This is a genomic window from Snodgrassella sp. B3800 (genome assembly GCF_026535865.1).
In the GTDB taxonomy this organism is placed as follows: domain Bacteria; phylum Pseudomonadota; class Gammaproteobacteria; order Burkholderiales; family Neisseriaceae; genus Snodgrassella; species Snodgrassella alvi_E.
In genome coordinates this window covers 1-115,343 of the sequence record NZ_JAFNPH010000002.1, presented here as the reverse complement: position 1 = coordinate 115,343, position 115,343 = coordinate 1, and the positions used below count along the sequence as shown (strand labels likewise).

The window sequence follows — 115,343 nt, the reverse complement described above, 5'->3', positions numbered from 1 at the left end:
AGTACAAAGCGGGTATCACATACGGCCATGTTGTTGCGAATAAGCTGCTGTGCTTGTTCACCTAGTGGTTCAGTGGCAATCATGTAGGTGCCTACCGGCAGAATTTTGCTTTCCAGTGTTTGAGTAAGAGGGTGGTGCAGGCTACGTATAAAGGCGTTAACGGCTAGTACCACGTTTTTGGAAACTATAGAGCCATTCGGTGTGGTGATACGATAGCCGTGTTGCCATGGTTCAAGATTGAGCATGGGTGAATGTTCGAATAATAATGCCCCTGCGCTGGCGGCAGCTTTTGCCAGCCCATGGGTGTAATTAAGCGGATGCAGATGCCCAGCCAGCTGGTCAAAAATAGCCCCACAGTAGCGCTCACTGGCCAATTGTTGTTGTAACTGAGTCTGATTCCAAATTTGATAATCGTGAAACTGGTAGTTTGTGGCTGCTTCCTTTACCCATGCTGTTAAAGCATGCATATGGTGCGGGCGAATGGCAACATGAGCATAGCCGCGCTGCCAGTCGCAATCTATGTTGTATTCCCGTATTTGCTGTTCTACTAGATTGACGGCTTCGCAGCTCCACTTCCATAAGGTCTGTGCATTTTGCTGGCCAATCATACTAGCTATCTTGCTCATTTCAGCTGCATAGCCATAAATTACCTGACCCCCATTGCGACCGGAAGCTCCGTAGCCAATCTGTGCTGCTTCTATAAGGGCAACGCTGCGATTCTGCTGAGCCAGTGGTAAGGCAGTGCCAATACCGCTGAGACCTCCACCGATGATGCATGTTTCTACTTCTAAAAGACCTTGTAAGCTCGGATATTGTGTGTGTTGGTGCTGGCTGGCCTGATAGTAGCTATATACTGGTTCGGCTGAAAGGAATGTGTCAGACATGAGTATGGTGGGAATCTGAGTGCAGAAATAAAAAAGCAGTTATCGTTTGTCTGGATAACTGCTTTGCTGGGATATTATGATTTACTGGCTTCCAGTAGTTGACTCTGGCGATAGGCCTCGGCCATTTCGCGTTCGCGACGGGTATTTTGCCTCATCATGAAGTAGTTGATGCCGATAACCAGTGTGCCGACCAATGCAATGATGATGGTGGCCAGTACGTTCATTTGTGGATCCAGACCCAGTTTGATTTTGGAGAAAATTATCATGGGTAAGGTGGAGGAGCCGGGGCCGGATAGGAAGGAAGTTATAACCAAATCGTCCAGTGACAGGGTGATGGATAACAGAAAACCTGAAGCGATGGCTGGTGCGATGGATGGCAAGGTAATCAAGAAAAATACTTTTAATGGCCTTGCGCCAAGATCTTTGGCTGCTTCTTCCAGTGACTGATTCAGCTCCGATAAACGCGAGCGGATAATCACTGTTACATAAGCCATGCACAGGGTGGTGTGACCTAGCCAAATAGTAAAAAAGCCGCGTTCGAAATACAAAAAGCTGAAAGCGCTGTTTTGTAACAGCATCTGTACCTGAATAATCAGCAACAGCATAGACAGGCCAGTGATGATGTCAGGCATCACCATTGGTGCGGATACCATACCCGCAAACAGGGTATTGCCTCGGAAACGCTTGATGCGTGAGAGGGCGTAGCCAGCGAGTGTGCCCAGAATAACGGCTGCTGCGGCCGAACACAGGGCTATACGTACTGACAACCATGCGGCATCCAGTATCTGCTCATTTTGTAATAACTTGCCGTACCACTGGGTAGAAAAGCCGCCCCATACGGTGACTAGCCTTGAGTTGTTGAAGGAATAGATAATCAGAATAACCAGTGGCATGTACAAAAAAGCCAATCCCAAAAACAGCATGCCTCTTAGAAACCAAGACGATGTGTGCTTATGCATGGTTGGCTCCTTCTTCAATTTCACGATTTTCGTAACGGTGGAATAAAGCAATTGGGATAACCAGCAGCATTACCATGATGACGGCTACGGCAGAAGCTAGCGGCCAGTTGTTTTGGTCGAAGAATGCCTGCCATAAAACTTTACCAATCATCAGATTTTCAGGACCGCCTACCAACTCAGGAATCACAAATTCGCCTACGGCGGGTATAAATACCAGCATGGAGCCGGAAATGATGCCGGCTTTGGATAAGGGCAAGGTGATGGATACGAAGGCTTTAATCGGGCCGGCACCTAAGTCTGCGGCTGCTTCGAGCAGGCGATTATCCAGTTTTACCAACTGGGTGTACAAAGGCAGAATCATAAATGGCAGGTAAGCGTATACCATGACGAGATTCAGGGAAAATGAGTTGTAAAACATGTCTATCGGATGGCTGATCAGTCCCCATTTTATTAAATAGGTATTGATGATGCCGTTATGGCCGAGCAGACTCATCCACGCATAAACTCGCAGCAGAAATGAGGTCCAGAATGGCAGCATGATAGTCAGTAACAGACCGTTGCGGATTTTTTCAGGTGCGCGCGCGATGGCGTAAGCAATCGGATAGCCGGCAAGCAGGCAGATTACAGTGGTAGTAAGGGCGGTTTTAATGGATAACCAGTATGTCAGCAGGTAAATGTTGTCGCCGCGATTACCGAGCAGCATTTGTCCGAGTGAATGCCAAAAATCGCTGAAGATATCGGCGTAATTCTGATAGCTGACCAATATGTTTACCCGACCCAGTTCGCCGTCGATGTGATACAGCGGGGTATACGGTGGAATGGCAATATCCTGTTCGGCAAAGCTGATTTTGAGTACGATGAAAAATGGTACCAGAAATAGTACCAGCAGCCAGATGTAAGGAATGCCTATAACGAGACCCTGTGAAGGACGCAGGCCTTTGAGACGGTTAAACCAGTTCATGTTTAAGCTCCTGCGGCTGTTAGTGGGTCAGCGGGCTTGCCTGATTGTCTGGCCAGCTAATGTAAACTTTTTCTTCCCATGTGGGCATGGGAATGCTGTATTGTTCCCAGTAGGAGGATAAAACTTGGCTTTTGATAATTTTGCCGGATGGTAATTGGATATGGAAAATACCGAAGCTGCCGAGATAGGCAATTTCTTTCACAATACCGGCTGTCCAGTTGTATTCCTGCTGCGGTTGTTCGCGATAAATGTTGATATCTTCGGGGCGAATGGATAACCAGATGTTTTGATCTTCTGGACCACTAATGCCGTGTCCGAGATAAACCAGCTGTTGCAGGTCGGGGCAATGAATAATGGTGTGGTCGGCACCGTCTTCAGTCACTTTGCCGGCAAGGATGTTGGTTTCACCCATGAATTCAGCAGTAAAACGGCTGTTGGGGTAGTCGTAAATATCGGAAGGCGTGCCGACTTGCTGCAATTGTCCATCAGACATGATGGCGATGCGTGAGGCCATAGTCATGGCTTCTTCCTGATCATGGGTAACCATAATGCAGGTGGCGCCCACTTTTTCCAAAGTGTTTACTAGTTCGAGCTGAGTTTGCTGACGCAGTTTTTTATCGAGAGCACCCAGCGGTTCGTCCAGAAGCAGTAGTTTAGGGCGTTTGGCCAGACTGCGTGCCAGTGCAACACGCTGCTGCTGGCCGCCGGAAAGCTGATGTGGTTTGCGTTTGGCGTATTTTGTCATTTGCACTAGACGCAGCATTTCTTCTACCCGTGCACTGATTTCATCTTTCGGTAGCTTATCCTGTTTCAAACCGAATGCGATGTTTTGTTCAACGCTCATGTGTGGAAACAGTGCATAGCTCTGGAACATCATGTTGATGGGGCGGTCGTAGGGCTGCAATTTGGTGATGTCTTCACCATCTAGGATAATCTGTCCCTGTGTGGGCGTTTCCATGCCAGCCAGCATGCGTAACAACGTTGATTTCCCACTGCCGGAGCTGCCAAGCAAAGCGAAGATTTCATTTTTTTTGATGGTAAGGTTGACATGGTCTACAGCGTAGTTGTCGCCATAGGTTTTGACAATGTCTTTAATCTGTAAGTAATGTGCGGGATCGGCACCTGGCTTGGTGGTTGCGTTTTCGCTCATGATATGTGTTACTCCAGAAAAATCGTTCCAGCCAATGCTCGGCATAGGGATGTTTACAGTAATGTGTAAAGAACGGTGCAAAAACGATTCTGCTCCTGCTTTAGGGGAGGCATTGTATGCAAGCATTTTGTGTGGGGCAATGAAATTTAAGTGTTAATACAATTAAATTCTCCACTTAGGGTATAACTTAGCATGAAATCAGGTATTTAGTGGTAATTTACTAACCTGAATTAATTTTTGTTAGGATTTGGTATGGCTGTGATGATTGGCTGTGGTGTGGCTGGCAGCCGCTGTGCTGCTTAGTGTACCATGTAATAATTGTCTGTTATATTTTCGTTTAGGCTGGGGTAGTCAATTTGTTGCAGGGCTATAGTCAACGTGCGTCGTTTTCAGCTGTCAAGCTTGTAGGCGGTGTTGATTGATTATGCAAAAATTTTTTCTATTAATCAAATAGTTTGTTTTATTTTTCTGTCTGTTCAGCTTAATTGTCTGTTGCTTTTGCTGCAGGCTAGTTCAGGGTATGCGTAATGAAGAAGAAGGTATTGTTGGGTATTTGTGGTGGGATTGCTGCATACAAATGCTGCGAGCTGGTTCGGCTGCTGAAAAAGGCAGGACATCAGGTGAATGTGGTGATGACAAAGGCAGCCACTGATTTTGTCAGCCCGACTACTTTTCAGGCTCTGAGCGGAGAACCGGTGTTGCTGGATACGCATGATGGTTTATCCGGTAATGGTATGGCACATATTAATCTGAGCCGTCAGGCTGATGTGATGCTGATTGCGCCGGCTTCTGCAAATACTCTGGCTAAAATTGCCCATGGGATGGCGGATAATTTGCTTACCACGTTGGCTTCGGCACGCAGTTGCCCGCTGGCAGTGGCGCCAGCTATGAATGTACAAATGTGGAATAATCCGGCCAATCAACGCAATTTAGCTTTGTTGCGACAGGATAGGATACAGATACTAGGACCGGCTGATGGAGAGCAGGCCTGCGGTGAGGTGGGAAGCGGGCGTATGCTCGAAGCGGCCGAATTGGCTGAATTGCTGGCTGATGTATGGACAGTGCCGCTGCTGGCTGGAAAGCGTGTCTTGATTACAGCCGGAGCAACATTTGAGGCTATTGATCCAGTGCGCGGGATTACCAATATATCAAGCGGACAGATGGGTATGGCTCTAGCGCGGGCTTGCCGCGCTGCTGGTGCGAGTGTTTCTCTGGTGTACGGACAGATTCAGACGCTGCTGGCAGCTGGGATGGCTTTTGCTGAACAGGTAAGCAGTGCTGACGAGATGCTGGCAGCAGTACAACGATTATTGCCACATCAGGATGTATTTATTGCGGTAGCAGCGGTAGCCGATTACAAGGTTAGCAACCGTAGTGAACATAAACTAAAAAAACAGGCTGGACAAAAGGTGCCGGTAATTGAACTTACGGAAAATCCTGACATTCTCGCTACGGTAGCCGGCCGGCCGGATGCACCTTTCTGTGTTGGATTTGCTGCTGAAAGTGAGCATGTGCTGGAACATGCACGTGCTAAGCGAGTGAAGAAAGGTGTGCCTCTGTTGGTTGCGAATGAGGTTAGTCAGGCCATGGGTAAAGCCACAAATCAAGTGATACTATTGGATGATGAACAAGAAACCGTTTTGCCGCAAATGAGTAAAGACGATACGGCAATTGCTATTATTGAGCGGCTTGCTCAGCTTTTGGTTCAGCGCTAATTGATTCTGCCAGTAGATTGCAAGTGGTATTTTTGTGTGAAATTTATTTAAAGACGAGTTATGAGTGCTTCTGAGTTATCTGTACAAGTTAAGATATTGAATCCGCTAATGGCGGAGCAGTTACCCCAATATGCTACTATTGGTTCAGCAGGTCTGGATTTACGTGCCTGTATTGATGCTCCGCTTACTTTACAACCGGGAGAAAGTTGTCTGTTGCCTACTGGTCTGGCGATTTATCTGGCTGACCCAGGCTACGCAGCCCTAATACTACCGCGCTCTGGTTTGGGACATAAGCATGGTATTGTGCTTGGTAATTTGGTGGGGCTGATTGATTCAGATTATCAGGGAGAACTGAAAGTATCATTGTGGAATCGCAGTCAGGAGGCTTACGTGATTGAGCCTTTGGCACGAATTGCACAAATGATGATTGTGCCGGTGATGCAGGCCGCGTTCACTGTGGTTGATGAATTTGCTCGCAGTAATCGAGGCGAAGGCGGTTTTGGCAGTACCGGTCATCAATAATTAACGATTAAGTAAAAGAAAAGCAAGGTATCCAAACGGATAACCTTGCTTTTTTTGCCATGGCACTGGCTAAACTGCTTGCTGCAATATTATTTCAGCTCTATGGCTCTTAGAGTGTTTCACCGCTTTATTGCTGCCGATAGCGTTCAATCAGCAAATTTTGCATATTGGTTGGCTGTTCGTTGGTGGCTGGTTTAATACGCTGATACTGACCATCCGGCTGCATTTGCCACGCACACTGATTATCGGCCAAAGCGAGCATCAGTGTTTCCTTAATTATACGTTGTTTCAGCTCTGGTGTTTCGATTGGTGTGCAGATTTCCACGCGGCGAAAGAGATTTCTTCCCATCCAGTCGGCGCTGGATATCCAGACTTTGGTATCACCACCATTTTCAAAATAGAATACCCGTGCATGTTCGAGCAGACGGCCGACAATGGAACGCACGCGAATATTTTCCGACAGGCCTTTTACGCCAGGGCGCAGCACACACATCCCACGCACAATCAATTCGATCTGCACCCCAGCCTGACTGGCTGCATATAATGCTTCGACTATGGTGGGTTCGACCAGTGCATTCATTTTAGCTATGATGCGTGCGGTTTTACCGGCTTTTGCTTGTTCGATTTCGCCGTTGATGCTGTCAAGCAGCATTTTGTGCAGCGTAAATGGGCTCTGCGCGATTTTATTCAGATGATTCGATTGCCCCAGTCCGGTGATTTCCATGAATACGGTGTTGACATCGACACTGATATCGCGGTTGCAGGTCATCAGGCCGAGATCTGTATAGATGCGGCTGGTACCTTGATGGTAATTGCCAGTGCTGACATGAGCATAACGTTTCAGGATACCTTCTTCACGGCGTACAATCAGTGCCATTTTGGCATGCACTTTGTAGCCGAAGACGCCATAGACAACGTGGGCGCCGGCTGCTTCTAGCTGGCCAGCCCAGTTTAGGTTGGTTTCTTCATCAAATCGTGCCATCAGTTCGACAACGACAGTAACTTGTTTGCCACTTACTGCTGCTTTCATCAGTGCTTTGACTAAATCGGAGTTACTGCCGGTACGGTAGATGGTCATTTTAATGGCGACAACCTGTGGGTCATCCGCTGCTTCTTGAATCAGACGCACTGTTGGCTCAAAAGACTGATAAGGGTGATACAGCAGAACATCCCGCTGGCTAATGATGCTGAATAGATCGCGGTTTTTACTCAGTAAGGCTGGTGTGCCTGGGATAAAGGGAGTAAATTTTAAATCGTTACGTTCTACCATATCGGGTACCGCCATCAGACGTACCAGATTCACCGGCCCATTCACTCGATACAGTTCATCTCGTCCGAGATGAAAGTGGCTGAGTAAAAAATCGTATACATGTGCCGGACAGTTGTCGGCTACTTCAAGCCGCACACCCTCACCGTACTGGCGTCCCTGTAGTTCACCGGCTATCGCAGTACGCAAATTTTCCAGATCTTCTTCGTCCACGCTTAAGTCGCTATCTCGGGTGATGCGAAATTGGTAGCAGCCTTTTACGGTCATGCCGGTAAAGAGGGTATGTACATGAGCATGCAAAATGGAAGACAGGAATACGAAACCATCGTGGCCGTTGCATAATTCTCTAGGCATTTTCAGTACCCGCGGCAGAATGCGCGGTGCCTGTACGATGGCCATTCCCCCTGTGCGTCCGAAAGCATCTTTTCCTTCCAGCTCGACGGCGAAATTCAGTGATTTATTGAGTAAGCGCGGAAATGGATGCGACGGATCCAGTCCAATAGGTGTCAGAATGGGCAACAGCTCATGGCGGAAATAATCGGCTACCCATTGCCGCTGAGCTTCGCTCCATGCACTGCGTGGATAAAAAGATATGCCTTCATTACGTAAAGCTGGAATCAATTCGTCGTTGAATAGGCGATATTGCTCAGCAATGATGGCATGTGCTTCTTTGGTGACATGGGCAATAACGGTGTCCGGCAGTTCGCCGTTGGCCAGAGGGGTATGTGGTGACAAAGCACGGGTACGGCGCAGCCAAGCCATGCGTACTTCGAAAAATTCATCCAGATTGGAGGAAACGATGCACAAAAAGCGTAAACGTTCGAGCAGTGGAACCTGTGTATCCTGTGCCTGTGCCTGTGCCAGAACGCGACGGTTGAATGCGAGCAGGCTGAGTTCACGACAGAGTAGATGCGGCTTAGTTTCGGACATGGAGCATACCTGTTACTGTCATTTAGAGTAAGAGAGTGTCAGTTTGGTGTTAATTAGTTAACATTCGCACTGTTTTGGCTGTAGGTCAAGTTTTGTCTGCTGCCATTGGTGGCCAGCGGTTGTGGATAAACTGTGCGGGCTGATGATAATTCAGAACTTTGGCATAATTTCCGGCAGCGGTGGCGTTGGCTGGTATGTTTTTGGTAACGACACTGCCCGCACCAATGGTGGCGTTGTCGCCGATGTGAACATTTTCAATTAGGTTACAGTTAGGACCAATGTAGACATTGTTGCCTATTCTGGCTGCCGGTCCGTTGTTGGCACCGATAACAGTATAGGGGGACAGGTTGACATTCTCACCCAGCCGTGCGCTGCTATTAATGATTAATGGACCACCATGACCGATATACAGTCCATAGCCGATGGGCGTACGCGGGCTAATGATGATACCGCTGCGGTGCTTCTGCCAGACATACATCGGGTAAGCCAATTTGCGCCATGTGCTTGTGGCTGAAGCCAGCCGCAGCCAGCAGGTAAATCGAAAGCCACGATTACATAGATAATGACGTAGGAAAGCACGCCAATCTGTTCGGCCACTGTAACGATATAAATCACTTTTAATAAGCTGTATCACCATAAAAACTGTCTTACCTTATTCTGGCAAAGGAAAAGGCTGTGTACCTGCTAAGCAGGCTGACAGCCTTTACTGATTATTCTTCTGGTGGAGTGTAACCGCTGATGTGGTCGGCGCCGTCTCCGAAGAAGTAATTTTCCATTTGCTGGGTGATATATTGACGCGCACGTGGATCTGCCAGACTAAGCCGGTTTTCGTTAATAATCATGGTTTGATAACGTAACCAGCCGTCCCAGGCTTCCTGCGATACATTATCGTAAATGCGTTTACCTAGTTCATTGGGGAAAGGCGGAAATTTCAATCCGGGTGCTTCTTTGCCCAGTTTGACGCAATGCACCATATGACTCATGTGTCTTCCTTTATGGCAATCGGGGAAAAGGTAGATTGTAAAAGATTTTGGGCTGGTTGCGTTTAAAGCTGACGGCTAAATATTTTAGACTGGCGTTTATTGCTGGTGTATTGCTGCTGCCGCTCTAGAGGTAATTGCGTCAGTGTGGCTGAGGTAAAGCCGCGCTCGACGAACCAGTCACCGGTGTGGGTACTTAACGCAAACAATGTTTGAAGCTGCAATTGCCGTGCCTGTTTAATAACATGTGCCAGTAATAGTTCACCATATCCGCGTGCGCGAGCAGACGGAGAAACAATCAGGCATGCCAGCTCGCCGGCTTGTGCCTCAGGGTAAACATGCAGTGCTACACAGCCGTATACGTAGCAATCTTGCTCGAGCACGAAAAACTCTTGAATGTGGTTTTCCATATATTCACTGTCGCGCGGCAACAGTATACCGCTTGCCTCCAGCGGGGCAATTAGTTGCAGGATATCACCAATGTCTTTGTTTTCAGCCGGCCGCACACGCATAAACGGCGCTTTAGCCATTGCCGTACCGCTACCTTCACGCGTGAAAAGCTCCTGTAGCAAGCTGCCGTCCTGTAGACCGGATACTACATGGACGCGTTGTACGCCATGCTCCAGTACGTGTGCTGCTGTCTGCAAAAGTTCGGTCTGGCGTTTATTCATTACGCTCTTGGCCAGCAATTGGCTGATTTCAATGCAATTGAGTTCACTGATGGTTTGCTGCTGTTCATCGAGCAAACCCGGCTGTGTACCCAAAAAAATCAGTTTTTCTGCATGAATGGCTTCTGCCACTACCTGAGCAACTTCATTGACCTGCAAACGGTAGCACTGGCCACTAAGCGAGTGGCCTATCGGGCTGATTAATACTAGCTGATTATGAGCCAGCCGTTCTTCAATGGCGGCTGCATCAACTTTACGAACACAGCCGCTGTAACTCATATCGACACCGTTAATCACGCCTAATGGTTTGGCGCGCAGAAAATTTCCGCCAGCAAGACGTACATTGGGTGCACTGTGCTCCATAACTTGTGTCGGTATCATCGACAAGGCAGCTTCCAGATTAAAACGGGCAATGCCGCTGGCTTGTTTGACTAATTCCAGAGCGCGTTCATCGGTAATGGGATTTTCGTCGATGCTGTTGGCTGTGTTCTGACCGGCTATAGCCTGTATAAACTGGCTGCAACCGTGAATGATAACCAAGCGCATACCCAAACTGGTCAGTAGCAGAATATCGGCGGCTAGTGCAGGTAGTTTGTTGCTGACCAGTACGTGGCTGCTGATGGCCAGTACCACTGTTTTACCGTTTAGATGATGAATATACGGTGAGGCTTGGCGAAAGTCGTGAACAAAACGGTGATTGTGAAAATTGTCCTGATTACCTGTTGAGGTGCTCATTTTACTGCCATTAAATAAAATAACTGCATCATTAGCACAGTAAGTGCAACAATGGTGGCCAGTGTCCAGTTAAATTCTTTGGATAATTTGTCCTGCTGGTGATGCAAGAATTCGGTTTTGGCGTGGATGGCATCGGTTTTTTCGATAGCATCATTGAGCAATAATGGTACATCCGCCTGATTTGGATTGTCATTAGGCAATAAGGTAAAAACAAGATTATTCAGGTTATTCACATTGCTGTTCATGGAAATGTTAGTAGTGTTTTCTTCGGCAACCGGTATCGGAGTGTTGCTTGTGGCCGGTGTTTCTTTTTCCGGTTGTGGTATCGGTGCCGGATTGAGCAGCAGTTCGCTGCTGGCTAGCTGTGGCTGAGGCTTATGCAGCTGCTCTGGTTCCGGTTCGGTTACAGTAGGCAAACGGATTTCTATTTTGTTGGATACCTGATTCAGTAGGGTATTCAAATTCGGCCGTTTGTCGATGACAGCCGTGTTTTTAGGGGTAGGTGCACTGGTAAATATTTGTGCCCGTCTGCTACTGGGCTGATTGAGATTCAGTGCGCTGGAAAGCATATCCATGACCTCATCAGCATTTGGTACTTGTTTCTCGGCAGCTGAGTTCTGTTTTTTACCGGCTGACGCTGGCGGGGTGACGTTTTTATTGGTGCGGATTTTTGAGACCACCGTAAATTGATGCTGACACTGCTGACACACAACACGTCCCCCGTCGCGCGGTGGGGTTGCAACGGTATTTTCTGTATGGCATTTGGGACAAATAACAGTAATTGTTTTAGACATGATTATTTCAGCAAACCAATATAATTAAAAGGAGTAATTCTGTTCTGTCAAACGTAAGGAGCCATTATTCTGTGTCAGTATGCCATACCAGTGCCATAAGGCAAATGACTAAGCAGTTTTATTATGCTCTTTTGCGGCCAGTAATGCATACCCAGCCTTCTAGTGTTCTGGGCGAATTCAGATCAAACCATTGCTGATAGATTTCACTGAGCTCTTCTGTCTGTTCAGCCAGAATACCCGAAAGTACGATCTGGCCGCCCGTACGGGTGCGTTCAGCCAGCATCTGCGCCAATAACCGCAACGGATTGGCCAGAATATTAGCAACGACAATATCAAACTGCTGTTCGGGCGGAAGGTCGTCCGGCAGATAAAACTCGGCATGGACATGGTTCTGAAGTGCATTGTCTTCGCTGGCACGAAGCGCCTGCGAGTCAATGTCAACGCCACAAGCACGGCCACAGCCCAGTTTTAGAGCTGCTATGGTGAGAATGCCGGAGCCGCAGCCATAATCAAGCAGGGTTTCGCCACCACGTATATTTTTATCCAGCCATTGCAGACACAAATGAGTTGTTGGGTGACTACCGGTACCAAAGGCCAAACCGGGGTCGAGTTGCAGATTGATTATGTCTGTATCGGCTGGCTGCTGGTGCCAAGATGGCGTAATCCACAGGCGAGATGAAATCTGAATCGGGTCAAACTGCGACTGTGTCAGTCTTACCCAGTCCTGCTCTGGAATAGTCTCTAGATAATACTGGGGCATTGGAAAGGCACAATCGCGTGCAGCAGCAGAAACAATCGCTTCGATATCGGCATTTTCATCAAACAGTGCCACGATATTGCTTTGTTGCCACACTTGTTCGGCAGGCATATTCGGCTCGCCAAAAATTGGCTGCTCATTCTCGTTGCCGGCATTGGCGTCTTCAATGGCTGTACTTAGGGCACCGTTTTCTATCAGCGCGTCGGAGAGTCTGTCTACCTGCTCCTGAGAAACTGTGATGACAACTTGTTGGTAGTGCATGGCTTTTTATTACCGTAATTGGATGTTTTATAAAACTTCAGGCAGCCACTGCGGCTGCCTGCAAACAAAAGCGCAATGTATGCGTATTGTAAATTATTTTTGTGCTTCTTTGTGTTTTTGTAACCATTGTTCAAGATAGTGAATACTTTCACCACCTTGAATGAAGCCGGGATCGGCAAAAATGTCACGGTGCAGGTTGGTATTGGTTTTGATACCGGTAATTGCTAGTTCCTGTAATGCAACACTCATTTTGGCAATAGCTTCGTCGCGGTCACGACCATGGGTACATACCTTCCCGATCATACTGTCGTAGTAGGGTGGGACGGTGTAGCCCTGATAAATGTGGCTATCGATGCGTACACCATTGCCACCAGGTTGGTGACAACTGGTAATTAGGCCGGGACTGGGTACAAAGGTGTAGGGATCTTCGGCATTGATGCGGCATTCGAACGCATGTCCCCGTAAGCAAATATCATCCTGTGTATAGGATAACGGCAGGCCGGAAGCTACGCGGATTTGCTCCTGTACTATATCCACGCCAGTAATCAGCTCAGTAATAGCATGCTCAACTTGTACACGTGTATTCATTTCAATGAAGAAAAATTCGCCATCTTCATACAGAAATTCAAATGTACCGGCACCACGATAGCCGATGCGCTGGCAGGCAGCTACACAGGCATTGCCGATACGCTCTCGTTCTTCAGGGGTAATAAATGGTGCCGGCGCTTCTTCAATAACTTTTTGGTGGCGCCGTTGCATGGAGCAGTCTCGCTCGCCTAGATAAATGGCGTGGCCATGTTCGTCGCATAATACCTGAATTTCAATATGGCGCGGTTTTTGTAAATAGCGCTCCATATACACGGCCGGATTGCCGAAGGCAGCACCGGCTTCGGTACGTGTCATTTCTACCGAAGAAAGAAGGTCTTCGGCTTTTTCTACTACGCGCATGCCACGGCCACCGCCGCCGCCAGAAGCTTTGATTATTACCGGATAGCCGACTTCGGCACCAATTTTTTCAATTTCGTGCGGGTCTTCCGGTAGGGCGCCGTCGGAGCCGGGTACGCATGGCACGCCAGCAGCCTGCATGGCTTTTTTTGCGGAAACTTTGTCACCCATCTGGCGAATGGTTTCCGGCCGCGGGCCGATAAATACAAACCCGGATTGTTCTACCTGCTCGGCAAAACCGTCGTTTTCCGCCAGAAATCCATAGCCCGGATGGATGGCATCGGCATCGGTTACCTCAGCTGCAGAAATCAGGGCAGGAATGTTCAGATAACTTTGGGCAGAGCTGGCAGGGCCGATACATACGGATTCATCGGCCAATTTTACATGCAGGGCATCACGGTCGGCTTCTGAATGTACAGCCACAGTTGCAATGCCCATTTCATGGCAGGCGCGCAGAATGCGCAGCGCAATTTCGCCGCGATTGGCAATAAGAACTTTTTTTAACATAAGGCAGCACCTTGTAAGAAACGGGAAAGATTACTGAATTGAGGATTACTCAATAATAAACAGTGGTTCACCGAACTCTACAGGCTGCGCATTGGATACAAGAATTTCTTTTACTACGCCGCTGTGGTCAGCTTCGATTTCATTCATTAGTTTCATTGCTTCGATGATACATAGGGTATCGCCAGCATTAACGGTCTGACCTACCTCTACAAACGGGGCAGAAGTCGGACTGGCGGCACGGTAAAAAGTGCCGACCATAGGGGATTTAACGGCCTTGCTTAAGTCGGGGCCGGTTGTTTCAGGCGCAGCAGCGGCTGCATTCTCTGTGGGTGCAGCTGCTGGTGCGGCCATGATGGCAGGCTGCTGCATTGGTGCAGCATACATCTGCTGCTGGTTGGCGGCAGTGGTACGGGTAATGCGTACTTTTTCCTCACCTTCGGTTACTTCGATTTCGGCAATGCCTGACTCTTCTACCAAATCAATGAGCTTTTTAAGTTTACGTAAATCCATAATGATGAACCCTTGTGTGATTGGAGCTGGCCGCAATAGGTATTAGTGTTGGCGGCCGGTCTCTTGAATGTATTCAATTGCCCGATGTAATGCTGCTTCATAGCCGTACACGCCCAGACCGCAGATTACCCCTAAAGCAATATCAGAGAGATAGGAATGGCGCCGGAATGCTTCGCGTGCATGTACATTGGATATATGTACTTCGATAAATGGTTTGCCTGCAGCGGCAAAAGCGTCGCGGATGGCTACACTGGTATGTGTGAACGCGCCCGGATTGATGATTATGAAGCGGGTATCGTCGGATAAAGCCGCCTGAATCCGCTCAATCAAGATGTGTTCGGCATTGCTTTGTAATGTTTCCAATGTCATACCGGCTGCCTGTGCCTGTTGTTGCAGCTTCTGATTAATGTCTGCCAGTGTGGTCTGACCATATATATGCGGTTCGCGCACCCCCAATAGATTGAGATTGGGGCCGTTTAAAACCAGAATTGAGGCACTCATAAAATGTTTGGTTTTTGCAAAATTGCGCCATTTTTGCCGAAAATGAGCGCAAATGTCCAGTATTTTTGTATTTTTTTGATTATTTAAACCATGGTTTTGTCTGCCGTGGTGTGCTTGCGGCCTTATTTTGCTTGCTCCTGCCGGCACCCGCTGGTGCGGACTCTGTAGCGGGCTTGTGATGTGGTTGGCTGTTTTTCAGTATGAGCCGGTAGGCATATAATACGACTTTTGCCTTGTTCAAGCACGTATACATGCATATAAATGATTTTGATTTTAATTTACCGCCTCACCTGATTGCACAGCATCCGCCGGCTGTACGTGGCAGTAGCCGTTTATTGGTGGCTTTGCCGGGACAGTCACCTGTTGACAGTAAGTTTACCTGTTTGGCCGATTATGTGGCTGCCGGTGATGTGCTGGTGTTTAATAATACGCGGGTAATGAAGGCGCGTCTGTTTGGCCATAAGGCCAGCGGCGGCCAGATTGAGGCGCTGATTGAACGAGTGCTGGACGCACATACGGCGCTGGCGCATGTGCGCTCCTCTAAATCGCCAAAGCCCGGTACGGAGCTGATTTTCGAAGGAGGTTTGCATGCACAGATGCAGGCACGGCAAGGTGAACTGTTTGTACTGCATTTTGCCGGTATGCAGACAGTATGGGAATTGCTGGCTGCTCACGGCCATTTGCCATTGCCACCTTATATTACCCGCTCAGCGGATGATGACGATGATGAGCGCTACCAGACGGTGTATGCCAAATATGAGGGGGCAGTGGCTGCGCCCACTGCTGGTCTACATTTCACCGATACTATTTTGCAACAGCTGCGAGATAAAGGGGTGCATCTGACGGAAGTCACCTTGCATGTTGGTGCCGGTACTTTTCAGCCGGTACGGGTGGAAAATATTGCTGAGCATCACATGCACAGTGAATGGTATGACGTGAGTGAAACTGTGGTAGCTGAAATTGAGGCAGCCCATGCACGGGGCAATAAAGTTTGGGCAGTGGGCACCACAGCGGTGCGGGCATTGGAATCTGCCGCACGCAGTGGCAAGTTGCAGGCTGGTCAGGGTGATACCAATATTTTTATTACACCCGGATACCAGTTTAAGGTGATTGACCGTATGATTACTAATTTTCACCTGCCTAAATCCACGCTGTTAATGTTAGTTAGTGCGTTTAGCGGTTATGATGAAATCCGTGCTGTATACCAGCATGCGATTGCTGAGCATTATCGTTTTTTCAGTTATGGCGATGCTATGCTGCTCGGTAATCTAAGCCGAATTGGACAGAATAATTAAAATAGAAAAGGAAACAATTATGAGAATGTTACATACTATGCTGCGTGTGGGTGATTTGGATAAATCATTGGCGTTTTATCAGGATGTGCTGGGCATGAAGCTGTTGCGCCGTGAAGATTTTCCTGGTGGCCGTTTTACGCTGGCATTTGTTGGTTATGGTGAGGAATCTGACACCACGGTGTTGGAACTGACCTATAACTGGGATACGCACGCGTATGATTTAGGAAGTGGTTACGGCCATATTGCTATTGAAGTAGACGATGCCTATGCTGCCTGTGATGCCGTACGTGCCAAAGGCTGTAAGGTGACTCGCGAGGCAGGCCCGATGCAGCACGGCACGACAGTGATTGCGTTTGTAGAGGACCCGGATGGATATAAAATAGAATTTATTCAAAAAAAGAACTAATTTCTCTTCTGGTAAAAGCTGGTTTTGAGCTTTTTCTACCAATACTTTTTCTCCGGCAAATGGTTAGCGTACATACTTATAGATTAAACGGGTGTTGAATGCTGTCTTTGCCGGTTTACTTTACTTTTTAATTCATCTGCTTAGGTATCTACACTGAAATACATTCTTAAACACGGCAGCCTGCAAAGTTTTTATAGGAATAGTGAAGGTGTGGCTGTCTCTGATATTGGCTGGCACTACTAGAAGGAGTGTGAGCCATTGGTCTGAAATATTTGCTAAGTTTTAATAAACAAGTTTCGTGTATTTTGATATTGCTGGTTTTGGCAGGTAGTTTTCTGCTGCTGGCATGAGTTGATGTGTATTCTGCTGATTAGATTACGTTGTTTGTGTCGGTTGCGGAGAGTGTAGTGCCAATATTGTTTGCATCTTTGAATGAAAGAACAGGCTGGCAGATTGTGAGTGTTTTGCCTTGGTCTGATTATTGCCCGCTTCATTGGCTTTAAACTGCGTACATTCGGATACTTGAACAAGCTCTGCTATCTTTGTCAAACTCCTATAGTTAAGATTTCGTGTTTGTAACCATTGCAAACTGGACTTTTGTTTGTATATAAATAATAATAATTATCATTATTTTGTATTTAAGGGGATGTGATGATGAAAAAATTTTTGGCTGTGGTGGTATTGTCGGCGTTGGCTTTGGGGCTGAGTGCCTGTCAGACTAGTGCTTCAGTATCTGTTATTCAGGCTACGGATGAGGCAAAACTGCCGGCTTCGCCACAAAAAATTGTGGTGATGGATTTTGGCGCAATGGATACGCTGGATGCACTGGGTGCTGGTAGGCGAATAATTGCTGCACCAATTAGTAATTTGCCTACCTATTTGTACCAGTATCAGAATCGACAGTTACAAGATTCTGGCAAAATGAAAGAACCAGACATTGCTGCTATTCGGGCAGCCAAACCAGACTTGATTATTATGAGTGGGCGGCAAAATGCTTTTGCAAAAGAGTTAGAATCCATTGCACCAACGTTGAATTACTCGGTAAAGACTGATAGCAATTATTTTGCTAATGTACAAAAACAAATTCTTCTGCTAGGTAAGCTGGCAGGTCAGGAAGCTTTGGCGCAGCAGCAATTACAAGCGTTAGCCCTAAAAATGAATGCAGCACGTGAGTTGGCTGAGCACAGCACGCAGAAAGCCATTATAGTGCTGCATAATGATGGCAAGGTAATGCTGATGAATCAGGGTAGTTATCCAGCATTAATTTTTGATGAACTGAAGATTAAACGTGCACTGGAAGTAGATGAATTGCCGGTACAGCAAAGCAGTAAGGATGGCAAACCAACACGTTTTATGGTCGATAACAGCTTTATTACCCAATATCATCCAGATATTGTGTACGTTGTTGACCGCAGCAAAGCCATTGGAAATACACCTATGCGTAATGATTATTTTGACAGCAGCGTGTTGCAACGTGCCGGTACCAGAGTGGTCTATCTGAGTGCAGATTTATGGTATCTGTCAGGTAATGGGCTGGAAAGTTTAAATGAACAGATTGACGAAGTGGTTAAACCTTTGAATGATATTAACTAGAATTCAGTCTGTGGTACATAAAAATCAGCCTTTACACACGCGGCTGGTTTTTTTATGTATTCATGTCTGCTGGAAGTTTTATGTTAAATATATATGCTAAGTGAATGTTTTGTTAAGTTTTTTAAATCAGCGGAAATAACGACAAGGTTACAGTTGTGGCAGTGTATTTTTCGATAATATAGCGACTGTATTGTTGTAGCGAATCAGGCAAAGCTGGTCGATAGCCAGTGGGGATTTTAGATAGCAGCTGGAGACCACTTTGAAACATTCATGAGCCTGTTACGCTGTGTTAACAAATAGTTTATTTAACGGCACCTTCCTCGGAAAGGAATAATAATGAAGATAGGTATTCCACGCGAATCACTTGCCGGTGAAACCAGAGTGGCGGCCACGCCGAAAACCGTTACCCAACTGATTAAACTGGGGCATGAAGTTGTAGTTGAGCATGATGCCGGCAAAGCCGCCAGTCTGTCAGACGGATTGTATAGCGAAGCCGGTGCCACCATTGCTGATACGGCTACGGTATGGCAGTGTCCGCTTATATTTAAAGTAAATGCGCCTAATGCTGACGAAATTACAGCCATGAATGAAGGCACGATTTTGGTTAGCTTTATTATGCCGGCTCAGCAGCCTGACCTGCTGGAAAAGCTACAGGCGAAAAAAATTACCGTGCTGGCGATGGATATGGTGCCGCGTATTTCACGTGCACAGGCTATGGATGCTTTGTCTTCAATGGCCAATATTAGCGGCTACCGTGCTGTTATTGAAGCTGCAGAAAACTTCGGCCGCTTTTTTACTGGTCAGATTACTGCAGCCGGTAAAGTACCCCCTGCCGAAGTGCTGGTGATTGGTGCTGGAGTGGCTGGTCTAGCGGCGATTGGTACTGCTCGCCAGCTTGGAGCTGTAGTAAATGCATTTGATACACGCCCCGAAGTGGCCGACCAAATCGAATCTATGGGCGGAAATTTCTTGCGCCTAGATTATCAGGAAGAAGAAAGCAGCAGTGGAGACGGCTACGCAAAAACCATGAGTGCAGCCTACATTGCAGCTGAAATGGAATTGTTTGCCGCTCAGGCAAAACAAGTTGATATTATTATTACTACAGCAGCCATTCCGGGTAAGCCAGCACCTAAGCTGATTACCCGTGAAATGGTGGACAGTATGCGTGAAGGCTCGGTAATCGTGGATTTGGCAGCCGCTACAGGTGGCAACTGTGAATATACTGAGCCCGGTAAAATTGTTACCACTGCCAATGGCGTAAAAATAATCGGATATACCGATATGGCCAACCGCTTGGCCGGCCAGTCTTCTCAGCTGTATGGTACCAATCTAGTAAATCTGGCGCGTTTGCTCACCCCTAATAAGGACGGTGAGCTGGCACTTAACTTTGAAGATGTCATTATTCGCAACATGACGGTTACCCACGCTGGCAACAGCATGTATCCGCCTCCACCGATACAGGTATCTGCTGCGCCCAAAGCAGCGGCTACAGCCGCTGCACCGGTTTCTGCGGCTGCACCAAGTGTTGCCCCTGATAAGAGCAAGAAAAAAATTATCTGGGCGGCTATTGCCGTGATATTGATGTTATGGATTGGTGCTGTTGCACCGGTAGCGTTTCTTAACCACTTTATGGTGTTTGTCCTTTCCTGTGTAGTGGGCTACTTTGTGGTGTGGAATGTGAATCATGCCTTGCACACGCCGTTGATGTCGGTAACCAATGCGATCTCCGGCATTATTGTGGTCGGGGCATTGCTGCAAATCGGTCAGGGGCACGGTTTTGTATCCCTGCTTGCCTTTATTGCAGTGGCGATAGTCAGCGTAAATATTTTCGGCGGCTTTGCTGTTACCCGTCGTATGCTTAATATGTTTCGTAAGTAAGGGAGAAACAGGATGTCTCAAGGTATTGTAACTGCTGCCTACATCGTTGCCGCCGTATTGTTTATTCTGAGTCTGGCTGGATTATCGCAGCAGGAAAGTGCTAAACGTGGCTGCTATATGGGTATTGCGGGCATGGCCATTGCCCTGCTGGCTACTGCATTCAGTCAGGATGCGCACGGGCTGGGTTGGGTTATCATTGCCATGGTAATTGGCGCAGCAGTTGGCCTGCAACAGGCCAGAAAAGTAGAAATGACCCAAATGCCGGAGCTGATAGCCATGCTGCACAGCTTTGTGGGTCTGGCTGCTGTACTGGTTGGTTTTAACAGCTATATCGACCCGCACGATGTTGATACGGATATGTTCACCATCCATTTGGTAGAAGTGTTTCTTGGTGTATTCATCGGTGCTGTCACTTTCAGCGGTTCATTAGTGGCATGGGCTAAGCTTAATGGCAAAATGGCAAGTAAACCTATGCAACTGCCACACCGCCATTTGCTCAATCTGGGAGCACTGGTGTTGTCGTTTCTGTTGTTGCTGTGGTTTGTCGGTGCCGGAGGTTCTGGGTTTGCATTGATTGTCATGACCCTGATTGCGCTTGCTTTTGGTTATCATCTGGTGGCCTCAATTGGCGGTGCCGATATGCCGGTAGTGATTTCCATGCTCAATTCCTATTCCGGTTGGGCTGCAGCTGCAGCTGGTTTTATGCTCAACAATGATTTACTGATTGTAACCGGTGCTCTGGTAGGTTCTTCCGGTGCCATCCTGTCGTATATTATGTGTCAGGCGATGAACCGTAAGTTTCTGGCAGTAATAGGCGGAGGATTTGGTTCGGCTCCAGTGGCTGCTGGTACCGACCAAACCCCTGCCGGTGAAGTACAGGAAATCAGACCGGAACAAGTAGCTGAAACTCTTAAAAACGCTCATAGTGTTATCATCACACCGGGCTATGGTATGGCGGTGGCTCATGCTCAAAACGCTGTGGCAAGTATCACTGCTAAACTGCGCCAGCAGGGGGTAAATGTCCGTTTTGGCATCCATCCCGTAGCAGGTCGTCTGCCTGGACACATGAATGTGCTGCTGGCTGAAGCCAAAGTACCGTATGATATTGTGCTGGAAATGGATGAAATCAATGATGATTTCAGCGATACCGATGTGGTACTGGTTATTGGTGCTAATGATACTGTTAATCCGGCCGCGGTCACCGACCCAAACAGCCCGATTGCCGGTATGCCGGTGTTGCACGTATGGGAAGCGAAAAACGTAATTGTGTTTAAGCGTTCGATGCAGTCAGGCTATGCGGGCGTAGATAATCCACTGTTTTATGAAGAAAATGTTCGCATGTGCTTTGGTGATGCCAAGGCGACACTGGATGAAGTGGATAAAAACATCTAATCAAAAAAAACAGTCCGGATTTTTCCGGACTGTTTTTTCTTATTCAAGCACCGCCTTTTCTAACAGGTTAGAGGGGTGAATCTTTACTTTCCAAAATAGTGGCTTATTCATGAAAAAATACAATCTGCTCACATAAAGCAAGCAGACATAATCATGTATGCTGATCAGCACTTAGGCATCACTACCGGACAAAAATCGGCATCGGTGTGAATCAATGGGCCGCCCACAGCGTCCACTGCAATTGGAACTGAAGCAAAAATACCCGGAATCAGCGTTTTACCACTTTCATCCTTAACACCGCCCAGTGTTTCCGCAATGGCAGAAGGTTTACCCGGAAGATTCAGTATAAGACTGCTACCACGTAATACCCCTACCTGACGCGATAAAATAGCAGTGGGTGTGAAGTGTAGGCTAATTTGCCGCATCAGTTCTCCAAAACCCGGGATCACACGATCAGCTATGGCCAGCGTAGCTTCCGGCGTAACATCGCGTAAATACGGACCGGTACCGCCGGTAGTGAGTATTAGTGGGCAGATTTCCTTATCGGCTAGCTGAATTAATTTTGCTTCAATCAAAGGCTGCTCATCTGGTATCAGATGCTCTACTAGCTCCAATGGATTCAGTACAGCTCGTTGCAACCATTTTTTTAGCTCTGGCAAACCTTGATCCACATACACACCTCGGGAAGCACGGTCACTTATCGAGACCAATCCAATTTTCAATAAAGGCAACGCATCCATAGTTAGATCCACAGCATCCAAAAGGCAAATATTGTAATATAGACCTTTTAGCATGTCAGTGAAGCAAGATGATTTCAGACGAATTAACTCATTTCAATAATCGTGGTGAAGCGCATATGGTCGATGTTGGTGGCAAACCTCATAGCAAACGCATGGCCATTGCCAGCGGTAAAATCACGGTGAATGAAACTGCATATAATAAAATATTGGCTGGCGACAGCAAAAAAGGCGATGTATTGGGTATTGCCCGAATTGCCGCTATACAGGGTGCCAAGCAGACCAGTAGCCTGATTCCGCTATGCCATCCCATAGCGTTGACTAAAGTTAACGTGGATTTCTCCCTTAACAACATCGAGCGCAGCATCACCATCTGTGTGCAAACCGAAAATACTGGTCAAACGGGCGTGGAAATGGAAGCTTTAACCGCTGCCAGCGTTGGTTTGTTAACCATTTACGACATGCTTAAGGCTGTCGACCGCAGTATGGAAATTAGTCATATTTGCCTACAACACAAAGAAGGCGGGCAGTCTGGACTCTGGCAGCGCCACTCTTAAAACGTGTTTCTATTTATTCTCGGGATTTTTAAGGCTAAAAATGCCAGCGCCAGTGTTGTAGTCTCAAAAAAACGACTTAATCTGTTTCATTTTGTCACAGAGAAAACCATGCGTTCACTAGTTGGCTAACGCAAAAACAACTCTGTATAGAGCTCGTAATCTGAAAAATAGGTACAGAATTCGCCAGTAAGAAAAGTTAACAATTTTCATTTTCTAAAGCTTTAGTCGTTTTTAACTTTAAATTAATTACCTTTATCATTTCACACTAAGGTGGATTAAGTCCGTATTTTAAGTGCAATTATGAGTTTAATCGCCTGATAGCAGATTCAATTCAGAATTCAAGCGCAAAAATATGTCTATCATAATTCTTTTGATGATTTAAATAAAATTTAATATTTTATATTTTTACATGAAATAATGAAGTTTAAATTTATAATATTAAAATTAATGATGAAAATTGAAATATGCTATATAAATTAATTTAGCATAAAAAATTGATAATATTATTAATGATAAAAAGCGTTTTATTTACAAATTAAAATTAAGAAATAGTTTCAAGTTTTTTATTATAGAATTGAAGTTATATTTAAATGGCCGTAAACTTTGTCAGAAATGATTGGCAGAAAAATATACAAAAGAGCAGTTTTAGATTTATAAATTTTAATTAAAATGGAAAAAATCAATGTTTATTACCAAAATAGTATTAAAAGCAGTTATATTACTGGATTAGAAAATTAGTATTAAATTTAACATAGATTCACATGCAGAGACTTGTCAAGAGGCAATTGAATTCAGGAATATTGCCCTGCGATAGTGAAAATACAACTGAGGCAATAAATACCTTACCATTTTAACCTGTGGTTAGGCGCAAATTTACTTATGTCAGAGCATTTCCTTACACATGACAACATGGTATCATCAGCCCATACCCGATAAAGACACTAATATTGTGCTGCACTCGTGCTATTTATAGTATTAAATGCTATATCTGTAAGCTTAAATAGCAACTTTAGCTTATTTTTAATGTTAGCTTGAAATATATTTAATGTGTTGAGATGCAACTCCTAATATATTGGCATGCTAAATTATATAGCAAAAGTTATTTTTAGCAAGGTTTAATTTAAATTGGTATAGATAATTGTTGTATTTGATTAAGCTTTGAATTGTAAACGATTGTTTAGCAATATATTTTAAATTTAACTTTGCACGATTTTTATTTGAAGGTAATTCCAATATGGAAAATTTTAACGTCGGCTTTGCCTCAAGAATGCAAGAAGTAGTGGATATTCTTGGGAGCGTTTCAGAGTTATCCAGACGAGTAGAGGTGGCCTATCCAACTGCCTCAAAATGGGTGAAAGAAGGTGCCGAGCCTAGTACAACCAATCTGATTAAAATAGCGCGCGTTGCGCAAGTTAAGCTTGAATGGCTGGCAACCGGCAAAGGCAGCAAAATCGAACTGGATGGTTATAGCGAACAAGCTGATTTTTGCGCAAAACTGTCCAATCCGCTGGCTATGAATGCCACCATCAGTGAAGCTGGCTGTGAGTATATTCTACCAGTTAATGAAGTACATGCTCGTGATTTTGCTTTTATACCGGTTTGCTCCATTCAGAATGCAGATGATGTTGAAAGCAAAGAGAGCAAAATAGCATGTACTATTGCTTTTAACCGTAACTGGTTGGAAAACACCCTGAATATCGATCCACAGAAACTCAGCACGATGGTTGTTAAAGATGACAGCATGGCTGGTGTGCTTAATGATGGCGATCATGTATTAATTAATCATAGTAAAAAAGCCGGTGGTGATGGCTTGTATGTTTTGCGCATAGGCAAAAATATTTTGGTGAAACGCACCCAGCTCAAGCCAAACAACCAGTTATTAGTTACGTCAGCAAACAGTGCCTATGAGCCATTCAATATTGATTTAACAGATAGTGAACAGGATTTTGAAATTATCGGTAAAGTAGAATGGTTTGGCCGCAAAATCTAAACCATACCGTAATCTAAATCTGATATCTGCCTGCAATCAGGTACCAATAGTAAATATGGTGATACGATAAAAACCGTTGCAAATGTGCTAAGTTTGTTTTGTATTTCTTTTCACCAAGAAATTAGCTAGCTGTCGTTACTGTATACTGTACTGCCAGAGAAACAGAAAGCTACTGATAAAAAATATAGCGTAGTAGAGACGGCAAATAATATCGGTCATCTTTGTTTATGGATTTTTTCAGACAGGTAAATTGAAAAATAAATCCTGATTCGGCCTGTTCGTGTAAACAAATAATTCGAAGCATAGACAATTAGCCACACAGTCAGCACAAGTGCCTTGAGCACGTTCACATTGCTGATTGTGTGAGGCAAAATACTAAGCACAATTCCATTTTAATACCTACTGAACAACTGAAAATACGCTCAAATGTATTTGCAAAATGAGACAAAATTAACTGCTACTCCGAATTTTTATTACCGCTTCAGCTTACTAAAACAAATGCTGCTAAATTTCAGAATAATTATCTAAATCGAAAGACGTTCTATTTTGCAGTACGCTACTTCATTGCCACTCAGCGCAACTGACTGTCTTTGCTGCCACGTCGGTTATACAAACTGAACGTTTTTTGCATTTCCTTATCTCGTTCTGCCTGACATTCCACACAAAAACGCACACCTTTTAGAACCTGACGGCGAGCTAGCGGAATAGCTTCACCGCATTCTTCACAAAATTCTGCACTTTCTGCCGCCTGATCTATTTGCTGCCGAACATGATTGATAGCGTCTGCGATGGTACTTTCAATTTGCTGATTGACTGCATCATCTGAAGCCCAGCCACTTGCCATAATAAACTCCTATAAATTACAGGATATAAATATAGGGTTATGCATCTGTTTTTCAATATAATGCTGATTAATATAGATATTTTTTAAAGATAATGATAGATATCATTTTCAGGTTGCATAGTTGAAGATTGGCAGCCATTCTCAATTATGTGAATGCTTGTTTCCATCAGATTTTTTAAGCAATAGTAAATATTAATTGCAAATGGTTTTGTTATAAGAAAACGTATTTAAATTACATATTCATTTAAACTAGATACATGATCTGCACCAAACCTAAAAATGCAACGTAATTGCGAAACCAGATGAGCAGTGTAAAAAATATAAATTCTAATGCGTTAAATTTTCAGTATGATAATAATTTTTTTGGTAAGTACGCTCTGGATTCGATGCTCATGGCGTTTGGGTCTGCCATGAAAAGCTAGGGAAATGGTAACTAGTAAAAATTGCTCATCATCATTGTTTGCTTGACTAATAGATAGATAATAATTTTATTTTTTATTTATTTAAGCTAACCGGAAGCGGGGGAAAAAATTTGGCAGAGATTGATTAATTGCTGTTAAAACTTAATTTATTCTAGCTAATTCATGATTATATTTACATCGAACCGCATTGCAATATGCGCGATGATTTTATAGACTGATTTTGATTTTCCCTGTTAAATCAATATATTGTTAAAAAAGGATAATAATTATGGATGCCCGTCAGTTTAAAGAATGCGTAGAAGCATGTAACCGTTGTATTGCTCTGTGTCAGTATTGTTCCACCGCTTGCTTGCAAGAAGATGATGTCAAAATGATGGCGAAATGTATTCATTTAGATATGCAGTGTGCGGCTATGTGTTCTCTGGCGGTAAATTTTATGTGCATGAACAGTCCATTCGTAGTGCAGGTGTGTCAGTTATGTGCTGAGGTTTGCCGCGCCTGTGCGCAAGAATGTGGCCGTTTTAAAATGGATCATTGCCAGCGCTGCGCTGAAGCCTGCACAAATTGTGCCGACAAATGTATGGCTATGGCTGCCTGAATATATAAAATTTCATTCTACCATTGTCGCCGACAATGGTTTTTGTTTGGTAAATAGCTTAAAAGAACACCAATTTTTTATATTTTTTGTTTAATTAATATTGACTTAGTTAAATTTTCCTATTATCATGCATCAAATTGATGTCAATAAATGAGAAATAGTATGGCTACTGATAATCCCTTTAGACTTGAAAATTTTAATCCGTTATCCAATTGTACTTTTATCAATGATGAACAACTGGTTCGCGAAGAATTAAAAGCTATTAATACAGTGTTAACACCTGATTTATTTAAAAATGTTTTACAAGAAGCATTAATAGATACGCAAAATCTTAGAGCTCCTACTGCACCAAAATCTGCTTTTAAAAATATTATTTCTTCTTCTGTCGTTACTTTTTTAAGAAATAAATTAGTTCCATATGGCTGGACATCGTATGAAGGTCGTGGTGATATATCATTTACCATCACTCCAAATAAAACTAATGCAATATATGTAACTTTAGGAAACGAAGATGTAGGTAAAAAAAAGGGCTATCCTACAAATTCTGCAAAAAAAGGTTCTGAATTAAGTAAAGCATATTCTGACCCCCAGTTTTATTTTGATCAACATACCAAGATTTATATTCTATTACTTCATTTCGATTCGGATAAATTAAATATAGAGCTTTCGATACCCCGAAAATTTTCAAAAGGCCATGTAGAAGAATGGGAAAAACGAATTATTTTACCTACATTTAATTATAATACGTTTAGTAGTAACACCATTGCTCAGTTGCCAAAACCTGCTCAAATAGACAATGGTCTAATAAAGCGAAAATCTTTATAATTATAATATTTTAAATAGGTGCAATTATGATTAATCGCCGTCGGCTTAAATTCGCTTTAGACCGGCGCGGGTTCACTCGTACCGAGCTAGCAAAAGCTTTAGAGGTTACTCCAAGAACAATTAATAATTATATAAAAAAGCCAATTAGCCCGGATGTACTACAAAAGTTAGGTAGAATTCTCAAATTCTCTCCAGCTTTTTTTGAAGACATGGGTGAATTACCTTTATTAAATGATTTCCAAGTAAGCTTTCGTGCTCAATCTAGAATATCTAATAGATTGAAAAATCAAGCAAAATCGTTTGGCGTTATTGCCTTCATGCTCAATGATTGGGTTGAAAAGCGATTTGAGCTTAATAAAGCTGATTTACCAGATTTATCTCAATTTAATCCTGAAGATGCAGCTCAAATATTAAGATCAAAATGGGGATTAGGTATCCATCCTATAGCTAATATGGTCGAATTGCTTGAATCAAAAGGGGTCAGAGTTTTTTCATTAGCTATTGATGCATTAGAAGTAGATGCTTTCTGTACTTGGAACGAACATACTCCTTTTGTTTTTTTAAATACGATGAAATCTGCTGAACGTAGTAGGTTTGATTGCGCACATGAACTAGGGCATTTAGTTCGAGATGTGTACAATATGAAACATAATTCAAATTTAACCGATGAAACAGTTTCTGATTTTCTTTCAGAGGAAGGATTGAGTGACAAAAGACCTATTGAAAAAGAAGCAAATGATTTTGCTTCAGCATTTCTTATGCCCAAAGATGCATTATTACCTATCCGAAAACAATCAATTACTAATATAGAGCAACTAATTGAATTAAAAAAAGTCTTTGGAGTTTCAGTTGCGGCGATTGCTTATAGATTATATAAATTAGAAATAATTTCTGATTGGATATATACAAGAGTATTATGTCCAAAAATAGCTATATCTGGATTTAGAAAAACAGAGCCTCAGCCTATGCGTAGAGATGAATCCAATGTATGGCAACAATTATTTAATTATTTGGAAGAAGATAAAATTTCTATCGATGATATAGCAAATGATTTGAATATAGATTTTAAGGATATTGCAGATCTTACATTTGGCTTGGTCTCCAATAAGCCACATTCTATGTATCATCTAAAACTAATTAAGTAAGTAGTGTATAAATATACAACTGATTTACATTTAAATTCAAGATAAAAAGGTTAGTAACAAAAGCTTACTAACCTTTATGATTTAAAGATTATTTTAAATTAAGCACATCTTGCATATCAAAAAGTCCTTGCTCATGCTGGCGCAGCCAGACGGCAGCTCGGACAGCTCCGTTGGCAAAAGTAGCACGGCTGGAAGCTTTGTGGCTAATTTCTACGCGTTCACCATCTGTAGCAAATAAGGCAGTGTGGTCGCCAACAATGTCGCCGGCACGGATGGTGGAAAAACCAATGGTCTGCGGGTCACGTGGACCAGTATGGCCTTCGCGGCCATAGATAGCACAAGTTTTTAGGTCTCGACCCAGTGCATCGGCTATGACCTCGCCCATACGCAGTGCTGTCCCGGACGGTGCATCTACTTTATGACGATGATGCGCTTCAATAATTTCGATATCATAGCCCTCGTTTAAAACTCGAGCGGCTGTATTTAATAAAGCAAAGGTAAGGTTGACGCCAACGCTGAAATTGGGTGCAAAGACAATGCCAATTGTTTGCGCTGCGTCACTGATGCGCTGTTTGCCGGCTTCGTCGAATCCGGTAGTGCCGATAACATCCTTTACGCCAAGCCTTTCGCAGATGGCGAGATTACTAAGCGTGGATTCGGGTTTGCTGAAATCTATCAGTACATCGGTATTGTCCAGCACCTTTTCAGGGTCGTGACAAATGCTGACACCCAGTTCCAGCCCAATGGCAAATCCGGCATCCAGCCCGATGGCTGGTGAGCCATTGTGTTCCAGTGCTCCACTTAATACGCAATCGTGACGCTGGCTGATACTCTGAATAAGGGCTCGACCCATACGGCCGTTGGCGCCGGCTACGGCAATTCTCAGGCGGGATGTAGACATACATTTACTCCGATGGGGTGAAGAGTGTTGTGGGCACTGGCTGTGGTTGTGCGGTCAGCGCGTCTCCTTCAGCATGAATCAAGTTGCCATTGGCATCAAAATAAAGGGTGAGTTTCTTTTCTTCTTCCACATGGCTGGCACGGGTAACTACAAACACGTAATCCCAGCGATTGGCATGAAAGGGGTCACGCAGCAACGGTGTGCCCAGCAGCATCTGTACCTGTTCGCGGCTCATGCCGGGTTGTAATGAATTCACTACGTTTTGGTCAAGCTCATTTCCTTGTACAATTTTCAGTTTGTAGGAAGGAATTTGTGCCAGTTTGGCTGTGGTGCAGGCACTTAGGCCCAGTATGGCCACGGCCAGCAGGCAGTAGATTTTTTTCATGCTGATACCTCGGAGCTGGGACGAAACAGTTAGCAATGGCGGTGGCAACATTGTATGACACCGAGTGGGCAATTGCCTTAAAAGTGCGTATTATAGCGAGTATTATCAGCTAGTGGTGAAATAAGCATCATGAATAACAATGTAGCTCAACTGAAAGATAACGGTTTAAAGGTGACAGGCCCCAGACTGAAGATTCTGGAGCTATTTGAATCGCAGCCCGAACAACACCTAAGTGCGGAAGATGTCTATCGTCGTCTGCTGGATGAGGGTGTGGAAATTGGTGTGGCTACTATCTATCGTGTTCTGACACAGTTTGAACAGGCCAATATCCTGCTGCGCCATCATTTTGAAACCGGCAAGGCAGTTTATGAACTAAACCGTGGCGGCCACCATGATCATCTGGTGTGTATTAAATGTGGCAAAGTTACTGAATTTTGTAGTGAAGAAATTGAAAAGCTACAAAAGAAAATTGCCGACGATAATGGCTATCGTATTGTTGACCATGCCTTATATATGTATGGGGTATGCAGTGAGTGTCAGCAATTTGACACTAAATATCTGTAAATAATTCTGGCAGGACTGTCTAGTATGAGTCAGACTGCTTATCGGCCGATTATTCCGCAACTGAGTAGCACCAATCTGGATTTTCCCGATTTAGAAACCGCTCAGCGCGAGCGTGATGGTCTGGTAGCGATTGGCGGCGGTTTACAGCCGGCAAGAATACTGGCTGCATACCGGCAAGGTATTTTTCCGTGGTATGGCTCGGATGAGCCTATCATGTGGTGGTCCTTCGCGCAGCGAATGGTACTGTTTCCGGATGAGCTGAAAATTAGCCGCTCACTGGCTAAAAATCTGCGCAATAAGTCTTATGCTGTAACCATGAATTATGCTTTCCGGCAGGTGCTGAGCAACTGTGCTCAGACACCGCGTCCCGGACAGAACGGTACATGGCTAGTACCCGAAATGCAATATGCTTATCGTGCGTTGTATGAGATGCAGCATGCATGTTCATTTGAATGCTGGTATCAGCATGCCGACGGGCAGCCTTATCTAGCCGGTGGATTGTATGGTGTTTTGATTGGGCGTGTTTTTTATGGCGAATCCATGTTTGCCCATGCGTCGGATGCTTCCAAAATTGCCTTTGTGCATGCAGTGCACTATCTACAGCAGCAAGGTGTACCCTTGATTGATTGTCAGGTGTATACCAGCTATCTGGCCAGCTTTGGCGGACGCGAAATTCCGTTTGCCGATTTTTTGGCTTGTCTGCGTCAATATAATCCCCAATCTTTGCCACAGCCGCCTGAACCGCGTTTGCTGGCCGGCAATGGTGTTGTTCCGTTGCCCATTACCTGAACTGAATCATTGATGATAGGAATTGTTTTATGTCTTTACAACAAGTGATAGAAACTGCGTTTGATAATCGTGCTGAAATCACGCCGGCATCGGTATCAGCCGAAGTGAAAGAAGCAGTAAATGAAACCTTGCAGCAATTGGATAGTGGCCACCTGCGTGTGGCTGAGAAGCAGGGGAATCAGTGGCAGGTAAATGAATGGGCTAAAAAGGCTGTGTTGCTGTCTTTCCGTATCAGTGACAATGTGGTTACCGATGATGGGGTGGGTCGCTATTTTGATAAAGTGCCAACCAAATTTGCTCAGTGGGGTGAGGCTGACTTTCAGCAGGCAGGTTTTCGTGCGGTACCGGGTGCGGTAGTGCGTGCCGGCAGCCATATCGGTAAAAATGTGGTACTGATGCCTTCATTTGTGAACATCGGTGCGTTTGTTGATGAAGGTACGATGGTAGACACCTGGGCTACGGTAGGCTCTTGTGCTCAGATTGGTAAGCATGTTCATTTGAGTGGTGGTGTTGGTATCGGTGGGGTGCTTGAGCCATTGCAAGCGGCACCTACTATTATTGAAGATAATTGCTTTATCGGTGCGCGTAGTGAGATTGTTGAAGGCGTGATTGTCGAAGAAGGCAGTGTCATTTCCATGGGTGTATTCATTGGACAATCTACTAAAATCTACGACCGTGAAAGCGGTGAAATTACCTATGGCCGTGTACCTGCTGGTTCGGTGGTGGTGTCCGGCAGTCTGCCGGCAAAAGATGGCAGCCATAGCCTGTATTGTGCTGTGATTGTAAAGAAAGTAGATGCAAAAACTCGTGCTAAAACCAGTGTGAATGAACTTTTACGCGGAATTTAATTTTTTCTTTTGCAATAACAAATCCTCTTACGCACCGTAAGAGGATTTGTTTTGGATGGTGGCAGCGAGCATACCATCAAAATTCAGTCGTAAAGAATCTGTGTATTTATTGCTGACGAAGAGACTGACTGATTTTACTAGCGATAAGGGTAGCAGTTGTTAATAAGGCACCGACCAGAATTTTGTTTCGCCAGCGTCTGGGTTTATTGGCCAATTTCAATGCCAGACTGCCAGCCGGAATTTTGTCTACTATATTCAGTGAGCGCTGCCACAAGTTTGATTTGCTAGTGGAGTGGCCGTTTTTCAATTGTTCTGCCATTAATTTCAACCGTGCACTCTGTGCCTGAAGATTCAGCAGTTCACGCTGCTGGGCAAGATTCAGTTTGTCGGATTTACTCATTTATTGCTCTCCGTCAATTCTGCTATGGCTGCCACCTTTCAGGTAGCTGATATCTTCTGTAATAGCTGACAGGGTCTGCGTCATAAACTGACTTTGTTTGCGTATAAGTTTTACTATAACGATAGTCAGCAATAAGATTAACAATAAAAACAATATGGCCAGACCAAAAAACACCCAAACCTTAGTTTCCGGCTCCAATACTGCATTCAGACCAAATAACAGGCTGATAAAGCCGAGAAAAAACATTGCCCCAACCAATACTGCCAGTATCAGCAGTACAATGATGCTTTGTAGTTGGGCAATGGCATCCAGACGCAGCATGCGCAGACGAATCCACAGCAGTTCACTGCCATAAGCAAGCCAGATTTTTAGCTGACGCAAATCGCGGCCAATATTGCCAATACTCATGCAATGGTATCCGTTAAAAAGTGAATAATATTCAGGCAAGCGGTGAAATTACCGGATTGCCTGAATGGAGACTATGCTGGTAATGATTAGCCGCGACAGCGTCCGAGCAAAATGCCGGCAATAAAGCCTGCAGCAGCAGCGATACCCATTGCATAATACGGCTGTTCACGTACCAGCTCATCTGTGCGTTCAGCTGTGGCACGGGCTTTGTCGGCAATGGTGCTTTCCAGCTCACTTAGTCTGGATTTGGTATTACCCAGTTTTTTGCGCAACTGGTCTTTCAGTGCTTTGGCCTGATCTGAACCGTTGTCGCCAGCTTTTTCGTATAAATCTTCTACTTCATCCAGTACTGAACGTACTTCTCTCATTAGATCTTTTTTCTGTGCATCAAAATCAGCCATGGTCATTCTCCTTCCAGTGGGCATGAAAAAATATCAGGTAGTTTAAAATTTGCAGCCAATTTTTAAAGACCGATTACTGCATACAGAGTGCCTGCTTGGGGGCAATATCGGTTAAAATAAATTTGGCTGCTAACATCTGTTTCACAATGTCTACCTTAGCACAAGGATATGCATTTGCACAGATATTAATATATTAGCAATAAACTGCTGCATGGGAATGAAAGATGACTGAGCTGGGACTGAAAAAAATATATTCGGGTAAAGTACGCGATTTATATGAGATTGACGCGCAGCGTATGCTGATGGTGGCGACAGATCGCTTATCTGCTTTTGATGTAATTTTACCTGAACCTATAACAGGAAAAGGTGAAATTCTTACTCAGATTTCAAATTTCTGGTTTAATAAACTGAAGCATATCATGCCCAATCACTTTACCGGCGAGACGGTTTATGATGTATTGCCACACCAAGAAGCAGAAAAATTGGCCAAAAGGGCAGTGGTGGTAAAAAAACTAACACCATTGAAAATTGAAGCGATTGTCAGAGGCTATCTCTCTGGTAGCGGTTGGCGTGATTACCAGCGAACAGGCGGCGTATGTGGTATTAAACTACCTGCTGGTCTGCTTGAGGCTGAAGCGTTGCCGCAAGTGATTTTTACTCCGTCCAGCAAGGCGGCTGTTGGAGACCATGATGAGAACATCACTCTGGCAGAATGTATTTCACTACTGGGCGAAGAGCTCACTAAGCAGGTCAGCACTAAAGCGATTGAGCTGTATGCTGAAGCTGCAGCTTATGCCAGAAGTAAAGGCATTATCATTGCAGATACTAAATTTGAGTTTGGTGTAGATGAAAATGGTACTTTAACTTTGATGGATGAAGTGCTCACACCAGATTCCAGCCGTTTCTGGTCAGTGGAAAATTATCAGGTAGGCACCAATCCGCCTTCTTTTGATAAACAGTTTATTCGTGATTGGCTGGTCGCATCTGGGTGGAACAAGCAGCCTCCTGCTCCGCACATACCGCCAGAAATTATCGCTAAAACATTGGCTAAATATCAGGAAGCACTGCATTTACTTGCCGGACAATAAACAAATTAAAGGGCAGCCAAACGCTGCTCTTTTGCAATAATATCCAGTTTGGATGTCTAAGTTAGTTTTTGCCACATTGGCTGAAACCTATCTTTCATTGCAGCTTATATGACTACAAAGTTGGTAGAAAGCAGAAAGTGCTTCTCTTTGTTAACTAAATTTTCTTTTTGAGTGTAAAAAACTGTTCTGAGTTTCTTAATAGGAAATAATATTTTAACAGGATTGATATTAACAGTGTGCCAGTAATACTTTAGTATCGGTTTTCTCTTTTCAGAGTCCAGACAGATTGTCCTTCATTCTGTACTTAACTACCAATCATGCTAAGGGGAACTAATGAATATTTCTGCCACAGAAGAATTATTGTTACAACGGCATACTGTACGCAGTTTCAAAGATCAAACGCTGACTGATGAACAATATACCCGTCTGATGGAGGCAGCACGCTTTGCGCCTACATCGGAATTTTTACAGCAATGCTCCATTATCCGGGTTACCGATAGCCATTTGCGTGAACAGATTCGTAATATTTGCCATCTGGATTATGTGGGCGCAAACGGGGACTTACTGGTTTTCGTAGTGGATATGTATCGTAATCATCGTATTCGAGCTCAGCTTGGCCTAGCTGACGATGGCTTAAGTAGTACTGATCTATTTATTCAGGGCATGGAAGATACGCTGATTGCGGCTCAGAACGTGGTTATTGCTGCTGAAAGTATGGGGCTGGGCAGTGTCTATTTGGGTAGCATTCAAAACGATATCCGTCCCATTATTCAGATGTTGAAGCTGCCGAAGCTGACTTTTCCTCTCGTTGGGTTGCAAGTTGGTGTGCCTGAGAAACGGACACAGGTCAAACCGCGGATGCCACTGCCACTGCGTTCTTTTGAAAATCAATATCAGGATGAATTCAATCTTCAGAATTTTGCAGAATATGATGCCATTGTCGAAACCTATTATGGCCAACGCGATAGTAACCAGCGCATTGATTCATTTACTAAGCAGATAGCCGATAAAATATCACGTAAACGCTTTAAACGTGATGATATTCTGGCTGTGATACATGAACAGGGCTTTTGCCAGTACTAAATCCGATAAGACCATTAAAAAACCTGTTGCAAATTAGATGTAGCAGGTTTTTTCTATGGTTTTAATTTGAATTGAGAATAGCTGAAAGCGTTTGAAGAAGTTTATTATCTCTGATATTTAGCAAATGCAGGTGAAATCAACAGAAAATTCATTAGCATTTCTGTTTAAAATAATAGAGTGATAAAACCCTGATAAGCTAATGCACGCGTTTTTTGCTTGAGTCACTACAGTAGCAACTTTAACCTTTAACTCAAGGTGATATGCTAAATATGCTAGCATAGGATTGATAAATTAGGGTTTTAACAAATCTTATTCAATGCTCAAGCAACGACATGAAATAAATACCATATTATAAAACAAAAAATCCGCCATCCCTATATAATACCTGCTAGAACGGACTCACCATAACACTGCGCATCCAGTCTGATTAATGAGGCTGTGATTATGGATTTATTCAGCTTTGCTGTCAGCTTAATGCTAGTTCAGCGTCCACAGAATGAAGCGGGTAGCATAATGTTCTATTCTTTTTAATCTGCTTATGTTTCAGCAAACCATTACTGATCTTGTATCAACAAGCCTCCTATTTGTTATCTGATGATGGAAAACGCTATGCCACAACATCCTTATCGCCGTTTACGTCCCGCACGCCATGAATTACCGGAAGTGGGTATATCCGAATCAGGTAATATACGCTCTCTGCATTTAGGTACACCCACCATACAAAGTTCAATGAATGTGGATTATCCTGCTGAGCTCGTATTGTCTTATAGCCGTGCCATGATGGCGTGGCTATTGTTTGTAGATGAATTGCCACAGCATATTACTCAGATTGGTCTTGGCGGGGGTTCGTTTGCACGTTGGATAGATGCCTATCTGCCTGAAACTCGACAGACAGCAGTAGACATTAATCCACAAGTAATCAGCATTGCTCGCAGTATGTTTGAGCTGCCGTATGAAGGCGATCATTTTGAGATTATTGAGGATGATGGTGCGGAATACGTCAAAGTATTGCGCGGCAATACTGATATTATCCTAGTAGATGGCTTCGATGGTGAGCAGATTATCGATAGTTTGGTTGCCGAACCATTTTTCGCAGATTGTCGGCAGGCACTTAGTGAAAACGGTATATTTGTCACCAACTGGTGGCAGGGGGACAAGCGTTTTCATACTTTCGTGCGTCGCTTACGTGAAGTGTTCGAAAACCGAGTGCTAATGGTACCGGCAGAAACCCACGGCAATATAGCTGTTCTTGCTTTTCAGCAGCCACCTTCCATGCGTGAGTGGAGCAAATTAAAAAAACGTGCTCAACAGCGGGCAGACCGTTTTAATCTTGCGTTACCCGCCATGCTGACAGCGATTAAAGCACAACAGGAAAACCCCAGCCGTCCACTAACATTTAATGATGAATAACCCACACTGGCACACTTATACAAATAGCCAGCGTGAACAGGCAGATTAAAGGAAAAGATGTGAGTTTTTATGCCAAACATTTGTTTGTCTGCACCAACCGGCGCGACAATCCTTGTCGCCAAAGCTGTGGCGATGATAACGTTGGTGCCGATGCTGTAGATTATCTGAAAGGCCACGCCAAAGCCATGGGACTGATGGGGGTGGGCAAACTGCGCATCAGTAGTGCTGGATGTCTTGGCCGCTGTGATGAAGGGCCAGTCATGGTATTGTATCCACAAGGGCGGTGGTATACCTATGTGGATGAAACTGATTTGCAGGAAATTCTGGATGAAGAACTGGCCAACGACCGTGTTGTTACCCGTTTATTATTAGATAAACCCGAAAGTAGTGAGTAAAGCAGATGCTGAAGCAACAACCCAATATCTGGATTAATGGGCCGGTTGGCAGACTGGAAACCATTTATTTGCCGGCACAAGGTACAGCACGGGGTGTAGCGGTAATTAATCATCCCAATCCGTTGCAGGGCGGATTAAATACCAACAAAGTTGTGCAAACTGCTGCCAAAGCACTAACCACACTGGGTTTTCATTGTTATCTACCCAATCTGCGCGGCGTAGGCAATAGCGATGGCGAGCACGATTATGGTCGTGGCGAAGTAGCAGACTGTTTAGCTGTAGTGGATTTTGCACGTACACAGCATCCCGAGGCGACTAAACTGGTATTATCAGGTTTTTCTTTTGGCGGCTATGTGGCCTTATTCAGTGCCCTGACTGCCCGTCCAGATGCCTTACTGCTGATGGGTCCTGCAATCGGGATGTATACAGTTGATGTACCAGATGCCTATAATTCGGCCACAACCTTGCTGATTCATGGTGAGAAAGACGAAGTGGTGCCGTTGCAGAATAGTATGAACTGGGCTGAAGCACAGAATTTACCGGTAGTGGTCATACCCGGTTCCGGCCACTTTTTTCACGGTAAACTGATTGTACTGCGCCAATGGATTGAACGGTTGTTTCCAGCCGTTTTAGCTGAATAATTATTTCTAATTGCTATTAAAGGTGTAATGTATACTATTACGTCCTAATTTATGCAATGCTAATAGGAAATAAAATTTTTTTATAATTATAAATTCAGCTCAGGCGGATAATGCTTTCTTTTAAAATAAATTAAAATATAAATTAATCAGTTTTGATAGTACGCATAAAAAAGGCATAATCAAATTTATGCCTTTTATACTTTTATCTGCAAATCTTTTTAGAAGCACTTAAACTGCCATCTTTGCAAACAAATTTGCCTTTTGAACAATGCGAGATACCGCCCTTTTTCCCAGAGCAGGGTTGGCGACCTCTTGCCGCTTCTGCACTACTGAACGTACCTATCATAAATGCAGAAATCGAAAGTATAGCTAGCCATTTTTTCATTATTTCTCCTTACATTATTGGTAAAAATGTAAATTTATTATATGTATAAATAATATCTATACACAATATTCTTATAGTAAACGATATAAATATTTAATTTTTAGTAGTATATACGACACAGATTTTATATGTTGACCGCTTTCAAGCAGAGAAGTGCAAGTAAACATGCTTAAAGTAGAAGAGAATAAATAAAGCAGTGTTTGTCATCAATGATAATTATCTAAAATAAATAAATGATTGTTTAAACATTCCATTAAAAAGATTTAGCAAATTTGCACGGACAATTGTTAATTTGCCAAATAGAATTGAGTGGGTTCAGTTTGAGAAATTTGAGATATTCAAACTTGAAGAATAATATAAAACATTTATCTAAACTCTTTAATATTAATTTTGCTTAGTATGATGTGGTTTGGGTATCGGATAAAACGATAAAATCAATGTCAGATAATATAGAAAGTATTTCATGCTCAATATTGGATATATCTGGCTTTACTTATTTAGAGTATAGAGAAATGTACAAAAAAGATTAAACCAATTAGCAAATTTATGAATCAGATTAATGAAAATATGTTATTAAATAAGAAACCATTTTAGTTAACATCTAAAAATTCTTTTATATATTTTAGAATAATGGTGTGAATATTTTTTCTGCTAACGCCATATCCATCTTTGCAAATAATTTTATTCTTTTCAGGCAAAATACTGAAGGCATCTTTTTTACATTCTTGTATGAAACTGAAATGCATGGCATCTTTAAGCAGAATATATCTGGTTACAGGCAAATTTTCAGCCAGATAACCTGATTCCATTTCAACGGGTAGGTCACCAATATTGATTTTAGCACCGATAATTAATGTAGGGATGGTTAAATTCTTCAGACTTGATTTAGTCAGCCCCCGAGCAAATCCCGTATCTAGTGCAATAATCTTTTTCACTCTTGGGTCATACAGATAGTTGAACGCTGATTGCTTATCTGATCTTATCCCTAACGCTTCACTTAGTTCACATTCGTGCTGAGCCTTAGTTATACGACAGTCCTCAAGAAACTGTGCAACGTTAAAATTAGCACCGCCAGCGACCATCACTGTCCAACCACCTAAAGAGTGCCCCAGTAATGAGATATTATTGTTGTCTACTTTTCCGGCAAAATCAGGATTTTCTTGCAAAAAAGTAATAGTACGTTGTAAATCGATTGGTCTTTGCCATAATTGTGCAGCTTGTTTCGGGGTTTTACTATATTTAGACATGTCTGGATGATCAATTAAAGCAACAATATATCCTAGTTTGGCAAGATTTGAAGCTATCCAGCTTAAGTTGCGCCAATTACCACCATATCCATGGGATATCACTAATAAAGGATATGTATTGTTTATAGGTTTGGCATTTTCTATTGCATAAAAACCTGAAAATACCGAACTATCAGCAAATAAAATTGGCTTTGAATCAGAATTAGTAGAATAGATTACAAAGATGTTTATTTCTCTTCTTTTATCGATATCTGATAAAGTTAAAGTTTTAAATCCTAGATTATTGGCATTGCTCAGAGATGATAGTAACAATAATATGATTAATGCTATTACTCTAAACATAATAGTGAATCTGTTTAATAGACTTAAAATAAAAGCCATCAACTACATTTATGCAGTAAATAGCTTTAGCTCAATTAAAAATAATTTAATTTTTTAAGGATGTGTCTGATATAAACTTTTAGCTTATCTGTGTCTGATGTTCATCATTCTGACGACTACGTATCACACCTATCTTGTAAACCGTTTCGCCTTGCTGCTGTAGAAATTGTTGCACCTCAGCAGCATCAGCAGCATTCACTACCAATACCATGCCGATGCCGCAGTTGAATGTACGGTACATTTCCTGGCTGTCCACTTGTCCGGCCTGTTGCAACCATTGAAATAGTTTGGGCAGTGGCCATGACTGGGTATCGATGGCGGCAACGGTATTATCTGGCAGTATGCGCGGTACATTTTCACTGATGCCACCGCCGGTGATGTGTGCCATACCTTTGATGGTAAACTGTTTCAACGCTGCAAGAATAGGTTTGACGTATAAGCGGGTTGGTGCAATGATCGCTTGCCTCAGGTTTTGGCCGTCTGCAAACGGAGCGTCCAGCTCTGGACGAGCGCGTTCAATGATTTTGCGTACCAGCGAGTAACCATTAGAATGGATGCCATTGGAGGCCAGCCCCAGCACAATATCACCAGCAGCAATACTGCGTCCATTGATAACCTGTTCTTTTTCCACCACTCCTACAGCAAATCCTGCTAGATCATACTCACCATCGGGATACATACCCGGCATTTCGGCAGTTTCTCCACCAATCAAGGCACAGCCAGATTGTTCACAACCAGAAGCAATACCTTTAATTACTGCGGCTGCTCGTTCTACATCCAGTTTGCCGCAGGCGAAATAATCCAGAAAAAACAGAGGTTCTGCACCCTGTACCAAAATATCGTTCACGCTCATTGCAACCAGATCGATGCCAACAGTGTCGTGCTGATCCCATTCAAAAGCCAGTTTTAGCTTAGTACCGACGCCATCAGTTCCAGAAACCAGTACTGGCTGACGGTATTTCTTGCTGATTTCCACCAATGCGCCAAAGCCGCCCAAATCACCCAATACTTCAGGACGCATGGTGCGTTTGGCAAAAGGTTTAATTTTTTCGACCAGCGAATCGCCAGCATCAATATCAACACCGGCATCGCGATAACTCAGGGACTGGCTCATTAGTGCGCTTCCTTAGGGCAAAGTACAAAGCTGATTAAGATGAAACAGACAAAAATCGTGTAATTTTAACATTTTTCAACTTTTGCCGCTGTTTAAATTAGCCGACTGAATAATAGACTGAGTCTGCAATAAGGTTTGATATTTTTAATTTTTACTGAGTGTTATTTTGACGTAGGGCGGATGGCAATAATAGGCTAAATCTGAGTATGTTTTTTGATGGCAGATGTATATGATTTTTATGTATTTGCCACGGTCGGTATGATAAATATGAAGAGGTACTGAATGAGCTAAGAAAAAGGCCGAATCAATAGATTCGGCCTTAGTATTAGTCTGCTTCAGGCAGCTAATGTGTTGTGTATACTGCTTAGGCTTTGCGAGCCGGCAGTTTTTCACGAATGCGGGCAGCTTTACCGGTTAAGCCACGCAGGTAATACAGTTTGGCACGGCGTACATCACCACGGCGTTTAACTTCGATTTTTTCAACGGCTGGAGAGTATAACTGGAATGTACGTTCCACACCTTCACCGCTGGAGATTTTACGTACGATGAAGTTGCTGTTCAGGCCACGGTTGCGACGAGCAATCACAATGCCTTCATAGGCTTGCAGACGGGTACGGCTACCTTCGGTAACGCGTACAGAAACAACCACGGTATCACCTGGCGCGAAGGCCGGGATTTCTTTATTCAAACGAGCGATTTCTTCCTGCTCTAATTGTTGAATCAAGTTCATATTAAGCTTCCTAATTATAATGGGATGTCCCGTTCCTCTTGTCTGATATTTTGCAAGAGTCTGGATTCCTCTGGGGTTAATACACGGCCGGCCAGTAAATCTGGTCGACGTGTCCAAGTGCGCCTAAGCGCCTGTGTTAATCGCCATTTGGCGATTAATGCATGATTGCCACTGCGTAATACGTCGGGAACGGTCTGTTGACGAAATTCTACCGGACGCGTGTAGTGCGGGCAATCAAGTAAACCAGTGGCAAATGAATCTTCTGCTGCTGAGCGTGCATCACCTAATGTACCTGGTAGCAGCCGGATAACAGCGTCCATTAACATCATGGCTGGTAATTCTCCGCCGGATACCACAAAGTCGCCAATGCTGATTTCGGTCACTTTGTTGCTGGTGAGAATACGTTCATCAATGCCTTCGTATCGGCCACACAGTACAATCAGTGCCGATTCATCGGCCAGACTGGCTGCTTGTGTGTGAGTCAGAGGTTTACCCTGTGGACTCATATAAATCAGCCGTCCTTCAGGGCTGGTCTTTCGAGCCATATCAATGGCGGCCTGTAAAGGCGGTGCCATCATAATCATGCCCGGGCCACCACCGTAAGGGCGGTCATCAATATAGCCCAGCGGATTGTCAGCAAACTGCCGCGGATTGATTGCAGCAAACTGCCAGATTCCCTGCTGCAATGCACGTCCGGTAACGCCGCTGCCTGTAATAGCAGTAAACATTTCCGGAAACAGGGTAATGGCCTGAATGTGCATCAGTAGTCGCTGCCCCAATCTACACTAATCTGCTGTTGTGGCAGATTTACTTCATCAATGTATTGTGCGACAAAAGGAATCAGTTTACGGCCAAAATCGCCGTCTACTACCAGTACGTCATGTGCACCGGTTTGCATTAATGAACTGACAGTACCAAGGTTTTCCTGTGTACGGTTAAATACGGTTAGGCCTATTAGGTCTGTCCAGTAATACTCATCTTCTTCGGTTTCTGCAAAGCTGGCACGGTCTATTTCAATGGTGAAACCGCGCAGTAAGGCTGCGCTGTCACGATCGTTGATACCGTCAAACCGTACTTGTAATTCATCACCGCTGATTTTGCTTTCGGCAATGCTTACAGTTTTGGTTTGGCCATCTTTGCTCAGCTGCCATTGCGGATAGTCAAGCAGGCTGTCGGTATATTCGGTATCGGAATGGACTTTTACCCAGCCCTTTACGCCAAATACACCTTTAATATAGCCCATTGCCACCCATTGTGGCTGTGTACTGTTCATTTGCTTTACTGCTTAATTAGGCCGCAGCCTTCTGTTCTTTAACCAGTTTGGCTACAGCTTCGCTCAGCTGCGCGCCTTGACCAATCCAGTGGTTCAGACGGTCTGTGCTTAGACGTACACGTTCCTGTTTTTCATTGGCAACAGGGTTGTAAAAACCAACGCGCTCGATGAAGCGGCCATCACGACGGTTGTGAGAGTCAGCTACGACGATGTTATAGAAAGGACGGTGTTTAGAACCACCGCGGGCCAAACGGATAACTACCATAGTTTATTCCTTAGTGAAAAATCGAAGTAATTTTATTCTGCCAAGACAACAGAAAATCGCTAATTTTAGTAGGTAAAACCCAGTCTTGGCAAGCTGTTAATGTATATTTGTTGTAGATATACCGTTGTGGGTTTGTGTATTGCAAGAGATTTATTTTTTTGGCATTCTGATTGGTATTATTTGATTAAACTATTGCTGTTTATGGTTAAATTTTTTCTAAATGCGATGTTTGTGGCCGATGGTAAAGCTTGATATATGGTTTTGTATTTTTGATAATAATTTATAAAATCATATATTTATGTTTGATTTTTGTGGCTGTGTTTACAGCTTTTTAATTTTTAGGGCTGCATTGCTTCATTTCTTCGCGTATCATAGCTGCCACGTGTTTTTGCGGATATCTTAACAATGAAACAGATTTTTTTGGATTTTGAACAACCTATAGCCGAATTGGTACAGAAAATTGATGAGCTTCGCTTTGTGCAGGATGAATCGGCTGTGGATATTTCCGAAGAAATCGCGCGCCTAAAAAAGAAAAGCGATGATTTAACCAAGAATCTTTTTGCCAAGCTGTCGCCGGTACAGATTTCGCAGGTATCACGCCATGCGCAGCGTCCTTATACTTTAGATTATATTGAGGCACTGTGTACTGACTTTGAAGAGCTGCATGGTGACCGTGCTTTTGCTGATGATGCTGCAATAGTGGGCGGTCTGGCGCGCTTCAATGGAGAAAGTGTTATGGTAATCGGCCATCAGAAAGGCCGTGATACTAAGGAAAAAATTCGCCGTAATTTCGGCATGCCTAAACCGGAAGGTTATCGTAAGGCATTGCGGTTAATGAAGCTGGCGGAAAAATTCCAGATCCCCTTGCTGACATTTATCGATACCCCTGGTGCTTATCCGGGTATTGGTGCAGAAGAACGTGGCCAATCTGAAGCAATCGGACGCAATCTATATGAGCTGGCACGACTAAAGGTGCCGGTAATTTGTACGATTATTGGCGAGGGTGGCTCTGGTGGTGCGCTGGCTATAGCTGTAGGCGATTATGTAAATATGCTTCAATTTTCTACCTATTCTGTGATCTCACCGGAGGGCTGTGCTTCAATTCTGTGGAAAACTGCGGAAAAAGCACCGGAAGCAGCACAGGCACTTGGCATTACTGCCAAACGCCTGCTAGAGCTGAAATTGATTGATAAGGTGATTGAAGAGCCTTTGGGTGGAGCGCATCGCAATTATCCGGAAATTATGCAACGGGTGAAAGCGGTACTGACTAGCCAGTTAGAAGAGGCCAAAGGCAAGCAGTTGTCGAGTTTACTTACCCGTCGCTTTGACCGCCTGATGCATTATGGTCAGTTCAACGCTAAATAATTTATGTGTCCGTTTATGTGACAATATTGCACAACAATGGTCAGCCTCTGTGGCTGACCGTTGTATTTTGACTGTTGGCCTTAGTGGTGGTCTGGATTCTGTGGTATTGCTGCATGCGCTGACTCAGTTGCGTAATGTACTGCCGTTGCAATTGTCTGCTATTCATGTGCATCATGGCTTAAGTAGCCATGCTGATGAGTGGGCTGCTTTTTGTCAGAAGGTCTGCGCAACTTGGTCTGTTCCACTAAAGCTGGTTAAGGTAACGGTCAGTGCCAGCGGTGAGGGTGTGGAAGCTGCGGCTCGTAAGGCGCGTTATCAGGCCTATGCAGAAAGTGGAGCGGAAGTGGTGGTGCTGGCACATCATCGTGATGACCAGATTGAAACTTTTTTTCTAGGCGCACTACGTGGCGGCGGTCTGCGTTCTCTGGCTGCGATGCCGGACGTGCGGGCATTAACAGAGCACACTATTCTATGGCGGCCACTGTTGCCTTTTTCGCGCGAGCAGCTGAAGAATTATGCTGAAGCGATGCAGCTTGAGCATATAGAAGACGACAGTAACCGCAACTGCATCTATCTGCGCAACTGGCTACGTCTGGATGGTTTGCCATACTGGCGTGCCCATTTGCCATATATGGATAATCAAGTTGAAGCTGCTGTTAGTCGTTTGCAGGATGAGCTGGCGTTGCTGGATGAGGTGGCTGAAGCTGATTGGGCACTGTTGCATGCACAGCAACAGGGTTTTGATATTTCGTTGTGGCAAACACTCAGCGCAGCACGGCGCCGGCAGCAGTTGCGTCTTTTTGCTCAGAAAAATGGTCTGGGCATGTCTACTTCAGCTTCACTGACAGAATTTGCAAGACAGTTGATGGAAAGCAAAAATGGTGCACAATGGTCTTTACCATACGCTTGTGTAATCTATTATGATTTCAGGCTGTGGATAGATAAAAAGCATGCATCAGCTCAATGGCCTTGGTTTGATTTGCTGCCGGTAAGCAGCATGCAACTGATGAAGGTTGGTTATTTAGAATGGAGATGTCATAATTTTGGTTTGGTGGAAATTGCTGACGAATGGATAGTTCGTCAGGTCGATGTTCAGGATACAATTGTTTTAAAAGGAGGTAGAAAAAAGGTTAAAAAATTATTACAGGAACGGAAAATTCCTCCTTTTATGCGTGCTGTCTGGCCAGTATTGTGTGATGCCGATAATCATTGTATTGCTGTGATTAATGTGGCTGTTGCCGCTAATGTAGGTGTTGCTGATGGCTGGATGCCTTTGATACAAGATTTACCTATTAGGCTATAAGTTGGAAAATTAATAATTCAGCTACGCAGACTCAGCTGTCGATTGATGCAATAACAATAAAATTAGAGGATAACTATATGCATGAAAACCGTACCCCACAGGTGGAAGAACAGGTGTTGGTGCGTAAGGCTCAGCAGGGTGATGCGCAGATTTTCAGTTTGCTGGTGAGCAAATATCAGCGTCGATTAAAGCATTTTTTGCGTCGTTTTACTCATGACGATCAGATTACGTTGGATGTGGTACAGGAAACCTTTCTTAAAGCCTACAAAGCGTTACCTCAGTTTCGGGCTAGTAGTCAGTTTTATACTTGGTTATGCTGTATTGGGATGAATACGGCTAAGTCTATGATTGCTGTATATGGACGCGAACCGCAAATGATTACTGAAATAGTGGATGAGAATGGCGAAGAAGTTGATGTTCTGGAACATTTGTCCGACTATCAGACACCTGAAAAACAATTATTAAACCGCGAGTTGATTGATGTGCTGGGCGAAGCAATTGATCAGTTGCCACCTAATTTGCGTCAACCAATTATTCTTTTCGAAATCAATGATTTGTCATATGAAGAAATTGCTCAGATAATGGGCTGTCCGATTGGTACTGTACGCTCACGAATTGCAAGAGCGCGGGAACTATTATCTGCTGAAGTTGAAAGCAGATTTGAACATGATTGATAAGGACTCAGAACATTTGTCGCAACGTGTGAAGTAATTTGTTTACAGTTCCCATCTCAATAGGCTGGATAATTCTGCTGGGTATACTTGAGTTAATAATGTATAGAAACAGCATGCAGATTAATTATCAGAAAATCTGGTTGCTGTTTGATAGAGAATGCTTTTTTAATTCTTGCATGCGCGTATGGGTCAAGTCTGCAATATCAACTTTAAGCTTGTGGCGCCAGAAATATTTTCTGAATATCTTATGATATTCCGGCTGGTAATATTTTGTCTGCTGTAGGGTGTCTGACTCTGGTAAGTGCAGGAATATTCTGTCAATTTTACTAAGTATTTGTAAGAATTAGGAAAATAATTACTTCACTTACTCTTGAATTGTGGCCGCCTAGCCTTACTTTATTTATCGAAATGAATTTTACGTCCCGCTATATATGCGGGTTTGTATTAACCAACTTTGAGGTGCTTTGCGCACCAAAGATGTGGAGAAGATAATATGACTATTCGTCCTTTGAATGACCGTGTTGTGGTAAAACGTTTGGAAGCTGAAGAAAAAACAGCTTCTGGTATTGTATTGCCAGGTTCTGCTGCTGAAAAACCTGATATGGGTGAAGTGATTGCAGTTGGTAACGGCAAACTGCTGAAAAACGGCGACCGTCAGAAAGTGGATGTTAAAGTTGGCGATAAAGTGATTTTCGGTAAATACAGCGGTCAAACTGTTAAAGTTGACGGTGAAGAATTGCTGGTAATGCGCGAAGAAGATATTTTCGGTATTGTTGAATAATTGTTTATCCAGAAATTCTATTTTATTTGTATTTGCGTAATTGATTATTAAAGATTAGGAGTTTCAAATGGCAGCAAAAGATGTGAAATTCTCTGACGAAGCTCGTCAGAAAATGGTTGCTGGTGTCAATGTTCTGGCTGAAGCAGTAAAAGTAACTCTTGGCCCTAAAGGCCGCAATGTATTGCTGGACCGTGCTTTTGGCGGCCCGCATATCACCAAAGATGGTGTGTCTGTTGCTAAAGAAGTGGAACTGAAAGACAAATTCGAAAACATGGGTGCACAGCTGGTTAAGGAAGTAGCTTCTAAAACCAACGATGTGGCCGGTGATGGTACCACTACTGCTACTGTGTTAGCACAGGCGATTGTCACTGAAGGTATGAAATACGTGACTGCCGGCATGAATCCGATGGATCTGAAACGCGGCATTGATAAAGCGGTTGAAGCAGTAATTGCTGAGCTGAAAACCATTTCCAAACCTGTACCGGAAAAATCTAAAGAGATTTCTCAAGTTGCATCTATTTCTGCTAACGCTGATGAATCCATTGGTGAAATCATTGCTAAAGCTATGAATGAAGTAGGCAAAGAAGGTGTGATTACTGTTGAAGACGGTAAATCTCTTGAAAATGAAGTTGAAGTGGTTAAAGGTATGCAGTTTGACCGTGGCTACTTGTCTCCTTACTTCGTAACTGATGTAGAAAAACAGATTGCCGGTCTGGATAGCCCATACATTCTGTTGTTTGATAAAAAAATCTCTAACATCCGTGATTTGCTGCCAGTACTGGAGCAGGTTGCTAAAACCAGCCGTCCATTGCTGATTATTGCTGAAGATGTTGAAGGTGAAGCTCTGGCTACGCTGGTGGTGAACAACATCCGTGGTATTCTGAAAACCGTTGCTGTTAAAGCGCCGGGCTTCGGTGACCGCCGCAAAGCCATGTTGCAGGATATTGCTATCCTGACCGGTGGTACCGTGATTGCTGAAGAAGTGGGTCTGTCTTTGGAAAAAGCCACTCTGGAAGATTTGGGTCAGGCTAAACGTGTAGAAGTGGGTAAAGAAAACACCACTGTGATTGATGGTTTGGGTGACAAGGCTGCTGTTGAAGCCCGTGTTGCTGAAATCCGCAAACAGATTGAAACTGCAACCAGCGACTACGATAAAGAAAAATTACAGGAACGTGTGGCTAAACTGGCCGGCGGTGTGGCTGTAATTAAAGTAGGCGCTGCCACAGAAGTAGAAATGAAAGAGAAAAAAGACCGCGTAGATGATGCTCTGCATGCTACTCGTGCTGCTGTGGAAGAAGGTGTGGTAGCCGGTGGTGGTGTAGCTCTACTACGCGCCCGTGCAGCCATTAAAGACCTGAAAGGTGCCAATGCTGATCAGGAAGCTGGTGTGAAAATCGTGCTGAAAGCAGTTGAAGCGCCGTTGCGTCAGATTGTGGCCAATGCTGGTGATGAACCAAGCGTTGTGGTGAACAATGTATTGAATGGTTCTGGTAACTATGGTTACAACGCTGGTACCGGTGAATACGGCGATATGCTGGAAATGGGTGTGTTGGATCCTGCTAAAGTAACCCGCACTGCCTTGCAGCATGCTGCTTCCATTGCTGGCCTGATGCTGACTACTGATTGCATGATCACCGAATTACCGGAAGACAAACCTGCAGCTCCAGATATGGGTGGCATGGGCGGTATGGGTGGCATGGGTGGCATGATGTAATGCAGCCTTAGGCACTCAGCTTAGTAAATGAAAAAGCCGGATATTAAAATATCCGGCTTTTCTTTTGTATAAGAAGACAAATTTTAATAAATTGTTTGTTCAAAAATTTAGTTATTTAACAATTGGTTTCTATGGGCGATATCTGGCAATTTTAAAAAGATGCTACAAAAAATTTAGCATCGTCGCATTACTTTAGGTAGTTGCGTTGTAGGGTATATATTTACAACTTTGTATTAATCGAGCTGATTGTGTGGTAAATGTGGATATATATATAGAAAATGAGTTCGTTTTATTAATAAACTGTTTTTGAAATTATGATAATAAAAATAATATCGAACGCTTGCTTACTTTTTCCTCATAAAAATTACTTTTAGTTGATGATTTCTATACTTTAAATTTAAAGATATATAAACGGATATCGTAAAATTTGCGGTTTGATTTTGTCTCAATATTGTTTGAAATTTATCATTTGGAGATGAATCATCTAAATTTTAGAAATTTTATCATGATGAATAAATATTGTTTAAATTAATTGATAATTTATTGTTCTTATGAATAATTCTATTAATTATATATGCGTATAAGAAGTTGTATTGTCATTATTTCACCAGATCCACGCCGCGATTAGCCAATTCATCGGCTTTTTCATTTCCTGGATGGCCAGCATGGCCTTTGACCCAGTGCCAGTGCACCTGATGTTTGTGTACTTCGACATCCAGTAGCTGCCATAACTCGGCGTTTTTTACTGGTTGTTTTGAGGCGGTTTTCCAGCCGCGTGCTTTCCAGTTGTGTATCCATTCCTGCATGCCTTTTTTAACGTACTGGGAATCAGTATAGATATGAACAATGCAGGGACGCTTTAGGGCTGCCAGTCCTTGTATGACAGCGGTTAGTTCCATACGGTTGTTGGTGGTGTTGGCTTCGCCGCCAAAAAGTTCTTTGCTATGGCTACCGGATTGCAGGTATGCACCCCAGCCACCTAAGCCGGGATTACCTTTGCAGGCGCCATCGGTATATAGGATTACTTCGCTCATGTTTCTAGGCTGTCTGGCAAAAGGCTTACTATATCATGGCTGGGGTGGCAGAACCTTGCCGGGATTGAGAATGTTTTTTGGGTCAAAATAGTGTTTCTGCGCCCACATCCAGTTGATTTCTGCTGATGTTCGTACTTGTGATAGCCATTGGTTTTTCAGTTGGCCGATGCCGTGCTCGGCAGCGATGCTACCTTGATGTTGTAAAACTTGTTCGTAGACCACTTGGTTAATTTCTTTTTCATAGTGGTATACGTCGTTGCTGCGGATGTCGGCAATGAAAACGTTGTAATGCAGGCTGCCGTCGCCCAGATGTCCAAAGAGAATGGTTTTGGTTTGTGGAAAGGCTGTGAAGAGGCTCTGCTGGCAGCTTTCGATAAAATCGGCTACTCTTTCTATTGGTACTACGATATCGTGTTTGATACTGGCGCCCAGACTGCGCTGAGCTGCAGATATGTTTTCGCGCAATGTCCACAGGTGCTGACGTTTGGTTTCTGAATCGGCAATGATGGCATTGAGCCAGTTGCCTTGTTCGAGTACGTTGATTAATGGCTCGGTCAGATCTTGAGTGGGCAAGCTATCGGTAAGCTCAAACAGAATATGCCATTTAGCATTGACTGGTTCTTGCAGCTGGCTGTATCTGGCTGACAGATTCAGGGCAGCCTGACTGATTAATTCAAAGCTGGACAAGCGTTCGGCGAAATGGTTTTTAAGGGCAGAGAGTAGGCTGGTGGCTGCCTGTATGTTATCTAATCCGACCCATGCGGTGAGTATGCTTTGCGGTGGTGCAAAGAGTTTAAGAGTGGCGGCGGTAATGATGGCCAGTGTGCCTTCGCTGCCGATGATTTGCTGGCTCATTTCGTAGCCGCTGGTATTTTTATGCAGTGGATTGAGGTGACTCACCAGTTGACCGTCGGGCAGTACGTATTCTAATCCAAGTACCAGATCGCGCATGGTGCCGTAACGCACAACATTTAGTCCACCAGCATTGCAGGCGATATTACCACCTATCTGGCAGGAGCCTTCGCTGGCGAGGCTGAGGGGAAAATAACGGTTGGCCTGTTTGGCTGCGGCCTGTACATCTGCCAGTATCATGCCGGCTTCTACGGTAATGGTGTTATCGGCCAGACTCAGCTTGCGGACGCGGTTGAGTTTGCTGAGTGAAAGGATGATACCTTTACCGGCAGTGCAGCTATGAGGGGTGGCTGCTCCGCACAATCCGGTATTGCCTCCCTGAGGCGTAATCGGTATTTGTTGCTGCTGGCAGTAACGCAGAATGCTCTGTACAGCGGATACTGAATGCGGTTGTAATACTGCAAATACCTGTCCATGATAACGCCCGCGCTGGTCTGTACAATAAGGCTCAATAAGGCTGGAATCGGTAATGATTTCTCTGGCACTGAGTAGCTGAGACAGATGCGCTAGATGGCTGGTGGTTGGCATGGCAGTTCACCTTAAGAGAAGAATAAGAAGATTGTACGGCAAATACTGAGGTTGTTTGGTGAAATCTACGCTGTTAGACAATGTTACAATATTGTGAATTGGTAATATGAGTGAGGAAAAGGTATGTATTTTGTTGATCGCAGTGCGGTGGTGCTGAAACCAGCTGAGGCGTTTCTGGATTGGCTGCACCAGACCAGTGAAGATTTGCCGGAATTGACGTTGGCGCAATTGCAAAGTAATTGTACGACGCTGCTGGTACCGGAATTTGAAACGCCTGAGCAAATAATCGGTTATTTAGGTGAACGATTTAAGTTAATTTTTGAGGCTGAGCTTTCTGCTTGGGAAGTAGACCGCAAATTGTGGCCGGCGCTGGATATTGACCAGTTCTGGAATTTTTTCACTGTTGAAGTACATGATATGGTTCTGGATCTGGTAGATGCACAGTTGGAGATATCGCCCGTATATGGTGACGAATAGGGGCGCTGACTGATGCAAGCCTGTGTTGTGCGTGTGCGCCCGTCTTTGAGAGCTCAGTTTTTGGCTCTGATTATGCATGGGCTGGCACTGGCTGCTGTTGTGCTGTATAGCACAGGCTGGCAGCGGGCGTTGTTTTTGCTGGTCTGGGTACTATCCGTTTTGTGGGCGGGTTATGGTTTGCTTCATACCAGAATAAAACGAATTGAAATCAATGGTCAGGAGCAGGCCAGTCTGATACTGACATTCAGAAAAGGGGCAGTTCCTGCTGTCTTGTCTACTGACAGTGTTATCAGAGCCAGACTGATGGCTTTGCGATGGCAGACCACCAAAGGGAGCGTGTATCAATTATTTTTGCCAGATATGACAGATGCGCCGTCATGGCGGCGGCTGCAGGTATGGGCTCGTTGGTGTCAGCCGCATACGGCTCAGGTTGCTGAGCCGCAATTAATTTTGTATAAGGTCATCCATTGGCTGCGGCTCAGGATGAATAATTAGAATAATGACAGAAAAATTTCATGCAACTGAATTAAAACGCTGGCTACAGCATCTGGAACAGGGTGTGACGGGCGGGCAGATTGATATGGGACTGACTCGTGTAGGTACGGTGCGGGAACGCATGGGACTACAGCCGCATTGTCCAGTGGTTATTGTAGGTGGGACAAATGGCAAAGGTTCTGTCTGTGCCTATCTAACGCAGATTTATCGCGAAGCTGGCTATCGTGTGGGTACACTTACCAGCCCACACTTGCTGCGTTTTAATGAGCGAATCGCTATCAATGGGCAGCCGGTTGCGGATGAGCTGATAGTTCAGGCGTTTGAACGTATAGAGGCTGAACGTGGTAATACTGTACTAACTTACTTTGAATTCAATACACTGGCTGCAGTGGAAGTCTTTGACCAGCAGAAGGTAGATATTATGGTGCTGGAAGTGGGACTGGGTGGCCGGCTGGATGCAGTAAATGTATTTGATGCGGATGTGGCGGTGATTACCAGTGTCGATCTGGATCATGAAGCCTATCTTGGCAATACGATAGAAAAAGTGGCGTTTGAAAAAGCCGGTATTATGCGTGGTGGCCGGCCAGTGATTTGTGCTCAGCTGCCGGTACCGGAAAGTTTAGCGGCACATGCTGAGGCAGTGGGTGCAGATTTACTGCTGCTTGGACGGGATTTTGATTATCATAAGTTGGAAATGCAGCAATGGTCGTACCGTTTTCATCCCCAAAACAGTCAATTGTTTGTTGGAGAACATGCCCGCCATGCTTTGCCAATACCGGCTTTGCGAGGGAACTTTCAACTGAGTAATGCGGCCTGTGCGTTGACAGTATTGGAATGCTTGTCAGATCATCTGCCGCTGGATATCGGTGCGATTAAACGTGGTTTGCTGCGAGTACATCATCCGGGCAGGTTTCAGGTATTACCCGGTCGGCCACTGACGATATTGGATGTGGGGCATAATCCTCATGCGGCACGGGCGTTGCGCAACAGCTTGATTACTTTACCGTATGCAGAGAAACGTCTGGCTGTTTTTAGTATGCTCGCTGATAAGGATATTGAAGGGGTACTGGAAATTGTGAAAGACCAGTTTGATAGCTGGTATATTGCGCCGCTGCATTTACCGCGAGGTCTGACAACAGCAGCGCTGGAAGAGAAATTTGCTCGCCAGCATATTTCGGCGATAACAACTTATGCTTCAGTAGCAGAGGCTTATCGTGCAGCTTTATCACAAGCGGGTGAGAATGATAGAATTGTGGTATTTGGTTCGTTTCATACCGTAGCAGAAATAATGGATTTGCCATCGTTGTAAATTTTAAAATCGAAACGAGCACGACAGAGGAGTGGATAACGCATGAATGCGCAGGAAAATTACGAACAGCTGAAACGGCGAAATCGGCGCCGTTTGGTCGGTGCACTGATTATGGTGGTGATTGCTGCTATTCTGCTGCTTGTTATGCTGAGCCGTCGTACTCCTCAGCCAGTACCAGCTCCACAGCTGGATATCAAAGCAGCTTCTGCAGCCAGACCGGCTAGTGCGGCTATGGATACACAATCTGCTTCTGCGGTGGTGCTGGAACCAGCAGCCAGTGCACCTGCTTTGCCGGTAACGGTGCCTGCCTCTGAGGTTGCTAGCATACCAGTTTCATCGGCAGCATCTGTACCGCCAGCTGAAAACCATGTTTCTAAAACGGCTGCAACGGTAGTGCCAGTTGTACCGCAAGTGAAACCCGTACGTCCGGCGCCTCAGAAAGTAGAGGCAGAGAAAGCTACAGTTAAGCCGGTTGTGCAACCAGCCAAAACCCCTAATGAACATAAATCACAGCCTGTGGAACAAAAACGGTTGCATCATGAAGAAGCTGTCGCTACGCCTAAGACAAAACCGGCAGCTACTAGACCTGTAGAAGTTGCCGAGAAAAATCCGCCAGTGAGGGTGACAACTGTAACCAAACCTCGCACTCCAACGGAAACTGTTGTGAAACCAGCCAATAGAGTGCCAGCTGCTGCGGAAAATAAAAAACAAGAAACTGTAGGTAATACCACTGTGTCTTCAACAAAAACAGTTGTTGAAAGCGAAAAGAAAACCTCGACAGTGGCCAAAACACCTGTGAAAAATTCTGCTCCGGTCAAACCGGCTGCTACGCCTAAACAAAATAATAATGCAGCAAGTGGCAAAAACAGCAACACTACGGGCAGACTGACGCCGCAACAGATATTGGAAAATAAAGCTGCTGCAGCTGTGAGCAGAAAGAGTACGACAGAGCAGAGCCGTAATAATAAAGCGCCTGTCGCCGCCACGAACAACAGCAAGGATGCGGTGGAGCGTACAGTGATTCAGATTGGTGCCTATACCACTGAAGCGCAGGCCAATCTGGTTCAGCAGCGTTTGGCAGTGGCCGGTGTGCCAGTGAGTATTACGACTAGCCAGACCAGTAAGGGTACGCTGTATCGGGTACGCAGCCGTGTTTACAATAGCCGCAGTCAGGCAATGCAGAATCTGGATAAAGTACATGCTGTTGGGCTGGATGGTTTGGTAATCGGTTTATAGGATATTGATACGGGCATGACGCTGTTTGATTTTCTGGCTCTGGGCGTGATTTTGCTGACCACACTGGTAGCGATGATGCGCGGTCTGGTGGGGGAGATAGCCGCTTTATTATGCTGGCTGGTAGCCTTTTTCGGTGCCAAGATGTTGGCCGCGCCGGTAGCGGATATGGCTTTTCCTACGATGCAGCCCCGTGCGCTGGCGGTTGCTTTGTCTTTTGTACTGGTGTTTGGGGTGATGTGGATAGTGCAGCGGCTGTTTCGTGCGCTGATTACTTCCGCTTTGCAATCAATTGGACTTGGTGGTGTCAACCGGATTTTCGGTGCCTGTTTTGGGACGGTGAAAGGCGTGATTATTGTTACACTGGTGGTATTGCTGTGTGCTTTTACTGATTTACCCAAAACGCCAGCATGGCGTGATTCGGCTACAGCAGGTATGTTTGAGCAATTGGCTATGCTTGCGGTGCCGTACCTGCCGTCTTTTGTGGCTGAGAAGCTGAATTCGCCATCGGTATAAACGTATGAATTATCTGACTAAATACAACGCGCGTTTTTAATTACAAAAACGCGCGTATTTATTTGTCTTAAATGGAGAGAATAATGTGTGGTGTTTTGGGTATTGTTGCGCATGAGCCGGTGAATCAGCTTTTATACGATGGTTTGCAGATGTTGCAGCATCGCGGTCAGGATGCGGCTGGGATTGTGACAGCGGAAGGTACGATGTTTCATATGCATAAAGGCCGAGGTATGGTGCGTGATGTGTTCCGTACCCGCAACATGCGTGAATTGGTAGGTAATGTTGGCATTGCTCATGTACGCTATCCGACGGCCGGTAATGCCAATTGTAGTGCCGAAGCGCAGCCTTTTTATGTCAATTCACCGTTTGGTATTGTGCTGGCACACAATGGTAATCTGACCAACACAGAAGAGCTGTTTAAGAATGTCTGCTTTACTGATCTGCGCCATGTGAATACGCGCTCGGATTCGGAAGTATTGTTGAATGTGTTGGCGCGGGAGCTGGAAAATCAGGTGGGTAATCGCACTACTTTGGCTCTTTCAGACATATTTGCTGCAGTGGCTGCACTGCACAAACGTGTGCATGGTGCCTATGGGGTGGTAGCTTTGATTGCAGGCTATGGTTTGCTGGCTTTCCGTGATCCGTTCGGCATCCGTCCGTTGTGTTTAGGGCAGCGGGAGCAGGATGGAAAAACTGATTATGTGGTGGCTTCGGAATCAGTGGTGTTTCCTAGTTTGGATTTTGAGCTGCTGCGGGATGTGGCACCCGGGGAGGCGATTTTTATCAGTAATGAAGGGCAACTGTTTTCGCAGCAGTGTGCGCAGACACCTCATCTGATGCCGTGCCTGTTTGAATATGTGTATTTTGCCCGTCCTGATTCGGTGATTGACGGAGTATCGGTATATCAGGCCCGATTAAATATGGGTGTCACACTAGCGGAAAAAGTAAAACGTACGCTGAACTTGCAAGATATCGATGTGGTGATGCCGGTACCGGACACTAGTCGCCCTAGTGCGATGGAGCTGGCTCAACATCTAAATAAACCTTATCGCGAAGGCTTATTTAAAAACCGTTATATCGGGCGGACATTTATTATGCCCGGACAGTCGGTACGTAAAAAATCGGTACGGCAAAAACTTAATCCGATGAATTATGAATTCAGTGGTAAACGAGTTTTGCTGGTTGATGATTCGATTGTACGCGGTACCACAAGCCGCGAAATTGTAGATATGGTGCGGGAAGCTGGTGCTACTCGTGTGTACTTTGCTTCTGCTGCACCAGCGGTGCTGTATCCCAATGTCTATGGTATCGATATGCCGACGAGAGAAGAGCTAATTTCTTACCGGCGCAATGCTGAGCAGGTGGCTGCTGAGATTGGCGCCGATGGCGTGGTATTTCAGGATCTGGCTGATTTGCAAGCAGTGGTTTTGAAATTGAATCCGCACATTGAGGGTTTTGACAGCTCGTGTTTTGATGGCAGATATATTACTGGAGATGTGGATGAATCTTATCTGCAGCGGCTATCTACGCGTAAAAATACTCTGGCCGCTTCTTTTGTGGTGCCTGGTGTGATTGAACACAGTGTTAGTGTACAGGAAGATGAGGATGACGAAGAATAGCTCAGCATTAGCGTACTTTTCCTCAGTATGTATTTATATTGATATTTAAACTTGTTTAAGTATTTGCCGGTAGCACTCAGCAAAATGTGGTGATAGCTGCTATTAAGTGACACGATACGCAAAATAATATTTATGTTATTTGTCTGTGATGTATGTGATAGTGAAAAGCAGCCATATGGCTGCTTTTTCGATAAAATTTTACTAGAGTGGTTGTTTAGCTGGCCGATCAGTAGTTAATGATGACTTTCATGGCTTTCTCATCTGCGGCATGCTTGAATACTTCATAAGCTTTTTCCAGTTCATTGAATTGGAAATGATGTGTAGCCAGTTTTTGCATCGGTAGTTTGCCTGAACAGCAGGTTTTCAGCAGCATGCCGGTGGTATTGGCATTAACCAGACCAGTGGTGATGGTAAGGTTTTTAATCCATAATTTTTCCAGCTCAAAATTAACGGACTGTCCGTGAACCCCAACATTGGCTAGATGGCCGCCTTCTTTTACGATGCGCTGGCAGATATCCCATGTGGCTCCTAGTCCTACTGCTTCCATGGCACAATCTACACCTCGTCCACCAGTATATTCGAGTACACGTGCAACGGCATCTTCACGGGCAGAATTGATAGTCTGTGTAGCACCCAGTTCTTTAGCCATGTGTAAACGGTTATCGTCCATATCAATCATGATAATTTGGCTTGGCGAATATAGCTGTGCCGTTAACAGACAGCTCATACCGACTGGACCGGCACCAATAATGGCCACTGTATCGCCGGGTTTGACATTGCCGTACTGTACCCCGATTTCATGGGCAGTGGGGAGAGCGTCTGAAAGTAGTACGGCGACATCTTCGTTCAAATCCGGCGGTAATCGATATAGTGAATTATCAGCAAAAGGGGTGCGTACATATTCAGCCTGTGTACCGTCAATCATATAACCCATAATCCAGCCGCCCCCGCTCTGACAATGTGCATATAATTGTTTCTGACAGTTTTCACAAATTCCACAGCGGCTAACACAGGAAATAATTACTTTATCCCCCCTTTTGAAATGCTTCACGGCGCTACCGGTTTCTTCAACAATGCCAATACCCTCATGTCCCAAAATCCGGCCGTTAAATGCACCTTCTTTTTGAGTTGCTTTTTGTTCGATTTCAGGATTTTTGCCTTTCCAGATACCCAAATCCGTACCGCAAATAGTGGTTTTGGTTAAGCGGATAACGGCATCGGTGGGGTCGATAATTTTCGGTTTATCTCGTTCTTCAAAGCGGATATCGCCGGCACCGTAGTAGACCATTGCTTTCATGCTGCATCCTCCATAAAACCATTGAAAAAATCATCCTTTAGTATGGATGAATCATGTAATAACAAATTGTATTCCTATGATTTCTATACCACAATTTATTAGCCATCTGAAAGTTTATGTATGGCATATTATTAATCTGCCTCAAATAACGGCTATAGAGGCTTGGGTGATCTATATTTTATGAAAAGATATATAGTTTCTGCTTTGAATATTTATAGGGCAGCATACAAGTGAAGTAGTTGCCATATAGACACAAAACATCCGTGCCTGAGCACGGATGTTTTATGTAAACATTTAAATAATTTTGGCTGAAAGTGGTTTACCATCCAGACCTTCCATCATGTCGGACAATTCATCGGCATGGTCTTCTTCTTCAGCCAGAATGTGTTCGAGCAGACGTTTGGTGGTGGTGTCATAGTCGCCAACATACATGATGGTTTGGCGGTATAGGTCGATTACAATACGTTCTGCAATCAAGTCTGATTCCACCATTTCGCGCAAAGTTTCGCCTTCAACATATTCGGTGGGTGAGCGCTGAATGAAAACATCTGGATTCAAATCTGGCTCTCCACCCAGCTGGGTAATGCGTTCAGCCAGCATGGCAGCGTGTTTTTGTTCTTGTTCAGCGTGTTCCATGAATTCTTCTTTAACTGCATCCATAAACAGGCCGCTGGCCATATAGTAATGGCGTAAATAGCGCAGTACACACACCCATTCGGAAGCCAGCGCTATATTTAGCAGTTCAATTACTCTATCTACGTCAAGTTCATAGGTGGAGGTTACGGCTCCATCCTGATAATTTTTACGAGCATTGGTTCGTAATTCTTCAGTGGTACTGAATTTCACATCGCGTTTGAGTGGTTTGCGTTTATTCATTTTTATCTCCTTGCTGATATTAATTAATTTGTTTCTGGTACTTAGTGCTCCTTTTGTAAGGTAGCTGATTACATAAGTGCTTGTCTATGCAACTATTTTTAATATACGTAATAGTTAGGTGAATCTGATTGCATAACGTATATTTAATTGGATTTATTTTAAATAAATAATAAATAAAGTGAAAATTGTATAAATTATTCTGCATAATAATATTCTTAATCAATATCCAATAAAAATTGAATTTATTGTATTAACATATTGTTATGCATTTTTCTATGTAGAAAAAAATAGCAAAAGCTTGCCATTATTTAATTACAGCAGAATAGCTTGATCAGTACAGAATATAAATTATTGTACTTTTATGATAGATAAGTTGCTCATTTTTATGAAATAAAATAACAACATAAATATGCAGAATATTAAATAAATAAAATTATATCTTATTTGGTTAATTAATATTTAATAAGGTAAATCAATATTTTAGGCATTGTATGATGCAAAAATGAAAAAATCTCATAACGGTTAACTGCATTTATTTTATTAAATTTTTAAAAATAAGAATAAAAAATTGCATGAGCGTTTTGATTATTAATGCATTTAATACAGGAAGTGAGACGGTTATGAAACATTCTAAACTAATGCTTAAATCCCTAGTCATAGCTGTTTCTCTTGCCTTAACGGCTTGCGGTGGTGGCAGTGGTGGGGTTCATTCTAATTCTACAGAAACAGGCGGTGGCTCTGGCGGTGAGGATACTGGTAATGGCCATTCCGGCGGCGATGAAATCACGCCGAAACCACCATCAGATAAACCACCAGTGAATGATCCGCCATCTGAAAAGCCAACATCACCGGTAAAACCACCAGAGAAACCACCGGTAACGCCGCCAACAGAACAGCCGGATGTTCCTGATAATATTCCTATGCCTTCTGTGAATCCGTCCCGGCTAGACAGCAGTGAACAGGCTATTGCCATTCCTTTAAGTAAGAATCAATATACAAGAAGCAACAATGGTGAAGACAATACACAGGCCAATCGTCTGAATCTTAAGGATGCTCGCGATCAGGAGTTAGACGGAAGAGGAGTTAAAGTAGGAATTGTGGATTTGCCAGTCAGTCTGAATCATCCTGCTTTGCCAGACAATATTGTTGATTTAGGCCAATTTGGTACGGTATACAATGGTGAAGCTTATCCTCATGGCGATGCAGTTGCCCTGAATATAGCAGGCAAGGATGTACGTGGAAAAAAACTGGGCATTGCCCCCGCTGCGCAGATATATTCAGCCAGTGCTTCAGACAGTCGCGGAGCAGGGCAAATCAATATACAAGCTACCATCAAGGGATTTTATGCACTGGATAAAGCTGGTGTAAAAATCGTCAATAATAGTTATGGCACTAATTATGTGACCAATAAAGCGTGGTATATCTATGATGCAAAAAACTATCTGAACGCTGATAACCCAAAAATTAAACAAAATAGCTATATTGGACAATTGCTTACGTTGGTAGAAGATGACATGCTGTTTATCTGGGCAGCGGGTAATGGCGGCCTAAATCAGCCTAGTATTCAATCATTATTGCCATTAGTGGAACCAGAGCTGCAAAAGGGCTGGATTGCAGTGGCCGGAGTATCTGCTGATAACAAAATTGAAGATTACTCTAATCGGTGCGGAGACGCTAAAAATTGGTGTATGGTGGCTTATTATCAGCCACAAACGGCCAATTTAAATGCCAAACCTGGTGAAGATATTAATGGATTACCACTTACTACTACTTCAGGTACTTCTTTCTCCGCACCACAGGTTACAGCAGCAGCTGTACTGGTGAAACAGAAATATCCATGGATGAGCAATGATAATCTACGCACCACTTTACTGACTACAGCTACAGATTTAGGTGCTAAAGGTGTGGATTCAGTTTATGGCTGGGGATTGCTGAATATCGGCAAAGCCGTAAACGGGCCGGCACAGTTTGCCTTTGGCGATTTTAATGCCAATGTCAGCAGTGGCCAGTATATTTTCAGCAATGATATCAGTGGAACTGGCGGATTAATCAAGAATGGCAGCGGTACACTGCTTTTGACGGGTAGTCACAGCTATCAAGGTAATACCATCATTAATTCTGGAATGCTGTCGCTGGATGGCAGCAGTCAGTCTGCGGCGAAAATTTCCAAAGACGGTACCTATCAGGTGCACGGTAGTACTGGAGCGGTTAATAATCAGGGTACGTTTGTCAGCCGCGATGCCACGATTAATGGAGACTACAGCCAGAGTGAAGAGGCAACCTTTCAAACCAGTCTGGGCAGCAAAACAGCTATAAATGGTACAGCCAGTCTGGCTGGCCGGTTGTATTTCGACGGCCTGAAATCTGGCTTTGTGCCACAGACTGGTCTTCAAGTAGCCGTTATCAATGCGCAGAAGCGCGTAGGAGAATTCAGCCAAACTGCATTAGCTTCAGGAATATTACTGGACGGGAAAGCCAGTTATGATGGTGACAATGTGAATTTTGATGTTACGCGGATATCAGCACGGCAGGCGGTACAAAATAACGGTCTGTTAACGCGCAGCATAGCTGATCCGGCAATTGAGGCTGCAGCTGCAGCGATTGATACCAGCTTTAGCCAGCTAGACAAACTGTCGTCAGTAACAGGCACAGATGGTCCAACAGCAGAATTGTTTGCTGGTGCCAACCGGATTCAGAATGTCCAGACAGCAGAAACGTTGCGGCGTTCACTGTATTCATTATCAGGTGCGGTATACAGCAATGCCAATGTAGTGAATACCCTGACACTGGGCAAGCTGAATACAGACTTTATGTCATCTATCCGCAATGATAGCGCCGAACCGGCACTGATTATGGAATTTAACCATTCACAGAATCGGTGGAATCCAGGCGAAGTGCGCGGCAAGCAGAATAGCAACAGCGGCCTGCTCGGCGTGAGCAAGAATTTTGGTAATGGATGGTCAGGAGCAGCGGCATACAGTTTCCAGAATACAGACTGGAGTGAAAGAGATAGTAGTGCCGATATCAAGAGCAACGGCTTAACACTGGGCACCTTTTATGCGCCGGCCAACTGGCGGGGTGCATACCTATCCGGTAGCTTAGGTTATAACCGCTATTCCAATGATGTTACCCGCGGCATATGGCTGGGCACAACCAGAGAGGATAGCGGAGCGAAAACGAAAGGTAATGTGTGGCAGCTGGCATTGAACGGCGGTAAAGCATTCGCTATGAAAGGTCTGACACTGACACCGCAGCTAGGTTTACGCTACGACTATCTGCAACAGAACAGTTTCAGTGAAGCCGGAGCAGAAGGATATGGCTTATATGGCAGAAAGCTAAACAAAGGCGTAGTAACTGGCAGTGCCGGCTTAGTAGCTGAATATCTGTTTGATATAAGGGATATAGTGGCGAATATCTTTGGAGCAGTGGGAGTGGAGCATGATTTCAGAGACCGAGAATATGCCACACGAGGAGGATTTAGTGGAATTCATAGTGATGCAAGAGCGGGTAAATGGTCATCAGCCAGAACACGCTGGAATGCAGCAATTGGTAGCAATGTACAGGTGAGCCGTAATATGAGTGCAGGTATTCAGTATCAGTACGAGAATGGCAGTCACTGGCACAGTAATTCAGGGCGGGCAAATCTAAAAATATCGTTTTAATGTATCATTTAGATGTCCGGTAGGCCAGAAAAAGGATTTCAGTTAAGCTGAAATCCTTTTTTATATCTGAATGGTGCTGTAGAAAAACTGCTATGTTGATGTGTACAGATTGATGTTGTGTGAGTGATTCTTGTTGGAATTTGAGTAGACATTAAAATGATGTGTGAATCTTGAAGAAACGAAATAGACGCAATGTTGTTTATTGGTGAATTCGTGTGCGAATAGTGGAGAAAAAGTGGAACAGATGCTGTTTTTATGTTATTTGTATAAAATAAATATAGAATATACAAATTACGAAAAATGATTATTCGAGTTAACCCTAAGCCTATAGATTATTTGGTTTTAAACCGTTTCATATTTGTATGGTGGCCTTTCTTCTGGTATTTTATTTTAAAGCAGCCTATAAAGGAAACAATAATTTACATCTATTCTCTGATTTATTTTTTATCTATTTTGTTAATTTTTGTTTACTATATAATACGTGATCTGAAAAAAGGGGCATTCTGCGAACATTTTCTCGAAATTACGGCGAAATTTGTAGATGAAAAATCAGAATTTAATCACACTCGTTACAAATGGCAGCAATTTTATACTGTCAGTAAAAAATATAATGTTATTTTTTTGTTTCTGAATAAGGAAAAATTTTATTACCCGCGTAAATTTTTTTATCTGCAGAGGAAAGACTTTTCCAGTAAGGCTGAGTTTGATGCCTGTTTTGAAATCTGCCTGATCTATTTTGAGCGCTCACGGTGGAATAGACCCGTAAATTATAATAATTGAATAATGACAGGAAAATTAGTAATGATAATCAGTAAAGCACGTGGTTATTACTGACTTTGAGGCTGGATAAATATTCACGAATAAGTGCGCTATTGTAGCGTAGTACAAAAAAAAGAACCCAGCATTTAAATTTATAAGCCTGAATGTAGGAGAAAAGCTTATAAATAAAATCGCCGGGACAGGGAAATAAATAGCTTAGATATTAAGTGTTAGATTATCAAAATATCTATCTTTTGTCTACAAAAATTTTCTAATCTTAACGAAATAAATTATATATCCGATGTCTATATAAATTTATATAGACATGAATTTAGCTTAGGGTAGTGATGATAAGTGGTACGTGAGAGTTGATGTTTTAGGAATAAAGTATAAATTTGTTTTGTTGGCTGATGCATGGAATAAGCTTAATTCCGCTGTGAGCCCGTAAGATAAATGTTTGGTGCAAATGGGATGGTATTGGAAGATTCTTAATCTGTTTTGATTTAAGGTAAGAGTGTTGCTTTTATGCAGTTGGCTAGCCAAGTATATGAGAGTTTTCAGCCTAGGCTGTGAATTGCTTTTTTCTGCCTGAAAATTATATTTATTAAGAATAAACTATTTGGATATGCATTTATATTGATATTTTGTTGTTAATTTTAGTCTCAATAACTAATTTGTTAATTTGTCAAGCAGTGGCAGTGGATATGACAAATTAGGCAATTTATTTTCATTGTGGGTATACTGATTGAAATTATTAATGATTTCTAGGCTGAAAGTGTCAATATATGCCTATTTTGTCCGGAAAAATGACGCTTGAAAAAGTTGCCAGTGAACACAGGCAAAGTATTCTGGCTTTCAGTGCAGGAAAAGATTCGATAGCGGCGTATCTGGCCATCAGGAAGCGTTTCGCAGCTGTTTATCCGTATTATCTTTATCTGGTGCCGGAGCTGGAATTTGTAGAAGAACAGCTGGAATTATATGAACAGCAATTTGGATTTAAGATTACCCGTTTGCCACATCCTGCGCTGTATCAGATGCTGCGGGCACATGTATTTCAGCCGCCGAAGCATACTGCTGTGATAGATGCAGCCGGCTTGGCAGATTTTGGTTATGCCGATATTCGGCTGATGATGTGTGGTATGTTTGATCTACCGCCGGATACACCAGTTGCTAATGGTACCAGAGTTGAGAAAAGGCCTAAGCAGCGGCTGAGTATGCAGCGGCATGGGTCGATAGTAAAAAGCCAATTTCAGTATTATCCGGTTTGGGATTGGAAAAAGCAGGATTTGCTGCACTGCTTCAAGCGCAATCATGTGAGACTAGGCAGTGATTATCAAATTTTCGGCTGTTCTTTTGATAGTTTGGATTTACGTTTTTTGCTGCCAATAAAGAAGTTTTATCCGCGTGATTATCAAAAAATCCTGGAATTTTTTCCATTGTGTGAGCTGGAGATTTTTCGTTGGGAGTGCACTTTTGGTAATAAATAAGAATGCCGAGGAGTCTGAGCAATCAGTGTGGTCTGATGCGGATGATGGCAGGCAAAAAATGAATAAAAAGGCCGCTTTCACCCCGCGTAATGTACAAACTGGCCAGCGTGCAGACAAAGAATCTCTGGCGCAGCTTGAAAATTTGCGGCAGGAATTTGAACGTGTCAGCAAGATGCCACAGCAATTGCGTCAGCGAGTGACGGATAGTGAATATTGGTGTGCAGTTTGTTTTCAGACGCGGGAGCAGTTAATGGCTTTCCTGAAGGTGCTGGACATTCCGGCGAAGGAGAATAAATATGTTGACGGTTTGGTACTGGCACAAAAGATCGGTATAACGTTGCCGCCAGCAGAGGTACGCTTTCGATTATCTGACCATGTGGATAAGGATTTTCTGGAGCTGACAGAGAAATGAGACTATAGCTACATGATTCTGGTTTTACGGCAGCCCTTGGCCAGAGCAGGGCTGCTGTGTCTGAGTACTATTATAGTGCAGTAAGTTTTTCCCATTCTTTGCTTAGCCGTTTGGCTGAAACTGGATAGGGGGTTTTGAGTTCCTGTGCGAAGAGGGAAACACGCAGTTCTTCAAGCATCCAACGAAAATCAGCAATGGCTAGAGGGATTGGCTGATTTTGTTGCTGATACTGACGAATCTTTTCCTGCCATATATCTGTGAGTGCCTGAATATCTGCCTCACGTGCACTATCGCGGGCAGGGTTACTACCATATTTATCCATACGTCTAAGCATAGCTTGCAGATAGATGGGCAATCGTGGCCATTGTTTCCATGGTGTGGCACTGGCAAAACCAGGATAAATCAGGCTGTCCAGATGCTGACGCAGCAGCGAGGATAGAGGATGTCTACCCAGATGGCTACTGACTTCGCCATAGGCTAATGCTGTTTGCAGCGCATACTGATTAAGTGCCTCTTTTACGGCCGGTAGGCGGCTGCGCGCTCGTTTCAACTGTTCTTTAAAGGCTTTTTCATCTCGTGGCAGCTCATCTTCGCCAATCAAAGTGCGATCCAGTACGGCATGGGTCAGGTCTGCACGCAGGGTATCAGCACCAAGGTGTTTGAGCAGCATGGCTATCTGGGTAAAGTCGGGCAAGCCTTTGTTGAGATCCTTTACCTGTTCTTTTAATTGCAGGCTCATCAGTGCAAGTACGCCGTTGTGATGAGCCTGTTGGGCGGCAGCAGCGGTATCAAACAGACGCAGGGAGATGCTGCCGTCTTTTTGCTGCTGTAAACCGAGATAGCCGGTGAGTTGCTGCTGAGCGCGTGCAAATCTGATGCTTTCCGGTAGTTTGCCGATGTCCCAGCTGGTAATGTTGTCGCGTTCGAATTCGTTGCTGTTATCGCGGAAAGTGACCGCAGCAGCCTGCCCGAGCTGTTGCTGTAATGCATTCAGGTCACGGCCGCTGGCCAATTCTGTGCCGCTGTCGTCTATTACCTGAATGTTGAAATAGCAATGGGCGGGTAGCTGTTGGCTACGCCAGTGTTCGATATCGATTTGGTTGAGCAGGCGCATATCGCCGGCGTGACGAGCGATGGCATGTGCCAGCTGTGGCAACAGTGGTGCATTGGTATCGGGTTCGCTGTAGAGAAAAGCGGTAATGAAGTCCGGCACCGGTACGCAAATGCGGCGAATTTGTTTGGGCAGGGCTTTAATGAGTAATTGCAATTTTTCCCGAATCATGCCTGGTACTAACCATTCCAACCGTGCCGCACTGATGCGGTTGAGAAGGGGCAGCGGTACGGCTACTGTGACGCCGTCGAATGGATGATGTGGTTCGAAGCGGTAGCTTAGGGCACAGCGGCCGTCTTTGGTGTTGAGATATTCAGGGAACTGGCTTTCGGTAATATTACTGGCAGCATGCTGCATGAGGTCGTCACGGCCAAGATACAGCAGTTGTGGGTTTTCGACTTCTGCTTGTCTGCGCCAGTGTTCAAATGTACGGATGTCAGCCAAAGGCAATTGCCGACCTTGTTGTTCGACAGTAGCAGGCAGGCGCTGGTCGTAAAAAATAAACAACGCTTCAGCGTCTACCAGTACATCCTGTCGCCGTGATTTGTGTTCCAACTCGGTGACTTCTTCTATCAGTTGCCGGTTGTGGCGGAAGAAGTCGGCTTTGAGGTCGCATTCTTGTGCCACCAGCGCGCCGCGAATAAAGATTTCGCGTGCTTCTGCAGGGTTAATGCGTCCATAGGATATCGGTCGGTGCGGCAGGACGGTTAGACCGTAAAGAGTAATGCGTTCGCTGGCGACGACTTCGCCGCGTTTCTGTTCCCAGTGTGGTTCGAAGTAATGATGGCGCAGCAGATGCGGGACTTCGGTTTCAATCCATACCGGTTCAATTTTGGCGACATCGCGTGCATAAAGACGAGTGGTTTCGGTTAATTCGGCAGCAATAACCCATTTGGGCTTGCTTTTAAATAAAGCTGAAGCCGGAAACAGATGGAAATGAATGCCGCGCGCACCGGTATAATCGTGTCCTTCGGGACTTTTTAAGCCGATATTAGCTATCAGGCCGGTGAGCAAGGCTCGGTGAATCTGCTCATAACTGGCCTCTTTTGCTTTTTGCCGAATCTGGCGCTGTTGGCGACGGACAATTTGCTGCTGCCTGAGTTTGGCAGCTAAATCCTGGTCACCGTTTTGGTTGTGGGCAGAATGAGTGGAATTTTGCTCAGGTATCTGACGGTAGGCAGTGGCTTTATCTGTCAGCCCCATATCAATGGCAATCTGAGCCAGCTGATGGTGCAGCTCGCGCCATTCGCGCATACGTAGATGCGAAAGGAAATATTGGTGACACCATTGTACCATCTGCCGGTTGGACAAACCTTTGTCACGCTCGCGCTGATATGAATCCCAGATATTTAGATAGGCAAGGAAGTCGGATTGTTTGTCTGTGAAGCGTTCATGTGCTTTAGCTGCGGCATCACGCGCTTCCAGCGGCCGTTCGCGCGGATCCTGAATAGATAGTGCGGCCACGATAACCAGCATTTCGGCAACACATTGCAGACGTTTTGCGGCCAGCAGCATGCGGCTGATGCGCGGATCTATGGGTAGATGCGCCATCTGTTCGCCTAATTTGCTTAAGCGATAGTGTTCATCTACTGCACCCAGTTCGAGCAGTACCTGATAGCCATCATTGATATAACGTTGGTCCGGTGCCTGTAAAAAGGGAAAATCATTTACATTACCCAGTTTAAGGCTAATCATACGGAGAATAACTGCGGCGAGGTTGCTGCGGATAATTTCCGGATCGGTAAAGGCGGGGCGCTGGTTGTAGTCCTCTTCGCTGTACAGTCTGATACAGATACCGGCCGCAACGCGGCCGCAGCGGCCGGCACGCTGGCGTGCAGCAGCTTGGCTGATGGGTTCGATATGTAGTTGTTCTACTTTGGCACGGGCAGAGTAGCGTTTTACTCGCGCCAGACCGGTATCAATCACATAGCGGATGCCGGGTACAGTAAGAGAAGTTTCGGCTACGTTGGTGGCTAATACGATGCGGCGCTGACGGCCGCTGGGATGAAAAATTTTGTGTTGCTCGGCCGCAGACAGGCGGGCAAACAAGGGAAGTATTTCATCATTGCGGCGCAGTGGTGATTGTTGTAATGCATGCGCAGCTTCGCGGATTTCGCGTTCGCCGGGCAGAAATATCAAGATATCACCCTGACCTTCGCGTGCCAGCTCGTCTGCTGCATCGACGATGGCGTCGTTGATTTCCATTTCGGCATCATCCGCATCAATGCTGTGCAATGGGCGATAACGGATTTCAACCGGATAGGTGCGGCCGGATACTTCGATCACCGGTGCTGGCTGGCCGTGAATGGTAAAGTGCTGGCTGAAGCGCTCGGCATCGATGGTAGCGGATGTGATGATTACTTTTAGGTCGGGACGACGTGGCAATAGCTGTTTTAAGTAGCCCAGCAGAAAATCAATATTGAGACTACGCTCATGTGCTTCGTCGATGATAATTGTATCGTAAGCACTGAGGAAACGGTCGGTCTGGCTTTCAGCGAGCAGAATACCGTCTGTCATCAGTTTAATGTAGCTTTCGGGAGCGGTTTTGTCGTTAAAGCGCACTTTATAGCCGACACTGTGGCCAATCTGGCTATGCAGTTCCTCAGCGATTCTTTCGGCAACGGAGCGTGCAGCAAGCCGCCGTGGCTGAGTATGGCCGATGAGACCGGCTACGCCACGGCCAAGCTCGAGGCAGATTTTCGGCAGCTGGGTGGTTTTACCAGAGCCGGTTTCGCCGCAGACAATAACCACCTGATGTTGGCTGATGGCTTGTTTGATTTCTACTCGTCTTTCATGTACCGGCAGGGTGTTATCGTATTCCGGAACAGGCAGATGTGCCTGTCGTTGTAGGTACATCTGGTGTGAACGCTGATAACGCTGGTTAACTTTTTCTTCTCCGCCGAATCGGGCAGGGTTTTTACTAGCACGTTGTAGGAAGTGGCGGTCTTTGCTCAGGATTTGGTTGAGTTCGTATACAGACATGGCACAGATACTGCCGGAATATAATTAGATATGCGTATTATAGCAAATCTGTCTATTAAGCTTGTTTGCAGGGATTTTATGGCTGTATTGCGGTTTGAGCCGAAACAAAGACAAAGACAAAAAGCAACTGTTTAACAGTTGTAAAATTTGATTTTATAAAAATTAAACAGGCTGAGTCAGACGGTGATGCACAGTGTGAACGGCCAGAAGCAAAGATAAAAGCAGGGCTGAGGCTGCACATCTTTTGTAGAAGAGGGCAGCTGCTTAGGTATTGCAGGCAATTATCAGTGCCGGCTGTGTTGTTGTCGTAGTATTTTTACGCCAATCATGATAGATACGCCAAATAGGAATGTGCACACCAAACCCAAAAAAATCAGCATAATACGTGCCATGGACATGCGTACCGCTGCATCGTCTCCCATAAACAGCCAGATAAACCATGAAGCCAGTATGACAAACAAGACTACCATGCCAATAATTAAAGAAGTTTGTTTGCGAGACTGAGGTGTTTTGGTGTTTTGCATAATTAGACCTGCTACAGATGATGGATGACGAGAGGTTTGCCTTTGTGGCTTAAAACTTCGGTATCCAGATTAAATATGGTTTGAATATTATCGGCGGTAATTATTTTATCCGGTGTGCCCTGCATAACAATCTGTCCTTCTTTCAAGGCGACAATATGGTCAGCATAGGCGGCGGCCATATTAATATCATGCACCACCATGACAGTAGATAATCCCTGTTCGCTGGTGAGCTCACGTAGCAGCCGCATCAGTTCGCGAGCATGATACATATCCAAATTGTTGAGCGGTTCATCTAGAATAACATGTTTAGTTTGCTGGCAGAAGGTCATTGCCACCAATGCCCGCTGACGCTGGCCGCCGGACAATGCACTGAGATAACGCTGTTGCAATTCTTGCAGCTCAAAACGTTGTAATGCTTGATCGACAATCTGCTGGTCTGTGTTGGTTATACGCCCTTGATTGTGCGGATAGCGGCCAAATAGCAGTAAATCGCGTACGGTAATTCGGCTTTGAATGTTGTTCTCTTGCGACAATATTGCCAGCTTTTGCGCAATAGCATTGGATTTGTCACTGCTCACATCTAGCTCATCAATGTGGATGCTGCCTTGCTGTAAAGGTTGCAAGCGTGCTATCAGGGAAAACAAAGTAGACTTACCGGCACCGTTGGGCCCAATTAATGCGGTGATGCTTTTATCCGGTATATCAAGATTAATATCACGCAGGATGGTAGCGCCGTTGATACAATAGTTAACATTTTTTATGGAAATCATCTTGCTGTCCGGTTAAGTCAGTAAAGCAATACGCTGTTGAGGTGGCGAGCTCAGGATTGGCGTTTTAATGCCAACCATAGAAACACCAGACCACCGCAGAATTCTATAACCACACTCAGTACGCCCTGCATGCCTAGTACGTGTTCGAATATCAGCTGCCCGCAGACCAGTATCAGCGCCGCCATCAGAAACGCAGCCGGAATCCGCAGCCGGTGTGTCATGCTGGGAGTACAGGCATTGACCAGTGCACAAATCAGTAGCCCAAAAAAGCTCACAGGTCCCACGAGTGCTGTGGAAACGGAAACCAGCAGCGCAATCCACAACAGAATATTGCGGCTTAGGCGCGGATAATTGATCCCAAGGGCAATAGAAGCGTTGCGTCCTAGCATCATGACATCCAGCTGATAGCGCATGCGCCATATCCAGATGGTGCTGATTAGCATCACTGTGATGCCAATCACCAGCATACTGACATTTACTGAAGTAAACTGGGCAAAATAGCTGGTCTGAGCGACGGTAAATAGGGTAGGGTCTATCAATCGTTGCAGCAGACTGTTGAAACTGCGAAACATCACGCCGAATATTGTGCCGGTAAGTATCAGCCGCGCCAGATCACCATTGCTGTTTCGAGTTAGCGTACGAAACAGTAGTAAGGAGGCAGCCATCATCAATGGTGCTTCAATGGTAAATTTAGTTAGAGCACCAATGCTGGCGTATCCCACTGCACCAAAGATAAAGAGTGTCAGTGTCTGTAGGAGGAGGTAAAGTGAATCGTACCCCAGCAGACCCGGCGTCAGAATGGGGTTATGGGTAAGTGTCTGGAAAAGTAAAGTAGAAACACCGACTGCATAAGCTACAGTCAGCAGCATCAGCAATTTCTTGCCGCGCAGTTGTAAAACAAAATCCCAGCTCCCTTTTACACCGTAAGTCATAAACAAAACGCTGGCAACTATCAATAATATTCCGAGCACGCCGAGAAAACGTGCACCAGAACGGGGCGACGGCATGGTATGGTCAGGTTGCATGTACGGTAGGCTTTCTAAACAGCAGATACAGAAAAATCACGGTACCTACGATACCAAAGATAAGTGATACCGGTATTTCATATGGCGGATCAATGATGCGGCCGATAATGTCGCATACCAGAAGTGCATTGGCGCCCATTAGTGCTACTGACGGCAGATTCTGCCGTAAGCGGTCTCCTGCCAGACGGGAAACAATATTTGGTACTACTAGCCCGATAAACGGAATCTGGCCAACTGTAACAACAACGATGGCTGTAATCATGGCCACTGTGATTAGAGAAATCCACATCATCTGTGCATAGTTTATGCCCAGACTGGTGCTGATATTCTGCCCCAATCCGGCGATGGTGAGCCGGTCAGCTAGAAAATAGATAACCAATGCCATCAGACCAGTAAGCCACAGCAGCTCATAGCGTCCAGCCAATACCGCCGAAAAATCACCGGCAAACCACACAGCCAATAATTGCAAAGTATTGGTTTCCACACCGATAAAGTTAACCAGCGCTTCGATAATACTGCCGTAGATGATGCCGATTAACGGTATCATCATCTGCCGATGTGGCGGTAATCTGCGAAACAAAAATAAAAACAAAGTCATGCCCAACAGGGCAACGATGCTCGCACAGCTCATTTTCGCCAGCTGAGTGGCCTGAGGAAACCAAATGGATACCAATAAGATTCCCAGTGCTGCACTCTGGGTGGCACCAACCATATTTGGTTCAAGAAAACGGTTGCGTAAAACGATTTGTAGCACCATGCCGGCTACAGCCAGTGTAGCACCGGTAAGGATAATCGCCAGCGAGCGAGGCAGGCGGCTGTATAGCAGCAGAGAGCGGGTATCGCTGCTACTAAATACATCACTCCAGTGAAAAGCGGCTGCACCGATACTGATGCTGATAATCAGTAATAGTGGCAGCAACAGTATATTGATAGCGTTTATCTGGGAAGAACGAAACATAGGGCAAACAAAGATACAGACAACAGGTTTTCGCTATTGCCGCTATTAAATGCGGCAAAGCGAAACCTGAAGGCTGTGAACGAATAATACTTAGTTTTAGTGTGTGAAAGCAGCCTTGATATTGGTTAAGTCGGTTTTCATCTGCTGCACACCACCGGCGGCAAGATAAGAGGCACTGCTTAAGTAGACAATATGATTTTCTTTCCACGCTTTGGACTGTCGTACCAGATCATTGTTGAGTACAGCCTGTGCGGTTTTGCCTTCCTCACCTATGGCTGCGGTGCGGTCAATCACAAATATCCAGTCCGGATTGGTTTTCTGTACATATTCAAACGAAACAGACTGGCCGTGCGGGGAGGCCGGAATATTGGTATCGGCAGCAGGTACTCCGACTTGTGTGTGTATCCAGCCAAAGCGTGAAGAAGGACCGAAAGCAGAAAGTTTACCGGCATTCACCATCAGAATCAGGCCAGTACCCTTTCCTTTGGCCGCCTGCTGCGTTTCAGCTAGCAGATTCTGAATGTCATCATGCAGTTTCTTGGCTTCAGCTTCTTTTTTAAACAGTTTACCGTAGGTATCAAGCATTTTCATGCCATCACCAATCAGATCCTGTCCGCTGTCTGTCATATCCATGGTTGGCGCTAGAGCCGCTAATTCATCATATTTAGGTGCCGTACGTCCGGCAATGATAATCAGCTGAGGTTTCAGCGCATTGAGTGCTTCCATATCGGGCTCAAACAAGGTACCGGTGTTGTTTACGGTTTCCAATGTTTGCTGCAAGTAAGGTACCAATACTTTTTTCGGCGCACCGGTTACCGGTACTTTCAAAGCCTGCAAATCATCCAGGGTGGCCATGTCAAATACCACAACTTTGGAAGGATTTTCTGGTACTTTCATTTCACCGCGTGCAGTGTTTACAGAGACAGTGGGGCCACTAACAGCAGCTCCTGAAGCAGTTGTATTACTGGCAGAACTGTTCTGAGTGTTTTTTTCGCCGCATGCGGAGAGAAGCGATAATGCCAGTATAGATAAAGCGAGTGGTTTCCAGCAGGATTTAAACATTGTCTGAATTTCCTATCATTATTGTTTGCATTAATTATACTGCCTGAATCAGAGGCAGGTCATATTTCGGTGTAAACGCCTATTTTTCAATAAATCGGTGCCGTGCTTCGTGATAACTTTCTTCTGTTTCGCCATGGCGCCAGTATGGGACTGCATAATGGCGTTGTGGTGGTAATTGCCATTGGTTACGCAATAAATCACGCAGCGGTCTGACCATTTCAGCTTCACCAGCAACCCAGGCAAAATCATCTGCACACAGGGGTGGAAAACCGGACACTTTTTCTATCAGTGCCGGAATCTGACTTAAACTGCCATAAAACGTATGCAACTGCATATTGGTGGGCAGGTTTAGAGTGGTTGGTAAATCACTGGCATCTGGCAACAGTAAAACTACATCACCACAGGCCTCCTGCTCAATATCAGACAGCAACGATGCAATCGCTGGTACAGCCGTAATATCGCCAACAAATAAATAACGGGTAGCCGCTTTCAGCATCGGATTCGGGCCTCCCGGTGATGAAATCCCGATGATGTCTCCCGCACGAGCGTGTTCTGCAAATGCCGAAGCCGGACCATTGTCACCATGTTTCACAAAATCAATACTCACCGTGCATGCCTGAGCATCATAATCTCGGATGGTATAAGTGCGTACAATCGGCTTATTGTCTGGATCGCCCCATTTAAAACCATGGCCGGAAAATTGCGGTAGTTGCGGCGTAGTCTGCTCTGCGGACGCCAGAAAAATCTTGATATGGGAACCGTTAAACTGATGCGGATAATCAATCAATTCGTCACTGTGCAAAACCAGCCGGCGCAGATTGGGACTTAGATCGATAATATCTTGTACCCGAACCAGATAAGCTTGATGAGGTGACCGTTTATTCATTATTGTGGCCTGATTGAGGGGTGAAAAAGAGTTAGTTGCAGGCTTTTGCCAAACATGCTGCCATGGTTTTCTTGCGGATAAACTTTGTATTTAACGCTTAAATCAGTATGTTGCTTCAATTCATCCGCCAGCTTTCTGCCCAAATTACCTTGTCTGGCGGTTTGTTCGTTACGCATCCGAATTCGGGCGGCTACATGCGGATTTTTAGGAATTTTTTTGGGCCTGAGCTTACTATTGAGTATTAAAAGGCTGCTGCCAGAAAAATCAACCTTACGCTTCAGCATTTCCGCTGCTTCCTGCTGAAGTAAATCGCCATGCAGCCACACAGACGGGTCTGCTGCAATATAGTGTTGAAACAGATTAGGCTGAGTAAATATAGTATGCAGTACCAGCAGCCCGCCATAAGAATGGCCCCACAGCGTTTGATTATCCAGATTGACTGCCACTCTCATCTGTACAGCCGGCATAACCTCATTCTGTATCATATCCAGAAATATATCGGCACCGCCGTTGATTCTGCTGGCATCGAGTGGGTCGGTATTGTTGTCTTCCGGCGCAATGGTGTAGTCGTAGGCGCGTGCCCGCACATCAAAACGTTTATCAGTTGCATAACCTAGCAGTACCAATACTGGAGGCTGAGGCTGCCGTGCCAGTATCTGCATGTTTTCAGGAGTTAGAAAAGTCAGTACGGCATTTCCGTCCAGCGCGTAGAAAACAGGGTAACCCCCGGCAGGAGGCTGTTGTGCAGGAATTCCGATGTAAATGCGGTACTGGCGCTGTCCGTCTGTAGATGTAAGCGGCAGGGTTGTAAAATGATAACCACTATTTTGCTGTTGCAGCACAGCAAAATCAGCACTTTCATTCAGATTAGGCTGGGCTTTAGCTGTATTGTGCAAGATTAAGGCCGTAAAAAACATTAATAAAAAAATGATAATCTGGCGCATATTTAATCTTTCCGTCAGTTGATTGGCTTTACTCAACATATGGAGACAACAAGACGGTAGCGAAGTAAGATTAGGTTGCTGCATTGCAAAAAAAGATGAAAGAGTACTTAATTAACACACCAGATCAGGATTTTGGTTAAATCTTTCAGATAATCAATAAATTATGTTTACCTTTGCTGATGGGACTATTCTTGATTATTTCTAAATAATAATCATTACTATTTATAAATATAACTTATTTGAACATCGAAGTCACGTGAAAACCAAATATTTTTTATCAGGCTGCCACATTGACAACCTGATGCTTCAGCATAATCAGAAAGAAACTTTCATATTGCCCCACACTGCACGTCCCCGTTCGTTATAAGTGTAGGCCGTACCGCGTAAAGTAGAAGCATAGATGCGCTTATTGAATATATTTGACATCCCTGCGCGAACATTGATGTTTTTATTCACCGCATATCCGGCTGAAATTCCCCAGATACCATAGCTGCCCATTTCTTCGCCACTCAGGCCAACTGTACCTTGTCCACCATTGCCAATCCCTGCTTCTACCGGATTGACCGGCACGGTACGTGGTTTCTGTCGGCCGTAATAGGTATAAGTCAGCAACGTATCCCATTTTTCCGTAGGTGCCCAAGCCAGAGAGGAATTAATTGTATATTTGGGAATAATAGATAACGGATTACCGGTTTCCTTGTTTTTGGAATTAAACATATAAGTAAAATTATTTACCCATTTCCACTGTTTGGAAAACGGCAAAGTAAAGTTGCCTTCCAGTCCCTCTACCAGCGCTTTACGTGTATTGGTCCATTCAAAATAATCATAGCCACCGGGGCGGGCACTGATTCCGGTACTTCCGGTGAAAATGATTTGCCGTCCGGCTTCAATCTTATTTTTATAATCATTACGAAAATAAGCCAGCGAAGCCAGATAGCCATTTTTGCTAAATTCAAAGCCAATTTCCTTATTTACACTGGTTTCCGGTTTTAGCCTACTATTACCAATCAAGTAGCAACCGCGGCCACTGCCTGAAGAAACAGCACATCCGTTACCTTTACTGTACAGCATATAGCTGTCTGTACTTTGATACAGATTAGGTACTTTGTACGCTCGTGCGATACCACCTTTGAACAGCCAGTTTGGATGCAACTGCCACGACATATTGATTCCGGGGCTAACATTACCGCCAGTTTTATTATTATGGTCATAGCGCAGCATAGGTACCACTTTCAACTGTTCGGTCAGACTGATATTGTCTTCCACGTAGCCGGCCCAGCTACTAAGCGATGGCGTGTGATTAGCCGCAGCTGGGTACACAGCATTGGGCATAGGAATGCGGCGCAGACCGTCAGGATCATTCAGCTTATCGTGCTGATATTCTGCACCCATAGTTAAAACATGCGGTACCCACAGAGTAAAAGGAATGTGAACTTCACCAGCCAGCCGCTTGGTAGTCAGGACACTGTCAGCATAGGTGATATCTTTCGTTCCTAAATCTTGACACAAACCTTCCGGTCCACCCGCAAGCGCCTCAGAACAATGGCTATTAGTAGTTTTATCATATTGCGCCACCAGCTTGCTATCACCCCAATCCCATGCGCCTTCATGGGTGAGAGCAAAACTTTGCCGATATACACGGCGCGTTTCCTTACCATATAAACTTTGCGTATAATCGGTTTGTACATTATTTGGCCCATCGCCATTGTAGCGGTTACCCTGCCTACTATACGTGGCATCGAGCGTTAGAGTTTGTGCCGGAGAAAGGCGCCATGCCAGCCGGCCGCCCACATCCTTATTCAGTAGACCCTCTTGACCGGCTACCAAAGATTTGCTGCCTTTGTCTCCCGAACGTTGATTGATATAGGGAGAATCAGCATCAGTACTGTTTAAATTGCCATAAAGGCGAAACCCCAGCACATCCTTAATAATAGGTCCAGTTAAATCAAAACCTATCCGATGGGTATCGCCTTCTTCTTTATCGGCAGGCAGATTCATAAATGCATTAATAGCACCGTGGTATTCATTACTGACTTTTTTTGTCACAATATTCACCACCCCACCGGCAGCACCCGAGCCATAACGGGCCGCAGCCGGACCACGGATTACCTCTATAGACTGTATTTCAGCTGTCGGCACCCAGTCACTGTCGCCGATGGTGTCGCGCTCACCGCGCCAGCTCATGCGTGCACTGTTGCGTGAGGTTACTGGGCGGCCATCAATCATAATCAGAGTGTTTTCCGGCCCCATTCCACGAATATCAATTTGCCGTTTATTACCATGCTGGCCAGATGCTGTATTGCCAGTAAGATTAACCCCCGGCATTGTCCGTACTAGCTCAGAAATGTCATTCACTGGTGGTCTGCGTTCAATATCTAGACTATCAATTTTTGATACACCAAGTGATTGTTTAACTTGCTGTTCGGCTGTGACATAAATATCATCAAGTTTGGCGCCATCCTGTGCATACACCATACCGCCGGAAAAGAGTAAAGGTAATAAAGCCAGTTTGAAAGAAGGGAAAGGAGACTGAGACATACAATACAGAAAGAGTTTATAATTTGTTAAAGGTGTGAATGATAATTAATCTTGTTATTACTTTCAATTAAAACTATCTTTAACTAACTAAAAACTACAAATTCATACCTATATATAATAATAATTGCTTTTAGTTACATAAAACTGTTGAAAGTGACAAAAATTGACACCTTAAACTCAAAATGTAAGCTGATTCGAAGTTAACATCAAATTACTTAGTAAATTTCTAAAAGCAAACTATGCACTACTTAATTTTAATAAGGCTAGTACACATCTTTTTAAAGAATAAAAATAGAAGTCTATAAACAGCTAATACGAAAAATAAAATGTAATAAAATCATATGGTAAACAAAATGAAGAAAAAAATTATCCATTTTTATCAATACGCTGCTCTATGGATCACCTTATCCATAGCGCTACCCCTACACGCGGAAACTGCAGCTATAGACAATTCTCCTCCTGCTAATACAGTTATTGCTATACCTGCCTACGAAACTTGTACAGGTACGCCTTGGCCGGATATCGCATGGATACACGTTCATGATAATGAAGAAACTGCTCGACGCACTGCATTGATTATCTTAAATCAAATGCAGCAAGGATGTTTATTGGATTTGCGCCATGGCGGCAGCCGCGAAATCATCATCCATAATCAGCAGTTCAGCTTTCACTTTGACCCAAATAGAATTTTTACTGCAAACGGACGAAAAACAGCACTAAAATGTAGTAAAGGCAACTGCGCACTAATCTTGCAGCAGCTGAGTGCGGCGGCTGAAAATTTCCTGCAACAGTATTTAAGCCAGAAAAAACTGATTATTGCAGTGCATAACACACACACAGCCGGACTGTCCGTAAGAAACTATATGCCGGGTAACTCCATGGCTCAAGACGTGAGTCAGATAGCCATTAGCCCGAACAAAAACCCGCACGATTTTTTTTATGTAACAAGTGCACAAGCCTTTAATTTTTTTGCCAATCATAATTTCAATGTGGTTTTACAGAATAATCAGACAGTGCGCGATGATGGTTCATTATCAGTCTGGGCCGCGCAGAGACAGATTGATTACATCAATGCTGAAGCAGAAATGGGGCACACAACAGATCAGCTGGCCATGCTGGAAGCCGTATGGGCGTATATGAAAAAATTTTATCTGTAAAAATTTCAGTGTGATTAGCTTAAAATAAAACATAACTTATATTTTTTGCCGTATAAGTTTATGATTTACCAAGATATAAAATTAAATCAATTATAAGGTAATCAATGACTAAAAATATCAATAGCTAAATTACAGACAAGTTTAAATATAAATAGTTTATGAAAGTTATTATAAAATATAATATCATTTAATAAATATTTTCAATATTATGAATATTTAGAAAAATTCATTCATCTAATCAAATATATTATGAATAAATTACAAGCTAAAGGCTTTACACTAATTGAAATAATGATTGCGATCGCTGTAATTGGTATTTTGGCAGCTATTGCGGTGCCTTTATATGCAGACTATAGCGCTCGTGCTCAATTAGCCGAAGGTGTTAATTTAGCTGGAAATTTAAAAGCTCAGGTTTTAGATAATATGCAGCACCAACGCTGTAGAGCTCAGAATCAATCTGAATATCGTTATACAGGTAGATATGGTATTGCAGAAATTAGTACTGAATTTCCATTGAGTAATGTTCAAAATTCAGTAAGCGCTCAAACAGGATGCCAAATTAAATACACTGTATATTCACAAAAAGCTTCCTCAGTATTAATTAACCGTTATATGGTAGTCGATGTACTTGCCAACGGTACTCTGAAATTTAATAACGGTACAATTGATAAAAAGTATCTGCCCAAATCTTTGAGTTAATTATTAATTGAAAATATAAATTGTTAGGATAGCATCAAATTATTGATAGCTTGTAAGAAATTAATATTTTAGCCAATAAAATACTTATTGAAAGACGGAAAAATAAGCTCTGTTTATATTGTCAATGCAATTACAATTTAACAATTTTTAATTGGAATTGCTTTATCCATTTCGTAGTATTTGAAAATATATTCTTTTAGTGAATTAAAATGTTTTGATATCTAAAAATTTTTATATTCAGTAGTTTGTGTTTTGAGACAAATAATGTGAAACATTTTGGATATTTAGTTAATCTACATATAATTATCTTTACTTAATATAAGATAAAAAATGTTAAATAATAGTTTATGGCATGATATTTGCTATATCCTTTTAATGTGTAATTAGGTTATTCACTGTTTTAACTGGAGACTCAAATGAAAGCATTCCAAAAAGGTTTTACATTAATCGAATTGATGATTGTTATTGCGATTATTGGTATTTTGGCAGCCATCGCTGTACCTGCTTATTCTGACTACATCGCTCGCTCTCAAGCATCTGAAGCTTCTAGTCTGGCTGCCGGTTTGAAAACACAGATAGTAGATAACATGCAAAACAATACTTGTGATTCAAATAATCAAGCTATAGATGAGCAAAAAGGTAAATACGGTACTGCAAAAATTGCAGGATCCGTAACAATGACCTCTGCTACTTCAGCCATGGGTGATACAGGTTGTACAATTCTGTATACTGTAAATAGTACCGGTGTTTCTGCTGCTATTAAAGGTAAAAAATTAGAATTGTCTGTGTTGAAAAATGGTTCATTAAAGAAATCAGCAGCCGGTACAGATATGGATGAAAAATATATACCTAAAGCTTATTTATAATTTTTGTTAAGATACAACATAAAGCCACCGATGGTGGCTTTTCTATATTTCTAAATAATAAATGATTACTCTTTCTGCTAAATATTAAATTTGCCTTCATTTATGGGCAAATTTTTTTATAAAGATTATTAATATGTATTAGTAATTCCTTATAAATATTATATAAATTAATACAATGTGATCTAAATATGAAATTGGCTGTACATTTTCCCGTTTTTTCCAAAATTTTTTTCTTGGTTAAGCGTTATTTTTCGCTACGGTTGTGGTGTTTTCTTATATTTTACTTGATCATAAATAATGTTTTTTTCTGGCTTGCACACTTAATTACTTATTCACAACGTTATGATATTGTACTCGAATACGTATGGATAATACCGTTGTTATGCTTGCGTAAAAAGTGGTCGTTGGTCTTATTTACTATAATATATATTTGTATTTATATTTTTGATATTCTGTACTGGATTAAACAATTTTATCACTATGATAATTTGTCTGAATTCGTTGATTTACTTTACTTCATTCCACAGGCACCAAAATTATATTGGCTATTTTTAGGAATTATTTTAGGCAATCTCATTTTAAGCTTATTTTTAATCCTAAAATATTTGGTTCGTTTGGCTTCTACGCAAATAATTGTACCTTTATCTGTATTGTATTTGCTTTTTGCCATATTTTTTTACGATTATCGCGGTGCTAATTTATCAGATCGTTATCAGACTGTAGGTTGGTGGGGAAGTTATTACGAAACGATTCAAAATCTTAAATTTAATACACAGTTTTTCTGGCGTGGAACGCTTAAACCTGAATTTTATGATTGGCCGCATGGTGGGGTGTTACAAAAGCAGATCAATATACAGCATCCTCCTAAAAAAATACTATTTATTTTAAATGAGTCATGGGGGACTTTTGTACCTGAACATGGCGCTATTAATTCATCGGTAAAAGCACCTTTGCTGAATTTACCCAATGTACAGCTAATTGCTCAGGGTGAAAATCCAGCACTCCACAGTACCATAATGGGGGAGCTTCGAGAGTTATGTGATTTGAAAGCTAAAAGTTCCAATTTTAAACTAGGTCCGTTTGATAAGTTCAAAAAATGTGTTCCGGTAAGATTACAAAAACAAGGGTACACAGTCCAAGCTTTCCATGGTTCTTATGCCAAGATGTATGACAGAAAAGATTGGTATCCGCATATGGATTTGCAAGATGCGCATTTTTTTCCTCAATTCAGTAATATTAAGCAATGTCATTCATTTCCTGGAGCTTGTGACTACAATATTGTGCATGATGTATCAGCTGCCAATAAATCTGCACAGGGTAAATCATTTATATACTGGCTAACACTGAACACCCATCATCCTTATTCTGAGCTGGATATGTTGGGAGCGAATACTTATGATTGCCATCAGCCATTATTTAATGGAAGACAAGAAGCATGCCGGAATTTGAATCTTCAACATCAGTTTTTTCAGGTACTTGCTGATGAAATAAAAAGAGGTGGTTTTAAGCATACTGATATTGTAGTTGTTGGTGACCATAGCCCGCCCATTGTGTTCGATGAATTTAAAGACAGTTTTAAGCCTGATTCTGTGCCATTTATTCACATGCGAGTTAATTAACAGGCTTATTGTCATGCCTAACTTACTAAGTAGATTTGGTATTTTTATAATATACAATAGTATTATATGGTTAAATTGAAGAGAAATTTTTATGTGTGTCAATATGGTTTTTGATTTTTTAAAAATAAAATCAGTATGAATGTATCTAAATAACTTGATAAAAAATGCTTTAGAGCACATTTAATTAATTGGTTGTAATTTTGCAGCTTCTTAAACTACAGATCCATCACAATACAGTGAATGATTTGTTGCAAGACCAAAATTGCAAAAATGACCTGTGCCAAGCTTGGTTTAGCGCCCCGATAATGTGCAATAAAAGCTTTTGCATTTTTGAAATGTATTGGTCTCTTGCTGAGGATGGGTAAATAAGGCATATGAGGTAAAGGTGTTGTTTTTCGAGCGGCGAATTTGTTGTTACACTCCAATAGCGTATTTTTTGGGCTTGCAACATCGACATCTCGATTAGTCGAACCAAACATGGTGAGAAAGTTGCAGACGATTGTTTTAGTAATATTGTGGCAGTCGCTGTATACCTTTGTGTTAGCTATATAAGCAATACTCACGCAATAATTAAACGCATCAAATGGTAGTGCTTGTCTATTACAAAATAGATTGTTTTACAAAACAGTTTGATAATCGAGAATTATAAATAAATTTCTTAAGCTTAATCTTAAGTCTAAATATTTGTTATGTTACTGGTTTGAATTCTATGATTATAGAAATGTTAAATAATGAAATTAATATATAAAAATAGTATAATTCTAAAATTAGGCATATAAATTGCTAATGATTTTATGTTCAACTAGTTTATTAACCATATTGACGTGGAGACTAAAATGAAAGCATTTCAAAAAGGTTTTACATTAATAGAATTGATGATTGTAATTGCAATTATCGGTATTCTGGCTGCTATCGCTGTACCTGCGTATTCTGACTATATTGCTCGTTCTCAGGCATCTGAAGCTTCTAGCCTTGCTGCTGGTTTGAAATCACAGGTAGTAGATAACATGCAAAACAGTGTATGTACAACTGGTGCTAATGCTGCTGTAGATCAGCAAAAAGGTAAATATGGCACAGCAGAAATCGGTGGTACCGTCACCATGACTTCAGCTACTTCAGCCATGGGTGATACAGGTTGTACAATTAAGTATACTGTCAATCAAACCGGCGTATCTTCAGCTATTTCAGGTAAAATATTGGTATTGTCAGTTTTGAAAAATGGCTCTTTGAAAAAGAGTGCTACCGGCACTACTATGAATGATAAATACATTCCTAAAGCTTACCTGTAATCCTTATTGAATTTAATACAAAGCCACTTTGAGTGGCTTTTTTATATGAACAAAAAGCGAATAATGCAAATAATATTAAATTTTTAATGAAACTACCTTATCTTTTAAATTGTTATAAATTTTTTTATCTGTATTTATAACAATTTTATATATTTAATAGAAGTTTTTTCTGGTTGTCAATTCTATTAGTCTATTGATTAAATCATAAGTTATATTATTGCGATGTATCATGCTGAAAATAAGGCAGCACAGAGTAAATTAAATATCTAGTAGCTGAAATTGTACACTCATTATCCATATTTTTAACCCGATATGCATGCTGGCAATAAATACTTACGATTGCTTTTAGCCATTATTTGACGGCAGACAAAAGTATGCCAGAACTGGATTTCAAAATTGTTTTTCAAATCTTCGCTGATAAGGTCAGAATAAGTATATTTATGAATGCTTATATCATATTTATTTAATTATATTTGATGAATACAAAGAAAGTTTTGAGCTTGACTCTCTACCGTTTATTCAGATATATGAAATTGAAATACATAAGTTCCCACTAAGCAAACAAAAATATGTTTGGCTCATTTTATTAATATAAAACTAAGACATAGAATTGAAATAAAAGTGTATTTAATCTGAATCAGTCTTGTTAATAATTCCAAATATAAAATTAGTGTGAATGTACTTTATTTGTTCAATAAATAATATGCTATAGGGTTTATTTGATATATTGTTTATAATTTGCAGCTCTTTAAATACAATATTTGTCTTAGTGCTGAGAGTTCTTGGCTGTAAGCGCAAGATTGTCCAAAATGGCCTGTGCCATTCTTTCGCTGGCACCGCGATGTTGTGTAATAAAAGCTTCTGCATTTTCCGACATGTATTCACGTTGCTGTGGATTGGCAAGTAAGGCTAATGAGGTAGTTGCCCAGTCTTCTGCAGATCTGATTTGTTGCGCTGCTCCGATAGCAACCGCTTTTGGTGCAGCATCAGCGAAATTATACGTAGATGGGCCAAATAAAGTGGGTAGGTTGCAGGCGATGGGTTCGATAATGTTGTGGCAGCCGCTGTCAACGAGACTACCTCCTACAAAAGCGATATCGGCGCATATATAATAAGCAAACAACTCACCTATACTGTCGCCAATCCAAACCTGAGTTTCTGGGGCAATATTCAGATTATCGCTACGTTTCTGTGTAATAAAATTAAGTTTTTCTGCGTAATCAAAAGCTGGTTGAAAACGTTCTGTATGGCGCGGTACGATGATCAGTAATGTATGGCCGGTATTCTGCTTTGCCCAAGCGTCGAGTAATAATTGTACTTCGTCGCTGCCATGATAAAAGCGGGTACTGGCACAAACCACTACAGGCCGGTTGCCGATACGTTGTTTGAATGTCTGTGCTAGAGCATACATGTCTTCGGTTGGAGAAATATCATATTTGGTGTTACCACATATTTCCAGATGTGCTGCACCAATTTTTTTTAAGCGTTCGGCATCTGCATTTGTCTGAGCAAAACAGCCTGTCAAGGTGCTGAGAGCAGGAGCAACCAGCGAGTGCACTTTCAGATAGCCTTGCAATGATTTTTCTGATAAGCGTGCATTAGCCATAAACAGAGGAATGCGATTTTTAGCACAGATATTAATTAAATTCGGCCATATTTCTGTTTCCATCAACACACCAAATAAAGGTTGATGGTCTTGGATAAACTGCTTTACCCACGATTTTTTATCATAGGGAAGGTAACGGCACTGTGCCTGCGGAAAAAAATGCTGCACAGTAGTACGGCCGGTAGGGGTAGTCTGAGTGATTAAAAGAGGTATATTTGGAAACCGCTTTTGCAACGCTTGAATAAACTGTATTGAGGCACGTGTTTCTCCTACTGATACTACATGAATCCAGATAGCTTTTTTTACCGCATTCGGATAAGGTTTTCCAAAACGTTCAGCCCAGTTTAGGGCATAAGCCGGTGCCAGTCTGGCACGTCGACGCAAATAACGGCGTAAAAAAGGAGGGGCGAGCAACCATAAAAATTGATATAAAAGATTCAATAGCATATGAACTCAATGTAAAAAGCCTGTTTCAAGGCCTTCATAATATAATAAAAAACACACGGGTTTAACCCCGTTTATAAGCAGTTGTTTACAGGAATGAAGGTACTGATATCGATATTTGTTCTTTGGCTTAGGCTTCAGCCATATCCAAAGCCTGCCGGATGTTAACTTCCACGATCCGTGAGACCCCTTTTTCCTGCATGGTAACGCCTACCAGTTGCTCGGCCATTTCCATGGTTAGCCGATTATGGGAAATATAAACAAACTGAGTTTGTGCGGACATTTGTTGTACCAGCTGACAGAAACGGCTTGTATTGGCATCGTCCAATGGCGCATCTACTTCATCCAGTAAACAGAATGGTGCCGGATTAAGGCTGAACAAAGCAAATACAAGGCTCATAGCCGTTAAAGCTTTTTCGCCACCAGAAAGCAGATGAATAGTGCTGTTTTTCTTGCCAGGCGGTCGAGCCATAATGGATACGCCCGCGCTGAGTAAGTCATCGCCAACCATATCCAAATGTGCTTCGCCCCCTCCAAACAAGGTTGGGAAGTAGCTTTGTACTTTCTGATTGACTGCATCAAATGTGGTTTTAAAACGGGATTTTGTTTCTTCATCAATGGTACTGATGGCTTCTTCCAGTAATGCTATGGCAGCCTGAACATCAGCAGTTTGCTGCTGATAGTACTGAGCTCGTTCATGGGCTTCTTCCAATTCCTGTAATGCAGCCAAATTTACAGCGCCCAAAGCATTGATTTTCTGTGCAAGAGTAGCGATTTGCTCGCTTAGTTCCTTAGATTCTGTTTGGGTATGGGCAAATTGTTCTGCCAATGTATCTATATCGGCTTTATTCTGTTGAAGTGTTTCGTAAAAACGTTTGGCATTTAGTAAGGCTTCCTGCTGCTGGAGTAGGGCTTTTTGTGTGTCCGCCTGTAGTTGAGGTAAGCGGCTGTTTAGTGTGTGTTGTTGTTGCTGTGCCTGTTGTAACAGTTGCTGAAGCTCTTGCAACTTTTGCTGTGCATCGGCACAACGTTCATTGGCTACATTAATCTGTGCATTCAATTCTTCAGTTTGCAAAGTTTGTTCGTCTTCTACTTCTTCGTCAACAATACCAAGAGCCAGCTCGCTTTGGCGCTCTTGCCAACGTTCGGTCTCACGTGCAATCCGTTGGCGTTCCTGCGACGCACTCTGAATTCGCTGCTGTAAGCGCACAATGGCCATTTCAACCAGCCCTTGTTGCCTTCGTGCCTCTAGTAGTGCCAGCTGGCTTTGTTTGAGGGTTTGCTGTTGGTTCTGCTGGTTGGTCGTATGGCTTTCTAGCTGGGGACGCAATTGGTCTATAGCTAGCGTCAGATTATCGGCATCTGCTTGTGCCTGTTGCTGTATATGTTCGTATTGAGTTAATTCATTGATTATTTGGGTACATTCCTGCTGAATATGTTGCCGGCGAAGCTGCCCTTGGCTGGTACGTGCAATCAATTCTGTGGCCTGTGCTGAGGCAGCCTGCCAGCTTTGTTGTTGTTGTTTCAATTGATGCTTGCACTGTAATAGTTGAGCTTCTGTATTATCCAGATTTCGCTGTGCCAGCTGCATGGCTTCTTGTGCCTGTTGGCAGGGTTGTTCGATATCCACAAGGGCTTGTTGCAGTTCACGTAATTGCTGCTGCTGTTGCAATAAACTAGAGCCATTATCTTCAGCATATAAGGTAATGCTTATAGCATCTATGCAATGGCCTTCTGGAGTAACAATCAGTTGATGTGCCTCTAACTCCTTTTGCCGTAGTAAGGCTGCTTGCAAAGATTCAGCGCATATCACCTGCCTAAGCCAGAAATTCAATACTTCTTCAAAGGGTGATTCTACTTCAATATGATGCAACAAGGCATCGCTGGCAACGGGTGATGTTTCGGATGGAGTGTTTAGATTGACCCATACCGAAGTGTGCTCAGTCTGGATATTGTCTAGCTGTAGCTGTTTACAGTAATGAGCCTGAATTTTATGCCCCAGCGCTACACTGGTTGCATGCTGCCAGTGTGGTTCGACCTGCATATGCTGCCATAGCAAGGGAATATCAGTATGTTCTGACGCTGTCGTGTTGCTGTGCTCTGCTTTTGGCAACATTGCGGTAAGCGCTTTCACCTGAGCATTCAGTGTAAGTTGCTGTTTGTCCAACTGGCGATACTGTTGTTGAGCCAATGCCAGTGCTTGCTGGGCATTGTCTCGCTGCTGCTCAAACTGCAGCAGGTTTTCCTCCAGTGTTGCAACTGCCTGTTCCAGCTCAGCTGCACTGTCCCGCGTTTTTTCCATCTCTTCTTCAGAGGGTAAGGCTAACTGCGCCAGCTCTTTTTCCAGCCGCTGCTGACGTTGTTGTAACTGCGTAATACTGCTGCTTGCATGCTGGTGTTGCTGTTGTTTAATTGCCTGTTCACGCTCCAGCCGCGCCAGCTCATTCTGTTGATTCTGGCGTGTGCGTTCACCCAGATGTGCCAGCTCTTCGAGCTCTGGCATACGTGCTTCATGCTCGGCAGCTTGCATAGCCCATTCTTCGCGCACTATTTGCTGTTCTTCCAATTCACTATTGGCTGATTCGAGCATCTCTTGCTGTTGCCGGTCTTCTTCATGCAATCGTTGCAGTTCTGATTGAGCCTGTGCTTGTTCTCGCGCCATGCGCTGTTGCCAGTCACGCCGGTGACGGATCTGTTCTTCCAGACGCGCCCACTGTTCGCGCAGACCGGCGCGTTGCATTTCTGCTTCGCGTACCTGTTGCTGTTGCTGCTGTTCCTGTTCGCGCAATTGCTGTAGGTTTTCTTCAAGTGTCTCAAGATGCTGTTGAAGCGTTTCCTGAGCATTGTCATGCTGTTGATACATTGCAGTAGCATCATCAGCCTGAGCCAGTGCCTGTTGCCATTGGCTGTAATCAAATAAATCCTGTTTACCCGCTATCTGTACTTTTAGTTCCTGATAGCGTTGTGCAGTATTTGCCTGTCGTTGTAATTTTTCTACCTGCCTGTCTAGCTCACTTTGTAAATCCGCCAGTCGTTGCAGGTGTTCGCGTGTGTCTGCCAGTCTGTTTTCTGTTTCGCGGCGGCGTTCTTTGTACTTGGAAACTCCTGCCGCTTCTTCAATATGTGCTCTAAGTTCTTCTGGCCTTGCTTCGATTATGCGTGAAATCATCCCTTGTTCTATCACCGCATAGCCACGAGCTCCAACCCCTGTACCTAAAAATAAATCTGTAATATCGCGCCGGCGTACTACTTGATTATTAATATAATAAGTAGATTCACCTTGCCTTGTGAGCTGGCGTTTTATTGCCACTTCACCATATTGTCCCCATGCTCCCTGAAGCTGGCCGTCACTATTGTCAAATACCAGTTCCACGCTGGCGCGCGGGGCGGGGCGGCGGGTATTGGCACCATTAAAAATCACGTCTTGCATGCTTTCACCGCGCAGCTGTCTGGCCGATGCTTCGCCCAGCACCCAGCGTACGGCATCAATCACATTGCTTTTTCCACAACCATTTGGCCCGATTACAGCCACCAGTTTTCCTGGTACGGCAATCGTAGTGGGATCAACAAAAGATTTAAAGCCGGAAAGTTTGATATGGGTTAGACGCATAGCAACAATAAAGCAGGCAAATAGCCACAAAATTGGCTATTTTAGCTGGTTTTAAATAAAAAGACAGTTTTAGTTACTTCAAATACCTGTTTATAATATTTTAATCAGAAATGCGATACCGTATTAGTTTTACTACTTCACACAGCCACGCTTATCCAAACCATCAATAATGGCACAATTAGGTGAATCATTGCCTTTACAACGGTTATACCAGCTTTCCAATGTATCTTTCATATTATTCAAATCTGATATTTTTTTATTCAAGCGCTGGATATGTTCACCTACCAAAGATTTCACATCCGCACTGGCACGCAGTGGATCATTGCGTAAGGCCAGCAGCTCAGCAATCTGTGCCAGTGAAAAATCCACTTCACGTGCATGGCGGATAAAACTCAATGTAGCAATATCTGCATCACTGTAATCGCGATAGCCATTACTTTGTCGCTGTGGCCGAATTAAGCCAGCGGCTTCGTAATCACGTATTGTTTTGCTAGATAAGCCGGATATTTTTTCTGCTGTACTGATATTCATAGCAAATTAATAAAATGGGTAAACCGGAATAAAACTTGACTTTACCACAGGGTTAAGGTTTAAGCTTTACTAAAATACTTTTTATAGACCCACTTTTTATGGAGACAATCATGCAAATGGTTCAGTTTAAAATTGACGGAATGACTTGTGAAGGCTGTGCCAGAAGTGTTACTTCAGCTCTTCAAGGCAGCCCTGGCGTAGAAACCGTAGCCGTTAACTTTGCTACTGGTCTTGCCGATGTAGGCTTTAATGAAAGCCTTACCAATATTGATACCCTAAAAGCTGCGGTAGAAGCGGCCGGTTTTGATGTTGTTTAATTTTTAAATTCAGCGGTTGGGCAAATAAAGGTTAATACCATGGAAGAAAACTTGCATACAAAAAGTTCTCAAACAACCTCAGCGCGTTTTGCCATTGAGGGTATGGATTGCCAGGCTTGTGCCAACCGCATAGAAAAAGTACTGCGTCGGCAGCAGGGTATACAGACTGCTGATGTTAATTTTGCCAGTGATGAATTACAAACCCGCTTTGACAGCAGGCTGCTGAGTACAGAAGATATTGTTCAAATGGTGGCTAAAACTGGTTTCAAAGCAACCCCAGCCAGTGAAAGCAGTCTCAATGCACTGGCCGAGGCTGATTCTGGTAAACATACCGGTATATCGTGGCGGCTGGCCATAATCTGGCTCATTGCCATCCCCTTTATCATCGGCATGCTTGGCATGTTAATAGGAAAGCATTGGATGCTGCCGCCAATGTGGCAGTTTATCCTTGCCACCATTATCCAGCTTGGCTTTGCTTGGCCATTTTACACCAGTGCCATCAAATCCTTGCAAGGCGGCGTGGCCAATATGGACGTACTGGTGTCCTTAGGTACCCTAGCCATCTGGTTGTACTCCAGCATTATGCTCTTTAACCATCAAAGCCATGCCCACCAATATATCTATTTTGAAGCTAGTGTAATGGTGATAGCCTTTGTCTCACTGGGAAAATATCTTGAACAACGTACCAAAAAACAAAGTCTCAACAGCATGAGCTTGTTATTGCAGCTTACGCCGAAAATGGTACGCAAGCAGACAGAACACGGCTGGCAAGAAGTCCCTTTAAGCCAGATACAAACGGGTGACATTCTACAAACCAATGCCGGTAATCGCATTGCTGCCGATGGCCTCGTGCACAGTGGTGAAGCGTGGTGCGACGAAAGCTATCTTACCGGCGAATCCAAACCCTTATTAAAACAAACCGGAGACAAAGTCCTTGCTGGTGCCCTTATCAGCAATGGCAGCATCACCTATCAGGCACAGACCCTAGGCAGCCAGACCCTGCTGGGCGACATGATGCAGGCGCTGGCACAAGCTCAAGGAAGCAAAGCACCAATTGCACGGCTGGCAGACAAAGTATCCATGGTATTTGTTCCTACTGTAGTTGCCATAGCTGTATTAACCTTTCTATTAAATTGGTGGTTGGGAAATGGTATTAACGAAGCTGTTACCCGCGGCGTGGCAGTATTGGTTATTGCTTGCCCATGTGCGCTGGGGCTGGCTACACCCGCTGCTATGATGGTGGGCATGGGGCGTTCTGCCCGCTATGGTGTGTGGTTTAAAGATGCCGCCGCACTCGAACGTACCAGTCAGGTAGACACCGTTGTACTGGATAAAACCGGTACCTTAACCAGCGGCCAACCGCAAATAGTTGCGCAATGGCAGGCGCCAGAAAGTAACTACAGCCAACAAAAAATACTGCAACTAGCTGCAGCCGTAGAAGAGCTCACTACCCATCCACTGGCACAGGCTATTATTCAAGCAGCACAAAAGCAGCAATTGCCCATTTTAAAGGCTTTCAACAGCCATAGCGATATCGGGCAGGGCACACAGGCACAGGTAGAAAATTATGGCTCAATCAAAGTGGGCAATCCCACTTATTGCAGCTTTAACATCCCAGAAGAATTAAAACAACAGGAAATCTGGCGGATAGCCAGTATTGTAGTCGTAGCTATCAACGATAAAGTAGAGGGTGCCTTTGCTATAGCCGATGCACTTAAACAAGATACCGTTCAAGCTATTCAGCGCCTAAAACAACAACATATTGACATTTATATTATGAGCGGCGACCAGCACAGCGTCGTAGAATACATTGCTAAGCAGCTGAGTATTAATCATTATCATGCAGAAATGAATCCCCGCGCGAAAGCCGAAGCGGTTCGCCAACTTATGCAACAGGGTAAAGTAGTAGCCATGGTAGGCGATGGTATAAACGATGCGCCCGCATTAGCTGCCGCCGATGTAAGCTTTGCCATGTATGGCGGTGCTGATGTCGCCACTAATACTGCTTCAGCTACGCTAATGCGCCACTCTGTTACACAGGTAGCCGATGCGCTGGCTTTAGCTCATGCTACTGTGCGCGTCGTCAAACAGAATCTGTTTTTTGCCTTTTTCTACAATATACTTGGCATTCCGCTAGCCGCCATCGGTTTGCTTAGCCCCGTGATTGCAGGTGCGGCCATGGCCATGAGTTCCATCTCGGTATTGCTGAATGCTTTACGCTTGAAAAAAAGCGGGCTGGAATAAATATTTTATTTATCGAATAAAGTTATTTTCTCGCTTAACTCTATCTATATATTTTACATTCGCAATTCTGTTTGCAGCTTAATCTTTCTTATTTCTTTAAGATTTTTGTGAAAATTTTTTAAAATATAACTAATTAGCACTATTTTCCAGTAGCGCTGCTATTTATGACATAACATCTTGTCTATATATTTTTGGCATAAATAATTTTTTTCTAAACTAATCAATACTGAGATGATAGAAAAGTGAATCAGCAAAAGTACTCAATATTCTGCTAATCACACAATAATATAGCTTTTTTAATACCAAATAAGCATATCATTTTATGAATAATTTCAATTTGATATTTATCACTAAATTTAATTTCATCTAGATAAATTCAAGCCAAAAACATCTTGGATTGAATTAGAATAGTATAAAAAATAAATCAGAAAAATACTGATTTTCGAATTTAGAATGTTACATAACCATAGAGGGGTAATCTGATGGCAAACTTATTGACACAAAGTTGTTGCGGTGCTTCTGGATTAATAATAGATCTTCTTTACGAAACAGCCAGTAATCATATCAAGTCCAAATCTCGTCTGTTAACTCCAGGCGAAATGAGTATGGTAACCTCTGTGTTTAAAAACGCCATAGTATTATCACAAGTACGAGTTCGGAAGGGAACTCTGTTGCCGTATCAGGGTAAATATGCCATCACACCATTTGGTGAAATCTACTGGCCGCAAAAATATTATTCACAGGATTATTCAATTAAAGAGTTCGATGATCAGCACTTTTTTATGCATGAAATGACGCATATATGGCAATTTCAGATGGGCATGCATGTAGCCATGCGGGGAGCATTCAGTTTAATGGCAGATTACGAATATGCGTTGGAAGAAAACAAACTATTATCAGATTACGGAATGGAACAACAGGCTTGTATTATAGCGGACTATTATATTTTAAAAAATTTTGGTTATGATAGTTGGCTTCAAATTACAAACCAAAAATATAAAGGCAGTTATCCGAAAAATAAACAACTTGTACAACAATATTGGTTAAAGATGTATGAAAATACTTTATGCTTATTCCTAAAAAATCCAAAAGACAAAAAGGCATTATTCAGATAAAACAGAATTTTTTTTAAATGGTGAAACATAGAATATGTTATGGAGAAAGCTTGGTATCGAAAAATAAAAAAAATAAGGTACAATCAAAAATAAATTTTTCCGTCAGATTATAATAGCTTATCTTTGCAATTTTTATATTTTAATTGTATATTTCAAATAATAATGCTTAATGTAAGCTAATAACTAGGAGTCTACTAAATTCTGCTTTTGTTCGCAATTAAGAAGGAAGAAACTATGAAGCGGTCGATATCAAAATATTTGTGCAAGGGGTTAATCTTTGTTCCAGTAATGTTAATGTCAAGTTGTATATTACACAGTAATGTATTTTATACCCCTGATATAATATTAAAAAAAGATGGTCAGCCCTGTATAAGTATTCCTGCGAATGAGGATTTTTTTATGCGAATAAAAGAGTTTGATATTTCGTATTTATATGTATTTCAAGCAGGCGTAGGAGAGCTTTGGAGTAAAAATTATTTAAGCTCTAAAAAAAACTATTATATAAAAAATCAGCAATGTTTATATTTTAATTATCGTTTTCAGACTAATATTCTTTATTCTATTGGTTTCTTTTCAACAGAAAAAGGTAATGATGAATTACAAAATTCGACTAAAAAAAATTGGAAGAGATATATGCGGATCATAAAAAAAACAGATGGAACGCTGCAGTTATTATTAGACGGTGAAGCACGTGATTATTCTTGATTTTGGTTGAAGCAATATAGCACATTACCTGTATGAAATTCATAGGGACACAAGGAGAATGAATAAAAAACTTTTTCGAATTTTGCCAGTATTTCTTCCAGCAGCCTTGATAACAGGTTGCATATTGCATCGTAATGTATTTCATACGCCAGATATAGTATTAAAAAAAGATGGCCAGCCCTGCATTAGTATTCCGGCGAATGAAGATTTTTTCATGAGAAAAAAAGAATTTAGTATTTTAAGCTTATACGTATTCCAGAAAAGAGTTGGATACCTCTGGAAAAAGAATTTTCATGATTATAAAAAGCCGTATTATGTCAAAAATCAACAATGCTTATATTTTAATTATCGTTTTAAAACTAATATTCTTTATTCTATTAGCTTCTTTTCAACTGAAAAAGGGAATGATGAATCTCAAAAGTGGACAAATAAAAATTGGACTAGGGATATAAGAATCATAAAAAAAACTGATGGAACGTTGCAATTATTATTAGACGCTGAGGCAAGTGGTTATTCTTGATTATGGTTGAAGCAATATAGCACATTACTTGTATGATTTTCATAAGGACATAAGGAGAATGAACAAGAATTTATTCCGCGGTTCATCGTTAATCCTCCTAGTAATATTAATGAATGGTTGCATAAGGGGATATAGCCCAGATATTGTTTTAAAAAAAGATGGCCAGCCCTGCATCAGCATCCCAGCAAATGAAGATTTTTTATGCGAAAAAAAGAATATAGTATTATGACGACGGAGGTGTATCAAACAGGAATTGGGCAATTGTGGGAAAAAAATTATTTTGATCCATCGAAACCATATTATGTAAAAAATCAAGATTGCTTATATTTTAATTACCAGTTCCAAAATAATATTTTTTATATTATTGATTTCATATCAACCGAAAAGGGGAATAACGAAAATCAGAAATCAACCAAAAAAACATGGAGGAGATTTATGCGCATTATAAAAAAACCGGATGGAACGTTCCAATTATTATTAGATGGTAAGGCACGTGATTATTCTTGATTATGGTTGAAACAATGTAGCACATTACTTGTATGATTTTCATAAGGACATAAGGAGAATGAACAAAAATCTATTCCGCATTTCATCGTTAATTCTCCTAGTAATATTAATGAATGGTTGCATAAGGGGATATACCCCAGATATTGTTTTAAAAAAAGATGGCCAGCCGTGCATCAGTATTCCGCCGGATGAAGATTTTTTTCGTCGTCAAAAAGAATTTAATATTTTGGGTTTGGATATTTTTCAAACTGGAGTAGGTGAACTCTGGAGCAGACATTATTTAGATTCTAAAGATCATTATTATGTAAAAAACCAACAATGCTTATATTTTAATTATAAATTCCAGACTAATATTTTATATGATATTGGTTTTTTCTCAACAGAAAAAGGGGATGAAGAAAATCGAAAATCTACAAAGAAAGTGTGGATGAGGTATATGCGAATCATAAAAAAATCAGATGGAACGTTGCAATTATTATTAGACGAAGAGGCACGTGATTATTATTGATTATTTATGAAGTAATACGGCACATTATCTGTATGATATTCATAAGGATACAAGGAGAATGAACAGAAATCTTTTGCGCATTTTGCCAGTATTTCTTCCAGCAGCCTTGCTAACAGGTTGCATACTGCACAGCAATGTGTTTTATACTCCAGATATAGTATTAAAAAAAGATGGGCAGCCGTGCATCAGTATTCCGGCGAATGAAGATTTTTTCAGGCAAATAAAAGAATTTCATATTTTAAATTCAGATGTCCATCAAGCTGGAGTGGGAGAACTCTGGAGCCAAGATTATTCAGATTCTGCAAAACTGTATTATGTCAAAAATCAGCAATGCATAAATTTTAATTTCCATTTTCAAACTAATATTCCGTATTCCATTGGTTTCACCTCTGAAGAAATGAAAAATAATAAATCGCAGAAATCAACACAGAAAGATTGGATAAGATATATGCGTATCATAAGAAATAAGGATAATTCACTACAATTATTACTTGATGAAAAAGCTCGGAATGATATTTAATTGTATTCAGGGGAAAGTAAGTTGTTTTTTATCCTAAAAATGTCTTTCCTGAATAAGCATTGTTTAACTCAAAGCCTTATACATAAATAAGGGACGGGAAAAATAATTAATGGCTCAGCTAAGCAATATTGTGGTTATAGCAAATAGTGACTAATGGTTCAGAACAGAAACCAAACAGAGTAAAAGGAAAAAAGAATCTTAGTGAAAAAAACAATTGAAAGCGGAATTACAAAGCCGTAGATAGCCTTGAAAGCGCGGCCATAGTTACGCAGGATCATCTTGCAATTATGGGTAAAGACAACTGTTTTTTTAAGCCTGTCCAAGGCAAGGGCAGGGCAGAGTGTAGTGTTGGTGGAAAAGAATGGATGTATAACTAAAAATATCAGCAGAATCCAACACCATAGCGTCAGCAGCATATTGACATATCAATAATTAACCATCAAAATAGCTTTGCTGCGTTCAATAGCGCAGCCAGCTTTGACAGGCTGATTAGTATGACAGACAACACCGCCAATAATTTTATTGAGCGGTTATTGTCTGAATCCCGTGCCGTTGGTATGCCTTCTATGGCGGATAATGGCAGGGAGGCCTTGTGCCTGCTGGTTCATACTACCAGTCTGTCAACCCTGCCATTTGTCTGCCCCCTAACCATGTTTGACAGCATGATAGAGGGCTTATTAAGACTTAGTATGAAAGGCTACCAACATGAAAGCAATTCAGCAGCTTATCCCATGCAGTGCATATCTGCATCTGTCTTCTATTCTTCCACCACAAACAGTTGCTTGGTATGCGGGTAAATTGAAAAACTATTGCGCTGTAAAAGGAACAGTAGCAAGCCGTCAATCAAGTGAACACCATTTTCAAATCAGCAATCTTGGCGGAGGTGTACTATGACGCAGCAACAATATATCGACGCCAGCCTAAGCAACAGCCCCGCCTTACTGCTTGAGCAGGCCAGTGAGCTAGCCATTATTCAAGACAAAACCCAAACCCCCGCAGAAAAAGCCCTTGTGCTCAAACAGCATGAGCTAAGCACCATCATCGAATACTGCCAGAGCACCAGCCGCAACATCGATTTTCTTATCAGCACCCTTGGCCAGCTCCAGCTCGAACGCCAGCAAATCAACAGTCAGGCCCTGCTAGTAGACAATCAAAATATGCTGCAATTTGCCGGTATACTTAACATCTTGCTTTCCAGCCTGAAAACCAGTATTAATAGCATTGAAAGCAGCAGCAAATTGATTACTAGTTCTTATTGCTGATACATTTATAGTAACAACTAACACGCTTATCGCTTTCACGGCTATAAGCGTTTTTTTGTGCATTACAGTATCAATTTGTCTTGCTTAAATATTAGCTACGGCAAAAAAGGAGAACTAATTTTTTGCAAGCACTACAAAAATTAATTTACTGGGGAGTTAAAGTATGAATGTACGTGATATTACTAAATTAACCGATTATCCCTTAATTGAAAAACTGGCACAGGCTTTATGGGAGCAAGAAACCTTTGGTCACGGAGTGGCGATTATGGTAGGCGCAGGTTTTAGTCGTTGCGCAGCTACCACTTACGATACTGATAAAAAACTACCTATTTGGAGAGATTTAGCCAAAAAATTGGCTGATGAATTGGGTGAAAGTGAGCATACCGACGCATTACGACTGGCGCAAATGTATCAAGATTATTTTGGGAAGACGAGACTATATGATTTGTTAAAAAATGCAGTGGAAGATGAAATATGGGAGCCTACTAAACTTTATCAGGACTTATTAACCTTGCCTTGGTCAGAAGTTTTAACAACCAACTGGGATACTTTGCTGGAACGAGCGTCTAAAACTATATACGAACCCATATACGATATTGTGAGTAAGCAAGAAGATTTGGCTGGCTGTCATTCTCCCCGTATTGTTAAATTGCATGGCACAATTAATGTAAGCAATGATTTGATATTTACACAAGAAGATTATCGCTGCTATCCGCAAAAATATGGCATTTTTGTTAATTTCGTCCGGCAAGTCTTTGTTGAAAATGAATTGTGTTTAATCGGCTTTTCCGGTGATGACCCCAACTTTTTACAATGGATTGGTTGGGTAAGAGATAATCTCCAATCTAATGCTCGTCGTATTTATCTAGTTGGTGCACTAAATCTTTCAGCTGCTAAAAGAAAATACTTAGAAAGCCTGAATGTGGCGCCTATTGATTTATATTTTCTCGTAAAGCATTTTGATAATATAGATTTACGGCATAAAATGGCTAATGATTTTTTTTTAAAACAGCTATCAATTTTAAAAAAGAAGAAAATTTGGGAGTGGCAACCTACTTCATTAACAAGCATCTCTGAGAAAAATTCCATATCTTTGAATAAAAAAGAAACAAATATATCACCAGAAGCAATACTTGAGACCTTAATTGAAGATAGAAAATCGTATCCGGAATGGATTATTTGTCCTAATGCATTAAGAATCGAATTTATTAATCAAATTTCTGAAGTTAGTCAATTTATTTCAGATTTTTCCAAACTGAAAGAATCAACTAGATGTAAATTACTTTATGAACTGGTTTGGAGATATGAAAAAATATTTTATTACAATATTGATAAAAATCTTCAAACAATGTTGCTATCAGTTTGTAATCCTAATAACGATATTGGATTATCAAAAAAACATCAGTTAGAAATAGCATTATATTTGTTAAAATGCTCTAGATTTACAGAAAAAAATTCTGAACAGCAAGAAGTAATAAATAAAACTACTAACATTATAAAAGATAATTCTCAATATTGGAGTGAAAGTATTGTTGAGTTTGCTTATCATCAAATTCTTGTGGCAAAAGAAGAATTAAATTATCCGTTAATTGAAGAGTTAGTAGATAAAATTAACGGTACTGACCCTATTTGGAAATTAAGAAAAGCATATATTTTATCTAAAATAGATTGTCATAAAGAAAGTGCTAATTTAATAGACAACGTTTACAAGGAACTCGCTCTTAGTTATTGTGATAACCAAAATTCAATTTTTATTCTATCTAGGTTAGCATGGGCTTGCTTTCTTAAAAGCCAATTGGATATGGTACTCTTCCGAAAAAATATCTTAGAATTTTCAAATTCAAAATATAGTCAACAAAAATGTGATCCTTATGAAATAATAAATTATTTAGAAAGAGTTGTATCTGAACACCTCGATAAACAACGAGAACCCATGATTGAACCTACTTTTGAACCGGGTAGATATAAAGATAATTCAAAAACCGTACACTTTGTGAATTCAATTCAAATTCATCCTGCAATATTGTTTGATATGGTATCAAATACCGTGGGCTTACCTATAAAGTGGGGTAATTTTCAATTTACTAAACATATCGCATATGATGTGGCTAATTTTGTTGAAACAGATTATTGGCAACAATTCATTTTAATAACAGAATTTTCAAACTATGATGAGTCTAAAGAAATAAAAAAATTATTTAATAGACTAAGAATTGCGCAGATATCTTCTAATGAAGTAAATAAAAGTGTGGAATGCTGTTTTAAAGCTATAAAGTTTTGGATGAATAAAAGGATTAATCATTGCAAAAATAAACAAATAGAATCATATGCAATAGATAATTTACGTGTATTTATTGAAATTTTGGCACGATTTCAAACTCGTCTTTCTTCAGATGAAGCCAAAAAATACTATAGATTTGCTTTATCTATAGCTAAAGATGAATATTTTTATCATTTTTGGTTAAAAAAATCTATAAATAACTTATTAAATTACTCCTTAAGGAGTATTCCAACTAGTCAACATAATGAATTGCTTGTAGAGACTTTAGAATTTCCAATAAAAGAAGATTGGGTAAATCCAATTATTGAGTTTCCAGGTAAACGTAATATAAATAAAATACTTGATTATGAAATTGATTATTTAATTAATAATATTAGAAATAAGAAGCAAGGCTCTAAGCTAGATACAAGGATTGTAATGCGTTTGATGCCATTAATTGATAGCTCTTTCTTAATAGAAAATGAAAAGGATCAATTGGTTTTTAATATTTACGGGAAAGATTATGAATATAAGAAATTACCGTATACAAAAGAAGTATATCCTAGTTTTTTTCTAAATATACCTCCCGAAGAAAATGTAAAAAAAATAAAAGATTTAATTATATATGAAGTATATTCAGAAGAACCTTCTTATGATATGGCTTTTTTAGAAACTTTAGTAAATACTTTATCATATAAAAAACTGCTTCCTAGTGAAATGCAAAGTATACAGTATTTTAATTATTTTATTGATTGGAAAAGAAATGATTACTCAAATAGTGTGGATGAAATAATAGATGAGTTATTTGATGGTCAAGATCCAGATATAATATCCAAACATATATGTCATATTTTGTATTTTATTACATCACATCTTCCAATGACGTTTTTAAATCAAGATAATTTTGATAAAATTTATAAATTTTATCAGGATAATATGACCTCACCCTATATTTTAAGAGCATTAATTCCATTTGTTTTAAAAAATCCTGAAAAAAATCAACTAGTCATTTCATTGATAAAAAAAGCCTTAAAAAATAAAATTGAATTAATAGTAGGCGATGCAGCATATGCTATTTTGGAGTGGGGAACTCAATTATCTGATAAAAGTGTTATTCGTCCTTTGATTGATAAATTAATATATCGCGTTGAATCAGGAAGATTGATTGGTTTAATAAATATTCTGCAGGTAATTAATATAATGTTTAATAGTGGTTGGCTAACTAATGATGATATAAATATTTTGATTGAAAACTTGCCAGAAATTTACAATGATAGTAATTATGATAATTTTTCTGATGATGATTCAGAAGTTATTATAATTTTTGATATACGAAAGGAGTGTGTCAGACTAGCAAGGGACATACTAAAACAAAGAAATGAACCAATTCCAGCTTTACAGAATATTTTGGATAAAGCTAAAAACGATGCATTACCAGAAGTTCGATTTGCGGAACTAAATGAATATCTTAGATAAATTTTTCAGATATTTGTTTCAATAGTTAAGATTAATATTTTATAAGAATAAGGTTGCTCCATTTATATGGCAGCAACCTTGTTTTTTATTACTTACAACAATACTCGTTCAATCCCCCCATTGCTGGCTTTTTGCACAAATTCATCCTGCCAGTTTTCGCCTAGTATATGTTTGGCCATTTCTATCACGACATAATCGGCTTTGATATTGGCATCGTCGGTATATCTGCTAAGCCCTTGCAGGCAGGCGGGGCAACTGGTGAGTATTTTTACAGGTTCGCCTTGCGGCAATTTGGCTTTGCCTTTTTCGATTTCTTCCAGTTTGCGGAAACGTACTTGTGTGGCGATATCAGGGCGGTTGACCGCAAACATGCCGGATTCACCGCAGCAGCGGTCGGACAGGGGCACGTTTTGTCCCATCAGTTCGTTAACTACTTTTATCGGCTGGGTGGTTTTGATGGGGGTATGACAAGGGTCGTGATACAGGTATTGCTGACCTTTGATGCCATCGAGTTTCAGCCCTTTTTCCAACAAGTATTCGTGGATATCTAGTACGCGGCAGCCGGGGAAAATTTTGTCGAAATGGTAATCGCTGAGCTGGTCGTAGCAGGTACCGCAGCTTACAACTACGGTTTTGATATCGAGATAGTTGAGGGTGTTGGCCACGCGATGGAAGAGGACGCGGTTGTCCATGGTGATTTTGTCACCTTTGTCTTTGTTGCCGCCGGCGGTTTGCGGATAGCCGCAACACAGGTAACCCGGTGGCAATACGGTTTGTACGCCTACATGCCATAACATGGCTTGTGTGGCTAAGCCTATCTGGCTGAACAGGCGTTCGGAGCCGCAGCCGGGGAAGTAGAAAACGGCTTCGGTTTCTTCGCTTACCTGCGGATTGCGGATAATCGGTACGGTGGTGCTGTCTTCGATATTAAGCAGGGCACGCGCGGTTTTAATCGGTACGTGGCGCGGCAGTGGCCGATTTATAAAATGAACAACTTGTTCGCGGATTTCGGGTTTGGCGGTGGTGGCACGCGGGGCGGTTTTCTGGCATTTGAGCCAGCCTAGGCTGAAGTGTTTGCCCATTTCGTAGCCCCAGTTTTGCAGTCTGAAGCCGGTTTTGATTACGCCTGCGCGCAGGGCTTTGATGGTTCTGGGGTCGGTGGCGTTGAGAAAAGCCATGCCCATGTAGACGGTGGGGTTGAATTTCTTTTTGCCAGCTTTGCGCAGGTAGTTGCGCATGGCAACGGTTACGTCGCCAAAGTCGATTTTTACGGGGCAGGGTTTAATGCAGCGGTGGCAGACGGTGCAATGGTCGGCTACGCTGTTGAGTTCGTCAAAGTGTTTTAGAGATACGCCGCGGCGGGTTTGTTCTTCGTACAGGAATGCTTCGGTAAGGAGTCCGACGCCAAGGATTTTGTTGCGCGGGGAGTAAAGCAGGTTGGCGCGCGGTACGTGGGTACTGCACACGGGTTTGCATTTGCCGCAGCGCAGACAGTCTTTGATGGAATGGGCAATTTGACCGAGTTCGGACTGCTCCATGATTAGGGATTCTACGCCGAGCAGTTCGAACGATGGGGTATAGGCTTTGTCGAGGTTGGCACCGGGCATCAGTTTGCCACGGTTAAAGTGGCCATGTGGGTCTACTTGTTTTTTGTAGTCCCAGTAAGGCTGCATTTCGGCTGTGGTGAGGTAGTCGATTTTGGTGATGCCGATGCCGTGTTCGCCGGAAATTACGCCGTTAAGGCTGCGTGCCAGTGCCATGATGCGGTCTACGGCCTGATGCGCGGTTTGCAGCATGTCGTAGTCGTCGGAGTTTACTGGTATGTTGGTGTGGACGTTGCCGTCTCCGGCATGCATGTGCAGGGCAACGAATACGCGGCCGCGAATGATGTGGCGGTGGATTTCGTCGAGTTTTTCCAGTATGAGAGTGTCGGTTTTGCCGCTGAAGATCTCTGCAAGAGGCTGCATGATGTCGCGTTTAACGGAAACACGCAGGTGGAAGTCGCGCATAGCGATAAAGCAGCTTTGGTCTGAGACAGGTTCGTCATTTTCGAGTTTCTGCGGAAATTGTTGCAGGTAGTCTGTCAGTGGGGCATCGAGGTGATTCAGCAGCCATGTCCAGCGACTCTGGATGCTGGTGACGTAATCCAGTGCATGTTGTTTGCGTGAGCCGAGCAATTCGGCGCTGGACAGGTCGGTGTCGAGTTTGTCTACGGGCAGTTTAGTTTGCAGGTAGTCGATGATGGCGGCGCACAAGGCCAGTTTGTTCTGGATGGACAGTTCGATGTTGATGCGTTCGATGCCGTCGGAGTAGCTGCCGAGCTGTTCTAATGGGATAACAACGTCTTCGTTGATTTTGAAGGCGTTGGTATGGCGGGCAATGGCGGCAGTGCGGGAGCGGTCGAGCCAGAATGTTTTGCGCGCTTCAGGGGTGACTGCGATAAAGCCTTCGCCACAGCGGGCATTGGCCAGCCGCACGATGTGGGCAGCGGCGGCTTGTACTTCGTTTTCATCGTCGGAGACGATGTCGGCCAGTAATACCATTTTCGGGCGGCCTTTGCCGGCTGCCTTGGTGGCGTAGCCAACGGCGCGGACGTAGCGCCAGTCGAGATGCTCCAGCCCCGCCAGTTTGACGGTTTTGTGGTTGAGCATGTAGTTGCGCACTTCAACGATGGAGGGGGTGGCGTTGGCTACGGTGCCAAAGAATTCCATGCACACGGTGCGGGTGTATTTGGGCATGCGATGCAGGACGAAGGCGGCTGAGGTGATGATGCCGTCGGTGCCTTCTTTTTGTACGCCGGGTACGCCTGCAAGAAATTTGTCGGTAACATCTTTACCAAGTCCGACTTTGCGGAATCGCTGGCCGGGCACTTCGAGGCGCTCGGTTTTGATGATGGAATAGCCATCGTTATCAAGAGTGTGGATATCGAAGATGGCGGTGGTTTCGTCGTGGATTTTGCCGAAGTTGTGGCGCACACGTTCGATTTTCAGCCACTGGCCTTGGGGGTTAACCATTTTCCACCAAGCGAGGTTGTCGAGGGTGGTACCCCATAATACGGCTTTTTTTCCGCCGGCGTTCATGGCTACGTTGCCGCCGATACAGCAGGCATCGGCTGAGGTGGGGTCGACGGCAAATACCCAGCCGGCTGCTGTGGCGGCTTCTTCTACACGGCGGGTAACGACGCCAGCACCACAGGTGATAACGGGGTGGGTGCCTTCGAGTCCGGGTAATTCTTGTAAGGCTACTGGGCTGTACAGGTCAAGTTTTTCAGTGTTGATAACGGCGCTCATAGCATCCATGGGGATGGCACCGCCGGTGTAGCCAGTACCGCCGCCGCGCGGGATAATGGTTAGTTCAAGCTCTATCAGGGCGCGAACCAGAGGAGCAACTTCTTTTTCGTGGTCTGGGTTGATGACAACGAAAGGGTATTCGATGCGCCAGTCAGTGGCATCGGTGACGTGGGTAACGCGTGCCAGACCATCAAACATGATGTTGTCTTTGTGGGTGATTTTGCGCAGGCGGTTGAATACTTGCTCGCGTTTGCTGCGGGTTTTGCCGAAGCTGCTGTCAAAATCGTTGATGGCCTGTTCGGTGCTTTCTATGAGCTGGGCAACCTGCTGGTTGTTATCGCGCCGTTTTTGAATTTCGTTTAGGCGGTGATGCATTTCTTTGACCAGTGCCTGTTGACGGTGCTGATGTTCGAGCAGGTCGTCGATAAGGTAGGGGTTGCGAATCACTGCCCAGATGTCACCCAGTATTTCAAACAGCATGCGTGCAGAACGACCTGTGCGTCTTTGTTCGCGCAGTTGTTGCAATAATTCCCACGATTGGCTACCAAGAAGCCGGATAACTATTTCTCGGTCTGAAAAGGAGGTGTAGTTATAGGGAATTTCGCGTATGCGCTGATTGGTCTGTGTGCTCATTAAACGTGTTCCGTTCCGCTCTGCTGGCGTTAAATTAATGAATCTGTAAACGGGTTATTTTAACTGATTTACGCTGTATTTCGCATTTTTGTCTGCTAACAATTTAGGTGAAAACGAAATGTGTGGCAATGGAAAAATCTGACGATGTAATGGGATTTTGTTTCATGTATAAGTTGTCAGTCTGGTTTGTTATGGTATTGTTTTTAGATATTTTCAGCTTATAAACAATATTATTGTTGTTTATTTGTTGTATTTTGATTTTATTATTTTTTTGAAATTTCTGATATTTTGTCATTTCATTAAAAAAGCCCTTTAATTTGAATTAAAGGGCTTTGGCATTTATTGGTTTTGCACAGGAGGTAGCTGTGTGACCGGTTTTTGATAGGCTGGGTGATAGGGGCCATAAAGAATACCATCTGTCCTGCCGGCAGAAAGCAGGTTTGCTTCAACATTGCCTGTTAGGTCAAAAGCCGTGTCTTTTACTTTGTCTTTAATCTGAGATATTAAAGCAGATGTGACTGCGCTTAGAAAACCCTGATTTCCGTTATCATTGGAGTTAACGGTAATTTTTTTTTCACCTGTCCAAATGATATCACCGGTTTTGGCATCTACTAATTTAGCTGAAACGCTTACTGTAGTAGTGCTGTTGATCACTTGATATTTGGTACCGTAATCATCTATATCCATATACAGGATAGCATCTGGATTATAGACTTGACGAATTTTCTTCAAATCAACAGCCTGTATTTCTGCACCGTCATTTAATCCGTTTTCTTTAAATGTCTCATTGACCAAAACGACTGGAAATACATAGTAGCCAGATTCTGCCAGTGGTCTGGTTGATTGAGCTAAGACAGCATTGGGTGCTTTAACTTCTACTGATGAGCTAGTTGGCTGTACTACCAGTATTGAACGGGGATCAGTGCGTTGAAATTTGCTGTAATCGTAGGGCAGTTTCTGTACAGTGGTGCCACATGCTGAAAGTATGGCAGCCACAGATAAGGGTAATAATAGTTTGATTAGTCGCATTATGATTTTACTCCGGCTACATTTTTGAGCAGAAAGTTCATGTAGGCGGTTGATTCAGGAAACGCTTGTTTTTCCATTTCAAACTGAGTCTTGGCTCCCGCTAAATTACCTACTTTGGCATAAAGCATGCCCAAATGTGCATGGGTACCGGGGGCAGCTTTAGCGTGATTGCTTTGTGCATCAAGGAAGTATTTTTCCATGTTGGCTATTTGTTCCTGAGGAGTCAGGGCATTATTAAGGGTCTGATATTGCTGTTTGTTAAAATCTCCCCAGTAATAAAGTGTGCGAGCTGGCTGATTGTTCTGAGCACACGCAGCCAATAACAAGGCAGCTATGGCCGTTGTTAAGATATTTTTCATTTTTGTTTTACCTAATTATTTATTTTTAAGGTTGAGGATGCCATTGTCCTTTATCTATGCCGCGTACTAGATTATTAACTGCTTCGCGGATAGCCAGATCCAAAACTTTTCCATTTAATGTGGCGTCGTAGCCTGCATGGCCACCGGTACCAAGTATTTCTCGTGAAGAAAGTTTGAATTCACCAGCACCTTGGCTTGAGAAGACAATTTCGGAGGATTGTACGTCTACGATGCTCAGTGTAACTTTGGCATAGGCTACTTGTGTTTTACCCTGTCCTAGTATGCCAAATAGTTGTTGATCACCAATATTTCTGCGACCGAATTCAGTTAAGGCTCCAGTTACTACGTAGCGTGCACCCTTTATTTTCTGATTCATTCCTTTGAAATTTGCTTCGTTTTTGATTTCATCCATGTTGCCACGGTCGAGAACTGAAAAACGTCCGGTTTGCTGCAAATCTGCCATTAAGATGGTTTTAGCCTGGCTGGTCAATTGGTCTGTACTGTTACTGAAAATACCCCCGCCCATATTGCCACGGCTATCAAATTTACCCACTGCCAATGGAGCTTTTATACCATTGTATGCCTGCTGATAGGTTTCTACTTTAGGTACATTTAAAACTTGTGAGCTTTCGGTGGCACAGGCTGATAATAAAAATGCGCTTACTAATGTTAAATAAAATTTATTCATGGTTATTTATGTTAAATTAATTTGGGCAAAGTATATAGAGACTGTTTTTTTGAGTCAAAATTATATTAGTTGAAATCTGAAGTAATTTTTATTTCTAGATTTCTCTATTAATTTTAGTATCAGAATTTTTCCTGTGGGCTCAGGTAGCGCCATTGGCTGGGGGGAAGGGCACCAAGTTTGATTCTGCCCATGCGGACTCGTTTTAGTCCAATTACCTTCAGGCCGACAAGTTCACACATGCGCCGTATCTGGCGTTTTTTACCTTGTTTCAAGATAAATTTCAATTGATCCTGATTCTGCCAGTTTACTTTGGCCGGCCGCAATTTTTCACCATCCAAACTAAGACCGTGGTTAAGTAGTGCCAAGCCTTTATCATCTAAACGTCCGCTGACGCGTACTAAATATTCTTTTTCTATGCCACTGTTTTCACCTATTAGCTGTTTGGCAATTCGCCCATCCTGAGTGAGAACGAGTAATCCAACAGAGTCAATGTCCAGCCGGCCGGCCGGTGCCAAATGGCGTGTATGGGTAGCCTGAAAGTGAATGGGGCTTTTGTCTTCCCGCCAATGATTGGTTTCGGTAATCAGTTCGACGGCTGCTCGATAGCCTTTTTCCGGTTGCGCACTAACATAGCCAACAGGCTTATTTAAGAGGATGGTGACACGTTCGGCTTGTTGGCGGTGTGCCTGCCGGTTGAGGTCGATGCGGTCTGAGTCTAGTACTTTTTGTCCGAGTACGGCTGTAACGCCATTGACTTTTACCCAGCCTTGTTCGATATAGCTGTCAGCTTCACGGCGTGAGCATAAACCCAATTGTGCCATGCGTTTGGACAGACGTTGTACTTCGTTCTGTTCGGTTGTCATGCTTTGTGCTCTTTATTTCGATTAGAACCGGCCACCATGTCCAGCAGGAATAGGCGGCAATCCAGATTGCCATTGAAAAGCGGAATCTTGCGTTTGGGAGACAGGCGCATTAGTTTGGGCATATCTCGATCGGCACTGAACATGCCAATTAGCCAGCCGGCAAAATATTGTTTCAACCAGCTTCCCATTTGAGGGTATAAAGCGTGTAGTAACTGGATTTCAGACAAGCGCACACCATAAGGGGGATTGCTGAGCATAATGCCGTTGGTGCCATTGGGGCGGGTATCCAGTGCGTCGGCAGTCTGCCACTGGATATACTGGTCTACATCGGCATAGCGAGCATTATTTTGAGCTAGTACAATTAGTTTCCCCTCAATATCTGCACCAGAAATCGGTGCTTGGGGCTGGCTTTTTGCGGACAATGCGTTACGGCGTAGCTGCTGCCATAAGGTGGCATCGTAATTGAGTAGGTGTTCAAATCCGAAAGCACGCTCTAGGCCGGGGGCGCTGTTGCTTGCTATCAATGCTGCTTCTATGGCGAGGGTGCCGCTGCCGCAGAATGGATCCATAAAAGGCTGACTGCCGTTGTAGCCTGCCAATAACAGCAGTCCGGCGGCCAGATTTTCGCGTAATGGTGCTTCGCCAGTGTCGCTGCGGTAGCCGCGTTTGAATAAGGCTTCACCACTAGTATCCAGATAAATGGAAAGTTCGTTTTTTTCGATAAAAACATGAATGCGAATATCGGGCTGAAATTTTTCCACGCTGGGTCGACTGCCGTTTTGTTCGCGAAAAACGTCGCAAAGGGCGTCTTTTACTTTGAGGGCAGCAAAGTTCAGGCTGTTGATTTGCGCCTGTTTGCCTTCGATATGAATTTTGAAAGTTTTTTTAACGTCAAACCATTTGGCCCAGTTTACTTTTTTTGCTTGTAGGTAAATATCGTTTTCATTGCGAAAATGGCCGCTACTAAGGCGAATGAGTACACGGCTGGCTACGCGACTATGCAGATTAATCCGGTAGACTGTAGCTAAATCGCCGTTAACGGCTACACCGCCATCACGAGGGTAAATCTGTTCGCAGCCCAGCTTTACCAGTTCCTGATTTAATATGGTTTCCAGTCCGCGCGGGCAGCTTACAAATAAAGAATAAGAATTCATGCAATACTTTATAAAGAAGAAATGATTATGCTTGGTTATGATCAAGCATGTCTGAATGGTGTGATTGTAATATTGAAGTCATGTATTGACTATGGTTTAAACAGGTTGATACGCAAATTTGAGTGATTAAGTGTGAAGCTGTATAGTGAATAAAGCTGATTGGTTAGCTGCAATACAAATCACGATCGTGCTGATTTTAGGCTGATTGAGCTGTGTGAATTTTTTCAAGTATTGGATAGTGTACATAAAGTAATTAAAATCTGTTACGAAATCCAAATAATATGATATTTAAATATAAAATTATTCGAATAATAAATTAAAATTTCGTTTTCTGATTGATTGAATGAATCAATACATTAATGGTTGATACATTTATAAGCATGCCTTCTATCCATTTTCCTAAGCAATAAACTTTGCATACTTAATTTGAAATATTGTGGTACTTGTTTTGATTCAGTATTTTCTATTACCGGATTAGATACATATTTGATAATAAAATTTTGATAATACTTATAATTTTGGTAACAATCTTCAATTAGTCTTTACCAGAACTTAAAAGGATTAGTCCGATTGAAGGGTGTTTTATAAAATGAGGTTTTTAGTTGTTATAAATGCTGATGGCTTTTTTCGTGATTAATCAGCCATTGTTTGCGTTCTAATCCACCGCTATATCCGGTTAACTGGCCGTTGGAACCAATTACTCTGTGGCAAGGAATGATGATGGCAATCCGATTCAAGCCATTTGCATTGGCTACTGCTCTGACTGCATCAGGATGGTTTAGTTTTTCGGCTTGCTGTTTGTAAGTATATAGTTCGCCAAAGGGGATGGTTTGTAAACATGCCCAAACGGATTGCTGAAATGGTGTCCCCGAGGTATGCAGGGCGACGGTAAAATTTTTTCTTTTTCCTTGAAAGTATTGCTCAATTTCTGCTCTGGCTTGTTGGATATGATTATTTACGCCAAATATGATTGTTCCATTTAGTAATTTTTGTAATTGCTGAAACTCCGTCTCTAACATTCGCCGGTCTACAAATTCCAGCAGACAAATACCTTGCTGCGTGGCGCATATAAACATTGGGCCTATGGGTGTGGATAAACGGTTAATCAGGATAATATTGTTTTCAGCATGGTTGGAGGGGGCATTTTTGACAAATTTTTTATATGTATAGCCAAAACCACTAAGTGATTCATAACCATGGTCGAATGCTGTATCCGTTATTTTTTTGCCGCTTTTCAATTCTTGATAAGCTAGATTGATTCGGTACATACGTTGATAGGTCTGATAAGTAATGCCGTAATTTTTTTTGAACCAACGCCGAACGATTTCCGGACTGATATGATGCTCTCTTAGTACCGAGTCGGATATCTTTATCTTGGGATTTTGGCTAATCATTTTGATTGCTTTGATTATTTGCTCAGGCGCTTCATCTGCATTTTCGGTAGGCCGGCAGATTTTACATGGCCTATAACCCGCATTCAGGGCTTCTTTTACGCTTTGATAAAATACAGTATTTTCAAATTTCGGTTTTCTCGCTCTGCAAGTAGAAATACAAAATATTGAAGTTGTTTTCACCCCTACAAAGAAAATACCAACATATGCGGGATCTTTTGCAAGTAAAGCCTGATAGTATTTCTGGATAATGTTTTTATCGGTTATGAGCATGTTTTAGCTACTGGATTTTTCTGACTTAGTTTTTGTGGCTTTGTTGAGCAATCGATAATGTGTTGATTACTAAATCTGATGAAATGATGTTAATGAAAAATTTGTATGAGTGACAACCGAAAATTTGATGACTATTTAAATACAAAGAATAATATTGCTGCTAGCTTGTGAACTGGTAAATGAATTTCGATGAAAATCTTTCATCAAAATAATTAAAATATAAAAAAGAAACTGAGATGCATTAGATTAATTTATTGTCAAATTTTCAGTTAATGGAATAGTTATGATTTAGAATTTCATAAATATTTTTGTGAAGTGTTAATATCAACAATAAGTTTAATTTTTCTAATCTTTATATAAAATATTTCGATTAATTGATTTAAAGGCAAATTCGTTCTAATTGTTCAATTTCCGATTGGTACCGATTTTCTTGAATTTTATTGAAACCAGAAAGTTTATTAAAAAAATATAAAGCATGTTCAGACATGGCTTTTATAAAATATTTTTTATTTATTAAAGCTTCAACTTTCAAATTACTATTAACACTAACTAGTACATCATTTCCTATTGGTTTTAGTTTAATTTCAATTAGTCGACTCTCGAAATGTGTTTTAAATTCGTTATTGTTTTTTATCTCCTCCAATCCTTGAACTAAATTAGCCCATAGTTTATCAATATAATCACACATATTATATTTCAATAAAATAACACGGTTTATATTAAGATGTATGCTGCCCTCGATATTGTTTACATCTTTAATATCATAATTATATGCTGAAAAATTCATAAATTGATCATGACCTATTTTTATAAAAGTATTTATTTCAATCACTATTAATTCCCTTTTTGGATTTGGTAAAAATTGTTTTATATAAACTTTGTAAATCTTAGCATATACTTTTCAATTCAATATTATAAATTTCTATGATTTATTTTTTGATTATTAAGATTTCTCAAAACATCATTTATAGACGTTTCAGAAATAAAAGAAGCTCTTTTTGGTTTTATACTGATACAAATTAAACCCACCCAACAGCCCAATCGGTTCCGGCTGCGTGAATCTGCCTATATCAGGGTCATAGTACCTGAAAGTATTGTAATGTAAGCCCGTTTCTCTGTCTAAATACTGCCCCTGATACCTTAAGTTCTGCTGTATCTGGCTGTGTTCGATTTCCTGTATCGGTTTGCCCCACAGCTGATAGCCGCATGCCCATACAATATGACCGTCTTCATCAGTAAGTTCTTCCGGGGCACCATTGACATCGGTGTGGTAGTACAGCACTTTTTATTCCGTACCGGTGGTGGTCTCTACTCTGGCTAAGGGTTCATAGCCGCTTTCATCCGTGTAGATATAGACGCTTTTGCTTCTGTCGGTACGGGTTTCCTGAATCATTCTCAGTCCGTCCCACAGGAAGTGGGTACGGTTGCAGGCTTTGCCCGCCCGGTCTATCTGGTGTTTTTCGATACGTCGGCCTAAGGCATCGTAGACATAGCCGTAGCGTTCGGTACAGTTTAATTTTTCGATACGCACTTCGGTCAGGCGGTGTTCGGCATCGTAGTGGTAATACTGGGTACCGCTGGCAGTCTGTTTGCTGTGGGTACGGCCGTGTGCGTCGTAGGTGTATTGGAGGCCGCGGAAGTTAAGTAACTGGTTGAAGCGTATCAGGTTTTGGTTGTCGGTACTGCTGTCTTGGTTGCGTCTTTTATCCAGCAGGTTGGCAGCGGCATCGTATTGCAGGGTTTCCCAGTAGGCCTGGTTGCGGCAGCTTTCAATGCGGCCGGTGCGGTCGTATCTGAATTCGGTGTTCAGTTGTCCCTGGCTACGCAGGACTTCGCGATGTAGGCGGTCGCGTTCGATGTCGGTGATGGTGGTGCCGTCTAGGTTGATTTGGTGCCGTAATATAGGTTGTTGAGGGTACGGCTGTCCGGTAGGTTGGCGGCGATGCGGTTGCCGACGAGATCCTAGCTGAACCGAGTCAGCAAGCTGGAGCGTTGGTATGCTGGATGAGCTAGCCATACTCATTCCAGCACAGATTCTTAGAGAAAAAATTCAAAATTATTTATTTTTACTTTCTCGAATTTTAGCTAAAGCTTTTTCAAGCCGACTGACATTTTGATATTTGGTTGGAACTGTACTTCTTGCTAAATAATTATGCCATCCAGGTATGGCGGTTTTAAATAATTCCAAGCCTTCTGGCGTAAGGTTAGATTTTTTAATAACTGTATCGGTTTTTAAATTTCCCTGCTCATCAAACGGTTCAACATCAATTAATAATTCATGTTTTTTTAAAAATCCCAATAAAGCTATTGAACTTTGGATAATAGGATCTTGCCACCATTTGTTTTTATTTCTAGTAAGCAGCATTGGTAAATTATGTAAAGTATAATCAATTTCATTCATTATTTTACTCCACTAACAGTTGATAAATTATCTAGATGTATCAGTTCACCAGTCTTTTTATTTTTTACAAAAATTCCTCCTTGCTCTCGGATTCTTTCTTCTTTAGCTAATTGTAGATTTTTTTTGGCAACATTAGGTCGACTTGTTATTTCGACAGCTTTCCATTTTCCATCCTGATTTTTAATAATAAAATCAATTCTGCGTCGTTCACCTGTCAGAGGATCTTTAACGGATTTGCCGTTGGCGTCTCTTAAATATCGTTCAGATAAAACATTATCTTTACCATAACGCCTTTCAAATACGTCTCTCGCCCTTCGTTCACGTTCCATACCTGCTTTTTTATTGGGTAAACATGCAAGCCCCCACGGATCAATCCACATCAGTGAGTTAGGCGCATACTGATACAGATTAAACCCACCCAGCAACCCAATCGGGTCCGGCTGCGTGAATCTGCCTATATCCGGGTCATAGTACCTGAAAGTATTGTAATGTAAGCCCGTTTCTCTGTCTAAATACTGTCCCTGATACCTCAGGTTCTGTTGTATCTGGCTGTGTTCGATTTCCTGTATCGGTTTGCCCCACAGCTGATAGCTGCATGCCCATACAATGTGACCGTCTTCATCAGTGAGTTCTTCCGGGGCACCGTTGACATCGGTGTGGTAGTACAGCACTTTCTGTTCCGTACCGGTGGTGGTCTCTACTCTGGCTAAGGGTTCATAGCCGCTCTCATCAGTGTAGATATAAACGCTTTTGCTTCTGTCAGTACGGGTTTCCTGAATCATTCTCAGCCCGTCCCACAGGAAACAGGTACGGTTGCAGGCTTTGCCCGCCCGGTCTATCTGGTGTTTTTCGATACGTCGGCCTAAGGCATCGTAGACATAGCCGTAACGTTCGGTACGGTTTAATTTTTCGATACGAACTTCGGTCAGGCGGTGTTCGGCATCGTAGTGGTAATACTGGGTACCGCTGGCGGTCTGTTTGCTGTGGGTACGGCCGTGTGCGTCGTAGGTGTATTGCAGGCCACGGAAGTGGAGTAGCTGGTTAAAGCGGACCAGGTTCTGATTTTCGCTTTTATTGTCTTCGTTGCGTCTTTTATCCAGCAGGTTGGCGGCGGCATCGTATTGCAGGGTTTCCCAGTAGGCCTGGTTGCGGCAGCTTTCGATACGGCCGGTGCGGTCATAGTGGTAATCGGTCTGTCCTTGCTGGGTATGTTTTTTACTCACCAGCCGGTCGAGGTTGTCGTACTGGTAGCGGCGGTCGGTGAGGATGTCGGGCAGGATGGTGTTGTGGCCACGCCGGGTCTGTTTGTGTTGCAGGC

Annotated in this window: 106 protein-coding genes (1 of these 106 running past the window's edge); 50 read left to right on the top strand and 56 right to left on the bottom strand. The window is 43.0% G+C overall.

Annotated features, from left to right (window positions below; translation table 11 throughout):
* The 4 genes from J3U64_RS04550 to J3U64_RS04535 form a co-directional block, all read right to left on the bottom strand.
* Positions 1 to 884, bottom strand: the 5' portion of a protein-coding gene (locus J3U64_RS04550) for an NAD(P)/FAD-dependent oxidoreductase (RefSeq protein WP_267408457.1). Its footprint begins 430 nt before the window's first position; 884 of the gene's 1,314 nt are visible here — the first part of the coding sequence; it begins with the start codon at positions 882 to 884; its stop codon lies off the left edge, out of view.
* Positions 885 to 958: 74 nt separating this feature from the next.
* Positions 959 to 1,843 carry an ABC transporter permease subunit gene (locus J3U64_RS04545; RefSeq protein ID WP_267404269.1) on the bottom strand — a complete coding sequence of 295 codons (885 nt, stop codon included), beginning with the start codon at positions 1,841 to 1,843 and terminating at the stop codon, positions 959 to 961.
* Positions 1,836 to 2,804 (bottom strand): ABC transporter permease subunit, encoded by a 969-nt coding sequence (locus J3U64_RS04540; protein ID WP_267408456.1) that lies wholly within the window; start codon positions 2,802 to 2,804, stop codon positions 1,836 to 1,838. Before J3U64_RS04540 ends, J3U64_RS04545 begins: the two co-directional genes overlap by 8 nt.
* 19 nt (positions 2,805 to 2,823) lie before the next feature.
* Positions 2,824 to 3,954 carry an ABC transporter ATP-binding protein gene (locus J3U64_RS04535; protein WP_100140349.1) on the bottom strand — a complete coding sequence of 377 codons (1,131 nt, stop codon included), beginning with the start codon at positions 3,952 to 3,954 and terminating at the stop codon, positions 2,824 to 2,826.
* Between the two features lie 527 nt (positions 3,955 to 4,481).
* Between J3U64_RS04535 and coaBC the strand changes: the two genes are divergently transcribed.
* Positions 4,482 to 5,669, top strand: coding sequence for a bifunctional phosphopantothenoylcysteine decarboxylase/phosphopantothenate--cysteine ligase CoaBC (gene coaBC / locus J3U64_RS04530; RefSeq protein ID WP_267408455.1), 1,188 nt, complete (start codon positions 4,482 to 4,484; stop codon positions 5,667 to 5,669).
* 60 nt (positions 5,670 to 5,729) lie between these two features.
* On the top strand, positions 5,730 to 6,191 hold the full coding sequence (gene dut / locus J3U64_RS04525; protein WP_100140347.1) for a dUTP diphosphatase: 462 nt from the start codon (positions 5,730 to 5,732) through the stop codon (positions 6,189 to 6,191).
* Between the two features lie 127 nt (positions 6,192 to 6,318).
* Here the strand turns inward: dut and ppk1 are convergent, their stop codons facing one another.
* The 9 genes from ppk1 to aroQ all read right to left on the bottom strand — a co-directional run bounded on the left by ppk1 (position 6,319) and on the right by aroQ (position 15,046).
* Entirely contained in the window at positions 6,319 to 8,388 is a 2,070-nt protein-coding gene (ppk1, locus tag J3U64_RS04520; protein WP_267408454.1) for a polyphosphate kinase 1, read from the bottom strand.
* An 85-nt stretch (positions 8,389 to 8,473) separates the two neighbouring features.
* Positions 8,474 to 9,025, bottom strand: coding sequence for a serine O-acetyltransferase (locus J3U64_RS04515; protein ID WP_267404281.1), 552 nt, complete (start codon positions 9,023 to 9,025; stop codon positions 8,474 to 8,476).
* Between the two features lie 73 nt (positions 9,026 to 9,098).
* Positions 9,099 to 9,371, bottom strand: coding sequence for an oxidative damage protection protein (locus tag J3U64_RS04510; RefSeq protein ID WP_100140344.1), 273 nt, complete (start codon positions 9,369 to 9,371; stop codon positions 9,099 to 9,101).
* Positions 9,372 to 9,433: 62 nt separating this feature from the next.
* Positions 9,434 to 10,771, bottom strand: a complete 1,338-nt coding sequence (argA, locus tag J3U64_RS04505) for an amino-acid N-acetyltransferase (RefSeq protein ID WP_267408453.1) — start codon at positions 10,769 to 10,771, stop codon at positions 9,434 to 9,436.
* The gene (locus J3U64_RS04500) at positions 10,768 to 11,565 is read right to left on the bottom strand and encodes a hypothetical protein (RefSeq protein WP_267404285.1); all 798 of its coding nucleotides are present in this window, start codon (positions 11,563 to 11,565) and stop codon (positions 10,768 to 10,770) included. The genes argA and J3U64_RS04500 overlap by 4 nt, the downstream gene beginning before the upstream one ends.
* Positions 11,566 to 11,686: 121 nt before the next feature.
* Entirely contained in the window at positions 11,687 to 12,583 is an 897-nt protein-coding gene (gene prmA / locus J3U64_RS04495) for a 50S ribosomal protein L11 methyltransferase (protein WP_100151707.1), read from the bottom strand.
* A 93-nt stretch (positions 12,584 to 12,676) separates the two neighbouring features.
* Entirely contained in the window at positions 12,677 to 14,035 is a 1,359-nt protein-coding gene (accC, locus tag J3U64_RS04490) for an acetyl-CoA carboxylase biotin carboxylase subunit (protein WP_100140340.1), read from the bottom strand.
* A 45-nt stretch (positions 14,036 to 14,080) separates the two neighbouring features.
* Positions 14,081 to 14,545, bottom strand: coding sequence for an acetyl-CoA carboxylase biotin carboxyl carrier protein (gene accB, locus J3U64_RS04485; protein ID WP_267390576.1), 465 nt, complete (start codon positions 14,543 to 14,545; stop codon positions 14,081 to 14,083).
* Between the two features lie 42 nt (positions 14,546 to 14,587).
* Entirely contained in the window at positions 14,588 to 15,046 is a 459-nt protein-coding gene (aroQ, locus tag J3U64_RS04480) for a type II 3-dehydroquinate dehydratase (RefSeq protein WP_100157237.1), read from the bottom strand.
* Positions 15,047 to 15,297: 251 nt separating this feature from the next.
* Between aroQ and queA the strand changes: the two genes are divergently transcribed.
* The 3 genes from queA to J3U64_RS04465 all read left to right on the top strand — a co-directional run bounded on the left by queA (position 15,298) and on the right by J3U64_RS04465 (position 18,340).
* Positions 15,298 to 16,341: a tRNA preQ1(34) S-adenosylmethionine ribosyltransferase-isomerase QueA gene (gene queA / locus J3U64_RS04475; RefSeq protein WP_267408452.1), complete on the top strand. Its 1,044-nt coding sequence runs from the start codon at positions 15,298 to 15,300 to the stop codon at positions 16,339 to 16,341.
* A gap of 19 nt (positions 16,342 to 16,360) precedes the next feature.
* The gene (gene gloA, locus J3U64_RS04470) at positions 16,361 to 16,747 is read left to right on the top strand and encodes a lactoylglutathione lyase (protein ID WP_267408450.1); all 387 of its coding nucleotides are present in this window, start codon (positions 16,361 to 16,363) and stop codon (positions 16,745 to 16,747) included.
* Between the two features lie 651 nt (positions 16,748 to 17,398).
* Entirely contained in the window at positions 17,399 to 18,340 is a 942-nt protein-coding gene (locus tag J3U64_RS04465; protein WP_267408449.1) for an ABC transporter substrate-binding protein, read from the top strand.
* Positions 18,341 to 18,461: 121 nt separating this feature from the next.
* Here the strand turns inward: J3U64_RS04465 and J3U64_RS04460 are convergent, their stop codons facing one another.
* Positions 18,462 to 18,608 (bottom strand): hypothetical protein, encoded by a 147-nt coding sequence (locus tag J3U64_RS04460; RefSeq protein ID WP_267408448.1) that lies wholly within the window; start codon positions 18,606 to 18,608, stop codon positions 18,462 to 18,464.
* Positions 18,609 to 18,676: 68 nt separating this feature from the next.
* Here J3U64_RS04460 and J3U64_RS04455 point away from each other — a divergent pair, with 68 nt between their 5' ends.
* Positions 18,677 to 20,218: a Re/Si-specific NAD(P)(+) transhydrogenase subunit alpha gene (locus J3U64_RS04455; RefSeq protein WP_267408447.1), complete on the top strand. Its 1,542-nt coding sequence runs from the start codon at positions 18,677 to 18,679 to the stop codon at positions 20,216 to 20,218.
* Positions 20,219 to 20,230: 12 nt separating this feature from the next.
* Positions 20,231 to 21,610, top strand: a complete 1,380-nt coding sequence (gene pntB / locus J3U64_RS04450) for a Re/Si-specific NAD(P)(+) transhydrogenase subunit beta (protein ID WP_267408446.1) — start codon at positions 20,231 to 20,233, stop codon at positions 21,608 to 21,610.
* Positions 21,611 to 21,774: 164 nt separating this feature from the next.
* Here the strand turns inward: pntB and mog are convergent, their stop codons facing one another.
* Complete coding sequence (gene mog, locus J3U64_RS04445; RefSeq protein ID WP_267408445.1) at positions 21,775 to 22,350, bottom strand: molybdopterin adenylyltransferase; 576 nt, start codon at positions 22,348 to 22,350, stop codon at positions 21,775 to 21,777.
* Between the two features lie 68 nt (positions 22,351 to 22,418).
* On the opposite strand from mog, the gene moaC reads away from it, so the two are divergent.
* Both moaC and J3U64_RS04435 read left to right on the top strand, forming a co-directional pair.
* Entirely contained in the window at positions 22,419 to 22,904 is a 486-nt protein-coding gene (gene moaC, locus J3U64_RS04440; RefSeq protein ID WP_267390562.1) for a cyclic pyranopterin monophosphate synthase MoaC, read from the top strand.
* A 1,234-nt stretch (positions 22,905 to 24,138) separates the two neighbouring features.
* Positions 24,139 to 24,894, top strand: coding sequence for an XRE family transcriptional regulator (locus J3U64_RS04435; protein ID WP_267390561.1), 756 nt, complete (start codon positions 24,139 to 24,141; stop codon positions 24,892 to 24,894).
* A gap of 571 nt (positions 24,895 to 25,465) precedes the next feature.
* Here J3U64_RS04435 and J3U64_RS04430 read toward each other — a convergent pair.
* Entirely contained in the window at positions 25,466 to 25,738 is a 273-nt protein-coding gene (locus J3U64_RS04430) for a DksA/TraR family C4-type zinc finger protein (RefSeq protein WP_267408444.1), read from the bottom strand.
* Positions 25,739 to 26,428: 690 nt separating this feature from the next.
* On the opposite strand from J3U64_RS04430, the gene J3U64_RS04425 reads away from it, so the two are divergent.
* The 3 genes from J3U64_RS04425 (at position 26,429) to J3U64_RS04415 (ending at position 28,728) form a co-directional block, all read left to right on the top strand.
* Positions 26,429 to 26,758, top strand: coding sequence for a four-helix bundle copper-binding protein (locus tag J3U64_RS04425; protein ID WP_267390559.1), 330 nt, complete (start codon positions 26,429 to 26,431; stop codon positions 26,756 to 26,758).
* A gap of 162 nt (positions 26,759 to 26,920) precedes the next feature.
* Positions 26,921 to 27,583 carry a hypothetical protein gene (locus J3U64_RS04420; RefSeq protein ID WP_267408443.1) on the top strand — a complete coding sequence of 221 codons (663 nt, stop codon included), beginning with the start codon at positions 26,921 to 26,923 and terminating at the stop codon, positions 27,581 to 27,583.
* 26 nt (positions 27,584 to 27,609) lie between these two features.
* Complete coding sequence (locus J3U64_RS04415; protein WP_267408442.1) at positions 27,610 to 28,728, top strand: XRE family transcriptional regulator; 1,119 nt, start codon at positions 27,610 to 27,612, stop codon at positions 28,726 to 28,728.
* Between the two features lie 88 nt (positions 28,729 to 28,816).
* Here the strand turns inward: J3U64_RS04415 and dapB are convergent, their stop codons facing one another.
* Positions 28,817 to 29,629: a 4-hydroxy-tetrahydrodipicolinate reductase gene (gene dapB / locus J3U64_RS04410; RefSeq protein WP_100157230.1), complete on the bottom strand. Its 813-nt coding sequence runs from the start codon at positions 29,627 to 29,629 to the stop codon at positions 28,817 to 28,819.
* 4 nt (positions 29,630 to 29,633) lie between these two features.
* Positions 29,634 to 30,014: an outer membrane protein assembly factor BamE gene (locus tag J3U64_RS04405; RefSeq protein ID WP_100140530.1), complete on the bottom strand. Its 381-nt coding sequence runs from the start codon at positions 30,012 to 30,014 to the stop codon at positions 29,634 to 29,636.
* Between the two features lie 129 nt (positions 30,015 to 30,143).
* On the opposite strand from J3U64_RS04405, the gene fur reads away from it, so the two are divergent.
* From fur to dapD, 3 genes are read left to right on the top strand one after another with little or no spacing between them, the layout of a single operon-like run.
* Positions 30,144 to 30,578 (top strand): ferric iron uptake transcriptional regulator, encoded by a 435-nt coding sequence (gene fur / locus J3U64_RS04400; protein ID WP_100140327.1) that lies wholly within the window; start codon positions 30,144 to 30,146, stop codon positions 30,576 to 30,578.
* Between the two features lie 24 nt (positions 30,579 to 30,602).
* Complete coding sequence (aat, locus tag J3U64_RS04395; protein WP_267390557.1) at positions 30,603 to 31,367, top strand: leucyl/phenylalanyl-tRNA--protein transferase; 765 nt, start codon at positions 30,603 to 30,605, stop codon at positions 31,365 to 31,367.
* A gap of 29 nt (positions 31,368 to 31,396) precedes the next feature.
* A complete protein-coding gene (dapD, locus tag J3U64_RS04390) occupies positions 31,397 to 32,215 on the top strand; it encodes a 2,3,4,5-tetrahydropyridine-2,6-dicarboxylate N-succinyltransferase (protein ID WP_267390556.1) in 819 nt (272 codons plus the stop codon).
* Positions 32,216 to 32,321: 106 nt separating this feature from the next.
* Here dapD and J3U64_RS04385 read toward each other — a convergent pair whose 3' ends face one another.
* The 3 genes from J3U64_RS04385 to J3U64_RS04375 form a co-directional block, all read right to left on the bottom strand.
* Positions 32,322 to 32,615, bottom strand: coding sequence for a hypothetical protein (locus tag J3U64_RS04385; RefSeq protein ID WP_100140324.1), 294 nt, complete (start codon positions 32,613 to 32,615; stop codon positions 32,322 to 32,324).
* Complete coding sequence (locus J3U64_RS04380) at positions 32,616 to 33,023, bottom strand: phage holin family protein (protein WP_100151695.1); 408 nt, start codon at positions 33,021 to 33,023, stop codon at positions 32,616 to 32,618.
* A gap of 86 nt (positions 33,024 to 33,109) precedes the next feature.
* Positions 33,110 to 33,424: a DUF883 family protein gene (locus J3U64_RS04375; RefSeq protein WP_267408441.1), complete on the bottom strand. Its 315-nt coding sequence runs from the start codon at positions 33,422 to 33,424 to the stop codon at positions 33,110 to 33,112.
* Positions 33,425 to 33,648: 224 nt separating this feature from the next.
* Between J3U64_RS04375 and J3U64_RS04370 the strand changes: the two genes are divergently transcribed.
* The 5 genes from J3U64_RS04370 (at position 33,649) to J3U64_RS04350 (ending at position 38,041) form a co-directional block, all read left to right on the top strand.
* Positions 33,649 to 34,512 carry a phosphoribosylaminoimidazolesuccinocarboxamide synthase gene (locus J3U64_RS04370; protein WP_267408440.1) on the top strand — a complete coding sequence of 288 codons (864 nt, stop codon included), beginning with the start codon at positions 33,649 to 33,651 and terminating at the stop codon, positions 34,510 to 34,512.
* A gap of 333 nt (positions 34,513 to 34,845) precedes the next feature.
* On the top strand, positions 34,846 to 35,595 hold the full coding sequence (locus J3U64_RS04365) for an NADPH-dependent oxidoreductase (RefSeq protein WP_267408439.1): 750 nt from the start codon (positions 34,846 to 34,848) through the stop codon (positions 35,593 to 35,595).
* A 609-nt stretch (positions 35,596 to 36,204) separates the two neighbouring features.
* Complete coding sequence (locus J3U64_RS04360; RefSeq protein WP_267408438.1) at positions 36,205 to 37,005, top strand: polyamine aminopropyltransferase; 801 nt, start codon at positions 36,205 to 36,207, stop codon at positions 37,003 to 37,005.
* Between the two features lie 59 nt (positions 37,006 to 37,064).
* Complete coding sequence (locus J3U64_RS04355; protein WP_100157224.1) at positions 37,065 to 37,400, top strand: (2Fe-2S) ferredoxin domain-containing protein; 336 nt, start codon at positions 37,065 to 37,067, stop codon at positions 37,398 to 37,400.
* 5 nt (positions 37,401 to 37,405) lie between these two features.
* Entirely contained in the window at positions 37,406 to 38,041 is a 636-nt protein-coding gene (locus J3U64_RS04350) for an alpha/beta hydrolase (RefSeq protein WP_100151690.1), read from the top strand.
* A 202-nt stretch (positions 38,042 to 38,243) separates the two neighbouring features.
* Here the strand turns inward: J3U64_RS04350 and J3U64_RS04345 are convergent, their stop codons facing one another.
* The 7 genes from J3U64_RS04345 to rpsP form a co-directional block, all read right to left on the bottom strand.
* Positions 38,244 to 38,426: a hypothetical protein gene (locus J3U64_RS04345; RefSeq protein WP_100151689.1), complete on the bottom strand. Its 183-nt coding sequence runs from the start codon at positions 38,424 to 38,426 to the stop codon at positions 38,244 to 38,246.
* A gap of 590 nt (positions 38,427 to 39,016) precedes the next feature.
* Positions 39,017 to 40,015 (bottom strand): alpha/beta hydrolase family protein, encoded by a 999-nt coding sequence (locus J3U64_RS04340; protein WP_267408437.1) that lies wholly within the window; start codon positions 40,013 to 40,015, stop codon positions 39,017 to 39,019.
* Positions 40,016 to 40,133: 118 nt separating this feature from the next.
* The gene (gene purM, locus J3U64_RS04335) at positions 40,134 to 41,168 is read right to left on the bottom strand and encodes a phosphoribosylformylglycinamidine cyclo-ligase (RefSeq protein ID WP_267408436.1); all 1,035 of its coding nucleotides are present in this window, start codon (positions 41,166 to 41,168) and stop codon (positions 40,134 to 40,136) included.
* 364 nt (positions 41,169 to 41,532) lie between these two features.
* Entirely contained in the window at positions 41,533 to 41,898 is a 366-nt protein-coding gene (rplS, locus tag J3U64_RS04330; protein ID WP_025331156.1) for a 50S ribosomal protein L19, read from the bottom strand.
* Positions 41,899 to 41,912: 14 nt separating this feature from the next.
* Positions 41,913 to 42,659 carry a tRNA (guanosine(37)-N1)-methyltransferase TrmD gene (trmD, locus tag J3U64_RS04325; RefSeq protein ID WP_267408435.1) on the bottom strand — a complete coding sequence of 249 codons (747 nt, stop codon included), beginning with the start codon at positions 42,657 to 42,659 and terminating at the stop codon, positions 41,913 to 41,915.
* Complete coding sequence (gene rimM / locus J3U64_RS04320; protein ID WP_267408434.1) at positions 42,659 to 43,171, bottom strand: ribosome maturation factor RimM; 513 nt, start codon at positions 43,169 to 43,171, stop codon at positions 42,659 to 42,661. The genes trmD and rimM overlap by 1 nt, the downstream gene beginning before the upstream one ends.
* Before the next feature lie 16 nt (positions 43,172 to 43,187).
* Positions 43,188 to 43,436 (bottom strand): 30S ribosomal protein S16, encoded by a 249-nt coding sequence (rpsP, locus tag J3U64_RS04315; protein ID WP_100140313.1) that lies wholly within the window; start codon positions 43,434 to 43,436, stop codon positions 43,188 to 43,190.
* 405 nt (positions 43,437 to 43,841) lie between these two features.
* Between rpsP and J3U64_RS04310 the strand changes: the two genes are divergently transcribed.
* The 5 genes from J3U64_RS04310 to groL all read left to right on the top strand — a co-directional run bounded on the left by J3U64_RS04310 (position 43,842) and on the right by groL (position 49,273).
* Positions 43,842 to 44,801 (top strand): acetyl-CoA carboxylase carboxyltransferase subunit alpha, encoded by a 960-nt coding sequence (locus J3U64_RS04310; protein ID WP_267408433.1) that lies wholly within the window; start codon positions 43,842 to 43,844, stop codon positions 44,799 to 44,801.
* Complete coding sequence (tilS, locus tag J3U64_RS04305; protein WP_267408432.1) at positions 44,779 to 46,104, top strand: tRNA lysidine(34) synthetase TilS; 1,326 nt, start codon at positions 44,779 to 44,781, stop codon at positions 46,102 to 46,104. The genes J3U64_RS04310 and tilS overlap by 23 nt, the downstream gene beginning before the upstream one ends.
* 77 nt (positions 46,105 to 46,181) lie before the next feature.
* The gene (locus J3U64_RS04300; protein ID WP_100140310.1) at positions 46,182 to 46,778 is read left to right on the top strand and encodes a sigma-70 family RNA polymerase sigma factor; all 597 of its coding nucleotides are present in this window, start codon (positions 46,182 to 46,184) and stop codon (positions 46,776 to 46,778) included.
* 493 nt (positions 46,779 to 47,271) lie between these two features.
* Entirely contained in the window at positions 47,272 to 47,559 is a 288-nt protein-coding gene (gene groES, locus J3U64_RS04295) for a co-chaperone GroES (RefSeq protein ID WP_267408431.1), read from the top strand.
* Positions 47,560 to 47,626: 67 nt separating this feature from the next.
* Complete coding sequence (groL, locus tag J3U64_RS04290) at positions 47,627 to 49,273, top strand: chaperonin GroEL (protein WP_100140308.1); 1,647 nt, start codon at positions 47,627 to 47,629, stop codon at positions 49,271 to 49,273.
* 599 nt (positions 49,274 to 49,872) lie between these two features.
* Here the strand turns inward: groL and rnhA are convergent.
* Both rnhA and J3U64_RS04280 read right to left on the bottom strand, forming a co-directional pair.
* Entirely contained in the window at positions 49,873 to 50,307 is a 435-nt protein-coding gene (gene rnhA / locus J3U64_RS04285; protein ID WP_267390542.1) for a ribonuclease HI, read from the bottom strand.
* Positions 50,308 to 50,340: 33 nt separating this feature from the next.
* Entirely contained in the window at positions 50,341 to 51,747 is a 1,407-nt protein-coding gene (locus J3U64_RS04280) for an FAD-binding oxidoreductase (RefSeq protein WP_267408430.1), read from the bottom strand.
* A 123-nt stretch (positions 51,748 to 51,870) separates the two neighbouring features.
* Between J3U64_RS04280 and J3U64_RS04275 the strand changes: the two genes are divergently transcribed.
* The 6 genes from J3U64_RS04275 (at position 51,871) to purF (ending at position 57,396) form a co-directional block, all read left to right on the top strand.
* Positions 51,871 to 52,224 (top strand): hypothetical protein, encoded by a 354-nt coding sequence (locus J3U64_RS04275; protein ID WP_267408429.1) that lies wholly within the window; start codon positions 51,871 to 51,873, stop codon positions 52,222 to 52,224.
* Positions 52,225 to 52,236: 12 nt separating this feature from the next.
* The gene (locus J3U64_RS04270) at positions 52,237 to 52,719 is read left to right on the top strand and encodes a protein YgfX (RefSeq protein WP_267408428.1); all 483 of its coding nucleotides are present in this window, start codon (positions 52,237 to 52,239) and stop codon (positions 52,717 to 52,719) included.
* 4 nt (positions 52,720 to 52,723) lie between these two features.
* Positions 52,724 to 54,028, top strand: a complete 1,305-nt coding sequence (folC, locus tag J3U64_RS04265; protein ID WP_267408427.1) for a bifunctional tetrahydrofolate synthase/dihydrofolate synthase — start codon at positions 52,724 to 52,726, stop codon at positions 54,026 to 54,028.
* A 42-nt stretch (positions 54,029 to 54,070) separates the two neighbouring features.
* Positions 54,071 to 55,264 (top strand): SPOR domain-containing protein, encoded by a 1,194-nt coding sequence (locus tag J3U64_RS04260; RefSeq protein WP_267408426.1) that lies wholly within the window; start codon positions 54,071 to 54,073, stop codon positions 55,262 to 55,264.
* Between the two features lie 15 nt (positions 55,265 to 55,279).
* Positions 55,280 to 55,777, top strand: a complete 498-nt coding sequence (locus tag J3U64_RS04255; RefSeq protein WP_267408425.1) for a CvpA family protein — start codon at positions 55,280 to 55,282, stop codon at positions 55,775 to 55,777.
* An 83-nt stretch (positions 55,778 to 55,860) separates the two neighbouring features.
* Positions 55,861 to 57,396 carry an amidophosphoribosyltransferase gene (gene purF / locus J3U64_RS04250; protein WP_267408424.1) on the top strand — a complete coding sequence of 512 codons (1,536 nt, stop codon included), beginning with the start codon at positions 55,861 to 55,863 and terminating at the stop codon, positions 57,394 to 57,396.
* Positions 57,397 to 57,622: 226 nt separating this feature from the next.
* Here the strand turns inward: purF and J3U64_RS04245 are convergent, their stop codons facing one another.
* Both J3U64_RS04245 and J3U64_RS04240 read right to left on the bottom strand, forming a co-directional pair.
* Positions 57,623 to 58,693: a zinc-dependent alcohol dehydrogenase family protein gene (locus tag J3U64_RS04245; RefSeq protein WP_267408423.1), complete on the bottom strand. Its 1,071-nt coding sequence runs from the start codon at positions 58,691 to 58,693 to the stop codon at positions 57,623 to 57,625.
* 294 nt (positions 58,694 to 58,987) lie between these two features.
* Positions 58,988 to 59,569, bottom strand: a complete 582-nt coding sequence (locus J3U64_RS04240; RefSeq protein WP_100140297.1) for a ferritin-like domain-containing protein — start codon at positions 59,567 to 59,569, stop codon at positions 58,988 to 58,990.
* 620 nt (positions 59,570 to 60,189) lie between these two features.
* Between J3U64_RS04240 and J3U64_RS04235 the strand changes: the two genes are divergently transcribed.
* The 3 genes from J3U64_RS04235 (at position 60,190) to J3U64_RS04225 (ending at position 65,889) form a co-directional block, all read left to right on the top strand.
* The gene (locus J3U64_RS04235; RefSeq protein ID WP_267408422.1) at positions 60,190 to 63,231 is read left to right on the top strand and encodes a S8 family serine peptidase; all 3,042 of its coding nucleotides are present in this window, start codon (positions 60,190 to 60,192) and stop codon (positions 63,229 to 63,231) included.
* A gap of 1,544 nt (positions 63,232 to 64,775) precedes the next feature.
* Positions 64,776 to 65,477 carry a phosphoadenosine phosphosulfate reductase gene (locus J3U64_RS04230; RefSeq protein WP_267408421.1) on the top strand — a complete coding sequence of 234 codons (702 nt, stop codon included), beginning with the start codon at positions 64,776 to 64,778 and terminating at the stop codon, positions 65,475 to 65,477.
* Positions 65,478 to 65,535: 58 nt separating this feature from the next.
* Positions 65,536 to 65,889 (top strand): hypothetical protein, encoded by a 354-nt coding sequence (locus J3U64_RS04225; protein WP_267408420.1) that lies wholly within the window; start codon positions 65,536 to 65,538, stop codon positions 65,887 to 65,889.
* A 70-nt stretch (positions 65,890 to 65,959) separates the two neighbouring features.
* Here J3U64_RS04225 and hrpA read toward each other — a convergent pair whose 3' ends face one another.
* The 9 genes from hrpA to J3U64_RS04180 form a co-directional block, all read right to left on the bottom strand.
* Positions 65,960 to 69,982, bottom strand: coding sequence for an ATP-dependent RNA helicase HrpA (gene hrpA / locus J3U64_RS04220; RefSeq protein WP_267408419.1), 4,023 nt, complete (start codon positions 69,980 to 69,982; stop codon positions 65,960 to 65,962).
* A gap of 284 nt (positions 69,983 to 70,266) precedes the next feature.
* Positions 70,267 to 70,506, bottom strand: coding sequence for a hypothetical protein (locus J3U64_RS04215; protein WP_100151674.1), 240 nt, complete (start codon positions 70,504 to 70,506; stop codon positions 70,267 to 70,269).
* 11 nt (positions 70,507 to 70,517) lie between these two features.
* Positions 70,518 to 71,276, bottom strand: coding sequence for an ABC transporter ATP-binding protein (locus J3U64_RS04210; protein WP_267408418.1), 759 nt, complete (start codon positions 71,274 to 71,276; stop codon positions 70,518 to 70,520).
* A gap of 50 nt (positions 71,277 to 71,326) precedes the next feature.
* Positions 71,327 to 72,283, bottom strand: coding sequence for an iron chelate uptake ABC transporter family permease subunit (locus tag J3U64_RS04205; protein WP_416384979.1), 957 nt, complete (start codon positions 72,281 to 72,283; stop codon positions 71,327 to 71,329).
* A 7-nt stretch (positions 72,284 to 72,290) separates the two neighbouring features.
* Positions 72,291 to 73,259 (bottom strand): ABC transporter permease, encoded by a 969-nt coding sequence (locus J3U64_RS04200; protein WP_100157206.1) that lies wholly within the window; start codon positions 73,257 to 73,259, stop codon positions 72,291 to 72,293.
* 96 nt (positions 73,260 to 73,355) lie between these two features.
* On the bottom strand, positions 73,356 to 74,321 hold the full coding sequence (locus J3U64_RS04195) for a siderophore ABC transporter substrate-binding protein (protein ID WP_267408416.1): 966 nt from the start codon (positions 74,319 to 74,321) through the stop codon (positions 73,356 to 73,358).
* Between the two features lie 79 nt (positions 74,322 to 74,400).
* Positions 74,401 to 75,207: a siderophore-interacting protein gene (locus tag J3U64_RS04190; protein WP_267408415.1), complete on the bottom strand. Its 807-nt coding sequence runs from the start codon at positions 75,205 to 75,207 to the stop codon at positions 74,401 to 74,403.
* On the bottom strand, positions 75,207 to 76,151 hold the full coding sequence (locus J3U64_RS04185; protein ID WP_267408414.1) for an alpha/beta hydrolase: 945 nt from the start codon (positions 76,149 to 76,151) through the stop codon (positions 75,207 to 75,209). Before J3U64_RS04185 ends, J3U64_RS04190 begins: the two co-directional genes overlap by 1 nt.
* A gap of 315 nt (positions 76,152 to 76,466) precedes the next feature.
* Positions 76,467 to 78,689: a FepA family TonB-dependent siderophore receptor gene (locus J3U64_RS04180; RefSeq protein ID WP_267408413.1), complete on the bottom strand. Its 2,223-nt coding sequence runs from the start codon at positions 78,687 to 78,689 to the stop codon at positions 76,467 to 76,469.
* A gap of 353 nt (positions 78,690 to 79,042) precedes the next feature.
* On the opposite strand from J3U64_RS04180, the gene J3U64_RS04175 reads away from it, so the two are divergent.
* From J3U64_RS04175 to J3U64_RS04140, 5 genes are all read left to right on the top strand, one after another.
* A complete protein-coding gene (locus J3U64_RS04175) occupies positions 79,043 to 79,846 on the top strand; it encodes a hypothetical protein (RefSeq protein ID WP_267408412.1) in 804 nt (267 codons plus the stop codon).
* 249 nt (positions 79,847 to 80,095) lie between these two features.
* The gene (locus J3U64_RS04165) at positions 80,096 to 80,545 is read left to right on the top strand and encodes a pilin (protein WP_100157201.1); all 450 of its coding nucleotides are present in this window, start codon (positions 80,096 to 80,098) and stop codon (positions 80,543 to 80,545) included.
* Positions 80,546 to 80,961: 416 nt separating this feature from the next.
* Positions 80,962 to 81,411 carry a pilin gene (locus tag J3U64_RS04155; RefSeq protein WP_100157200.1) on the top strand — a complete coding sequence of 150 codons (450 nt, stop codon included), beginning with the start codon at positions 80,962 to 80,964 and terminating at the stop codon, positions 81,409 to 81,411.
* A gap of 188 nt (positions 81,412 to 81,599) precedes the next feature.
* Positions 81,600 to 83,030: a sulfatase-like hydrolase/transferase gene (locus J3U64_RS04150; protein ID WP_267408411.1), complete on the top strand. Its 1,431-nt coding sequence runs from the start codon at positions 81,600 to 81,602 to the stop codon at positions 83,028 to 83,030.
* Positions 83,031 to 83,866: 836 nt separating this feature from the next.
* The gene (locus tag J3U64_RS04140) at positions 83,867 to 84,319 is read left to right on the top strand and encodes a pilin (RefSeq protein WP_323811392.1); all 453 of its coding nucleotides are present in this window, start codon (positions 83,867 to 83,869) and stop codon (positions 84,317 to 84,319) included.
* Between the two features lie 766 nt (positions 84,320 to 85,085).
* On the opposite strand, the gene waaA is transcribed toward J3U64_RS04140, so the two are convergent.
* From waaA to J3U64_RS04125, 3 genes are all read right to left on the bottom strand, one after another.
* Positions 85,086 to 86,372, bottom strand: coding sequence for a lipid IV(A) 3-deoxy-D-manno-octulosonic acid transferase (gene waaA / locus J3U64_RS04135; protein ID WP_267408410.1), 1,287 nt, complete (start codon positions 86,370 to 86,372; stop codon positions 85,086 to 85,088).
* A 127-nt stretch (positions 86,373 to 86,499) separates the two neighbouring features.
* Positions 86,500 to 89,979, bottom strand: a complete 3,480-nt coding sequence (gene smc / locus J3U64_RS04130; protein WP_267408409.1) for a chromosome segregation protein SMC — start codon at positions 89,977 to 89,979, stop codon at positions 86,500 to 86,502.
* 132 nt (positions 89,980 to 90,111) lie between these two features.
* The gene (locus J3U64_RS04125; RefSeq protein WP_267408408.1) at positions 90,112 to 90,510 is read right to left on the bottom strand and encodes a MerR family transcriptional regulator; all 399 of its coding nucleotides are present in this window, start codon (positions 90,508 to 90,510) and stop codon (positions 90,112 to 90,114) included.
* 110 nt (positions 90,511 to 90,620) lie between these two features.
* On the opposite strand from J3U64_RS04125, the gene J3U64_RS04120 reads away from it, so the two are divergent.
* From J3U64_RS04120 to J3U64_RS04070, 11 genes are all read left to right on the top strand, one after another.
* Positions 90,621 to 90,827 (top strand): heavy-metal-associated domain-containing protein, encoded by a 207-nt coding sequence (locus J3U64_RS04120; RefSeq protein WP_100151661.1) that lies wholly within the window; start codon positions 90,621 to 90,623, stop codon positions 90,825 to 90,827.
* A gap of 39 nt (positions 90,828 to 90,866) precedes the next feature.
* Entirely contained in the window at positions 90,867 to 93,071 is a 2,205-nt protein-coding gene (locus J3U64_RS04115; RefSeq protein ID WP_267408407.1) for a heavy metal translocating P-type ATPase, read from the top strand.
* Positions 93,072 to 93,553: 482 nt separating this feature from the next.
* Positions 93,554 to 94,186, top strand: coding sequence for a hypothetical protein (locus J3U64_RS04110; RefSeq protein WP_267408406.1), 633 nt, complete (start codon positions 93,554 to 93,556; stop codon positions 94,184 to 94,186).
* A 234-nt stretch (positions 94,187 to 94,420) separates the two neighbouring features.
* Complete coding sequence (locus J3U64_RS04105; protein WP_267408405.1) at positions 94,421 to 94,891, top strand: putative T6SS immunity periplasmic lipoprotein; 471 nt, start codon at positions 94,421 to 94,423, stop codon at positions 94,889 to 94,891.
* Positions 94,892 to 94,949: 58 nt separating this feature from the next.
* The gene (locus tag J3U64_RS04100; protein WP_267408404.1) at positions 94,950 to 95,411 is read left to right on the top strand and encodes a putative T6SS immunity periplasmic lipoprotein; all 462 of its coding nucleotides are present in this window, start codon (positions 94,950 to 94,952) and stop codon (positions 95,409 to 95,411) included.
* Positions 95,412 to 95,612: 201 nt separating this feature from the next.
* The gene (locus J3U64_RS04095) at positions 95,613 to 95,918 is read left to right on the top strand and encodes a putative T6SS immunity periplasmic lipoprotein (protein WP_267408402.1); all 306 of its coding nucleotides are present in this window, start codon (positions 95,613 to 95,615) and stop codon (positions 95,916 to 95,918) included.
* 58 nt (positions 95,919 to 95,976) lie between these two features.
* Positions 95,977 to 96,426 (top strand): putative T6SS immunity periplasmic lipoprotein, encoded by a 450-nt coding sequence (locus J3U64_RS04090; protein ID WP_100140269.1) that lies wholly within the window; start codon positions 95,977 to 95,979, stop codon positions 96,424 to 96,426.
* A gap of 58 nt (positions 96,427 to 96,484) precedes the next feature.
* The gene (locus J3U64_RS04085; RefSeq protein WP_267408400.1) at positions 96,485 to 96,946 is read left to right on the top strand and encodes a putative T6SS immunity periplasmic lipoprotein; all 462 of its coding nucleotides are present in this window, start codon (positions 96,485 to 96,487) and stop codon (positions 96,944 to 96,946) included.
* Positions 96,947 to 97,440: 494 nt separating this feature from the next.
* Positions 97,441 to 97,743 (top strand): hypothetical protein, encoded by a 303-nt coding sequence (locus tag J3U64_RS04080; RefSeq protein WP_267408399.1) that lies wholly within the window; start codon positions 97,441 to 97,443, stop codon positions 97,741 to 97,743.
* Positions 97,744 to 97,836: 93 nt separating this feature from the next.
* Positions 97,837 to 98,208 carry a hypothetical protein gene (locus J3U64_RS04075; protein ID WP_267408398.1) on the top strand — a complete coding sequence of 124 codons (372 nt, stop codon included), beginning with the start codon at positions 97,837 to 97,839 and terminating at the stop codon, positions 98,206 to 98,208.
* A 163-nt stretch (positions 98,209 to 98,371) separates the two neighbouring features.
* Positions 98,372 to 101,944, top strand: coding sequence for an SIR2 family protein (locus J3U64_RS04070; RefSeq protein ID WP_267408397.1), 3,573 nt, complete (start codon positions 98,372 to 98,374; stop codon positions 101,942 to 101,944).
* Between the two features lie 92 nt (positions 101,945 to 102,036).
* Here J3U64_RS04070 and J3U64_RS04065 read toward each other — a convergent pair whose 3' ends face one another.
* The 12 genes from J3U64_RS04065 to J3U64_RS04010 form a co-directional block, all read right to left on the bottom strand.
* Positions 102,037 to 105,867 (bottom strand): DUF3683 domain-containing protein, encoded by a 3,831-nt coding sequence (locus J3U64_RS04065; protein ID WP_267408396.1) that lies wholly within the window; start codon positions 105,865 to 105,867, stop codon positions 102,037 to 102,039.
* Between the two features lie 339 nt (positions 105,868 to 106,206).
* Positions 106,207 to 106,896, bottom strand: a complete 690-nt coding sequence (locus J3U64_RS04060; RefSeq protein ID WP_267408395.1) for a DUF799 domain-containing protein — start codon at positions 106,894 to 106,896, stop codon at positions 106,207 to 106,209.
* On the bottom strand, positions 106,896 to 107,255 hold the full coding sequence (locus J3U64_RS04055) for a DUF4810 domain-containing protein (RefSeq protein ID WP_267408394.1): 360 nt from the start codon (positions 107,253 to 107,255) through the stop codon (positions 106,896 to 106,898). The genes J3U64_RS04060 and J3U64_RS04055 overlap by 1 nt, the downstream gene beginning before the upstream one ends.
* Before the next feature lie 25 nt (positions 107,256 to 107,280).
* Positions 107,281 to 107,943 carry a CsgG/HfaB family protein gene (locus tag J3U64_RS04050; RefSeq protein ID WP_267408393.1) on the bottom strand — a complete coding sequence of 221 codons (663 nt, stop codon included), beginning with the start codon at positions 107,941 to 107,943 and terminating at the stop codon, positions 107,281 to 107,283.
* Between the two features lie 119 nt (positions 107,944 to 108,062).
* Positions 108,063 to 108,806 (bottom strand): pseudouridine synthase, encoded by a 744-nt coding sequence (locus tag J3U64_RS04045; protein ID WP_267408392.1) that lies wholly within the window; start codon positions 108,804 to 108,806, stop codon positions 108,063 to 108,065.
* Positions 108,803 to 109,960: a THUMP domain-containing class I SAM-dependent RNA methyltransferase gene (locus J3U64_RS04040; RefSeq protein WP_267408391.1), complete on the bottom strand. Its 1,158-nt coding sequence runs from the start codon at positions 109,958 to 109,960 to the stop codon at positions 108,803 to 108,805. Before J3U64_RS04040 ends, J3U64_RS04045 begins: the two co-directional genes overlap by 4 nt.
* A gap of 605 nt (positions 109,961 to 110,565) precedes the next feature.
* The gene (locus J3U64_RS04035) at positions 110,566 to 111,624 is read right to left on the bottom strand and encodes a bifunctional transcriptional activator/DNA repair enzyme AdaA (protein ID WP_267408390.1); all 1,059 of its coding nucleotides are present in this window, start codon (positions 111,622 to 111,624) and stop codon (positions 110,566 to 110,568) included.
* Positions 111,625 to 112,003: 379 nt separating this feature from the next.
* Complete coding sequence (locus J3U64_RS04030; RefSeq protein ID WP_267408389.1) at positions 112,004 to 112,456, bottom strand: hypothetical protein; 453 nt, start codon at positions 112,454 to 112,456, stop codon at positions 112,004 to 112,006.
* Positions 112,457 to 112,600: 144 nt separating this feature from the next.
* On the bottom strand, positions 112,601 to 112,906 hold the full coding sequence (locus J3U64_RS04025) for an RHS repeat domain-containing protein (protein ID WP_267408388.1): 306 nt from the start codon (positions 112,904 to 112,906) through the stop codon (positions 112,601 to 112,603).
* Positions 112,907 to 112,909: 3 nt separating this feature from the next.
* Entirely contained in the window at positions 112,910 to 113,641 is a 732-nt protein-coding gene (locus J3U64_RS04020; RefSeq protein ID WP_267408387.1) for a hypothetical protein, read from the bottom strand.
* A 39-nt stretch (positions 113,642 to 113,680) separates the two neighbouring features.
* Complete coding sequence (locus J3U64_RS04015) at positions 113,681 to 114,025, bottom strand: DNA polymerase III (RefSeq protein ID WP_267408386.1); 345 nt, start codon at positions 114,023 to 114,025, stop codon at positions 113,681 to 113,683.
* A partial coding sequence (locus tag J3U64_RS04010) for an RHS repeat domain-containing protein (protein WP_267408385.1) occupies positions 114,025 to 115,343 on the bottom strand: 1,319 nt, incomplete at its 5' end. The genes J3U64_RS04015 and J3U64_RS04010, both read right to left, overlap by 1 nt.

Coding starts and splice junctions, on each gene's coding strand:
- argA (WP_267408453.1), bottom strand. CDS start 10,771: ATGAGCACCTCAACAGGTAATCAGGACAATTTTCACAATCACCGTTTT.
- folC (WP_267408427.1), top strand. CDS start 52,724: ATGACAGAAAAATTTCATGCAACTGAATTAAAACGCTGGCTACAGCAT.
- J3U64_RS04260 (WP_267408426.1), top strand. CDS start 54,071: ATGAATGCGCAGGAAAATTACGAACAGCTGAAACGGCGAAATCGGCGC.
- J3U64_RS04340 (WP_267408437.1), bottom strand. CDS start 40,015: ATGTTTAGAGTAATAGCATTAATCATATTATTGTTACTATCATCTCTG.
- dapB (WP_100157230.1), bottom strand. CDS start 29,629: ATGTCTACATCCCGCCTGAGAATTGCCGTAGCCGGCGCCAACGGCCGT.
- J3U64_RS04415 (WP_267408442.1), top strand. CDS start 27,610: ATGATTAATCGCCGTCGGCTTAAATTCGCTTTAGACCGGCGCGGGTTC.
- pntB (WP_267408446.1), top strand. CDS start 20,231: ATGTCTCAAGGTATTGTAACTGCTGCCTACATCGTTGCCGCCGTATTG.
- J3U64_RS04455 (WP_267408447.1), top strand. CDS start 18,677: ATGAAGATAGGTATTCCACGCGAATCACTTGCCGGTGAAACCAGAGTG.
- J3U64_RS04035 (WP_267408390.1), bottom strand. CDS start 111,624: ATGCTCATAACCGATAAAAACATTATCCAGAAATACTATCAGGCTTTA.
- accB (WP_267390576.1), bottom strand. CDS start 14,545: ATGGATTTACGTAAACTTAAAAAGCTCATTGATTTGGTAGAAGAGTCA.
- J3U64_RS04380 (WP_100151695.1), bottom strand. CDS start 33,023: ATGAGTATTGGCAATATTGGCCGCGATTTGCGTCAGCTAAAAATCTGG.
- J3U64_RS04190 (WP_267408415.1), bottom strand. CDS start 75,207: ATGAATAAACGGTCACCTCATCAAGCTTATCTGGTTCGGGTACAAGAT.
- J3U64_RS04365 (WP_267408439.1), top strand. CDS start 34,846: ATGAATATTTCTGCCACAGAAGAATTATTGTTACAACGGCATACTGTA.
- queA (WP_267408452.1), top strand. CDS start 15,298: ATGCATATAAATGATTTTGATTTTAATTTACCGCCTCACCTGATTGCA.
- J3U64_RS04110 (WP_267408406.1), top strand. CDS start 93,554: ATGGCAAACTTATTGACACAAAGTTGTTGCGGTGCTTCTGGATTAATA.
- J3U64_RS04175 (WP_267408412.1), top strand. CDS start 79,043: ATGAAGAAAAAAATTATCCATTTTTATCAATACGCTGCTCTATGGATC.
- J3U64_RS04375 (WP_267408441.1), bottom strand. CDS start 33,424: ATGGCTGATTTTGATGCACAGAAAAAAGATCTAATGAGAGAAGTACGT.
- J3U64_RS04545 (WP_267404269.1), bottom strand. CDS start 1,843: ATGCATAAGCACACATCGTCTTGGTTTCTAAGAGGCATGCTGTTTTTG.
- J3U64_RS04540 (WP_267408456.1), bottom strand. CDS start 2,804: ATGAACTGGTTTAACCGTCTCAAAGGCCTGCGTCCTTCACAGGGTCTC.
- J3U64_RS04255 (WP_267408425.1), top strand. CDS start 55,280: ATGACGCTGTTTGATTTTCTGGCTCTGGGCGTGATTTTGCTGACCACA.
- J3U64_RS04045 (WP_267408392.1), bottom strand. CDS start 108,806: ATGACAACCGAACAGAACGAAGTACAACGTCTGTCCAAACGCATGGCA.
- J3U64_RS04150 (WP_267408411.1), top strand. CDS start 81,600: ATGAAATTGGCTGTACATTTTCCCGTTTTTTCCAAAATTTTTTTCTTG.
- coaBC (WP_267408455.1), top strand. CDS start 4,482: ATGAAGAAGAAGGTATTGTTGGGTATTTGTGGTGGGATTGCTGCATAC.
- purM (WP_267408436.1), bottom strand. CDS start 41,168: ATGAGCCAGTCCCTGAGTTATCGCGATGCCGGTGTTGATATTGATGCT.
- gloA (WP_267408450.1), top strand. CDS start 16,361: ATGAGAATGTTACATACTATGCTGCGTGTGGGTGATTTGGATAAATCA.
- J3U64_RS04430 (WP_267408444.1), bottom strand. CDS start 25,738: ATGGCAAGTGGCTGGGCTTCAGATGATGCAGTCAATCAGCAAATTGAA.
- trmD (WP_267408435.1), bottom strand. CDS start 42,659: ATGCACATTCAGGCCATTACCCTGTTTCCGGAAATGTTTACTGCTATT.
- J3U64_RS04085 (WP_267408400.1), top strand. CDS start 96,485: ATGAACAGAAATCTTTTGCGCATTTTGCCAGTATTTCTTCCAGCAGCC.
- aroQ (WP_100157237.1), bottom strand. CDS start 15,046: ATGAGTGCCTCAATTCTGGTTTTAAACGGCCCCAATCTCAATCTATTG.
- J3U64_RS04500 (WP_267404285.1), bottom strand. CDS start 11,565: ATGTCTAAAACAATTACTGTTATTTGTCCCAAATGCCATACAGAAAAT.
- J3U64_RS04425 (WP_267390559.1), top strand. CDS start 26,429: ATGGATGCCCGTCAGTTTAAAGAATGCGTAGAAGCATGTAACCGTTGT.
- J3U64_RS04360 (WP_267408438.1), top strand. CDS start 36,205: ATGCCACAACATCCTTATCGCCGTTTACGTCCCGCACGCCATGAATTA.
- J3U64_RS04465 (WP_267408449.1), top strand. CDS start 17,399: ATGATGAAAAAATTTTTGGCTGTGGTGGTATTGTCGGCGTTGGCTTTG.
- J3U64_RS04180 (WP_267408413.1), bottom strand. CDS start 78,689: ATGTCTCAGTCTCCTTTCCCTTCTTTCAAACTGGCTTTATTACCTTTA.
- smc (WP_267408409.1), bottom strand. CDS start 89,979: ATGCGTCTAACCCATATCAAACTTTCCGGCTTTAAATCTTTTGTTGAT.
- J3U64_RS04225 (WP_267408420.1), top strand. CDS start 65,536: ATGAATAAAAAGGCCGCTTTCACCCCGCGTAATGTACAAACTGGCCAG.
- rpsP (WP_100140313.1), bottom strand. CDS start 43,436: ATGGTAGTTATCCGTTTGGCCCGCGGTGGTTCTAAACACCGTCCTTTC.
- purF (WP_267408424.1), top strand. CDS start 55,861: ATGTGTGGTGTTTTGGGTATTGTTGCGCATGAGCCGGTGAATCAGCTT.
- J3U64_RS04535 (WP_100140349.1), bottom strand. CDS start 3,954: ATGAGCGAAAACGCAACCACCAAGCCAGGTGCCGATCCCGCACATTAC.
- dut (WP_100140347.1), top strand. CDS start 5,730: ATGAGTGCTTCTGAGTTATCTGTACAAGTTAAGATATTGAATCCGCTA.
- J3U64_RS04280 (WP_267408430.1), bottom strand. CDS start 51,747: ATGCCAACCACCAGCCATCTAGCGCATCTGTCTCAGCTACTCAGTGCC.
- aat (WP_267390557.1), top strand. CDS start 30,603: ATGAGTCAGACTGCTTATCGGCCGATTATTCCGCAACTGAGTAGCACC.
- J3U64_RS04020 (WP_267408387.1), bottom strand. CDS start 113,641: ATGGCTAGCTCATCCAGCATACCAACGCTCCAGCTTGCTGACTCGGTT.
- rimM (WP_267408434.1), bottom strand. CDS start 43,171: ATGAACAGTACACAGCCACAATGGGTGGCAATGGGCTATATTAAAGGT.
- waaA (WP_267408410.1), bottom strand. CDS start 86,372: ATGCTATTGAATCTTTTATATCAATTTTTATGGTTGCTCGCCCCTCCT.
- rnhA (WP_267390542.1), bottom strand. CDS start 50,307: ATGAGCGAAGTAATCCTATATACCGATGGCGCCTGCAAAGGTAATCCC.
- J3U64_RS04350 (WP_100151690.1), top strand. CDS start 37,406: ATGCTGAAGCAACAACCCAATATCTGGATTAATGGGCCGGTTGGCAGA.
- fur (WP_100140327.1), top strand. CDS start 30,144: ATGAATAACAATGTAGCTCAACTGAAAGATAACGGTTTAAAGGTGACA.
- J3U64_RS04345 (WP_100151689.1), bottom strand. CDS start 38,426: ATGAAAAAATGGCTAGCTATACTTTCGATTTCTGCATTTATGATAGGT.
- groL (WP_100140308.1), top strand. CDS start 47,627: ATGGCAGCAAAAGATGTGAAATTCTCTGACGAAGCTCGTCAGAAAATG.
- tilS (WP_267408432.1), top strand. CDS start 44,779: ATGGTCAGTTCAACGCTAAATAATTTATGTGTCCGTTTATGTGACAAT.
- J3U64_RS04385 (WP_100140324.1), bottom strand. CDS start 32,615: ATGAGTAAATCCGACAAACTGAATCTTGCCCAGCAGCGTGAACTGCTG.
- J3U64_RS04015 (WP_267408386.1), bottom strand. CDS start 114,025: ATGAATGAAATTGATTATACTTTACATAATTTACCAATGCTGCTTACT.
- J3U64_RS04195 (WP_267408416.1), bottom strand. CDS start 74,321: ATGTTTAAATCCTGCTGGAAACCACTCGCTTTATCTATACTGGCATTA.
- J3U64_RS04275 (WP_267408429.1), top strand. CDS start 51,871: ATGTATTTTGTTGATCGCAGTGCGGTGGTGCTGAAACCAGCTGAGGCG.
- J3U64_RS04095 (WP_267408402.1), top strand. CDS start 95,613: ATGCGAAAAAAAGAATATAGTATTATGACGACGGAGGTGTATCAAACA.
- J3U64_RS04050 (WP_267408393.1), bottom strand. CDS start 107,943: ATGAATAAATTTTATTTAACATTAGTAAGCGCATTTTTATTATCAGCC.
- J3U64_RS04100 (WP_267408404.1), top strand. CDS start 94,950: ATGAATAAAAAACTTTTTCGAATTTTGCCAGTATTTCTTCCAGCAGCC.
- J3U64_RS04115 (WP_267408407.1), top strand. CDS start 90,867: ATGGAAGAAAACTTGCATACAAAAAGTTCTCAAACAACCTCAGCGCGT.
- J3U64_RS04105 (WP_267408405.1), top strand. CDS start 94,421: ATGAAGCGGTCGATATCAAAATATTTGTGCAAGGGGTTAATCTTTGTT.
- J3U64_RS04300 (WP_100140310.1), top strand. CDS start 46,182: ATGCATGAAAACCGTACCCCACAGGTGGAAGAACAGGTGTTGGTGCGT.
- J3U64_RS04270 (WP_267408428.1), top strand. CDS start 52,237: ATGCAAGCCTGTGTTGTGCGTGTGCGCCCGTCTTTGAGAGCTCAGTTT.
- moaC (WP_267390562.1), top strand. CDS start 22,419: ATGATTTCAGACGAATTAACTCATTTCAATAATCGTGGTGAAGCGCAT.
- J3U64_RS04040 (WP_267408391.1), bottom strand. CDS start 109,960: ATGAATTCTTATTCTTTATTTGTAAGCTGCCCGCGCGGACTGGAAACC.
- J3U64_RS04205 (WP_416384979.1), bottom strand. CDS start 72,283: ATGCCGTCGCCCCGTTCTGGTGCACGTTTTCTCGGCGTGCTCGGAATA.
- dapD (WP_267390556.1), top strand. CDS start 31,397: ATGTCTTTACAACAAGTGATAGAAACTGCGTTTGATAATCGTGCTGAA.
- J3U64_RS04435 (WP_267390561.1), top strand. CDS start 24,139: ATGGAAAATTTTAACGTCGGCTTTGCCTCAAGAATGCAAGAAGTAGTG.
- J3U64_RS04125 (WP_267408408.1), bottom strand. CDS start 90,510: ATGAATATCAGTACAGCAGAAAAAATATCCGGCTTATCTAGCAAAACA.
- hrpA (WP_267408419.1), bottom strand. CDS start 69,982: ATGTCTGTATACGAACTCAACCAAATCCTGAGCAAAGACCGCCACTTC.
- J3U64_RS04070 (WP_267408397.1), top strand. CDS start 98,372: ATGAATGTACGTGATATTACTAAATTAACCGATTATCCCTTAATTGAA.
- ppk1 (WP_267408454.1), bottom strand. CDS start 8,388: ATGTCCGAAACTAAGCCGCATCTACTCTGTCGTGAACTCAGCCTGCTC.
- J3U64_RS04090 (WP_100140269.1), top strand. CDS start 95,977: ATGAACAAAAATCTATTCCGCATTTCATCGTTAATTCTCCTAGTAATA.
- accC (WP_100140340.1), bottom strand. CDS start 14,035: ATGTTAAAAAAAGTTCTTATTGCCAATCGCGGCGAAATTGCGCTGCGC.
- prmA (WP_100151707.1), bottom strand. CDS start 12,583: ATGCACTACCAACAAGTTGTCATCACAGTTTCTCAGGAGCAGGTAGAC.
- J3U64_RS04155 (WP_100157200.1), top strand. CDS start 80,962: ATGAAAGCATTCCAAAAAGGTTTTACATTAATCGAATTGATGATTGTT.
- mog (WP_267408445.1), bottom strand. CDS start 22,350: ATGGATGCGTTGCCTTTATTGAAAATTGGATTGGTCTCGATAAGTGAC.
- J3U64_RS04210 (WP_267408418.1), bottom strand. CDS start 71,276: ATGATTTCCATAAAAAATGTTAACTATTGTATCAACGGCGCTACCATC.
- J3U64_RS04310 (WP_267408433.1), top strand. CDS start 43,842: ATGAAACAGATTTTTTTGGATTTTGAACAACCTATAGCCGAATTGGTA.
- J3U64_RS04055 (WP_267408394.1), bottom strand. CDS start 107,255: ATGAAAAATATCTTAACAACGGCCATAGCTGCCTTGTTATTGGCTGCG.
- J3U64_RS04240 (WP_100140297.1), bottom strand. CDS start 59,569: ATGAATAAACGCAAACCACTCAAACGCGATGTGAAATTCAGTACCACT.
- J3U64_RS04460 (WP_267408448.1), bottom strand. CDS start 18,608: ATGTTTCAAAGTGGTCTCCAGCTGCTATCTAAAATCCCCACTGGCTAT.
- J3U64_RS04200 (WP_100157206.1), bottom strand. CDS start 73,259: ATGTTTCGTTCTTCCCAGATAAACGCTATCAATATACTGTTGCTGCCA.
- J3U64_RS04245 (WP_267408423.1), bottom strand. CDS start 58,693: ATGAAAGCAATGGTCTACTACGGTGCCGGCGATATCCGCTTTGAAGAA.
- J3U64_RS04215 (WP_100151674.1), bottom strand. CDS start 70,506: ATGCAAAACACCAAAACACCTCAGTCTCGCAAACAAACTTCTTTAATT.
- J3U64_RS04140 (WP_323811392.1), top strand. CDS start 83,867: ATGAAAGCATTTCAAAAAGGTTTTACATTAATAGAATTGATGATTGTA.
- J3U64_RS04230 (WP_267408421.1), top strand. CDS start 64,776: ATGCCTATTTTGTCCGGAAAAATGACGCTTGAAAAAGTTGCCAGTGAA.
- J3U64_RS04510 (WP_100140344.1), bottom strand. CDS start 9,371: ATGAGTCATATGGTGCATTGCGTCAAACTGGGCAAAGAAGCACCCGGA.
- J3U64_RS04080 (WP_267408399.1), top strand. CDS start 97,441: ATGACAGACAACACCGCCAATAATTTTATTGAGCGGTTATTGTCTGAA.
- J3U64_RS04165 (WP_100157201.1), top strand. CDS start 80,096: ATGAATAAATTACAAGCTAAAGGCTTTACACTAATTGAAATAATGATT.
- J3U64_RS04420 (WP_267408443.1), top strand. CDS start 26,921: ATGGCTACTGATAATCCCTTTAGACTTGAAAATTTTAATCCGTTATCC.
- J3U64_RS04235 (WP_267408422.1), top strand. CDS start 60,190: ATGAAACATTCTAAACTAATGCTTAAATCCCTAGTCATAGCTGTTTCT.
- J3U64_RS04405 (WP_100140530.1), bottom strand. CDS start 30,014: ATGAAAAAAATCTACTGCCTGCTGGCCGTGGCCATACTGGGCCTAAGT.
- J3U64_RS04060 (WP_267408395.1), bottom strand. CDS start 106,896: ATGCGACTAATCAAACTATTATTACCCTTATCTGTGGCTGCCATACTT.
- J3U64_RS04065 (WP_267408396.1), bottom strand. CDS start 105,867: ATGAGCACACAGACCAATCAGCGCATACGCGAAATTCCCTATAACTAC.
- groES (WP_267408431.1), top strand. CDS start 47,272: ATGACTATTCGTCCTTTGAATGACCGTGTTGTGGTAAAACGTTTGGAA.
- J3U64_RS04075 (WP_267408398.1), top strand. CDS start 97,837: ATGACGCAGCAACAATATATCGACGCCAGCCTAAGCAACAGCCCCGCC.
- J3U64_RS04185 (WP_267408414.1), bottom strand. CDS start 76,151: ATGCGCCAGATTATCATTTTTTTATTAATGTTTTTTACGGCCTTAATC.
- rplS (WP_025331156.1), bottom strand. CDS start 41,898: ATGAACTTGATTCAACAATTAGAGCAGGAAGAAATCGCTCGTTTGAAT.
- J3U64_RS04370 (WP_267408440.1), top strand. CDS start 33,649: ATGACTGAGCTGGGACTGAAAAAAATATATTCGGGTAAAGTACGCGAT.
- J3U64_RS04120 (WP_100151661.1), top strand. CDS start 90,621: ATGCAAATGGTTCAGTTTAAAATTGACGGAATGACTTGTGAAGGCTGT.
- J3U64_RS04515 (WP_267404281.1), bottom strand. CDS start 9,025: ATGGTGATACAGCTTATTAAAAGTGATTTATATCGTTACAGTGGCCGA.